102 protein-coding genes and 1 tRNA gene (1 of these 103 cut by a window edge) are annotated in these 114,241 nt (G+C 63.7%); 34 read left to right on the top strand and 69 right to left on the bottom strand.

What is annotated here, in order from left to right:
- The 21 genes from rplF to rpsL form a co-directional block, all read right to left on the bottom strand.
- A protein-coding gene (gene rplF, locus ACVWW6_RS24470) for a 50S ribosomal protein L6 (protein WP_011088138.1) crosses the window boundary here: on the bottom strand, window positions 1-114 show its 5' end (the start). The gene continues 420 nt to the left of window position 1, outside the view; the window shows 114 of its 534 coding nt (coding positions 1-114); the start codon lies at window positions 112-114; the stop codon falls past the left edge of the window.
- 16 nt (window positions 115-130) lie between these two features.
- The gene (rpsH, locus tag ACVWW6_RS24465) at window positions 131-529 is read right to left on the bottom strand and encodes a 30S ribosomal protein S8 (RefSeq protein WP_011088139.1); all 399 of its coding nucleotides are present in this window, start codon (window positions 527-529) and stop codon (window positions 131-133) included.
- A 14-nt stretch (window positions 530-543) separates the two neighbouring features.
- Window positions 544-849 (bottom strand): 30S ribosomal protein S14, encoded by a 306-nt coding sequence (rpsN, locus tag ACVWW6_RS24460; RefSeq protein ID WP_011088140.1) that lies wholly within the window; start codon window positions 847-849, stop codon window positions 544-546.
- A 46-nt stretch (window positions 850-895) separates the two neighbouring features.
- A complete protein-coding gene (rplE, locus tag ACVWW6_RS24455; protein ID WP_011088141.1) occupies window positions 896-1,453 on the bottom strand; it encodes a 50S ribosomal protein L5 in 558 nt (185 codons plus the stop codon).
- Window positions 1,446-1,760: a 50S ribosomal protein L24 gene (gene rplX / locus ACVWW6_RS24450; RefSeq protein WP_011088142.1), complete on the bottom strand. Its 315-nt coding sequence runs from the start codon at window positions 1,758-1,760 to the stop codon at window positions 1,446-1,448. The genes rplE and rplX overlap by 8 nt, the downstream gene beginning before the upstream one ends.
- On the bottom strand, window positions 1,760-2,128 hold the full coding sequence (rplN, locus tag ACVWW6_RS24445) for a 50S ribosomal protein L14 (protein WP_007603030.1): 369 nt from the start codon (window positions 2,126-2,128) through the stop codon (window positions 1,760-1,762). The genes rplX and rplN overlap by 1 nt, the downstream gene beginning before the upstream one ends.
- An 84-nt stretch (window positions 2,129-2,212) precedes the next feature.
- Window positions 2,213-2,461 (bottom strand): 30S ribosomal protein S17, encoded by a 249-nt coding sequence (gene rpsQ / locus ACVWW6_RS24440; RefSeq protein WP_011088143.1) that lies wholly within the window; start codon window positions 2,459-2,461, stop codon window positions 2,213-2,215.
- A gap of 13 nt (window positions 2,462-2,474) precedes the next feature.
- Window positions 2,475-2,681, bottom strand: a complete 207-nt coding sequence (rpmC, locus tag ACVWW6_RS24435; protein ID WP_011088144.1) for a 50S ribosomal protein L29 — start codon at window positions 2,679-2,681, stop codon at window positions 2,475-2,477.
- A gap of 5 nt (window positions 2,682-2,686) precedes the next feature.
- Window positions 2,687-3,100 (bottom strand): 50S ribosomal protein L16, encoded by a 414-nt coding sequence (rplP, locus tag ACVWW6_RS24430; protein WP_008549252.1) that lies wholly within the window; start codon window positions 3,098-3,100, stop codon window positions 2,687-2,689.
- A 30-nt stretch (window positions 3,101-3,130) separates the two neighbouring features.
- Window positions 3,131-3,856 (bottom strand): 30S ribosomal protein S3, encoded by a 726-nt coding sequence (rpsC, locus tag ACVWW6_RS24425; RefSeq protein ID WP_011088146.1) that lies wholly within the window; start codon window positions 3,854-3,856, stop codon window positions 3,131-3,133.
- Between the two features lie 18 nt (window positions 3,857-3,874).
- On the bottom strand, window positions 3,875-4,264 hold the full coding sequence (gene rplV / locus ACVWW6_RS24420; RefSeq protein WP_011088147.1) for a 50S ribosomal protein L22: 390 nt from the start codon (window positions 4,262-4,264) through the stop codon (window positions 3,875-3,877).
- A gap of 10 nt (window positions 4,265-4,274) precedes the next feature.
- Complete coding sequence (gene rpsS / locus ACVWW6_RS24415; protein WP_008136357.1) at window positions 4,275-4,553, bottom strand: 30S ribosomal protein S19; 279 nt, start codon at window positions 4,551-4,553, stop codon at window positions 4,275-4,277.
- A 12-nt stretch (window positions 4,554-4,565) separates the two neighbouring features.
- Window positions 4,566-5,399 carry a 50S ribosomal protein L2 gene (gene rplB / locus ACVWW6_RS24410; RefSeq protein WP_011088148.1) on the bottom strand — a complete coding sequence of 278 codons (834 nt, stop codon included), beginning with the start codon at window positions 5,397-5,399 and terminating at the stop codon, window positions 4,566-4,568.
- Window positions 5,400-5,411: 12 nt separating this feature from the next.
- Complete coding sequence (locus tag ACVWW6_RS24405) at window positions 5,412-5,714, bottom strand: 50S ribosomal protein L23 (RefSeq protein WP_011088149.1); 303 nt, start codon at window positions 5,712-5,714, stop codon at window positions 5,412-5,414.
- Window positions 5,711-6,331, bottom strand: a complete 621-nt coding sequence (gene rplD, locus ACVWW6_RS24400) for a 50S ribosomal protein L4 (RefSeq protein ID WP_011088150.1) — start codon at window positions 6,329-6,331, stop codon at window positions 5,711-5,713. Before rplD ends, ACVWW6_RS24405 begins: the two co-directional genes overlap by 4 nt.
- 1 nt (window position 6,332) lies before the next feature.
- Entirely contained in the window at window positions 6,333-7,049 is a 717-nt protein-coding gene (gene rplC / locus ACVWW6_RS24395) for a 50S ribosomal protein L3 (protein WP_456681497.1), read from the bottom strand.
- Between the two features lie 52 nt (window positions 7,050-7,101).
- Complete coding sequence (rpsJ, locus tag ACVWW6_RS24390) at window positions 7,102-7,410, bottom strand: 30S ribosomal protein S10 (protein WP_002712302.1); 309 nt, start codon at window positions 7,408-7,410, stop codon at window positions 7,102-7,104.
- Window positions 7,411-7,491: 81 nt separating this feature from the next.
- Window positions 7,492-8,682 carry an elongation factor Tu gene (tuf, locus tag ACVWW6_RS24385; protein ID WP_011088152.1) on the bottom strand — a complete coding sequence of 397 codons (1,191 nt, stop codon included), beginning with the start codon at window positions 8,680-8,682 and terminating at the stop codon, window positions 7,492-7,494.
- Between the two features lie 40 nt (window positions 8,683-8,722).
- Window positions 8,723-10,795, bottom strand: coding sequence for an elongation factor G (gene fusA, locus ACVWW6_RS24380; protein ID WP_011088153.1), 2,073 nt, complete (start codon window positions 10,793-10,795; stop codon window positions 8,723-8,725).
- A gap of 33 nt (window positions 10,796-10,828) precedes the next feature.
- Entirely contained in the window at window positions 10,829-11,299 is a 471-nt protein-coding gene (rpsG, locus tag ACVWW6_RS24375; protein ID WP_011088154.1) for a 30S ribosomal protein S7, read from the bottom strand.
- A gap of 15 nt (window positions 11,300-11,314) precedes the next feature.
- Window positions 11,315-11,686, bottom strand: a complete 372-nt coding sequence (rpsL, locus tag ACVWW6_RS24370) for a 30S ribosomal protein S12 (RefSeq protein ID WP_007603006.1) — start codon at window positions 11,684-11,686, stop codon at window positions 11,315-11,317.
- A gap of 670 nt (window positions 11,687-12,356) precedes the next feature.
- Here rpsL and ACVWW6_RS24365 point away from each other — a divergent pair.
- The gene (locus ACVWW6_RS24365) at window positions 12,357-13,604 is read left to right on the top strand and encodes an FAD-dependent oxidoreductase (protein WP_456681496.1); all 1,248 of its coding nucleotides are present in this window, start codon (window positions 12,357-12,359) and stop codon (window positions 13,602-13,604) included.
- On the opposite strand, the gene ACVWW6_RS24360 is transcribed toward ACVWW6_RS24365, so the two are convergent.
- The 14 genes from ACVWW6_RS24360 to ACVWW6_RS24295 all read right to left on the bottom strand — a co-directional run bounded on the left by ACVWW6_RS24360 (window position 13,523) and on the right by ACVWW6_RS24295 (window position 34,800).
- Entirely contained in the window at window positions 13,523-15,550 is a 2,028-nt protein-coding gene (locus ACVWW6_RS24360; RefSeq protein ID WP_110116374.1) for an ABC transporter ATP-binding protein, read from the bottom strand. The genes ACVWW6_RS24365 and ACVWW6_RS24360 overlap by 82 nt on opposite strands.
- A 133-nt stretch (window positions 15,551-15,683) precedes the next feature.
- A complete protein-coding gene (locus ACVWW6_RS24355; RefSeq protein ID WP_456681495.1) occupies window positions 15,684-17,744 on the bottom strand; it encodes an FAD-dependent oxidoreductase in 2,061 nt (686 codons plus the stop codon).
- Window positions 17,745-17,936: 192 nt separating this feature from the next.
- Window positions 17,937-22,133: a DNA-directed RNA polymerase subunit beta' gene (gene rpoC, locus ACVWW6_RS24350; RefSeq protein ID WP_028171390.1), complete on the bottom strand. Its 4,197-nt coding sequence runs from the start codon at window positions 22,131-22,133 to the stop codon at window positions 17,937-17,939.
- 131 nt (window positions 22,134-22,264) lie between these two features.
- Entirely contained in the window at window positions 22,265-26,383 is a 4,119-nt protein-coding gene (gene rpoB / locus ACVWW6_RS24345; protein ID WP_011088159.1) for a DNA-directed RNA polymerase subunit beta, read from the bottom strand.
- Window positions 26,384-26,866: 483 nt separating this feature from the next.
- Entirely contained in the window at window positions 26,867-27,244 is a 378-nt protein-coding gene (gene rplL, locus ACVWW6_RS24340) for a 50S ribosomal protein L7/L12 (protein ID WP_011088160.1), read from the bottom strand.
- Between the two features lie 54 nt (window positions 27,245-27,298).
- The gene (gene rplJ, locus ACVWW6_RS24335; RefSeq protein ID WP_011088161.1) at window positions 27,299-27,817 is read right to left on the bottom strand and encodes a 50S ribosomal protein L10; all 519 of its coding nucleotides are present in this window, start codon (window positions 27,815-27,817) and stop codon (window positions 27,299-27,301) included.
- 582 nt (window positions 27,818-28,399) lie between these two features.
- On the bottom strand, window positions 28,400-29,353 hold the full coding sequence (locus tag ACVWW6_RS24330) for a 2-hydroxyacid dehydrogenase (protein WP_304565410.1): 954 nt from the start codon (window positions 29,351-29,353) through the stop codon (window positions 28,400-28,402).
- 107 nt (window positions 29,354-29,460) lie between these two features.
- Entirely contained in the window at window positions 29,461-30,153 is a 693-nt protein-coding gene (gene rplA / locus ACVWW6_RS24325; RefSeq protein WP_456681494.1) for a 50S ribosomal protein L1, read from the bottom strand.
- Window positions 30,154-30,159: 6 nt separating this feature from the next.
- A complete protein-coding gene (gene rplK / locus ACVWW6_RS24320) occupies window positions 30,160-30,588 on the bottom strand; it encodes a 50S ribosomal protein L11 (protein ID WP_011088164.1) in 429 nt (142 codons plus the stop codon).
- A 131-nt stretch (window positions 30,589-30,719) separates the two neighbouring features.
- Window positions 30,720-31,274 carry a transcription termination/antitermination protein NusG gene (gene nusG, locus ACVWW6_RS24315; protein ID WP_007602985.1) on the bottom strand — a complete coding sequence of 185 codons (555 nt, stop codon included), beginning with the start codon at window positions 31,272-31,274 and terminating at the stop codon, window positions 30,720-30,722.
- A complete protein-coding gene (gene secE / locus ACVWW6_RS24310; protein WP_007611620.1) occupies window positions 31,274-31,465 on the bottom strand; it encodes a preprotein translocase subunit SecE in 192 nt (63 codons plus the stop codon). The genes nusG and secE overlap by 1 nt, the downstream gene beginning before the upstream one ends.
- Before the next feature lie 358 nt (window positions 31,466-31,823).
- Window positions 31,824-33,092: a methyltransferase domain-containing protein gene (locus tag ACVWW6_RS24305; RefSeq protein WP_456681493.1), complete on the bottom strand. Its 1,269-nt coding sequence runs from the start codon at window positions 33,090-33,092 to the stop codon at window positions 31,824-31,826.
- A gap of 85 nt (window positions 33,093-33,177) precedes the next feature.
- Window positions 33,178-34,164, bottom strand: a complete 987-nt coding sequence (locus ACVWW6_RS24300; RefSeq protein WP_456683176.1) for a lysylphosphatidylglycerol synthase transmembrane domain-containing protein — start codon at window positions 34,162-34,164, stop codon at window positions 33,178-33,180.
- 48 nt (window positions 34,165-34,212) lie between these two features.
- A complete protein-coding gene (locus ACVWW6_RS24295) occupies window positions 34,213-34,800 on the bottom strand; it encodes an SIS domain-containing protein (RefSeq protein WP_231166508.1) in 588 nt (195 codons plus the stop codon).
- Between the two features lie 160 nt (window positions 34,801-34,960).
- Between ACVWW6_RS24295 and ACVWW6_RS24290 the strand changes: the two genes are divergently transcribed.
- From ACVWW6_RS24290 to ACVWW6_RS24220, 15 genes are all read left to right on the top strand, one after another.
- The gene (locus ACVWW6_RS24290) at window positions 34,961-35,989 is read left to right on the top strand and encodes an SDR family oxidoreductase (protein ID WP_456681492.1); all 1,029 of its coding nucleotides are present in this window, start codon (window positions 34,961-34,963) and stop codon (window positions 35,987-35,989) included.
- 84 nt (window positions 35,990-36,073) lie between these two features.
- Window positions 36,074-37,639 carry a PfkB family carbohydrate kinase gene (locus ACVWW6_RS24285; RefSeq protein WP_011088170.1) on the top strand — a complete coding sequence of 522 codons (1,566 nt, stop codon included), beginning with the start codon at window positions 36,074-36,076 and terminating at the stop codon, window positions 37,637-37,639.
- Between the two features lie 24 nt (window positions 37,640-37,663).
- The gene (locus tag ACVWW6_RS24280) at window positions 37,664-38,665 is read left to right on the top strand and encodes an NAD-dependent epimerase/dehydratase family protein (RefSeq protein ID WP_456681491.1); all 1,002 of its coding nucleotides are present in this window, start codon (window positions 37,664-37,666) and stop codon (window positions 38,663-38,665) included.
- A gap of 5 nt (window positions 38,666-38,670) precedes the next feature.
- Window positions 38,671-39,282, top strand: coding sequence for a hypothetical protein (locus tag ACVWW6_RS24275; RefSeq protein WP_456681490.1), 612 nt, complete (start codon window positions 38,671-38,673; stop codon window positions 39,280-39,282).
- Window positions 39,279-40,316: an aminoglycoside phosphotransferase family protein gene (locus ACVWW6_RS24270; RefSeq protein WP_456681489.1), complete on the top strand. Its 1,038-nt coding sequence runs from the start codon at window positions 39,279-39,281 to the stop codon at window positions 40,314-40,316. The genes ACVWW6_RS24275 and ACVWW6_RS24270 overlap by 4 nt, the downstream gene beginning before the upstream one ends.
- The gene (locus ACVWW6_RS24265; protein WP_039184759.1) at window positions 40,291-41,139 is read left to right on the top strand and encodes a transketolase; all 849 of its coding nucleotides are present in this window, start codon (window positions 40,291-40,293) and stop codon (window positions 41,137-41,139) included. The genes ACVWW6_RS24270 and ACVWW6_RS24265 overlap by 26 nt, the downstream gene beginning before the upstream one ends.
- 10 nt (window positions 41,140-41,149) lie before the next feature.
- Window positions 41,150-43,225 carry an aminotransferase class V-fold PLP-dependent enzyme gene (locus tag ACVWW6_RS24260; protein ID WP_456681488.1) on the top strand — a complete coding sequence of 692 codons (2,076 nt, stop codon included), beginning with the start codon at window positions 41,150-41,152 and terminating at the stop codon, window positions 43,223-43,225.
- On the top strand, window positions 43,215-44,333 hold the full coding sequence (locus ACVWW6_RS24255; protein WP_011088177.1) for a DegT/DnrJ/EryC1/StrS family aminotransferase: 1,119 nt from the start codon (window positions 43,215-43,217) through the stop codon (window positions 44,331-44,333). Before ACVWW6_RS24260 ends, ACVWW6_RS24255 begins: the two co-directional genes overlap by 11 nt.
- Window positions 44,330-45,136 carry a sporadic carbohydrate cluster 2OG-Fe(II) oxygenase gene (locus tag ACVWW6_RS24250; protein WP_404522028.1) on the top strand — a complete coding sequence of 269 codons (807 nt, stop codon included), beginning with the start codon at window positions 44,330-44,332 and terminating at the stop codon, window positions 45,134-45,136. Before ACVWW6_RS24255 ends, ACVWW6_RS24250 begins: the two co-directional genes overlap by 4 nt.
- Entirely contained in the window at window positions 45,129-45,521 is a 393-nt protein-coding gene (locus tag ACVWW6_RS24245; RefSeq protein WP_011088179.1) for an LIC12192 family sporadic carbohydrate cluster protein, read from the top strand. Before ACVWW6_RS24250 ends, ACVWW6_RS24245 begins: the two co-directional genes overlap by 8 nt.
- A 25-nt stretch (window positions 45,522-45,546) precedes the next feature.
- On the top strand, window positions 45,547-46,212 hold the full coding sequence (locus tag ACVWW6_RS24240) for a class I SAM-dependent methyltransferase (RefSeq protein WP_456681487.1): 666 nt from the start codon (window positions 45,547-45,549) through the stop codon (window positions 46,210-46,212).
- Window positions 46,190-46,768, top strand: coding sequence for a WbuC family cupin fold metalloprotein (locus ACVWW6_RS24235; RefSeq protein WP_456681486.1), 579 nt, complete (start codon window positions 46,190-46,192; stop codon window positions 46,766-46,768). The genes ACVWW6_RS24240 and ACVWW6_RS24235 overlap by 23 nt, the downstream gene beginning before the upstream one ends.
- 332 nt (window positions 46,769-47,100) lie before the next feature.
- Entirely contained in the window at window positions 47,101-48,318 is a 1,218-nt protein-coding gene (locus tag ACVWW6_RS24230) for a class I SAM-dependent methyltransferase (RefSeq protein ID WP_161534552.1), read from the top strand.
- On the top strand, window positions 48,311-49,516 hold the full coding sequence (locus ACVWW6_RS24225) for a class I SAM-dependent methyltransferase (RefSeq protein ID WP_456681485.1): 1,206 nt from the start codon (window positions 48,311-48,313) through the stop codon (window positions 49,514-49,516). The genes ACVWW6_RS24230 and ACVWW6_RS24225 overlap by 8 nt, the downstream gene beginning before the upstream one ends.
- Before the next feature lie 3 nt (window positions 49,517-49,519).
- On the top strand, window positions 49,520-50,554 hold the full coding sequence (locus ACVWW6_RS24220) for a Gfo/Idh/MocA family protein (protein WP_097532108.1): 1,035 nt from the start codon (window positions 49,520-49,522) through the stop codon (window positions 50,552-50,554).
- Here ACVWW6_RS24220 and ACVWW6_RS24215 read toward each other — a convergent pair.
- Entirely contained in the window at window positions 50,544-52,238 is a 1,695-nt protein-coding gene (locus ACVWW6_RS24215) for a hypothetical protein (RefSeq protein ID WP_456681484.1), read from the bottom strand. The genes ACVWW6_RS24220 and ACVWW6_RS24215 overlap by 11 nt on opposite strands.
- Before the next feature lie 131 nt (window positions 52,239-52,369).
- Between ACVWW6_RS24215 and ACVWW6_RS24210 the strand changes: the two genes are divergently transcribed.
- From ACVWW6_RS24210 to ACVWW6_RS24200, 3 genes are all read left to right on the top strand, one after another.
- Window positions 52,370-52,876, top strand: a complete 507-nt coding sequence (locus tag ACVWW6_RS24210) for a hypothetical protein (RefSeq protein ID WP_011088186.1) — start codon at window positions 52,370-52,372, stop codon at window positions 52,874-52,876.
- Between the two features lie 7 nt (window positions 52,877-52,883).
- Window positions 52,884-53,390, top strand: coding sequence for a hypothetical protein (locus ACVWW6_RS24205; protein WP_161534548.1), 507 nt, complete (start codon window positions 52,884-52,886; stop codon window positions 53,388-53,390).
- Between the two features lie 126 nt (window positions 53,391-53,516).
- A complete protein-coding gene (locus tag ACVWW6_RS24200; RefSeq protein ID WP_060907981.1) occupies window positions 53,517-54,278 on the top strand; it encodes a glycosyltransferase family 2 protein in 762 nt (253 codons plus the stop codon).
- Between the two features lie 99 nt (window positions 54,279-54,377).
- On the opposite strand, the gene ACVWW6_RS24195 is transcribed toward ACVWW6_RS24200, so the two are convergent.
- Window positions 54,378-54,453: transfer RNA gene (locus ACVWW6_RS24195), tRNA-Trp, on the bottom strand.
- Between the two features lie 150 nt (window positions 54,454-54,603).
- On the opposite strand from ACVWW6_RS24195, the gene ACVWW6_RS24190 reads away from it, so the two are divergent.
- Window positions 54,604-55,827 (top strand): serine hydrolase domain-containing protein, encoded by a 1,224-nt coding sequence (locus ACVWW6_RS24190; protein ID WP_456681483.1) that lies wholly within the window; start codon window positions 54,604-54,606, stop codon window positions 55,825-55,827.
- A gap of 115 nt (window positions 55,828-55,942) precedes the next feature.
- Here the strand turns inward: ACVWW6_RS24190 and ACVWW6_RS24185 are convergent, their stop codons facing one another.
- Complete coding sequence (locus tag ACVWW6_RS24185) at window positions 55,943-56,710, bottom strand: SDR family NAD(P)-dependent oxidoreductase (protein WP_011088190.1); 768 nt, start codon at window positions 56,708-56,710, stop codon at window positions 55,943-55,945.
- Between the two features lie 140 nt (window positions 56,711-56,850).
- Window positions 56,851-57,549 carry a histidine phosphatase family protein gene (locus tag ACVWW6_RS24180; protein WP_028171368.1) on the bottom strand — a complete coding sequence of 233 codons (699 nt, stop codon included), beginning with the start codon at window positions 57,547-57,549 and terminating at the stop codon, window positions 56,851-56,853.
- A 133-nt stretch (window positions 57,550-57,682) separates the two neighbouring features.
- Here ACVWW6_RS24180 and ACVWW6_RS24175 point away from each other — a divergent pair, with 133 nt between their 5' ends.
- Complete coding sequence (locus tag ACVWW6_RS24175; RefSeq protein ID WP_304565427.1) at window positions 57,683-58,468, top strand: SDR family NAD(P)-dependent oxidoreductase; 786 nt, start codon at window positions 57,683-57,685, stop codon at window positions 58,466-58,468.
- A 900-nt stretch (window positions 58,469-59,368) separates the two neighbouring features.
- Here the strand turns inward: ACVWW6_RS24175 and ACVWW6_RS24170 are convergent.
- Entirely contained in the window at window positions 59,369-60,550 is a 1,182-nt protein-coding gene (locus tag ACVWW6_RS24170; RefSeq protein ID WP_456681482.1) for a helix-turn-helix transcriptional regulator, read from the bottom strand.
- Between ACVWW6_RS24170 and ACVWW6_RS24165 the strand changes: the two genes are divergently transcribed.
- The 3 genes from ACVWW6_RS24165 to argE all read left to right on the top strand — a co-directional run bounded on the left by ACVWW6_RS24165 (window position 60,542) and on the right by argE (window position 64,589).
- Complete coding sequence (locus ACVWW6_RS24165) at window positions 60,542-62,518, top strand: YadA family autotransporter adhesin (RefSeq protein WP_456681481.1); 1,977 nt, start codon at window positions 60,542-60,544, stop codon at window positions 62,516-62,518. The genes ACVWW6_RS24170 and ACVWW6_RS24165 overlap by 9 nt on opposite strands.
- Before the next feature lie 207 nt (window positions 62,519-62,725).
- On the top strand, window positions 62,726-63,292 hold the full coding sequence (locus tag ACVWW6_RS24160; RefSeq protein ID WP_244423858.1) for a hypothetical protein: 567 nt from the start codon (window positions 62,726-62,728) through the stop codon (window positions 63,290-63,292).
- A 124-nt stretch (window positions 63,293-63,416) separates the two neighbouring features.
- Window positions 63,417-64,589, top strand: coding sequence for an acetylornithine deacetylase (argE, locus tag ACVWW6_RS24155; protein ID WP_038967956.1), 1,173 nt, complete (start codon window positions 63,417-63,419; stop codon window positions 64,587-64,589).
- Window positions 64,590-64,712: 123 nt separating this feature from the next.
- On the opposite strand, the gene ACVWW6_RS24150 is transcribed toward argE, so the two are convergent.
- From ACVWW6_RS24150 to ACVWW6_RS24130, 5 genes are all read right to left on the bottom strand, one after another.
- Window positions 64,713-65,339, bottom strand: coding sequence for a LysE family translocator (locus tag ACVWW6_RS24150; protein WP_182871978.1), 627 nt, complete (start codon window positions 65,337-65,339; stop codon window positions 64,713-64,715).
- Between the two features lie 21 nt (window positions 65,340-65,360).
- On the bottom strand, window positions 65,361-65,702 hold the full coding sequence (locus tag ACVWW6_RS24145; protein ID WP_011088200.1) for an NIPSNAP family protein: 342 nt from the start codon (window positions 65,700-65,702) through the stop codon (window positions 65,361-65,363).
- Between the two features lie 135 nt (window positions 65,703-65,837).
- Window positions 65,838-66,125 carry a tetratricopeptide repeat protein gene (locus ACVWW6_RS24140; RefSeq protein ID WP_038967958.1) on the bottom strand — a complete coding sequence of 96 codons (288 nt, stop codon included), beginning with the start codon at window positions 66,123-66,125 and terminating at the stop codon, window positions 65,838-65,840.
- A gap of 66 nt (window positions 66,126-66,191) precedes the next feature.
- A complete protein-coding gene (locus tag ACVWW6_RS24135; RefSeq protein WP_404522017.1) occupies window positions 66,192-67,250 on the bottom strand; it encodes a phosphotransferase family protein in 1,059 nt (352 codons plus the stop codon).
- 139 nt (window positions 67,251-67,389) lie between these two features.
- A complete protein-coding gene (locus tag ACVWW6_RS24130) occupies window positions 67,390-68,625 on the bottom strand; it encodes an acyl-CoA dehydrogenase family protein (RefSeq protein WP_456681480.1) in 1,236 nt (411 codons plus the stop codon).
- 325 nt (window positions 68,626-68,950) lie between these two features.
- Here ACVWW6_RS24130 and ACVWW6_RS24125 point away from each other — a divergent pair, with 325 nt between their 5' ends.
- Window positions 68,951-69,622: a TetR/AcrR family transcriptional regulator gene (locus ACVWW6_RS24125; RefSeq protein WP_011088204.1), complete on the top strand. Its 672-nt coding sequence runs from the start codon at window positions 68,951-68,953 to the stop codon at window positions 69,620-69,622.
- A 3-nt stretch (window positions 69,623-69,625) separates the two neighbouring features.
- Here ACVWW6_RS24125 and ACVWW6_RS24120 read toward each other — a convergent pair whose 3' ends face one another.
- The 11 genes from ACVWW6_RS24120 to ACVWW6_RS24070 all read right to left on the bottom strand — a co-directional run bounded on the left by ACVWW6_RS24120 (window position 69,626) and on the right by ACVWW6_RS24070 (window position 80,365).
- Window positions 69,626-70,018, bottom strand: coding sequence for a RidA family protein (locus ACVWW6_RS24120; RefSeq protein ID WP_456681479.1), 393 nt, complete (start codon window positions 70,016-70,018; stop codon window positions 69,626-69,628).
- Window positions 70,019-70,113: 95 nt separating this feature from the next.
- Window positions 70,114-70,329 carry a hypothetical protein gene (locus tag ACVWW6_RS24115; RefSeq protein ID WP_028171360.1) on the bottom strand — a complete coding sequence of 72 codons (216 nt, stop codon included), beginning with the start codon at window positions 70,327-70,329 and terminating at the stop codon, window positions 70,114-70,116.
- A 157-nt stretch (window positions 70,330-70,486) separates the two neighbouring features.
- Entirely contained in the window at window positions 70,487-71,362 is an 876-nt protein-coding gene (locus ACVWW6_RS24110; RefSeq protein ID WP_060907990.1) for a BKACE family enzyme, read from the bottom strand.
- A 207-nt stretch (window positions 71,363-71,569) separates the two neighbouring features.
- Complete coding sequence (locus ACVWW6_RS24105) at window positions 71,570-72,799, bottom strand: CaiB/BaiF CoA transferase family protein (protein WP_271551701.1); 1,230 nt, start codon at window positions 72,797-72,799, stop codon at window positions 71,570-71,572.
- Window positions 72,800-72,982: 183 nt separating this feature from the next.
- Complete coding sequence (locus ACVWW6_RS24100) at window positions 72,983-74,188, bottom strand: MFS transporter (protein WP_456681478.1); 1,206 nt, start codon at window positions 74,186-74,188, stop codon at window positions 72,983-72,985.
- Between the two features lie 134 nt (window positions 74,189-74,322).
- Window positions 74,323-75,150 (bottom strand): 3-keto-5-aminohexanoate cleavage protein, encoded by an 828-nt coding sequence (locus ACVWW6_RS24095; RefSeq protein ID WP_456681477.1) that lies wholly within the window; start codon window positions 75,148-75,150, stop codon window positions 74,323-74,325.
- 124 nt (window positions 75,151-75,274) lie between these two features.
- Window positions 75,275-76,672, bottom strand: coding sequence for an MFS transporter (locus ACVWW6_RS24090; protein ID WP_011088210.1), 1,398 nt, complete (start codon window positions 76,670-76,672; stop codon window positions 75,275-75,277).
- 504 nt (window positions 76,673-77,176) lie between these two features.
- Window positions 77,177-77,380, bottom strand: coding sequence for a hypothetical protein (locus tag ACVWW6_RS24085; RefSeq protein WP_028171354.1), 204 nt, complete (start codon window positions 77,378-77,380; stop codon window positions 77,177-77,179).
- Between the two features lie 152 nt (window positions 77,381-77,532).
- The gene (gene fcl / locus ACVWW6_RS24080) at window positions 77,533-78,486 is read right to left on the bottom strand and encodes a GDP-L-fucose synthase (RefSeq protein ID WP_028171353.1); all 954 of its coding nucleotides are present in this window, start codon (window positions 78,484-78,486) and stop codon (window positions 77,533-77,535) included.
- Window positions 78,467-79,537: a GDP-mannose 4,6-dehydratase gene (gmd, locus tag ACVWW6_RS24075; protein WP_456681476.1), complete on the bottom strand. Its 1,071-nt coding sequence runs from the start codon at window positions 79,535-79,537 to the stop codon at window positions 78,467-78,469. Before gmd ends, fcl begins: the two co-directional genes overlap by 20 nt.
- Before the next feature lie 507 nt (window positions 79,538-80,044).
- Complete coding sequence (locus ACVWW6_RS24070; protein WP_049832405.1) at window positions 80,045-80,365, bottom strand: hypothetical protein; 321 nt, start codon at window positions 80,363-80,365, stop codon at window positions 80,045-80,047.
- A gap of 528 nt (window positions 80,366-80,893) precedes the next feature.
- Here ACVWW6_RS24070 and ACVWW6_RS24065 point away from each other — a divergent pair.
- The 4 genes from ACVWW6_RS24065 to ACVWW6_RS24050 all read left to right on the top strand — a co-directional run bounded on the left by ACVWW6_RS24065 (window position 80,894) and on the right by ACVWW6_RS24050 (window position 87,571).
- A complete protein-coding gene (locus ACVWW6_RS24065) occupies window positions 80,894-82,612 on the top strand; it encodes a TolC family outer membrane protein (protein ID WP_097532583.1) in 1,719 nt (572 codons plus the stop codon).
- A 191-nt stretch (window positions 82,613-82,803) separates the two neighbouring features.
- Window positions 82,804-85,059: a type I secretion system permease/ATPase gene (locus tag ACVWW6_RS24060; protein ID WP_011088216.1), complete on the top strand. Its 2,256-nt coding sequence runs from the start codon at window positions 82,804-82,806 to the stop codon at window positions 85,057-85,059.
- Entirely contained in the window at window positions 85,049-86,299 is a 1,251-nt protein-coding gene (locus tag ACVWW6_RS24055) for an HlyD family type I secretion periplasmic adaptor subunit (protein WP_011088217.1), read from the top strand. The genes ACVWW6_RS24060 and ACVWW6_RS24055 overlap by 11 nt, the downstream gene beginning before the upstream one ends.
- Window positions 86,300-86,533: 234 nt before the next feature.
- Window positions 86,534-87,571 carry a transglutaminase-like cysteine peptidase gene (locus tag ACVWW6_RS24050; protein WP_456681475.1) on the top strand — a complete coding sequence of 346 codons (1,038 nt, stop codon included), beginning with the start codon at window positions 86,534-86,536 and terminating at the stop codon, window positions 87,569-87,571.
- Between the two features lie 53 nt (window positions 87,572-87,624).
- Here the strand turns inward: ACVWW6_RS24050 and ACVWW6_RS24045 are convergent, their stop codons facing one another.
- Window positions 87,625-98,868 carry an immunoglobulin-like domain-containing protein gene (locus ACVWW6_RS24045; protein ID WP_456681474.1) on the bottom strand — a complete coding sequence of 3,748 codons (11,244 nt, stop codon included), beginning with the start codon at window positions 98,866-98,868 and terminating at the stop codon, window positions 87,625-87,627.
- Between the two features lie 375 nt (window positions 98,869-99,243).
- Here ACVWW6_RS24045 and ACVWW6_RS24040 point away from each other — a divergent pair, with 375 nt between their 5' ends.
- Together ACVWW6_RS24040 and ACVWW6_RS24035 are read left to right on the top strand one after the other, a co-directional pair.
- Entirely contained in the window at window positions 99,244-99,633 is a 390-nt protein-coding gene (locus ACVWW6_RS24040; RefSeq protein WP_244651780.1) for a hypothetical protein, read from the top strand.
- A gap of 122 nt (window positions 99,634-99,755) precedes the next feature.
- Window positions 99,756-100,136, top strand: a complete 381-nt coding sequence (locus ACVWW6_RS24035; RefSeq protein WP_244651782.1) for a lysophospholipid acyltransferase family protein — start codon at window positions 99,756-99,758, stop codon at window positions 100,134-100,136.
- Window positions 100,137-100,188: 52 nt separating this feature from the next.
- On the opposite strand, the gene ACVWW6_RS24030 is transcribed toward ACVWW6_RS24035, so the two are convergent.
- Window positions 100,189-100,443 carry a hypothetical protein gene (locus ACVWW6_RS24030; RefSeq protein ID WP_028176017.1) on the bottom strand — a complete coding sequence of 85 codons (255 nt, stop codon included), beginning with the start codon at window positions 100,441-100,443 and terminating at the stop codon, window positions 100,189-100,191.
- A gap of 238 nt (window positions 100,444-100,681) precedes the next feature.
- On the opposite strand from ACVWW6_RS24030, the gene ACVWW6_RS24025 reads away from it, so the two are divergent.
- Both ACVWW6_RS24025 and ACVWW6_RS24020 read left to right on the top strand, forming a co-directional pair.
- Complete coding sequence (locus ACVWW6_RS24025; RefSeq protein ID WP_011088222.1) at window positions 100,682-100,996, top strand: hypothetical protein; 315 nt, start codon at window positions 100,682-100,684, stop codon at window positions 100,994-100,996.
- A gap of 114 nt (window positions 100,997-101,110) precedes the next feature.
- On the top strand, window positions 101,111-101,233 hold the full coding sequence (locus ACVWW6_RS24020) for a hypothetical protein (RefSeq protein WP_256380430.1): 123 nt from the start codon (window positions 101,111-101,113) through the stop codon (window positions 101,231-101,233).
- Between the two features lie 17 nt (window positions 101,234-101,250).
- On the opposite strand, the gene ACVWW6_RS24015 is transcribed toward ACVWW6_RS24020, so the two are convergent.
- From ACVWW6_RS24015 to ACVWW6_RS23970, 10 genes are all read right to left on the bottom strand, one after another.
- The gene (locus ACVWW6_RS24015; RefSeq protein ID WP_011088223.1) at window positions 101,251-102,264 is read right to left on the bottom strand and encodes a formate dehydrogenase subunit gamma; all 1,014 of its coding nucleotides are present in this window, start codon (window positions 102,262-102,264) and stop codon (window positions 101,251-101,253) included.
- A 43-nt stretch (window positions 102,265-102,307) separates the two neighbouring features.
- Window positions 102,308-102,904, bottom strand: coding sequence for a formate dehydrogenase FDH3 subunit beta (gene fdh3B, locus ACVWW6_RS24010; RefSeq protein WP_011088224.1), 597 nt, complete (start codon window positions 102,902-102,904; stop codon window positions 102,308-102,310).
- Between the two features lie 12 nt (window positions 102,905-102,916).
- The gene (locus ACVWW6_RS24005; RefSeq protein ID WP_038967510.1) at window positions 102,917-105,859 is read right to left on the bottom strand and encodes a formate dehydrogenase subunit alpha; all 2,943 of its coding nucleotides are present in this window, start codon (window positions 105,857-105,859) and stop codon (window positions 102,917-102,919) included.
- Between the two features lie 2 nt (window positions 105,860-105,861).
- Complete coding sequence (locus ACVWW6_RS24000; protein ID WP_011088227.1) at window positions 105,862-106,080, bottom strand: twin-arginine translocation signal domain-containing protein; 219 nt, start codon at window positions 106,078-106,080, stop codon at window positions 105,862-105,864.
- 29 nt (window positions 106,081-106,109) lie between these two features.
- The gene (locus ACVWW6_RS23995; protein WP_182871986.1) at window positions 106,110-106,889 is read right to left on the bottom strand and encodes a molecular chaperone TorD family protein; all 780 of its coding nucleotides are present in this window, start codon (window positions 106,887-106,889) and stop codon (window positions 106,110-106,112) included.
- Between the two features lie 132 nt (window positions 106,890-107,021).
- Entirely contained in the window at window positions 107,022-107,648 is a 627-nt protein-coding gene (locus tag ACVWW6_RS23990; RefSeq protein ID WP_370204478.1) for a DUF3306 domain-containing protein, read from the bottom strand.
- Complete coding sequence (locus ACVWW6_RS23985; RefSeq protein ID WP_370204479.1) at window positions 107,645-108,163, bottom strand: DUF3305 domain-containing protein; 519 nt, start codon at window positions 108,161-108,163, stop codon at window positions 107,645-107,647. The genes ACVWW6_RS23990 and ACVWW6_RS23985 overlap by 4 nt, the downstream gene beginning before the upstream one ends.
- A complete protein-coding gene (locus tag ACVWW6_RS23980; RefSeq protein WP_370204480.1) occupies window positions 108,160-109,167 on the bottom strand; it encodes a DUF6352 family protein in 1,008 nt (335 codons plus the stop codon). The genes ACVWW6_RS23985 and ACVWW6_RS23980 overlap by 4 nt, the downstream gene beginning before the upstream one ends.
- Entirely contained in the window at window positions 109,164-109,703 is a 540-nt protein-coding gene (locus ACVWW6_RS23975) for a DUF6505 family protein (RefSeq protein ID WP_028176011.1), read from the bottom strand. The genes ACVWW6_RS23980 and ACVWW6_RS23975 overlap by 4 nt, the downstream gene beginning before the upstream one ends.
- Before the next feature lie 2 nt (window positions 109,704-109,705).
- A complete protein-coding gene (locus ACVWW6_RS23970) occupies window positions 109,706-110,461 on the bottom strand; it encodes a biotin/lipoate--protein ligase family protein (protein ID WP_370204481.1) in 756 nt (251 codons plus the stop codon).
- A gap of 151 nt (window positions 110,462-110,612) precedes the next feature.
- On the opposite strand from ACVWW6_RS23970, the gene ACVWW6_RS23965 reads away from it, so the two are divergent.
- A complete protein-coding gene (locus ACVWW6_RS23965) occupies window positions 110,613-112,583 on the top strand; it encodes a 4Fe-4S binding protein (RefSeq protein WP_456681473.1) in 1,971 nt (656 codons plus the stop codon).
- A 269-nt stretch (window positions 112,584-112,852) separates the two neighbouring features.
- Here the strand turns inward: ACVWW6_RS23965 and ACVWW6_RS23960 are convergent, their stop codons facing one another.
- The gene (locus ACVWW6_RS23960; protein ID WP_060908000.1) at window positions 112,853-114,145 is read right to left on the bottom strand and encodes a c-type cytochrome; all 1,293 of its coding nucleotides are present in this window, start codon (window positions 114,143-114,145) and stop codon (window positions 112,853-112,855) included.
- Window positions 114,146-114,241: the final 96 nt, after the last annotated feature.

Here is a 114,241-nt window from a genome sequence, read left to right as displayed (position 1 = left end):
ATGGACGACGAACTGAAGCTGGCCCTTGGGCCCCTTCATCTTGACGGTCTGCCCGTCGACGGTCGCGGTAACACCCGACGGAACCGCCACAGGCCTTTTGCCAACACGTGACATGGATCAAAAATCCTTCTCAGAACACCGTGAAGAGGACTTCACCGCCCACATTCGCGTCGCGCGCGCTGTGGTCGGCCATGATCCCCTTCGGCGTCGACAACACCGAAATGCCGAGCCCGTTGTTGACCCGCGGCAGGTTCTTCACCGAGGCGTAAACACGACGCCCGGGCTTGGAAACACGTTCGATCTCGCGGATGACGGGCTCGCCGTCGAAATACTTCAGCTCGATCTCGATCTCGCTGCGGCCCGAGGAGTGCTCGACCGTGGCATAGCCGCGGATGTAGCCCTCGCTCTTGAGCACCTCGAGCACGTTCTCGCGCATCCGCGAGCCCGGCGTGGAGACCTTGGTCTTGGAGCGCATCTGCGCGTTGCGGATGCGGGTGATCAGATCGCTGATTGGATCGTGCGTAGACATCTAAACGACCCTCCTTACCAGCTCGACTTCACGAGGCCCGGGACCATGCCCTTGGAGCCAAGTTCGCGCAGCGCGATACGGGACAGCTTGTTCTTGCGGTAGTTCGAGCGCGGACGGCCCGACAGCTCGCAACGAAGACGCACGCGGGTCGCCGACGAATTGCGCGGCATCTCGGCGAGCTTCAGGGTCGCGGCGAACCGCTCCTCCATCGGCAACGTCTTGTCGGCGATGATCGCCTTCAACCGCTCGCGCTTCGGGGCGGCGTTCTTCACCATCCGCTTGCGCCGGTTGTTCTTCTCGATTGAACTCTTCTTTGCCATGCTTGGCTCCTGGGTATCCGCGTTTGAGAGGCTTTAGGTCAGCGTCTCACTGCCGGAACGGGAAATTGAAAGCGGTCAACAAGGCCCTCGCCTCTTCGTCGGTCTTGGCCGTGGTGCAGACGGTGATGTCCATACCGCGGGCTTCCGTGACCTTGTCGAAGTCGATCTCGGGGAAAATGATGTGCTCCTTGATGCCGAGCGAGTAGTTGCCGCGGCCGTCGAAGCTCTTCGGGTTCAGGCCGCGGAAGTCGCGGACGCGCGGCAGCGCGACCGTGACCAGGCGGTCGATGAACTCGTACATGCGAGCCTTGCGCAGCGTGACCTTGCAGCCGATCGGCTGGTTCTCACGCAGCTTGAAGGTCGCGATCGCGATGCGCGAATAGGTCACGATCGCCTTCTGGCCGGCGATCTGGGTCAGCTCGGCAGCGGCGGTCTCGGCCTTCTTGCGATCGTTGACGGAATCGCCAACGCCCATGTTCAGCACGACCTTGTCCAGGCGCGGAACCTGCATGACGTTCTCGTAACCGAACTTCTCGGTCATCGCCGTGCGGATCTTCGCATCGTATTCCGCGCGCAGGCGCGGCGTGTAAGCAGCCTCAGCCATCGATCTCAGCTCCCGAGCTCTTGGCGATGCGGACCTTCTTGCCGTCCGCCAGAATCTTGAATCCGACGCGGGTCGGCTTTCCGTCCTTGCCGACATACGCGATGTTGGACAGTTGGATCGGCGCCTCTTTCGAGATGATGCCGCCCTCCTGGGCCTGCGTCTGCTTCTGGTGACGCTTGACCATGTTGATGCCGCGCACGAGCGCCGTACCGGCGTCGGGGCGAACCTCGAACACTTCGCCGGTGCGACCCTTGTCGCGACCGGTCAGCACGACGACCTTGTCGCCCTTGCGGATCTTCGCAGCCATCACAGCACCTCCGGCGCGAGGGAAATGATCTTCATGTGATTCTTGGCGCGCAGCTCGCGCGGCACGGGCCCGAAGATACGGGTGCCGACCGGCTCGGACTGGTTGTTGATCAGCACGGCGGCGTTGCGGTCGAAGCGGATGACCGAACCGTCGGCGCGGCGGATGTCCTTGCGGACGCGCACCACGACGGCCTTCATCACGTCGCCCTTCTTCACCTTGCCACGCGGAATCGCTTCCTTGATCGAGACGACGATGATGTCGCCGATCGTGGCGTAGCGGCGCTTGGAGCCCCCGAGCACCTTGATACACATGACACGGCGTGCGCCAGAATTGTCGGCCACGTCGAGGTTGGTCTGCATCTGAATCATTGATGCACCTCGTCCTCTTCTCTCTTGCGCCAGCCCAGCCGGCGCTCAACATTTCCCTGAAGACAGTCGGCTAAAGCCAACAGATCAGGCGCTTTTCTTGTGTTCGCCCCGGATCACGACCCAGCGCTTCAACTTCGAAATCGGCTTCGATTCCTCGATCCAAACCATGTCGCCCGGCTTGAACTCGTTGTTCTCGTCGTGCGCGTGGTAGTTCTTCGAACGGCGGATCGTCTTCTTGTAGATCGGGTGCGTGAAGCGGCGATCGACGCGCACAACGACCGTCTTGGCTGTCTTGTCGCTGACGACCACGCCCTGCAAAGTACGTTTCGGCATCTTCGTAAGCCTCTTACTTCTTCTTCGCGCGCGTCTGCGCGGCGACGGTCTTGATCCGGGCGATGTCGCGGCGAGCCTCGCGCAGGCGCGAGGTGTTCTCGAGCTGCCCGGTGGCGCGCTGGAAGCGCAGGTTGAAGCGCTCCTTCTTCAGGTTCAGGATGGCGTCATCCTGCTGGTCGGGGCTCATCGCGCGGATGTCTTCGATCTTCATCTGGGCCATGGCCATTACTCCGCAATGCGCTCGACGAAGCGCGTCTTGATCGGCAGCTTGGCGGCCGCCAGGGTCAGCGCCTCACGCGCCGTCTGGGTGTTGACGCCGTCGATCTCGAACAGCACCCGGCCCGGCTTGACGCGCGCCACCCACAGTTCAGGCGAACCCTTGCCGGAACCCATGCGGACTTCGGCCGGCTTCTTCGACACCGGAAGGTCGGGGAACACGCGGATCCAGACGCGGCCGGCGCGCTTCATGTGACGGGTCAGCGCGCGGCGAGCGGCTTCGATCTGGCGCGCGGTGACGCGCTCAGGCTCGGTCGCCTTCAGGCCGTACTGGCCGAACGCCAACGTCGCGCCCGAAGACGCAACGCCGTGGATGCGGCCCTTATGCGCCTTCCGGAACTTCGTTTTCTTAGGTTGCATCATGGCTTTAAGCCCTCAAATTCCTGTGCTGGCTCAGACCGCAGCGTTGTCGCGGCGCTGACGGCCACCACGATCACCACCGCCGCCGGTCTCGCCTTCGGCCATTCTCTTGTCCTGGGCCATCGGATCGTGCTCGAGGATCTCGCCCTTGAAGATCCAGACCTTGACGCCGCAGGTGCCGAAGGTCGTGAACGCGGTCGCAACGCCGTAGTCGATGTCGGCGCGCAGCGTGTGCAGCGGCACGCGACCTTCGCGGTACCACTCCATGCGCGCGATTTCCGCACCGCCCAGACGTCCCGAGCAGTTGATGCGGATGCCTTCCGCGCCGAGACGCATCGCCGACTGCACGGCGCGCTTCATGGCACGGCGGAACGCCACGCGGCGCTCCAGCTGCTGCGCGATCGACTCGGCCACCAGCGTCGCATCGAGCTCCGGCTTGCGGATCTCGACGATGTTGATGACGACGTCGGACGAAGTGATGTCCGCGACCCGCTTACGCAGCTTGTCGATGTCGGCGCCCTTCTTGCCGATCACCACGCCCGGACGGGCCGAGTGGATGGTGACGCGGCACTTCTTGTGCGGACGCTCGATCACGATGCGGGCGACGGCCGCCTGCTTGAGCTCCTTGTGCAGGATCTCACGGATCTTGACGTCCTCGTGCAGCAGCTTGCCGTATTCCTGCTTGCCGGCGAACCAGCGGGAATCCCAGGTCCGGTTGATGCCGAGACGCAGACCGATCGGATTGATCTTTTGACCCATCGTTTTCTCCTGCGACCCTTAAGCCGCTGCTGCTTCGGCTTCGACCTGACGAACAATGATCGTCAGCTGCGAAAATGGTTTGTAGACACGGCCCGAGCGGCCACGGCCGCGGGCGGCAAAGCGCTTCATCACGAGGCCGTTGCCGACGAAAGCCTGCGCCACGACGAGATCGTCAACATCGAGGTCGTGGTTGTTCTCGGCATTGGCGATAGCCGATTCCAGGCACTTCTTCACGTCAACCGCGATCCGCTTGCGCGAAAACTGCAGGTCGGCGAGCGCAGCAGCCGCCTTCCGGCCGCGAATGAGCTGGGCGACCAGGTTGAGCTTCTGCGGGCTCACCCGCAGCATCCGGGCGACCGCCTTGGCCTCGTTCTCGGCGAGGCTCCGTTCGCGCTTAGGTTTGCTCATCGTTTAATCCTCAAGCCTTCTTGGCTTTCTTGTCACCGGAGTGGCCATGGAAGGTCCGGGTCGGCGAGAACTCGCCGAACTTGTGACCGACCATTTCCTCGTTGACGGCCACCGGCACGTGCTTCTGACCGTTGTAGACGCCGAAGGTCAGACCGACGAACTGCGGCAGGATCGTCGAACGACGGCTCCAGATCTTGATGACGTCGTGACGGCCGGACGCGCGCGCGGCATCTGCCTTCTTGAGCAGAGAACCCTCGACGAACGGGCCTTTCCAGACTGAACGAACCATGTCCGGCGTTCCTTACTTCTTCCGCTTGTGGCGGCTTAGGAGAATGAATTTGTTGGTCGACTTGTTGGAGCGGGTCTTCTTGCCCTTGGTCGGCTTGCCCCACGGAGTAACCGGGTGGCGACCGCCCGAGGTACGACCTTCACCACCGCCGTGCGGATGGTCGATCGGGTTCATCGAAACACCGCGGTTGTGCGGCTTGCGACCCAGCCAACGGTTGCGGCCGGCCTTGCCGATCGAGGTGTTCATGTGATCCGGGTTCGACACCGCGCCGATCGTGCCGCGGCAACGGCCGTGCACCAGGCGCTGCTCACCCGAGTTCAGGCGGATGATGACGTAGTCCTGGTCGCGACCGACGAGCTGGGCGTAGGTGCCCGCGGAACGGGCGAGCTGGCCGCCCTTCCCGATCTTGACCTCGATGTTGTGGATGATCGTGCCGACCGGCATGTTGCCGAGCGGCATGACGTTACCCGGCTTCACGTCGACATAGTTGCCAGCCACCACGGAATCGCCGACCGCAAGGCGCTGCGGCGCCAGGATATAGGCCTGGGTGCCGTCTTCGTACTTGACCAGTGCGATGAACGCAGTGCGGTTCGGATCGTATTCCAACCGCTCGACGGTCGCGGGCGCATCGACCTTGTCGCGCTTGAAGTCGACGATGCGCAGGGTCTGCTTGTGACCGCCGCCGCGGAAGCGCACGGTGATGCGACCGGTGTTGTTGCGACCGCCGGAGGAATGCTTGCCTTCGGTGAGGGCCTTGACCGGCTTGCCCTTGTACAGGGCCGAACGATCGACCATGACCAGCTGGCGCTGGCCCGGCGTCGTGGGATTGAATGTCTTCAGTGCCATCGTCGTACGACCTTACAGACCGGTGGTTACGTCGATCCGGTGGCCCTCTTCGAGGGTCACGATCGCGCGCTTGGTGTTCGACTGCGAACCGAGGTTGCCGCGGAAGACCTTGGTCTTGCCCTTGCGGACCAGCGTGTTGACGCTCTTGACCTTGACGTCGAACAGCTTCTCGATCGCTTCCTTGATCTGCGGCTTAGTCGCCTTCGCGGCCACCTTGAACAGGACCTTGTTGTGCTCGGACGCCAGCGTCGCCTTTTCGGTGACGACCGGAGCAACGATCACGTCGTAGTGGCGAGGCTCAATGTTCTTCGTCATTTGAAGCGCGCCTCCAGCGCATCGATGGCGGCCTTGGTCAGAACGAGCTTCTGACGGCGCAGGATGTCATAGACGTTGATGCCCTGGATCGGCAGCACGTCCATGTTCGGGATGTTGCGAGCCGCGGCGGCAAAGCCGTTATTGAGCTCGGCGCCGTCGATGATCAGCGCGTTGGTCAAGCCCAGACCCGAGAAGTGACCGAGCAGCGCCTTGGTCTTGGCGGCTTCCAGCGCGGCCTTGTCGATCACCAGCAGATCACCGTCCTTGGCCTTGGCCGACAGCGCATGCTTGAGAGCCAGCGCGCGGACCTTCTTCGGCAGGTCGGTGGCGTGCGAACGCACCACCGGACCGAAGGCGCGGCCACCGCCACGGAACTGCGGCACGCGGGCCGAGCCGTGACGAGCACCGCCGGTGCCCTTCTGCTTGTACATCTTCTTGCCGGTGCGCCAGATCTCGGCGCGGCCCTTGGCCTTGTGGGTGCCGGCCTGGCGCTTGTTGAGCTGCCACTGCACGCAACGCGCAATGATGTCCTGGCGCGGCTCGAGACCGAAAATGGCGTCGGAAAGCTGGACCGAGCCGGCTTCCTTACCTTCGAGGGTGGTGACCTTCAATTCCATCTCACGCACCCTCCTGCTGGGCCGCAGCCTCGGCTTCGCCGCCCGCAACCTTGAACTTGCCGGGCTTCGGAGCTTCCTTCGGCAGCGGCTTCTTGACGGCGTCGCGCACGCGGATCCAGCCGCCCTTGGAGCCGGGAACGGCGCCTTCGACGAGGATCAGGCCGCGCTCGACGTCGAGCTGAACGACTCGAAGATTGAGCGTGGTGATGCGGTCGACACCCATGTGGCCGGGCATCTTCTTGTTCTTCCAGGTCTTGCCGGGATCCTGACGACCACCGGTCGAACCGATCGAACGGTGCGAGATCGACACACCGTGCGTGGCGCGCAGACCGCCGAAGTTCCAGCGCTTCATGCCGCCGGCGAAGCCCTTACCGACCGAGGTGCCGGTGACGTCGACGAACTGGCCGACGACGAAATGATCGGCCTGGATCTCGGCGCCGACCGGGATCATGGCATCCGCGGTGACGCGGAATTCCTCGACCCGGCGCTTCGGCTCGACCTTGGCGACCGCGAACTGGCCGCGCTCCGCCTTGGGCATGTAAACGGTCTTGCGGCTGCCAGAACCGAGCTGGAGCGCGACGTAACCGTTCCTCTCTTCGGTACGGTGGCCTACGACCTGGCAATTGCCGAGCTTCAGCACGGTCACGGGGATATGTTCGCCGGCCTCCGTGAAGACCCGCGTCATCCCGACCTTTTGTGCGATCACTCCGGAGCGCATCGGCTTGCTTCCTGTTCTTTCTGTCCGCTTACGCGAACGGGATCCAAAAATCTTAGAGCTTGATCTCGACGTCGACACCGGCGGCCAGATCGAGCTTCATCAAAGCATCGACGGTCTGCGGGGTCGGATCGACGATGTCGAGCAGGCGCTTGTGAGTGCGCATCTCGAACTGTTCGCGGCTCTTCTTGTCGACGTGGGGCGAACGGTTGACGGTGAACTTCTCGATGCGGGTGGGCAGCGGAATGGGTCCGCGGACCTGCGCGCCGGTGCGCTTCGCCGTGTTCACGATCTCGCGGGTCGACGTATCGAGGATACGATGGTCGAACGCCTTGAGACGGATACGAATGTTTTGGCCGTTCATTGCCGTGGTCTCTCTTCAGTGGGTGGCGAATAGCGAATAGCGAATGTCACCATTCGCTACTCGCCGATCCCTATTCTCGTATTACTCGATGATCGAGGCGACGACGCCGGCGCCGACGGTACGACCGCCCTCGCGGATCGCGAAGCGGAGCTTCTCTTCCATCGCGATCGGCACGATCAGGTGCACTTCCATCGCGATGTTGTCGCCCGGCATCACCATCTCGGTACCTTCCGGCAGATGCACGACACCGGTCACGTCGGTGGTGCGGAAATAGAACTGCGGACGGTAGTTGGTGAAGAACGGGGTGTGGCGACCGCCCTCTTCCTTGGTGAGGATGTAGGCCTCAGCCTTGAACTTGGTGTGCGGCTTGACCGAACCCGGCTTCGCCAGCACCTGGCCGCGCTCGACGTCCTCGCGCTTGGTGCCGCGGAGCAGAGCGCCGATGTTGTCGCCGGCCTGGCCCTGATCGAGCAGCTTGCGGAACATTTCGACGCCGGTGACGGTGGTCTTCTGGGTCGCACGCAGACCGACGATCTCGATTTCCTCGCCGACCTTGACGATGCCGCGCTCGACACGGCCGGTCACCACGGTGCCGCGGCCCGAGATCGAGAACACGTCTTCAACCGGCATCAGGAACGGCTGGTCGATCGGACGCTCCGGCTGCGGGATGTACTCGTCGACGTTGCGCATCAGTTCGAGGATGGCGTCGTGGCCGAGCTTCTTGTCCGAATCTTCGAGAGCGGCGAGCGCCGAGCCCTTGATGATCGGGATCTTGTCGCCCGGGAATTCGTACTTCGAGAGCAGCTCGCGGACTTCGAGCTCGACGAGCTCGAGCAGCTCCGGATCGTCGACCATGTCGCACTTGTTGAGGAACACGACGAGCGCGGGCACGCCGACCTGGCGGGCGAGCAGGATGTGCTCGCGGGTCTGCGGCATCGGGCCGTCAGCGGCCGACACGACCAGGATCGCACCGTCCATCTGGGCGGCGCCGGTGATCATGTTCTTCACGTAGTCGGCGTGGCCGGGGCAGTCGACGTGGGCGTAGTGGCGGTTCTTGGTCTCGTACTCGACGTGCGCGGTCGAGATCGTGATGCCGCGCGCCTTCTCTTCCGGCGCCTTGTCGATCTGGTCGTACGCGGTGAACGTTGCACCGCCGGTCTCGGCGAGGATCTTGGTGATCGCCGCGGTCAGCGACGTCTTGCCATGGTCGACGTGACCGATGGTGCCGATGTTGCAGTGCGGCTTGTTACGTTCAAACTTTGCTTTGGCCATTTGACTCTCCGTTCAATCGTCAGCTTGAGACCGACGACAATCAGGCAAACTTCTTTTGGACTTCTGCCGACACGTTGGCCGGCGCTTCTGCGTAGTGATCGAACTGCATGGTGAAGGTTGCGCGCCCCTGGCTCATCGAGCGCAGGTTATTCACGTAACCGAACATGTTCATGAGCGGCACCATCGCGTTGATGACGTTGGCGTTGCCGCGCATGTCTTGACCCTGGATCTGACCGCGCCGGGAATTCAGGTCGCCGATGACCGAGCCGGTATAGTCTTCCGGGGTCACCACTTCGACCTTCATGATCGGCTCGAGCAGCACGGACTTGCCCTTCTGCAAGGCTTCGCGGAATGCCGCGCGCGATGCGATTTCGAAGGCGAGCGCCGACGAGTCGACGTCGTGGTACTTGCCGTCGACGAGCTGAACCTTGACGTCGACCACGGGGAAGCCCGCGACGACACCAGAGCTCATCACGCTGTTGAGGCCCTTTTCGACGCCGGGGATGTATTCCTTCGGAACCGCACCGCCGACGATCTTGGACTCGAACTCGTAGCCCTTGCCGGGCTCGTTCGGCTCGACCACGATCGACACTTCCGCGAACTGACCGGTACCGCCGGTCTGCTTCTTGTGGGTGTACTTGACCTCGGCCTTCTTGGTGACGCGCTCACGGAACGCAACCTGCGGCGCGCCGATGTTGGCGTCGACCTTGTAGGTGCGCTTGAGGATGTCGACCTTGATGTCGAGATGGAGTTCGCCCATGCCCTTGAGGATGGTCTGGCCGGACTCCTGGTCGGTCGACACGCGGAAGGACGGATCCTCCGCCGCGAGCTTGGCTAGCGCCACGCCCAGCTTCTCCTGGTCGGCCTTGGACTTCGGCTCGATCGCGATCTCGATGACCGGCTCGGGGAATTCCATCTTCTCCAGGATCACCTGCTTGTCGGGATCGCACAGCGTGTCACCGGTGCGCGCTTCCTTCAGGCCGGCCAGGGCGACGATGTCGCCGGCATAGGCTTCCTTGATGTCTTCGCGGTTGTTCGCATGCATCAGCAGCATGCGCCCGATGCGCTCCTTCTTCTCGCGGGTCGAGTTCACGACGCCGGTGCCGCTCTGGAGAACGCCGGAGTAGATGCGGCAGAAGGTGATGGTGCCGACGAACGGGTCGTCCATGATCTTGAACGCGAGCAGCGCGAGCGGCTCCTTGTCGTCGGCCTTGCGCACGACCTCGTTGCCGCGGTCGTCGGTGCCCTTGATCGCGGGCACGTCGATCGGCGACGGCAGGTAGTCGACGACGGCGTCGAGCAGCGGCTGCACGCCCTTGTTCTTGAAGGCCGAACCGCACAGCACGGGATAGAACGCGCCGGTCAGCACCGCCTTGCGGATCAGCCGCTTCAGCGTCGCTTCGTCCGGCTCGTTGCCGTCGAGGAAAGCGGCGAGCGCATCGTCGTCGAGCTCGACGGCGGCTTCCACCATCTTCTCGCGATATTCCTTGGCCTGCTCGACGAGGTCTTCCGGAATGTCGACATAGTCGAACTTCGCGCCGAGCGATTCATCGTTCCAGACGATGCCCTTCATCTTCACGAGGTCGACGAGACCCTTGAAGTTGTTCTCGGCACCGATCGGAAGCTGAATCGCGATCGGCTTGGCGCCGAGGCGGTCAACGATGTCGGCCAGACACTTGAAGAAATCGGCGCCGGTCTTGTCCATCTTGTTGGCGAAGACGATGCGCGGAACCTTGTACTTGTCGCCCTGGCGCCAGACGGTCTCGGTCTGGGGCTCGACGCCCTGGTTCGAGTCCAGCACGCAGACGGCGCCGTCGAGCACGCGCAGCGAACGCTCGACTTCGATGGTGAAGTCGACGTGGCCGGGAGTGTCGATGATGTTCAGGCGCTTACCGGCCCAGAAGGCGGTGGTCGCAGCCGAGGTGATCGTGATGCCACGCTCCTGCTCCTGCTCCATCCAGTCCATCGTCGCGGCACCTTCGTGCACTTCGCCGATCTTGTGGCTCTTGCCGGTGTAATAGAGGATGCGCTCGGTCGTCGTGGTCTTGCCGGCGTCGATATGCGCCATGATACCGAAATTACGGTAGTCCTCGATGGCATGTTGGCGGGGCATAGGTCGTTCCTTGCGAGTCCGAGTGTGTCGCCGTTACCAGCGATAGTGCGAGAAGGCGCGGTTGGCTTCCGCCATCCGGTGCACGTCTTCACGCTTCTTGACGGCGTTCCCCCGGTTATTCGATGCGTCCAAGAGCTCCGCCGAGAGCCGCTCGGTCATCGTCTTCTCGTTGCGCTCGCGCGCGGCCGAGATCAGCCAGCGAATGCCCAGGGCCTGCCGGCGGGTCGAACGAACCTCGACCGGAACCTGGTAGGTCGCACCGCCGACGCGGCGGGAGCGAACCTCGATCGTCGGCATGACGTTCTCGAGCGCCTGCTCGAACACGCCGAGCGGGTTCTGCTTGGTCTTGGTTTCGATGATGCCGAGTGCACCGTAGACGATGCCTTCGGCCACCGACTTCTTGCCGGCGTACATCACCGAGTTCATGAACTTCGTGATCACGATGTTCCCGAACTTCGGATCCGGGAGAACTTCGCGCTTTTCCGCTGAGTGGCGACGAGACATGGACGTGGTTCCCGCTTACTTCGGACGCTTGGCGCCGTACTTCGAACGGCGCTGCTTACGGTTCTTGACGCCCTGGGTATCCAGAACGCCGCGGAGGATGTGGTAGCGCACGCCGGGCAAATCCTTGACGCGGCCGCCGCGGATCATGACCACCGAGTGCTCCTGGAGGTTATGGCCCTCGCCGGGGATGTAGCCGATCACCTCGAAGCCGTTGGTCAGGCGCACCTTGGCAACCTTACGAAGCGCCGAGTTCGGCTTCTTCGGGGTCGTGGTGTAGACGCGGGTGCAAACACCACGCTTCTGAGGCGACTGCTGCAGCGCCGGCACCTTCTTGCGCGACTTCTGCACTTCCCGCGGTTGAGCGATCAGCTGGTTGATCGTCGGCATCCTGGCCTTACCCTTTGTTCTGCCGCGGCCCCTTCCGGGTCCGCTGTCTTGCCGCGGCCCGTTGCCGGAACCGCAAATTCGTTTCGAGCCACCCGCTCGATGGGCCCGCCTTCCGCGGAACAATCCGCACAAAGCGAAATTGCGCCAACCGCTCCATCACCGAGCGGAAAGCGTTACGACGCCACAGAGGACCGCAGTTCCGGGTCAATCAGCGTAAAGCTGTGGCCCGTGCACCGAGGTCATGCATCCGAATTCGATCTCAAGAGAACAAGCTCAAGAGAACTAGAATCGCACTGGCATTGCCTAGCTATGATCGACAGCGTTTGAGCGGCATTCGTCGAGGTTGGTGCCCGTCTTCAACGACCCCTGAGGGATCAACGGGTGGCCCGTTCCGACGTTGGCGATGCTCACCGCCTGTCGTTAAGTGAGGCGCTTTCTATAAGTGGGAATCGATCAAGTCAAGGCGAAACGACAGTCACAAAGCGCTTCTCGCGCCTATGGAATTCGCCCGTTTGCCGCCCTCACCGCGCTTCCACGATGTGGGAACGACGAGCCCATTCCGCTAGCCCTAGATCTATTTTTGCCCGGGTGAAATATACTTTTATAACCCGCGCTAAGGCTTTTTTCCTGTTGATGCGTCAAACTGCCGCCTTCGGCGGGGATTGGCGCCATGCGGTACACCGACATTGCCATTATCGGCGGGGGATTGTCCGGCTCAACCGCCGCCGCAATGCTCGGCCGCGCCGGCATTTCGACGGTGCTGATCGATCCGCATGAGAGCTATCCGGCGGACTTTCGAGTCGAAAAACTCAGCGGTCACGTGCAAGTCGAGCGATTCCTGAAGACCGGAATCGCAGAATCAGTGCTGCGCCGCGCGACCTTTGCCGGCGAGAACTGGATCGCCCGATTCGGCCGCCTGCTCGACAAGGCGCCGAGCCGGCAGTTCAACATCCTCTACGATTCGCTGGTCAACGCCGTCCGCGACGAAATCCCCGCCACCGTCGAGCGCGTCTGCGCCAAGGCCCTGGCGGTCGAGACCAGTCCGGAGCGGCAGAGGATCACGCTCGCCAACGGCGAGACGATCTCGGCCCGCCTGGTCGTGCTCGCCAACGGCCTGAACGTCGGCCTGCGCCACCAGCTCGGCATCGCCCGCAAGGTCGTCAGCGCCTGCCATTCGATCTCGATCGGGTTCGACGTGATGCCGGCAGGTCGGAATTCGTTCGACTTCCCGGCGCTGACCTATTTCTCGGAGCGGCCGAGCGACCGCACCCCCTACATCTCGCTGTTTCCGGTCGGCACGCGGATGCGCGCCAATCTGTTCGTCTACCGAAGCTTCGACGATCCCTGGCTGCGCGAGCTGCGCCGTGCACCCGCTGAGACGCTGGACGCCACCCTGCCCCGGCTCAAGCGCATCACCGGCGCGTTCGACATCCCCGGTGAGCTGAAGGTCCGTCCGGTCGATCTCTACGTGAACGACCCTCGCGGCCAGCCGGGAATCGTGCTGGTCGGGGATGCCTTCGCGACCTCGTGCCCCGTCGCCGGCACCGGCTGCGACAAGGTCTTCACCGACGTCGAGCGGCTCTGCAACGTCTACATCCCGCAGTGGCTTTCCTCCGACGGGATGAATGCGGCCAAGATCGCCGGCTTCTACGCCGATCCGGTCAAGCAAGCTTGCGATCAATGGTCGGCGGCGAAGGCGTTCGACTTCCGCTCAGTCTCGATCGCGACGAGCCCTTACTGGACGGCGCAGCGCTGGGCGCGCTTCATCGCCTGGTCGGCTCAAGGGCTGCTGCGGCCGCTTGGAGGAGCGTTCCATCTGGAGCCGAACTTCCTCGGTCACTCCTCCTCGTCGTCCTCGTCCTCATCACCCTCGAGGTCGTCTTCATCCTCGTCATCGTCGCTGTCGTCGTCGGCCTGAGCCACAGCGCCATGCGGCTGGTGGATCTGGTCGTTCCACAGCTTGCGATAGGTACCGTTCCTGGCGAGCAGCTCGGCATGCGACCCGCGCTCGATCGCCCTGCCCCCTGAAATCACGATGATCTCGTCCATCTCGACCACCGAGGTCAGGCGGTGGGTCGACCAGATCATGGTGCGGCCCTTGGCGACCTTGAGCAGCGTGCGGTTGATCGCGGCCTCCGTGGTCTGGTCGAGCGCCGAGGTGGCTTCGTCCAGCAGCAGCACGGACGGGTTGCGGATGATCGCGCGCGCGATCGCGATGCGCTGGCGCTGGCCGCCCGACAGAGTATCGCCGCGCTCGCCGACCGGCGTGTCGTAGCGTTGCGGCAGGCTCATGATGTAGCGATGGATCTCGGCCTTCTTGGCCGCCTCCTCCACCTCCGCGTCGGTCGCGCCCTCCTTGCCGAGCCGGATGTTCTCGCGGATCGACATGTTGAACAGCATGTTCTCCTGGAACACTACCGCCATGCTCCGGCGTAGCGAATCCAGCGTCACCTTGCGGACGTCGACGCCGTCGATGGTGACGCGCCCCTCGTCGGGCACGTAGAGCCGCAGGATCAGGTTGAGCAGCGTGCTCTTGCCGGAGCCCGAGGGGCCGACGATGGCGATGCTCTTGCCGACATTGAGCTTGAGGCTGAGATTGTCCAGCACCGGCGTCTGGCTGCCTTCGTACTGGAAGGTGACGCGGTCGAAGGTGATGTCGTGGGTAATGCGCGGCAGATCGGGCGCGCCGGCACGATCGGCCCCGCGCGTCGGCTCGTCGAGCAGCTCCTGGATGTGCCGGATCGCGGCGGCCGAGGAGATCGACACCGGGATGAAATGCATCACATGGGCGATGTTGTAGGAGACCTCCCAGAACGCGCTCTCGAAGGTGACGAAGGTGCCGATGGTGATCTGGCCCTTGGTCGCCAGATACGCACCGATTGCCAGCACAACGAGATGCAGGAGCAGCACCGAGATGGTGACCGTCCGCTCCACCATGGTCGACAGGAACGCGGCTGAGGCGATCCTGTTGCGGGTTTCGTCGTTGCGGAAGGTAAAGAAGCCGAACATCCGGCGTTGCAGGCTGAACGCCTTGATCACGGCCTGCGCCGCCACGTTCTCCTGCACCATGCCGAGCAGCGCGGATTCATTGAGCTTCTGCTCGTAATTGGCCTGCACCGCCTTCGGCGTGAGCATGCGCGGCCCGATCAGCGTGATCGGAAACACCAGGAGCGCGACCACCGCGAGCTGCCAGTTCAGGAACACCATCAGGATGATGCCGGCGAACAACTCCAGGAACGGCAGCGCCGCGCTGTTGGCGAAGGTCTTGACCGAGCCCTCGAAGGCAGCGAGGTCGACGGAAAAGCGCGACAGGATCTCGCCGCGCTTGGTGCGGCCGAAATAGGCCGCCGGCAGGTCTTGGACGTGCTCGAACAGGTGCTTGCGGACGTCGGAGATGATGCAGGCCGCGAGCCGCGCATCCCAGCGCTCATACCAGACCGCCACGATCGAGGTGAAGATGCCGGCGGCCGCGAGCACGCCGAGGATCTTGTACAGCGCCTGGAAATCCTCCTCGCCGAGCGCGTCGTCGATCAAGAACTTCAGGCTGAGCGGCATGATGACGTTGAACAGCGTCTCGACGACGACGCCGAACGCCACGAACGACAGCATCCGCTTGTAGTTGGCCAGATAGGGCTTGACGAAACCCAGGATGGTGGCGAGCGCGCCGGCGGCCTCGCGCGCGGTAAAGACGACGAGGTCCTCGTCCTCGTCGTCGTCATCGAGCTCCAGCTCGTCATCCTCCTCGCCTTCGTCGTCCTCGTCGTCTTCGAGGTCCGGCTTGGCGGTGGGGGCAAGCTTGTCGAGCTCGGCCGCCTCTTCCACGGGGGGCTTCTGTTTGTCGGGAGAAGGAGGCTTGGACGCCATGAAACCAACGGATGCTGACGGCCGGCATGACCGCAGAGAAAGCAGGAAATAGCGGCAACCGCTATTGCACTGATTCTATGCGATCAGAATGAATTCGGCAAAGCAATTGGCGAATCCGGTCCGATCGTTGCGGCTAGTCGTCGTCCTCGCTTTCGACCTTGTCGAAGAAGGAGTAGCGCAGACTGTCGGCGTCGGCATACCACTGGCCCGGCCCCTTGTTGGCGGCGAGCGTCGCCTCCCAGAGCGCATCGGTGCAGTCCCTGCGGTGCATCGACAGATCGAACCCATTGCCGAAGAACAGTTCGGACCATTCCCACCAGGTGCCGAGCTTCTTGACCCCGCGCAGGAGGTCGTAGCGGTCGATCACGGCCGAGGCCATGTCCGAGGTGATCGAGCCGAACACGAGGCCGGTCTTGACGACGCGGTTGAGCTCGCGGATCGCGCGGACTACCTGCTTCGGGGAAACGTGGCAAAGACTGGTCTCGAACACGAAGTCGAAGGCGCCGTCCTTGAACGGCATGTCGGTGATCGAGCCGAGCTTGTTGTATTTCTTCAGCGCCTTCGGCGTTTTGGCGTGGATGGCGCGGTTGTTCTCGATGCCGAAGGCATCGATGCCGCGCTCGCGCAGCGCGCCAACCAGCTCGCCACTGGCCGAGCCCGCGATCAGCAGCTTCGCGCCCTTGGCCTTGCCCCAGACGATACCGATCAGCTTGGTGAGGTAATCGGGATCGGTGAAATGGCGCCATGCCTCGCTATAGGGGCCGAGGCCGCGATAGTTCTCGAAATAGTCGCGATCGATCCTGTCGGAGAGCGGCTTGTCGTCCTGCGCGCGCTCGCGGCGCAGGCGCATCATCTCGGTGAGGATAATGTCGGTCGCCGCGTCCGAGGAGTCGAGCAAGCCGTTCAGCGTCGAGTCGAACAGATAGTCGCCGACCACGACGATGCCGGGATGCTCCTTCGGCTCGGGCCGGTGGTTGGTCATGACGTCGCGCACCGGCAGGCCGCCGGGAATCGCGTTCACCGACGACAGCCAGCGGTGGATCTTGCCTTCCATGAAATGCGCGCGCGCATCGCCGAGCGAGGCCGGCAGCGATTTCAGCGCGGCGTCGATCAACTCCTGGTCCGACAGGTTGGCGAAGGCCAGCGCGTCGGAGCCGGGAATGAGCCAGTTCAACACGCCGTGCTTGCCGACGTCGTGGCGCGCGCCCTCGTTGTAGACGCAGCAACCGCCGAAGGCCTCCGACATGAACCAGGCGCCGGCAATCTTGTCGCCCCAGAACGGCGTGTCGAACAGGATCGAGACGCGCAGATAATGCGCCGGACGGTCGAAATACGAGACGTGCTTGACCATCGACTTGCGGAGCTGCTCGCCTTCCCAGCCCATGGTCGCGAGCCAGGAATGCGGCAGGCAGACCAGCACGAGATCGAAATCGCGCGTCTCCGGCCCCTTGCCGTTCATCATCTTGAGCTGATAGCGGCCGGTCGGCGCCTTGCCGACGGCGAGCACGCGGTGATTGAGCTGGATGTCGGCATTGACCTCCGACTGCAGGCACTCGATCAACTGCTCGTTGCCGTTCTGGATCGAATAGAGGCCGATATAGCCGTCGACATCCATCAGGTAGTTCTTGAGCGCGTTGAGGCCATTGGTGTTGTGGCTCTCGGTCGCGATGTCGGAGCGCGCCATCACCTTGAAGAAGCGCTTTGCGGTCTCGTCCTCGACCTCCTCGTCGAGCACCTGCTCGGCGGTCTTGTAGGCCCAGGGATTCTCGTTGTCGTGCGCGCCGACGCCCTCGTAATATTCGATCGGCGACATCGCCTCGGTGCAGCGCTTGCGGAACGCCTCGATCGCGGCCGCGGTCTTGGCGCCATATTTGCGGCGCATGCCCGGCACGTCGTTCAGCAGCTCGCCGCCGAACTGCACCTGCTCGGCATCCATCGGAATGGTCTGAAGCCCGAAATGCTGGATCAGCTCGCGCAGCGGATCCGGACCGGTCATCGAGTAGTCGTAGATCTCGGCAACGCCGGCCTCGTACATCGCCGGCGCCGAATCGAATTTGCGGGTGACGATCTTGCCGCCGAGCCGATCGGACGCCTCGTAGATGGTGACGCGGCAGAGGTCGCCGAGCTTACGCTTCAGATACCAGGCGCTCATCAGCCCGCCGGGGCCGCCGCCTACGATTGCGAGATCAAGCATGTGAGTTCCGTGGTCTCCGGCCCTGCCCCCGTCACGGGACCACCGGTCTAAACTCCCCTAGCAGAAGCGCTTTTACGCCTGAAGGAAAGATGAACAAAGGTTGATCCTGCACCGCAACAGGGAAACAAAGCAGCAAAAAGGCCGGCTTGCACCGGCCTTTTCATTGTCCTCGGTATTCCTACGGATGAACGATCATTCCGCAGGCGGCAGCGCAGGAAGCTCCGCTTCCGGCGCCGGCGACACGACGGCCGCCTGCTTCTCGCGCTCGTCCAGGATCAGCTTGTCGCGCTTCATCGCGACTTCGCGGATCTTGGCCATGGAGGCGCCGGTGCCCGCCGGGATCAACCGGCCGACGATGACGTTCTCCTTGAGGCCTTCGAGCGGATCGACCTTGCCGTTGACCGCCGCTTCCGTGAGGACGCGGGTGGTTTCCTGGAACGAGGCCGCCGAGAAGAAGGAGCGGGTCTGGAGGCTCGCCTTGGTGATGCCGAGCAGAACCGGCGTCCCCGTGGCGATCTTCTTGCCCTCTTCCTTGGCCTTCTCGTTGAGCGCGTCGAACTCGATCTTGTCGACCTGCTCGCCGGAGATCATGTCCGTGTCGCCCTGGTCGGTGACTTCCACCTTCTGGAGCATCTGACGGACAATCACCTCGATGTGCTTGTCGTTGATGAGCACGCCCTGGAGCCGGTAGACCTCCTGGATCTCGTTGACCAGATAGGCCGCGAGTTCCTCGATGCCCTTGACCGCCAGGATGTCGTGCGGCGCCGGGTTGCCTTCCACGATGAAGTCGCCCTTTTCGACGACGTCGCCGTCCTGAAGGTGGATGTGCTTGCCCTTCGGGATCAGGTACTCGCGTGGCTCGTCGGTCTTGTCCATCGGCTCGATCGAGATGCGACGCTTGTTCTTGTAGTCGCGCCCGAACCGGATGGTGCCCGCGATTTCGGCGATGATCGCCGCATCCTTCGGACGACGTGCCTCGAACAGTTCCGCCACCCGCGGCAGACCGCCGGTGATGTCACGCGTCTTGGCGCTTTCGGTCGAGACACGGGCGAGGATGTCGCCCGGCGCAACCTTGGCCCCGATATCGACCGAGAGAATGGCGTCGACCGACAGCATGTAGCGGGCATCGCCGCCACGGGCGAGCTTGAGCACCTTGCCGTCCTTGCCCTTGACCACGATGGCCGGACGCAGGTCCGAGCCGCCGCGGGTCGAGCGCCAGTCGATGACCACGCGCTTGGCGATGCCGGTGGCTTCGTCGAGCGTTTCCGAGATCGACTGCCCCTCGACCAGATCCTCGAAGCCGATGGTACCTTCGACTTCGGTGAGCAGCGGACGGGTGTAGGGATCCCACTCGACGATGCGCTGGCCACGCTTGACCATGTCACCCTCGTCGACGTGCAGGCGCGAGCCGTACTGGATACGGTGCGTCGCGCGCTCGGTGCCGTCGGCATCGACGATCGCCACCACCATGTTGCGCACCATCGCGATCAGGTGGCCTTCGCTGTTGCGGGCGATGGCCTTGTTCCGGATCACGATCTTGCCGTCGAAGTTGGATTCGACGAACGACTGCTCGTTGAGCTGCGCCGCACCACCGATGTGGAAGGTGCGCATGGTGAGCTGGGTGCCCGGCTCGCCGATCGACTGCGCCGCGATGACGCCGACCGCTTCGCCGTGGTTGACCGGCGTGCCGCGGGCGAGGTCGCGGCCGTAGCACTTGCCGCAGATGCCGTTGACGAGTTCGCAGGTCAGTGCCGAGCGGATCTTCACCTCCTGGACGCCACCCTGGTGGATGGCATCGAGGTGGCTCTCTTCCATCAGCGTACCGCGCTTGATGATCACCTTGCCCGAGCTGTCACGCACGTCTTCGCAGGCCGTGCGTCCGAGGATGCGCGAGCCGAGCGAAGCGACCACGGTGCCGGCATCGACGATGGCGCGCATCTTGATGCCGAGCTTGGTGCCGCAGTCGTCCTGCGTGATGATGCAGTCCTGCGCAACGTCGACGAGACGACGGGTCAGGTAGCCCGAGTTCGCGGTCTTCAACGCGGTGTCCGCGAGGCCCTTGCGGGCGCCGTGGGTCGAGTTGAAGTACTCGAGCACCGAGAGGCCTTCCTTGAAGTTCGAGATGATCGGCGTCTCGATGATCTCACCCGACGGCTTGGCCATCAGGCCGCGCATGCCGGCGAGCTGGCGCATCTGGGCCGGCGAACCGCGGGCGCCGGAGTGAGCCATCATGTAGATCGAGTTGATGTCGGCATCGGCTCCGCTCGCCGTCTTCTTGGTGGCGGAGATCTCCTTCATCATCGCCTTGGCGATTTCTTCCGTGGCCTTCGACCAGGCGTCGACGACCTTGTTGTACTTCTCGCCATGGGTGATCAGGCCGTCGTTGTACTGCTGCTCGAAGTCCTTCGCCAGCGTACGGGTGGTGTCGACGATCTTCCACTTGCCGTGCGGCACGACCATGTCGTCCTTGCCGAACGAGATGCCGGCCTTGAACGCGTTGTAGAAGCCGAGCGCCATGATGCGGTCGCAGAAGATCACCGTCTCCTTTTGGCCGCAGTGACGATAGACCTGGTCGATCACGCCCGAGATCTCGCGCTTGGTCATCAGCTTGTTGATGATCTCGTACGAAATCCGCGGGTTCTTCGGCAGCAGGTTGCCGAGCATGACGCGGCCCGCGGTGGTCTCGATCCAGCGCGTCGAGACCTTGCCGGTCTCGTCCATGCCCTGCCACCGATACTTGATCTTGGTGTGGAGGTGGATGACCTTCGCGTGCAGCGCGTGCTCGAGCTCGGCCATGTCGCCGAAGATCTTGCCCTCGCCGGGCAGGCCTTCGCGCATGATCGAGACGTAGTAGAGACCGAGCACGATGTCCTGCGACGGCACGATGATCGGCTGGCCGTTCGCGGGATGCAGGATGTTGTTGGTCGACATCATCAGGACGCGCGCTTCCAGCTGCGCTTCAAGCGACAGCGGAACGTGCACGGCCATCTGGTCGCCGTCGAAGTCGGCGTTGAACGCGGCGCAGACCAGCGGATGCAGCTGGATCGCCTTACCCTCGATCAGCACGGGCTCGAACGCCTGAATGCCGAGACGATGCAGCGTCGGCGCGCGGTTGAGCAGCACCGGATGCTCGCGGATCACCTCGTCCAGGATGTCCCAGACCTCGGGCCGCTCCTTCTCGACCAGCTTCTTGGCCTGCTTCACGGTGGTGGACAGGCCCTTGGCGTCAAGCCGCGAATAGATGAACGGCTTGAACAGCTCGAGCGCCATCTTCTTCGGCAGGCCGCACTGATGCAGGCGCAGCTCGGGACCGACCACGATCACCGAACGGCCCGAATAGTCGACGCGCTTGCCGAGCAGGTTCTGGCGGAAGCGGCCCTGCTTGCCCTTGAGCATGTCGGCGAGCGACTTCAGCGGGCGCTTGTTGGCGCCCGTGATGACGCGGCCGCGGCGGCCGTTGTCGAACAGAGCATCGACCGCTTCCTGAAGCATGCGCTTCTCGTTGCGGATGATGATGTCGGGCGCGCGCAGCTCCATCAGCCGCTTCAAGCGGTTGTTGCGGTTGATGACGCGGCGGTAGAGGTCGTTGAGGTCCGAGGTCGCGAAGCGGCCGCCGTCCAGCGGCACCAGCGGACGCAGGTCCGGCGGGATCACCGGAACCACGGTCATGATCATCCATTCCGGCTTGTTGCCGGAGTGGCGGAACGCTTCGACGATCTTCAGGCGCTTTGCGAGCTTCTTGTGCTTGATGTCGGAGTCGGTCTCCTGCATCTCGACGCGCAAGGAGGCCTCGAGCTTCTCGAGGTCCATGCCCTTGAGCAGCTCGCGGATCGCTTCGGCGCCGATCATGGCGGTGAAGGAATCCTGGCCGTACTCGTCCTGCGCCTTCAGATACTCGTCTTCCGACAGCAGCTGACGGTCCTTCAGCGCGGTGAGGCCCGGCTCCAGCACGACGTAGTATTCGAAGTAGAGGATCCGCTCGAGATCCTTCAGCGTCATGTCGAGCAGGAGGCCGATGCGCGAGGGCAGCGACTTCAGGAACCAGATGTGGGCGACCGGGGCTGCGAGCTCGATATGGCCCATGCGCTCGCGCCGCACGCGCGACAGCGTGACCTCGACCGAGCACTTCTCGCAGATGATGCCCTTGTACTTCATGCGCTTGTACTTGCCGCACAAGCACTCGTAGTCCTTGATCGGCCCGAAGATGCGGGCGCAGAACAGGCCGTCGCGCTCGGGCTTGAAGGTACGGTAGTTGATGGTCTCCGGCTTCTTGATCTCGCCGTAGGACCAGGACAGAATCTTCTCTGGAGACGCGATCGAGATCCGGATCTGGTCGAAGACCTGAGCCGGAGTCGTCGGATTGAAGAGATTCATAATTTCTTGGTTCATCGTCTTCTCCTCGCGTGCCGGTCGCCTCCGGCCGCAAATTCGAAAATCACTCAAGCGGGGCGCCCTGCCCTCAAGGCATTGGGAAGGGGCACCGATGCCCGGCCGCTAAAGGCCGGGCATGAAAGGTCGAATTACTCGGCCGCTTCCGACGTCGGCGCCGGTCCCATCTTGGAGTTGTGCAGGTCGACGTTGAGGCCGAGCGAGCGCATTTCCTTGACCAGCACGTTGAACGATTCCGGAATACCGGCCTCGAACGTGTCGTCGCCGCGCACGATCGCCTCGTACACCTTGGTGCGGCCGGCGACGTCGTCCGACTTCACCGTCAGCATCTCCTGGAGCGTGTACGCCGCGCCGTAAGCCTCGAGCGCCCACACCTCCATTTCGCCGAAGCGCTGGCCGCCGAACTGCGCCTTGCCGCCCAGCGGCTGCTGGGTAACGAGCGAGTACGGACCGATCGAACGCGCATGGATCTTGTCGTCGACCAGATGGTGCAGCTTGAGCATGTAGATGTAGCCCACCGTCACCTTGCGATCGAACGGATCGCCGGTGCGGCCGTCATAGACGGTCGACTGACCCGAAGCGTCGAGACCGGCAAGCTTCAGCATCTCCTCGATGTCGGCTTCCTTGGCACCGTCGAACACCGGCGTCGCGATCGGCACGCCGCGGCTCAGATTGTGGCCGAGCTCGATCAGTTCGTTGTCGTTGAGCGACTTGATCGTCTCGTCCTCGCCGTAGACCTTCTTCAAGGTTTCCTTCAGCGGCTTGATGTCCTGCTTCGACAGGTAGGCATCGACCGTCTGGCCGATGCGCTTGCCGAGGCCGGCGCAAGCCCAGCCGAGATGGGTCTCGAGGATCTGTCCGACGTTCATGCGCGAGGGCACGCCGAGCGGATTGAGCACGATGTCGGCATGCGTGCCGTCTTCGAGGAACGGCATGTCCTCGATCGGCACGATCTTCGACACCACGCCCTTGTTGCCGTGGCGGCCGGCCATCTTGTCGCCGGGCTGGATCTTGCGCTTCACGGCGACGAAGACCTTGACCATCTTCATCACGCCGGGCGGCAATTCGTCACCGCGCTGAAGCTTCTCGACCTTGTCGAGGAAGCGCTGCTCGAGCCCCTTCTTCGACTCGTCGTACTGCTTCCGCATGGCCTCGATCTCGGCCATCAGCTTGTCGTTCGGCGACGCGAACAGCCACCACTGCGACTTCGGGTACTCCTCGAGCACCGCGCGGGTGATCTTGGTGTCCTTCTTGAAGCCCTTCGGACCCGCAATGCCCTGCCGCCCCTCGAGGAGCTCGGCAAGACGGTTGTAGACGTTGCGGTCCAGGATCGCCTGCTCGTCGTCGCGGTCCTTGGCCAGACGCTCGATCTCTTCCCGCTCGATCGCCAGCGCACGCTCGTCCTTGTCGACGCCGTGGCGGTTGAACACGCGCACTTCCACGATCGTGCCCTGCACGCCCGGAGGAACGCGCAGCGAGGTGTCGCGAACGTCGGAGGCCTTCTCGCCGAAGATGGCGCGCAGGAGCTTCTCTTCCGGCGTCATCGGGCTTTCGCCCTTCGGCGTGATCTTGCCGACCAGGATGTCGCCGGCGCGCACTTCCGCGCCGATGTAGACGATACCGGCTTCGTCGAGGTTCTTGAGCGCTTCTTCCGAGACGTTCGGAATGTCGCGGGTGATTTCCTCAGGCCCGAGCTTGGTGTCGCGGGCCATCACCTCGAACTCCTCGATGTGGATCGAGGTGAAGACGTCTTCCTTCACGATCCGCTCGGAGAGCAAGATCGAGTCTTCGAAGTTGTAGCCGTTCCACGGCATGAACGCGACCAGCACGTTCCGGCCGAGCGCGAGCTCGCCGAGATCGGTCGACGGACCGTCCGCGATGATGTCGCCCTTCTTGACGATGTCGCCGACCTTCACCAGCGGACGCTGGTTGATGCAGGTCGACTGGTTGGAGCGCTGGTACTTCATCAGCCGGTAGATATCGACGCCCGACTTGGTCGGATCGAGATCTTCGGTGGCGCGGATCACGACGCGGGTGGCGTCGATCTGGTCGATCACGCCCGAGCGGCGCGCCGCGATCGCGGCGCCCGAGTCACGGGCAACGACGCCTTCCATGCCGGTGCCGACGAACGGCGCCTCGGCGCGAACCAGCGGCACCGCCTGGCGCTGCATGTTCGAGCCCATCAGCGCGCGGTTGGCGTCGTCGTTCTCGAGGAACGGGATCAACGCCGCGGCGACCGAAACGAGCTGCTTCGGCGACACGTCCATGTAGTCGACCTTGTCCGGCGTCACCGGCAAGACTTCGCCGGCGTGACGGCAGACCACGAGATCTTCGGTGAAGCGGCCCTTCGGGTCGAGCGGCACGTTGGCCTGCGCGACCGTGTAGCGGCCCTCCTCCATCGCCGAGAGGTACACGACCTCGTCGGTGACGCGGCCGTCCTTGACCTTGCGGTACGGCGTCTCGACGAAGCCGTACTTGTTCACGCGCGCGAAGGTCGCGAGCGAGTTGATCAGGCCGATGTTCGGACCTTCCGGCGTCTCGATCGGGCAGATGCGGCCGTAATGCGTCGGATGCACGTCGCGCACCTCGAAGCCGGCGCGCTCGCGGGTCAGACCGCCCGGTCCAAGCGCCGACAAGCGGCGCTTGTGGGTGATCTCCGACAGCGGGTTGGTCTGGTCCATGAACTGCGAAAGCTGCGAGGAGCCGAAGAACTCGCGCACCGCGGCAGCCGCGGGCTTCGCGTTGATCAGGTCCTGCGGCATGACCGTGTCGATGTCGACCGAGGACATGCGCTCCTTGATCGCGCGCTCCATACGCAGCAGGCCGATACGGTACTGGTTCTCCATGAGCTCGCCGACCGAACGCACACGGCGGTTGCCGAGATGGTCGATGTCGTCGATCTCGCCCTTGCCGTCGCGAAGGTCCACCAGCGTCTTGATGACGGAGAGGATGTCTTCCTTGCGCAGCGTGCGCTGGGTGTCCGGCGCATCGAGGTCGAGGCGCATGTTCATCTTGACGCGGCCGACCGCGGAGAGGTCATAGCGCTCGGCGTCGAAGAACAGCGACTGGAACATGGCCTGCGCCGAATCCAGCGTCGGCGGCTCGCCCGGACGCATCACGCGGTAGATGTCGAACAGCGCGTCCTCGCGCGTCATGTTCTTGTCGGCCGAGAGCGTGTTGCGGATGTAGGCGCCGACATTGACGTGGTCGATGTCGAGCAGCGGCAGCTCCTTGTAGCCCTGCTCGTTGAGGGCCTTCATGTTCTTGTCGGTGATCTCCTCGCCGGCCTCGGCGTGGATCTCGCCGGTCTTCGGATTGACGAGATCCTCGGCGAGGTAGTTGCCGACGAGCTCCTCATCCGACAGGCGCAGCGCCTTCAGCCCCTTCTCCTGGAGCTGGCGGGCGGCACGGACGGTGAGCTTCTTGCCGGCCTCGAGCACGACCTTGCCGGTGTCGGCGTCGATCAGGTCGTTGATGGTCGAGTAGCCGCGGAAACGGTTGGCGTCGAACGGAACGCGCCAGCCTTCCTTGGTCCGCTTGTAGAGGATCTTCTTGTAGAACGTGGACAGGATCGCCTCGCCGTCAAGGCCGAGCGCGAACATCAGCGACGTCACCGGAATCTTCCGGCGACGGTCGATACGCGCATAGACGATGTCCTTGGCGTCGAACTCGATGTCGAGCCAGGAGCCGCGATACGGGATCACACGGGCGGCGAACAGCAGCTTGCCCGACGAATGCGTCTTGCCCTTGTCGTGGTCGAAGAACACGCCGGGCGAACGGTGCATCTGCGAGACGATGACGCGCTCGGTGCCGTTGACGATGAAGGTGCCGTTCATCGTCATGAGCGGGATGTCGCCCATGTAGACGTCCTGCTCCTTGATGTCCTTCACCGACTTGGCGCCGGTTTCCTCATCGATATCGAACACGATGAGGCGCAGCGTCACCTTGAGGGGCGCCGCGAAGGTCATGCCGCGCTGGCGGCACTCGTCGACGTCATACTTCGGCTGCTCGAACTCGTAGCGGACGAATTCCAGCATCGAGGTGCCCGAGAAGTCGGAGATCGGAAACACCGAGCGGAACACCGCCTGCAGACCCTCGTCGAGACGCCCGCCCTGGGGTTCGTCGACCATCAGGAACTGATCATAAGACGCCTTTTGAACCTCGATGAGGTTCGGCATCTCGGCGACTTCCTTGATGTGTCCGAAAAACTTGCGAACGCGTTTGCGACCGGTGAATGTCTGCTGCGCCATCGTGGCCTCTCATTTCGTCGCCCGCTCTGGGCGCGCCGTCCAGGACGCAGCTGCCGCCGCTCCCCGGGTTGAATTTTTCGAACCCGTTTTGGGGACCAAAAGTCCAGTTTCAGGCCGTCATGTCCTGAATCTGTTCTTCAGACCTTCAAAACGCAAAACGACGCGCGGGGCGCATAGGCACGCCCGCCCGTCACAACGATTGTCTTCACGGACTGCAAAAGCCCGAAATAGCCTGCTCTCCCAACGGCTTACAGGGAAATCCCGCATCCCTGCCCACCGCGCTTTCGTGCTGCCGACCCGATATGGGGCGACAATAGTGCAGATTCGAGAGGTAAACCCTCAAATCCCCACACTTTTTCGTGTTCGGCCCGCGTCGGGACGTTCCGTCGCACGCCTTTTGCATCCGGCCCACCCTCGCGAGGGTGGACCAAGATCCCGGGCTTAGCTGATGCTCGCCCGGGATCTCGCGCCAGTAAGCGTTGCTTACTTGAGCTCGACCTTCGCGCCAGCCTTCTCGAGCTGGACCTTGATCTTCTCGGCTTCGTCCTTGTTCACGCCTTCCTTGACAGGCTTCGGCGCGCCCTCGACGAGGTCCTTTGCTTCCTTCAGGCCGAGGCCGGTGATGGCGCGAACTTCCTTGATGACCTCGATCTTCTTCTCGCCGGCGCTGGCGAGGACGACCGTGAACTCGGTCTTCTCTTCCGCCGGAGCGGCGGCAGCGCCACCACCAGCCGGGCCAGCCACGGCGACAGCCGCGGCAGCCGAAACGCCCCACTTCTCTTCGAGGAGCTTCGCGAGTTCGGCAGCTTCGAGCACGGTGAGGCTCGAGAGGTCGTCAACGATCTTCTGCAAGTCAGCCATTGTTCAGTTTCCTTACGTGTAAGTCTGGTTCGGGTTTGAGTTTTGCGAAGGGCGTCAGGCCGCTTCGCCCTTTGAGGCATGAGCCTGGATGACACGCGCGAGCTTGCCCGCGGGCGCGTTGGCGAGCTGAGCGAGCTTGGTCGCCGGGGCCACAATCAGGCCGACGATCTTGCCGCGCAGTTCGTCAAGCGACGGCAGCGAGGCAAGCGCCTTCACGCCGTCGACATTCAGGACGGTCTTCCCCATCGAGCCGCCGACGATGACGAACTTTTCGTTCGCCTTGGCGAATTCGATGGCGACCTTTGGCGCCGCTACCGGATCGTTCGAAGTGGCGATCACGGTCGGTCCCTTCAGCATGGGGCCGATGGCAACGACGTCAGTGCCTTCAAGAGCAATTTTGGCGAGACGGTTCTTCGAGACCTTCACCGAGGCACCCGCCTGCTTCATCTGCTGGCGCAGCTTCTGCATCTGGGCGACGGTGAGGCCGGAATATTGAGCAACGACCGCGACGCTCGTGGTCTTGAAGACCCCATTGAGCTGTTCGACCGCTTCTTTTTTTGCCGCTCGTTCCACAGCAAGCTCTTTCCGGTTGGCGGTCATCGCGAAAGCGGGACCGCCGGGTTGCACCCATCGTCCCGCCCAAACCTGAACCTCAGGGGGCAAACCCTTCGGACACGCCGGGCAAGACGACAATTCAAAGCCTGCCCTCCGGGAGCCCGCTAGAGCCCACGGCGTGTCGAGGTCCGAACCAGACCCGTTCCGCAAGCCAGCCCTTAAAGCTGGATGCGAAGTGAAATCCGGTCTTCACCCGTCTATGCAGGCCATGCGATTAAGCCGTTGAGAAATCGAAATTTCCCGCGGGCGCCTGCAGTCTTGGACAGGACAAGGTCAGCCGGCGAACCGCCCGACCCCTGCCCGCATTCCACCAACCGACGGGTTTTCCTTCCTTTTTCCGGCAAATCCTTGCGGACGTCCTGAAAAGGAATGATCTCCTGTCTTGTCGGGTTTTCGGAATGCGTGCACGAACGCGCCAGCCGAGGCCGGCACGTCCGGAGGCGGTTCTTTAACCGCTCCGGGCCTGCTTGCCAAGAGCAAAATTCACACCAGTTCCAATCCGTTGCCGGGCGGGCTTGAGATGGCCCAACAAGGACCGATTCAGGCCGATTTGACCGCGTAAGGCAGCGGCTTGCCCGCGAAGAACGCGGTCAAGTTCGCAAGTACACAGTTCTGCATGGCGACGTGCGAGTCCAGGGTGTGGCCGCCGATATGGGGGGCGAACACGACGTTCGGGAGCGCGGTCAGCGCGTCGGGCGTGTGCGGTTCCTGCTCGAAGACGTCGAGGCCGGCGCCGGCGATGGTCTTGTCGGTCAGCGCCGCAACCAGGGCCTTCTCGTCGATGACGGAGCCGCGGGAGATGTTGACGACATAGCCGTCCGCCCCGAGGCGCCCCAGGATATCGGCGTTGACGACGTGCTGTGTCTCGGCCCCTGCCCGGACCGCGATCATCAGCACGCTGCACCAGTCGGCGAGCGCCTCCAGCGTCGGGAAATATTGATAGGCCAGATCGTATTTGCTGCGGCTGAAATAGCCGACCTCGCTCTCGAAGGCGGCGCAGCGCGCGGCGATCTTGCGGCCGATCTCGCCCATGCCGTAGACGCCGATACGGCGGCCGGGCATGCCGGCCTGCGGACGCATCATCGGCGAGGGCTTTGACGCGGCCCAATCGCCACTGCGGACATACTGGTCGGCGACCAGGATCCGCCGCGTCGTCGCCAGCATCAGGGTCATCGCGATATCGGCAACCGAGGCCGCATTGGCCCCCGGGCTGTGGCCGACCGCGATGTCACGCGCGGCGGCCGCTTTCAGGTCGACGCCATCATAGCCGGTGCCGTAGCAGACGATGGCACCGAGATTCGGAAACAGGTCCATCGCCTCGGCCCCGAGCGGGGTGCCGCCCCCAGTCAGCATCGCGCGAATGCCGCCGAGCTCGTCCGCCGAAAACACCTCCCGCACGGGCTTGCCGCCGGTGTCGAGCATCTCGAACCGCTCGGCGAAGCGCGCCATCATCGTCTTGGGGAAGCGCGAGTAGATCAGGACCTTGTCAGCCATTGTTCTTGTTTCCAGTGAACGCCGCCACAAACGAAGAGGGGCGGAATCGGTTGCCCAATTCCGCCCCTCGCCTCGTGCAATTTCCAAACCTCTAGCCGAGGCAAACCTTAGCCGAGAATGGTGCCCGGCTCGACCTTCACGCCGGGGCCCATCGTCGAGGACACCGCAACGCGCTGGATGTAGGTCCCCTTGGAACCGGTCGGCTTCGCCTTGGAGACAGCGTCAGCCAGGGCCTTGATGTTCTCGACCAGCTTCTCCTCGGAGAACGAGGCCTTGCCGACGCCGGCCTGCAGGATGCCGGCCTTCTCGACGCGGAACTCGACCGAGCCGCCCTTGGCACCCTTCACCGCACCGGTGACGTCCATGGTCACGGTACCGATCTTCGGGTTCGGCATCAGGCCGCGCGGGCCCAGCACCTTACCGAGACGGCCGACCAGCGGCATCATGTCGGGGGTGGCGATACAGCGGTCGAAATCGATCGAGCCGTTCTGCACCTTCTCGACCAGGTCTTCGGCGCCGACGACGTCGGCACCTGCCGCCTTGGCCTCATCGGCCTTGGCGCCACGGGCGAACACGCCGACGCGCAGTGTACGGCCGGTGCCGTTCGGCAGGGTTACGACGCCACGGACCATCTGGTCGGCGTGACGGGGATCGACGCCGAGATTGATCGCGACCTCGATGGTCTCGTCGAACTTCGCCTTCGCGCGTTCCTTGACCATCTTGATGGCTTCCGCGAGCGGGTAAAGCTTTTCGCGGTCAACACCTTCGCGGGCTTTGTTCAAACGCTTTCCGATTGCCATGACCGCTTACCCCGCCACTTCCAGACCCATCGAACGGGCAGAGCCCTCGACCATCTTCATGGCCGATTCGATGGTGTCGCAATTCAGGTCCTTCATCTTCTTCTCGGCGATCTCGCGCACCTGCGCCTTGGTCACCTTGCCGGCCTTGTCGCGGCCCGGCGCCTTCGAGCCGGACTGGATCTTGGCGGCCTGCTTGAGGAAGTAGGACATCGGCGGCGTCTTCATCTCGAAGGTGAAGGAACGGTCCGCATAGATGGTGATGATCACCGGGATCGGGGTGTTCTTCTCTTCCTTCTGGGTCTGGGCGTTGAACGCCTTGCAGAACTCCATGATGTTGAGACCGCGCTGACCAAGCGCGGGACCGATCGGGGGCGAAGGATTCGCCGCACCGGCCGGGACCTGAAGCTTCAGGTATCCGGTCACTTTCTTTGCCATGTATCACTCCTGTTGTGCCGGCATGTCGCCGGCGGTTTCAGGTTCGTGGTCTGGGTCGGATGCGGCTGGCAACCGCCCTCTCCCTCCCACGGCCTCTCTTTGCGCGAAGCCCTCGGCTTCACGCGACCCGATCAGACCTTCTCGACCTGACCGAATTCCAGCTCGACCGGCGTGGCGCGGCCGAAGATCGACACCGCGACCTTCACGCGCGAGCGCGCCTCGTCGATTTCCTCGACCACACCCGAGAACGAGGCGAACGGGCCGTCGGCCACGCGCACGTTCTCGCCGATCTCGAACGACACCGACGCCTTCGGTCGTTCCACGCCTTCCTGCACCTGGTGCAGGATGCGCATGGCCTCGGCTTCCGAGATCGGCATCGGCTTGTTTTCCGCGCCGAGGAAGCCGGTCACCTTCGGCGTGTTCTTGATCAGATGAAACGCCTCGTCGGTCAGCTTCATCTTCACCAGCACGTAGCCCGGGAAGAACTTGCGCTCGGCGTCGATCTTGCGGCCGCGACGCACTTCCGTGACCTTCTCGGTCGGAACCAGCACCAGCTCGAACAGCTCCTCGAGCCCGCGCTGCTTGGCCTGCTCGCGGATCGATTCGGCGACCTTCTTCTCGAAGTTCGAATAGGCGTGGACGATGTACCAGCGCTTGTCGGACAATTGAGCGGTTGCTGTAGCCATCAGTGAATGCCCAAGAGGAAGGTAATGAGGTAACGGATGATCTGGTCGGCGGCGAAGAAGAAGATCGAGGCCACGGCGACCATGACGAACACCATGATGGTGGTGATCGTGGTCTCGCGACGGGTCGGCCAGGTGACCTTGGCGGTCTCCGAGCGCACTTCCTGCAAGAACTTGAACGGGCTGACTGCCATCGTTTGATGTCCAACGTCCGTCGACAGACGCGAATGAATTTCAGGGATCCGAACAGCCGCCGTTGGCCCAGCCCTCTGTCTCGAAGGATGAGCCGGAAACCGGGCTCGATTGTTCGGGGGATTTCAAAGCCGCGCCGGAGATCCGCGTCTAACGGGCCGGCTGCAGGTGGCGGGTATCTACTGCGAACAGGGCCAAACGTCAAGGTCACGGCTCACCCGTCCAGCGTCCCTCGTCCCCGGACGACCTACGGCAGAGCCCATGCGAATCAACGGTTTACCGGGCCGGGTCGAGCGTCCTCCTGACGCTCGGACCGACCTCACCACCCGCCTCACGCTGACGGCGCCCGCAGGAGGCGCGTCAATCGGCCCGGTCGACCATGGAAATGCCCGGCAACGGCACCACGAACTTTCCGCCGTCCGCGAAATAACCGGCATGCTTGGCCCGGATCGGATCGACGTAGCGCCAGGCGAACACGACGACGAACGCCGGCTTGCGCTCGTAAAGGGCGGCGGGCGGCAGGATCGGGATGTCGTAGCCGGGGCCGGCCATCACGTTCCCCTTCTTGGGATCGTCATCCACCAGGAAGTCGATCTTGCCCTCCAGGCCGAACTGCGGAAGCAACGTCGTGGTGCCGACGGAGACGCCATAACCGGCGACAGATTGACCGCGCGCATGGGCGGCATCGGCCATCGCGACCAACTCGTCGCGAATCGCCGCGATCCGCTTCACATAGGGCGCATAATAGGCCGGCTGATCGACGCCGAGCCGGTCTTCCTCGGCGATGAACCGCGCGACCTCCGCCGACGGCTTCTTCGCGCCGCCGGCGCGCTGCACCGTCACGCGGATCGAGCCGCCCTTGGTCCAGATGTGCTGGACGTCGATCACTTCCATCCCGAGCCGCGCGAAGAAGCGCGTCAGCGGCTTGATGTTAAAATACGACAGATGCTCGTGATAGACGGTGTCGAGCAGGTTCTTCTCGGTGACGTCGACGCCGTATTGCGTTTCGAAGACGAACAACCCGTCCGGCGCAAGCACGTCACGGACCCCGATCACCAGCGGATCGAGATTATCGACATTCGCGATCATGTTGTTGGCGATCACGACGCTCGCCGCACCGTGGCTTTTCAGGATGCGGTGCCCGACAGCGTCGGTGAAGAAATCGCCGATGGTCTCGATGCCCGCCTCAGTCGCGCGCCGCGCGATGTCGACGGCGGGATCGACGCCCAGCACCCGCATGCCACGCTCCTTGAAGAAGCCGAGCAGCGATCCGTCGTTGCTGCCGAGTTCGACCACCAGCGAGCCCGGCGCGATTCCGAAGCGGCTGACGACGTCGCTGGCATAGCCTTCGAAATGCTGCCGCAGGCCGAGCGAGAGCGAGGTCGTGTAGACGTAGTTGCGGTACTGGACCTCCGGATTGCCGACATGGAGAATCTGGAGATGGCCGCAGTCCCTGCACAGATGCAGCGCCATCGGCACCGCGGCCCTGAAGACGGGATCGTCAACGCTGGCGTCCGGCACCTGGAAGTTCGGCGTGCCAATGGGCATGCCGGCCATCGGGACGACCAGCTCTTGCTTGTCCGAGTGACAGAGGCGGCAGTTATGACGGACGTAGAACAGGTTTTTCATCGTGGAACCGGAAAACGGAGAGATGCGCGCAGGTGGGGCAATCCCACCCTGTGAAGATCAGATGGACAGAACTGGTTCAAGCGGGTCAAGGGTGGCTCGATACCTCCTCGGCCTTCGCCAGCCCGTAGTTCGGTGATTCTTCCGCAGCCTTCGCCGCCTTGCCCGCGGAATACGAGCCGCGCTCCGGACTTGCCAGCCAGATCACGCCGCCTGCAAGACCGATGAACACGCTGACGGCCCCCAGCAGGAGCGAAACCGACAGCGCCTCCTCGGAAGGAACGCCCGCAAGGCCAAGGCAGGCGACCATGGCCCCCTCGCGAACGCCCCAGCCGCTGATCGAGATCGGAACAGCCGTCAACAGCACCACCGGCGGAATCAGGATGCCGGCGTCCAGCACCGAGAGCTGCGCTCCGACGCCGCGCGCCAGGACGTAGCAGGCCGCTGCCGTCGCGAGATGGATGAGGAGCGCCGATCCGAGCAGCAAACCGCGGCACTCGGATCGCACGAGAAGAAATCTGACGAGCGTTCCGAACCGGACGAAGCTTGCGATCGCGGGAAGCGCGATGAGACGCTTCGGCAGGCGATCGAGCGTCAACAGGACCACGGTGCCGGCGACACCCGCCAGCGTCAGCCCGCCGATCGCCAGGATCGCGGCCTCGTTGGACACGCGCGACATCAGGAGCGGCAATCCCGCCGCCATCAGCACGATCAGCCCGATCAACGCCGTGAAACGGTCTGCGGCAACCCCCTTGACCGCCTCCGGCCACTGCACGCCGCGCTGGCGCAACAGCCATATCCGAACCGCGTCACCGCCGACCGACGACGGCAGCACCTGGTTGAACCAGAGGCTGATCATGAGGATCCGCCAGCCGGCGAACCAGTCCAGCGACACGCCGAGCGCACGCATGATCAGCTCCCACCGGCCGTTGAGCACGAAGGTCTGAAAGAAGATCAGCGCCAGCGCGAGAGCGAACAGGAAGGGGTCGACGGAGACGAGATGAGTCCGCAACCGGCCCAGATCGAGGCCGCGCGCGATATAGGCCAGCACCGCGATCGACAGCAACAGCTTCACCGAAAACAAAGCTGTCTGTTTAAAGCGCGACTGCATCCGATACCCGCCTCAGGACGCCGGGTATTCCGCGCGACCGATGACGAGGTCGATCGCGGCCATCATCCAGAACTGGTGCGTGGTCTCGACAATGTTGTAGCTGCGGCTGTCCACCCAGAAATTGACGTCGCCGAGATTACGCAGGGGATTGTCCGCATTCATGCCCGACATCGTGATCACATCGAGCTTCATCGAACGCGCCTGCGCGACCGCATTGAGAATGTTCTTCGAGCGCCCCGACGAACTGATCGCAACGAGGCAGTCGCCGGCGCGGGCGCTCAGCCGCACGGCGTGCGCGATCCAGTCCTCAAAACCGTAGTCGTTGGCAAGGCACGACATCATGCTTGCATCGCTGAAGCACAGCGCAGGCACCGATGCATTCTTTGCGAGGTCGATCGCCAGATGCGAGGCGATGCCGGCCGAGCCGCCATTACCGATGAAGATGACGCGACCGCCCTGCTCGCGCGTGCGCAACCAGGCCGTGCGGGTGGCAGAGATGCCGGCAAAAACACCGTCGTCAATCGCCGTCGCGCGATGAAGGCGTCCGACGTAATCGTCGAGGAAAGCCTTGTGATCGGGATCGAGAGATTCGGCGGGCATGGCGTGACGGCTCGACTGCAACATGACGCCCTGATACCGGCTATTACTAGCGATTGCAAAGGTATAATACTTGCAAAAGTTGCGATCGGCTGTTAGTCGGCTTCAGGGTTTCACTCAACATTGGCGACGCCCGCAGGGCATTCGCGCTACGGATGTTCCTATGAAATGCATCGTCACTGGCGGCGCCGGTTTCATCGGCAGTCACCTCGTTGATCGCCTCCTCGATGACGGCCACGAGGTGATCGCGCTCGACAATTTCGTCATCGGACGTTCCGAAAATCTATCGTCGCGCGCCGATTCGAGCCGGCTGAAGATCGTCCGTGCCGACGTCACTAACCGCGAGTCGATCAGCCCGTATTTCTCCGGTATCGATTGGGTGTTTCACCTTGCGGCACTCGCCGACATCGTTCCCTCAATCGAATCGCCGATCCCGTATCACCGCGCCAATGTCGACGGCACGGTCAACGTTCTCGAGGCTGCGCGGGAGGCAGGCGTCAGCCGCTTCGTGTATGCGGCGTCGTCGTCCTGCTACGGCATCCCCGACATCTATCCGACGCCGGAGAGCGCCGAGATCCGGCCGATGTACCCCTACGCGCTCACCAAGAATCTCGGCGAGCAGTGCGTCATGCACTGGTGCCAGGTCTACAAGCTTCCGGCGGTGGCGCTCCGTCTGTTCAACGTGTTCGGGCCACGCCATCGCACCACGGGGACCTATGGTGCCGTGTTCGGCGTGTTCATGGCGCAGAAGCTCGCCGGCAAGCCTTTCACGGTGGTCGGCGACGGCGAGCAGACCCGCGATTTCACCTTCGTCAGCGATGTCGCCGACGCCTTCGTCACGGCAGCGCGTTCCGACGTCTCGCACGAGATCTTCAACGTCGGCTCGGACAACACCTACAACGTCAACCGGCTGGTCGAGTTGCTCGGCGGCGACAAGGTCCACATTCCCAAGCGCCCCGGCGAGCCCGACTGCACCTACGCCGACATCACCAAGATCAAGCGGGTCCTGAAGTGGACGCCGAAGGTGAAATTCGAGGACGGCGTCGCGACGATGCTGAAGTCGATGGACCAGTACAAGGACGCCCCCCTGTGGACGGTGGACAAGATTGCCGACGCCACCAAGGACTGGTTCAAATATCTCGGTGACGACAGCGATTCGGCGCCCGGTACCCCGCAGAAGGCAAGCTATTGAACAGGTTCGCCGGGTATCATTACCGCGAATCGATCAATTTCGGACCAGCCGGCTGAGGCCGGCCGGCGCTTTTGGGTAACTCACATGGGCAATTCTGCGACAGACAAGGCGGCCGTCCATCCGGCGCCGCACGAGAAGATCAAGACGATCGAGGAACTGGGAGCGGTCGCGCGCGCCGCGCAAGCCGAGGGCCGCACCGTTGCGCTCTGCCACGGCGTGTTCGATCTGGTGCATCTCGGCCACGTCCGGCACATCCTGGCGGCGCGCAACGAGGCCGACGTCGTCATCGTGACCGTTACGGCCGACCGTTTTGTCAACAAGGGCCCCGGGCGGCCGATCTTCCCGGAGAACATGCGCGCCGAGATGCTAGCCGCGCTCGGCACGGTCGACTGGGTCGGCATCAACCAGACATCGAGCGCCGAGCCGATCCTCGATACCGTGCGCCCCGACATCTACGTGAAGGGTTCTGACTACGAAAACCCCGAGGATGACGTCACCGGCAAGATTGCCACCGAGCGAGAGGCCGTCGAGCGTCATGGCGGTCGCATCGTCTTCACGCGCGACGTGACCTTCAGCTCGTCGTCGCTGATGAACCGCTACTTCGACATCTACGATCCCCCTCTGCGCGACTACCTCCAGAAGGTGCGCGAAGGCGGTGGCGCCGAACGACTGCTGAAGCTGATCGACAAGATCCAGGACATGCACGTCGTGCTGGTCGGCGACACCATCATCGACGAATACCAGTACGTCACGGCGCTCGGAAAGGCCTCGAAGGAAAACATCGTCGCCACCCTGCTCAAGAACGGCGAGCAATTTGCCGGCGGCGTCATCGCCGCGGCCAATCACGTGGCGAGCTTCTGCAAGTCGGTGGAGATCGTCACGACGCTGGGTGGCAACGACTACCCTGAAGAGTTCATCCGCGCCCATGTCCGCCCGAATGTCACGCTCACGCCGATCCGCGTTCAGGGCCGTCCGACGACCCGCAAATTGCGATACGTCGAGCTGGGCTATCTGCACAAGCTCTTCGAAGTCTACACCATGGACGACACGCCGCTCGACGAGACCGAGCGGACGGAGATCGACCGTATCACCGCCGAGCGCGTTCGCGGCGGGGATGTGGTGATCGTCACCGACTTCGGTCACGGCATGATCGCCCCCAGCACGATCGACACGCTGATCGCGAACTCCAGGTTCCTGGCGATCAACGCCCAGAGCAACAGCGGAAACCACGGCTACAATCTGATCACGAAGTATCCGCGCGCCGACTACATCTGCATCGACGCGCCGGAAGCGCGCCTGGCGGCCACCGACAAGTTCAACGACATCGCATCGGTGATCGAGAACGGCCTGCACCGCAAGATCGACTGCAACAACATGATCATCACGCACGGCTCCTTCGGCTGCTACCCCTTCTCGTCGAAGACGGGTGTCGCGCGTGTCCCCGCTTTCACCAAGACCGTCGTCGACACCGTCGGCGCGGGCGATGCCTTCCTGACGATCACGGCGCCGCTGGTTGCCGCGGGCGGCAATATCGAGGACGTCGCCTTCATCGGCAATGCCGCAGGCGCGATCAAGGTCGGCATCGTCGGTCACCGCAACTCGGTCGAAAAGGCCCCCCTGGTCAAGTTTGTCACCGCGTTGCTGAAGTAGCGCAAAGAATTCTGGAGAACGACAGTGATTGATCAGAAATGGAACGTGATGGTCACCGGTGGCGCCGGCTATGTCGGCAGCGTGCTGGTTCCCCACTTGCTGGCCGCGGGCCACAAGGTCACCGTGCTCGACCTGTTCATGTATGGCGAATCCGTCTTCGACGCGGTTCGCAACAATCCGAATCTCCGGCTGATCAAGGGCGACATCCGCGATGAGGCCGCGATCAACGAGGCCCTGCGCGGCAACAACGCGGTGATCCACCTCGCCTGCATCTCCAACGACCCCTCGTTCGAGCTGGATCCGGCGCTCGGCAAGTCCATCAACTACGACTGTTTCCGGCCGATGGTGCGCGCCGCGAAGAAGGCGGGCATCAAGCGCTTCATCTATGCCTCCTCCTCGAGCGTCTACGGCATCAAGGACGAGGCCGAGGTGACCGAGGAGCTGTCCTGCGAGCCGCTCACGGACTACTCGAAGTTCAAGGCGATGTGCGAGACCGACCTTGCCGGCGAGGCGGCGTCCGGGTTCGTCGCGTGCACCGTTCGTCCCGCCACCGTCTGCGGCTACGCACCGCGGCAGCGGCTCGACGTCGTCGTCAACATCCTGACCAATCTCGCGGTCAACACCGGCCGCATCCGCGTGTTCGGCGGAACGCAGCGCCGGCCCAACCTGCACATCGAGGACATGTCCGCGGCCTATCTGTTCCTGCTTCAGCAGGACGACGCGAAGATCGACGGAAAGACCTACAATATCGGCTACGAAAACCACTCGCTCATGAAGATCGCCGACATCGTGAAATCGGTGGTGGGCAACAACGTCGACATCGCGGTCGAGCCGACCGACGACCTGCGCTCCTACCATGTGTCCTCGGAGAAGATCCGCCGCGAACTCGGATTTGCGCCGACGCACACGATCGAACAAGCCGTGTCCGGACTGGTGGACGCCTTCAAGGCCGGCCGCCTGCCGAACTCGCTCAACGACCCCCGGTACTTCAACATCAAGATGATGCAGAATATCAGCCTGAAGTGAGCGGCGTGCGGATCGGCATCGATTTCGACAACACGATCATCTGCTACGACAAGGTCTTTGCCGCCGTCGCGCGTCAGCGCGGGCTGGTGCCCGAGGGCTGGGAGGGGCCGAAGACCGATGTGCGGGATCATCTGCGATCCCGCACTGGCGGCGAGCTCGCTTGGCAAGGGCTGCAAGGCTTCGTCTACGGCAAGGGCATTGGCGGCGCCGAAATCTATCCGGGCGTGCGGGAATTCCTGGCGGCGTGCAGACAGGCTGGCGCGAAGGTGTACATCGTCAGCCACAAGACCCGATTCGGTCATCAGGATCCCGACCATACCGACCTGCGTGAAGCCGCGCGCGGCTGGCTGCGTGGTGCCGGCCTGATCGACGCTGCGGATGCGGCAGTGGCTGCCGGCGACGTTTATTTCGAGGACACGATGGCCGCCAAGGTCGAGCGAATCGTGAGCCTGGAGCTCGACATCTTCATCGACGATCTCGTCGAGGTGTTCGAGCAACCGCATTTTCCGAAGGGCACGCGATCGATCCTGTTCACGCGTTCGCAGCCTCCCCACCCCGAACACTGCAAGCCGATCGCGACATGGACCGGCATCCGCCACGAGGTGTTTGCGGAATGAGCGAGCCCGAGATCAGCGCGCCGGATGCAATGGCGATCGGCAGCCGCCTGGCCGGAGTGCGGGTCGCGGCCGCCCAACCGGCGCGGGCCGGCGGTAACAACAGGGTGTTTCGGCTGGAGATGGCGGAGGGACCGCCCCTCGCCCTCAAGCATTATCCGTCCGACGGGCGCGACCGCCTGGGACAGGAATATGACGCGCTGTCGTTTCTGTCGCGCCACGGCATCATGTCGACACCGCGCCCGATCGCGAAGGATTCGGGTGCGTTCTGCGCGCTGTATCAATGGTTCGACGGCGAAGCGGCGGCGCTGCGCCCTCAGGACGGCGATGCCGATCAACTGGCTGATTTCCTGATCGCGTTGCAGAAACTGCGCAACGCCGACGGCGCGCAAACTTTGCGGAACGCTTCGGCCAGCATCTTCTCGCCCGAGGAAGCCGTCGCCCAGTACGAGCAGCGCCTGGACGGACTGAGGCGCGCTTCGGATGATCATCCGGACCTGCGCGCGTTCATGGACGACAGCCTGGTTCCCAGCACTGCCATCGCGATTCGGCGGCTCCGCCAGCGCTATGCGGAACTCGGCCGGGATCCCGCAGCGGACCTTGCGCCCGCGCATCGCGCGTTGAGCCCGTCGGATTTCGGACTACACAATGCGCTGCGCGCCGCGGACGGCCGGCTGCGCTTCATCGACTTCGAATATTTCGGCTGGGACGATCCGGTCAAGCTGGTGTCGGACACCGCGATTCACCCCGGTAGCAATCTGCCTGAAGCCAAAGCAAATCGATTGACCGAACGCCTCGCGCAAGCCTTCGCGGCTAGGGATGACGCGTTTGCGATCCGCCTTGACGTACTGTATCCTCTGTTTGGAGCGATTTGGTGCCTGATTGTCCTGAATGCCTATTTGCCGGAAAGCCGCTCCCGGCGCGCCTTGGCTGCGCAAGGTGGCGACCTGACGGTCCGCCTCGCCGGTCAGCTCGACAAAGCCCGCCAGCTCCATCAAACGATTTGCCAACGTGATCCAGATCTCACCCCACGCTGAAGCCGCCCTCACCTGCACGCTCGACGAGCGCAGCCTTTACCTGCGCCGCCTGGTCCTCGGTTCTGTCCGTTCGGCGGGACGCGGACATGTCGGTCCGGCCCTGTCGCTGATCGAGATGGTCCGCGTGCTCTACGACGATGTGCTGCGGATCGATCCGAAGAACCCGCGCGATCCGAATCGCGACCGCGCGATTCTCAGCAAGGGACACGGTTGCCTGGCGCTCTACGCGCTCCTGGCCGATCGCGGCTTCTTCCCCCTGTCGGAGCTGGACGGCTTTTGCGGCCCGGACAGTATTCTGGGCGGACATCCCGAATACGGAATGGTGCCTGGGGTCGAGGCCTCGACTGGCGCGCTTGGACATGGTCTGTCGATCGGTGTCGGCCTTGCGCTCGCCGCACGCATGCGCGAACGCACTTACCGCACCTTCGTCCTGCTCGGCGACGGCGAGATCAACGAGGGATCGGTGTGGGAGGCGGCGATGGGCGCGGCCAAGCACGGGCTCGACAACCTCGTCGCGCTGATCGACTACAACAAGCTCCAGAGCTACGGGCCCACCGACTACGTGCTGCCGCTGGAGCCGCTTGCGGACAAGTGGCGCAGCTTCGGCTTTGCCGTGCAGGAGCTCAACGGCCACGACGTCGGCGCCCTGCGCACCGTCCTGAAGCAAGTCCCGCCCGTTGCGGGGAAACCCACCGCGATCATCTGCCATACCGTCAAGGGTAAGGGTCTGCCGGCCGCAGAATCCAACGCCGACTGGCATCACAAGAACAAGCTGACCGACAGCGAGCTCGACGCGATACGCGTTGCTGTCGGCGATTTTTGATCGGCACCCCATGCGCAACACCGCCATGAACATGGTCCACAAGCTCGCCGCGCGCGACGAGCGTGTGCTTTACATCGGCTCCGATCCCGGCGCGGGCACCTTGCGCGCGATGAGCAAGGAGTTTCCGAAGCGCCATCTGATCGAAGGCATCTCGGAAGCGCACATCATCGGCATGTCGGCTGGCCTCGCGATGGAAGGCTTCGTGCCCTACGTCAACACCATCGCGACATTCCTCACTCGCCGCTGCTACGAGCAGGTCGCCGTCGACCTCTGCCTGCACAATCTGCCGGTGCGGCTGATCGCCAATGGCGGCGGGCTCGTCTATGCGCCGCTCGGCCCCACCCACCAGGCGATCGAGGACATCGCCATCATGCGGGCGCTGCCCAACATGACGGTGGTCTGCCCGTGCGATGCCGACGAGGCGGCGCGCATGATGGAGCAGACCCTCGACTGGAAGGGACCGATCTACATCCGCCTGGGCAAGGGCGGCGATGCCATCGTCTCGAAGGCCGAGCACGGCTTTGAGATCGGCAAGGCCATCCTGATGCGGCCGCCGGGTGACGTCCTCATGGTGACCACCGGAATCATGCTTCAGCGGGCGCTGGCTGCAGCCGACCTGCTGGCGGCACAAGGCGTCCGCGCGGGCATCCTGCACATGCATACCGTCAAGCCGCTCGACACCGAGGCGCTGCTGCAAGCGATCCGCGGCATCAAGCTTGTGGCAACTCTTGAGGAGCATGTCCCGTCCGGCGGCCTCGGCAGCGCGGTCGCGGAGACGCTGATCGACAAGCTCGGGGCAGGCCTGCCGACGATGCTGCGGCTGTCGCTGCCGGACAGCTTCATGCACAATTACGGCTCGCAGGACTCGCTGCTGAAGAAGCACGGGCTTTCCGCCGGCGCCATTGCCGCCTCGATCGAGCGCGCGCTTACCGCCCTCGCACACCGCCTCCCCTCAACTCCATTCCACCTGACGGGCCACATGTACGACGTTCGATATTCCTATCTGCTCGAGCAATTCTCCGATCCTGCCCCCATCCTGGCCGAGATCGGCCGGCTGGTCGCGACCGGGGACTTCACCCTTGGCAAGCCCGTTGCCGAATTCGAGAAGCGCTTTGCCGAGCTGATCGGCGTGCGCCACGCCATCGGCGTCGGATCGGGCACCGACGCGCTCAAACTGCCGCTCAAGGCGCTCGGCATTGGCCATGGCGATGAAGTCATCACCGCCGCCAATACGTTCATCGCGACCGTCGGCGCCATCGCGGAGACCGGGGCGAAGCCCGTGCTGGTCGACTGCGACGATTCGTTCTGCATGAACGTCGACTATGTCGAAGCCGCGATCACAGCGAAGACCAAGGCGATCATGCCGGTTCAGTTGACCGGCGAGGTCACCGACATGGGCAAGCTGATGGCGATCGCGCAGCGCCACAACATCCCCGTCGTCGAGGACGCCTGCCAGGGCATCCTGTCTGAGTTCGCGGGAAAGCGCTCCGGCACCCACGGCATCGCGGCCGGCTTTTCCCTGCACCCGCTCAAGAACCTGAACGTCTGGGGCGATGCCGGCGTCGTCGTCACCAATGACGACGGCATGAACGAGAAGCTCCGGCTCATCCGCAACCACGGCATGAAGAACCGCGACGAGATCGCGATCCTCGGCTGCAACTCGCGGCTCGATTCCTTGCAGGCCGTCGTCGGCAACTGGCTGATCGGCCAGACCAGCGAGATCACGCGGCGCCGGATCGAGAACGCGGCCTATTACGACGCAGGCCTCGCCGGCCTGCCCGGCCTGCGCGTGCCGCCGCGCCGGCCCAACGTGAAGCACGTCTATCACCTCTACATGGTGTTCGCCGAACGCCGCGACGAGCTTTACAAGTACTGCCTGGACAACGGCATCGAAGCCAAGATCCACTATCCGATCCCGCTGTATCAGCAGGAAGGCCTCAAGCATCTCGGTTACGCCCCGGGAACGTTCCCGGTTACCGACCGTCATGCCAAGGAAGTCATCAGCTTCCCGGTGGACCAGCACCTGACACGCGCGCAGCAGGACCGCGTCATCGAGACTGTTCGGAAGTTCTGCCATGGACGCTGACACCGGCCGCCGGCGCATCGGTTACGTCAACCTTCCGGCGCAATTCGAGGAAGAGCGCGCCGAGATCATGCAGGCGGTCGAGGGCGTGTTCCAGCGCGGCGATTTCATCGGCGGTGCGGCGGTCGGAAAGCTCGAAGAGGAATTGTCCGCCTATCTCGGCTCGCCGCATGTCGTGACGCTGAATTCCGGCACCGATGCGCTGATCCTCGCGATGAGGGCGCTCGACATCGGTCCCGGCGACGAGGTCATCACCCCGCCGAATTCGTTCGTGGCATCGACCGCCGCGATCATCGCAGTCGGCGCCTCGCCGGTCTTTGCGGACGTGCTGCCGGACCAGAACATCGATCCGGCCGCGGTCGAGGCCGCCGTCACGCCGCGGACCAAGGCGATCATGCCGGTGCACCTGACCGGGCGCATGGCCGACATGAACCCGCTGATGGCGATCGCAAGCAAACACGCCCTCGCCGTGATCGAGGATAGCGCGCAGGCCGTCGGCTCGACCTATGACGGGCGAATGAGCGGCACCATCGGAACCTTCGGCTGCTTCTCCGCGCATCCGCTGAAGAACCTCAATGCCGCGGGCGATGCCGGCTTCCTCGTCACCGCCGACGCCGAGCTTGCCGCACGAATTCGCCGCCTGCGTAATCACGGTCTGATCAACCGCAGCGACGTCCAGGAATGGGGCATCGTATCGCGGCTCGACACGCTGCAGGCCGAGCTGCTTCGCATTCGCCTGCGCAACCTGCCCTCGGTGATCGAGCGCCGGCGGCGCAACGCCGCGCAATACCGCGCCGAGCTCGCAGGCCTGCCGCTGTTCATTCCGCCCTGCCGCAACATCGAGTTCAACACGTTCCACACCTTCGTGGTGCAGACCGACCGCCGCAACGACTTCCAGAAATATCTTGCCGACAACGGCATCGAGACCGCGATCCATTATCCGGTCCCGATCCACCTGCAGCCGGCGGCAGCGCATCTGGGTCATGGTCGCGGCGCATTTCCGGTGACCGAGCAGCAGGCCGACCAGATCCTCACCCTTCCCATCAACCAGTTCCTCTCGGCCGCCGATATCAGCTATATCTGCGCGACCGCCCGGGAGTACTTCGCATGACGGATACGGACTTCCTCGAGGCCGATGAGCAGGCGCTGGCGCAGCGCTTCATCGACGATGGTTTTGTCACCACGCCGGCCGACGACCGCGCCGGGCTCGACCGCATCCAGCGGCGCGCCGCCGAACTCGCGGCGGACTATCTCAAGCTGCCGCACGGCAACGATCCCTATGCGATGCTCGACACCATCCACACGCGCGTGAACGTGGATGATCTCAACGGATTGCGGCTGCACGTCTTCAACGGCCTCAACGCCGAGCCCTGGTTCCGGCCGACCTATTTCCGTCTGGCGCGCTCGACGATCGAGACCATCGTCGGCAACGAGCTCTGCATGCAGCGCCGCGTCAATCTCAGCATCCAGCTTCCCGGCGACAGCTCATCGCTGCTCGCCACCCATTCCGACGTCTGGTCGGGGGACTCGCCGTTCGAGGTCGTGGTGTGGGTGCCGCTGGTCGACGTCGGCCACACCAAGTCGATGTACCTGCTGCCGCCGTCCCTGAACGGCGAGATGCAGGACCGGATGGCCAGCCTGCGCAGCGCCGAGGAGCTGTACAAGACGATCAAGCCGCACGCGACCTTCATCGAGATCCCCTACGGTCACGTGATGCTTTTCAACCAGACACTGATGCACGGCAATCGCGTCAACGAGGAGCCCGGCACACGCTGGAGCATGAACTGCCGCTTCAAGAGCATCATGTCCCCCTACGCGGACAAGCGCTTCGGCGAATTCTTCGAACCGATCCTGCTGCGCCCGGCGACACGGGTCGGCATGCAATACAAGCTGCCCGGAGGCTTCCATGGCTGAGCGAGCCGGTCATCGCGGCTATATCGGCGCCCGCCCGCTGAACGGCAGCCGTACCCCGCAGCACGTCCAGAACATCGTGATCCGCGACTATGCCCGGCGGAAGAACCTGCACTATCTGCTCAGCGCCGCAGAGCACACCATGCCCGGCAGCTACATGGTGCTCGAGGATATCCTGGATGAGCTGCCGCGGCTGCGTGGCCTGATCCTTTACAGCATCTTTATGCTGCCGCCCGACGAGGCGCGACGGCGGGAGATCTACGACCGCGTGCTGCGCGAGGGCTGCGATCTGCACGCGGCCGTGGAGGAGATCACGCTCTCGTCGCAGAAAGACATCCAGGCCGTCGAGGACATCCTGCTCGTCAATAAATTCGCGACCATCCTGTGACGATGCCGCGGACCGGTTGACGATCATGACCGAGATCAACCTGCTCCAGCCGATGCACGCATCGACCAAGCGGGACTACGTTCAGCGCGTCGTCGAGCACGACAAGGCCGAATCCGCCACCGTGGCGCGGCAATGGGGACGCGACTATTGGGACGGCGACCGCCGTTACGGCTATGGCGGCTATCGCTACGACGGACGGTGGCGCCCGCTCGCCCAGACCCTGATCGACCGATACGGCATCAAGCCGGGCATGAGCGTGCTCGATGTCGGCTGCGGCAAGGGCTATCTGCTCTACGAGTTCACCCAACTCGTCCCCGACCTCACGATCGCCGGCATCGATGTCTCCGAGTATGGCATCGCCAACGCCAAGGAGGACGTGCGGCCGCAGTTGAGGGTCGGCAGCGCCGTCGAGCTGCCCTACCCCGATCACAGCTTCGATCTCGTAGTGTCGCTCGGCGTGCTGCACAACCTTCCACTCGAGGACGTCTTCCGCGCGGTGTCGGAGATCGAGCGTGTCGGACGCGGCGCCTCGAAATATCTGATGGTGGAATCGTTCCGCAACGAGCGCGAGAAGGCAAATCTCCTCTACTGGCAACTCACCTGCCTGAGCTTCCATGGCCCGGACACATGGGCCTGGATCTACGATAAATGCGGCTATCGGGGCGACCATGGATTCATCTTCTTCGAATGAGACGGCGCGTCCGCGCCCACCGACTTCGCTGCGCGCGCAAAATCCGGAAGTCTACTATTCGGACGACGCCATCGTCACGGCGGACGACGCCACGATCGCGGAGCTGAAGCGTATTGCCGCCGGCAACCCGCGCCTGCGCAGCCGGCTGTGCACGCATCCCGATCCCTCGTCCGGCCTGCATGAGATGCTGATCGTGCATCATCGCGAGGCCTATGTGCGGCCCCACAAGCATCTTGGCAAACCTGAATCGTTTCACGTGATCGAGGGTACGGCGCAGGTCGTGATCTTCGAGGATGATGGCCGCATTCGCGACGTGCTCGAGATGGCGCCCTACGGCCAGGGCAAGCGCTGCTACTACCGGATGCCCGAACAGGTCTTCCACTCGATCCTGATCACCTCGGAGTGGCTGGTGTTTCACGAAACCACCGCCGGCCCTTTCGACCCCACCCGCACTGCATTTCCCGACTGGGCACCGGATGGCAGCGATGCCGCCGCAGTTCAGGACTATGTCGCGAAAACTAGCGTGCTCGCCGCGGAGCATCTGGCGGGACGTTAGATTTCGACTGATACCGCTACTCGACTATCCCGCCTTGAACGTTCGAGGACGACCTACCCGATGAAGCTGCCTACGTTGCGCGCGACTTCAGAAAGATCGCATTGGGGACCGCCGACACGGCGGAAGCCACGCCGTGCCCGCCTCCCGTCGATGGACAGCGGCACGTCTTGCGGGACCTACCGACGACTGCTACCTGCATTGGTTGAGGACGCAACGGCCCGAGGGCTGCGCCGTGCACCCCGGGTTGGATGTATCCGGGACCATCTCATTGCGGGCCGCGCCGGTTTCATTGAACATCGCTTCGTCAGACCTGCCAAATGCGAGAACAACCAGTGACCGACCATTGCCGCCTCTGCCATTCGACCAACCTTCGACCGGTCATCGACCTCGGGCAGATGCCGATTGCGCATCGGCTCCGGCACAGCCGGAACGAGCAGGAGGAACGGTATCCGTTCGAGGTGCTCGCCTGCGGCGATTGCGGTCTGCCGCAGATCGTCAAGCCGATCGATCCCGACATCCTGTATCGCCAGTTCAACTACAATTTCAGCAGCTGGAAGCCTGAGCCGCACCAGGTCGACGAGCTCGATACCATCGCGAAATTCTCGAGCCATCAATCCGTGTTCGAGATCGGCTGCAACGACGGCCTGTTCATGGACAAGCTTCGCGAGCGCGGCGCGAAGGTTTTGGTCGGCGTGGAGCCCAACCCGGTGTCGGGCAAGATCGCCCGCGAGCGCGGCATCAAGGTCTATGCCGACATGATCAGCCCTGCGATGTGTCACGACGCCGTGGCGCAGGCCGGCAAATTCGATCTCGTCGTCTCGCGCCAGGTGCTGGAGCACATCGTCGATTTCGAGAACTTCTTCGATTGCGTGAAGATCGCGCTCAGCGACGACGGGCTGCTGTTCATCGATGTGCCGGATTTCGCGCCGGGCTCGACGGCCGGCGACCTCTCAGTCCTCTGGGAGGAGCACGTCAGCTATTTCACCGAGCCGACCCTGGTCGCGCTGCTGGCGCGCCACGGCTTCGAGGCGGTGTCCGTGAAGAAATACAATTTCAGCGGCGGCACCCTCGCGATCGCGGCCCGCCGTGCGACGCGCGACGTGACGCCACCGCCCGCCCCCGCCGGCGTCGGCGAGAAATTCGGCCAGCGCGCGAGGGAGTATGGCGCCCGCCTGCGACCGATTCTCGCCAAGGCCCGCGCCAGCGGCGCCGAGATCGCCATCTACGGCGCGGGCTGCCGCGCCTGCACCTTCACCAATGCCCACGAACTTGCGGATCTCGTCGATCTCTCGGTCGACGATCAGAAGGAGCGTCAGGGACTGTTCCTACCCGGCACCGGGATTCCGATCCGATCGCCCGAGGATCTCGCTGGCAAGTCCGAACCGCTCGTCTGCCTTCTTGCCGTGAACCAGGAGAACGAAGCCAAGGTCAGCAGCCGGCTGCGCGAAAACGTGAAGCGTCCGCTGCACATCGTCTCCATCTTCGCGCCCTCCGATATCTGGAGCGAGCTCGATCGCCTCGAGGCGGCCGCAGGGTCGCAGCATGGCTGACGACAAGCTCTTCAACTACTACGAACGCCAGGACATCCTGCCGACGTTCGGCAATTTCAAATCCTCTGCCGAACTCGCCGCCTACGCCGGCCAGCGTCGCGAGCTTTTTTCGGACAAGCTGGTGCTGCCTGCGCGGCTGTTCCGCGATGCGGAGGTTCTCGAATTCGGTCCTGATTCCGGTGAGAACGCCCTGGTGTTTGCCGGCTGGGGCGCGAACATGACGCTCGCCGAACCGAACCGGCATGCGCACCCGAAGATTGAGGCTTACTTCGCGCATTTCGGCCAGGCGGAACGTCTTCGCGAACTCGCATTGTCCGACGTCGAGGGGTTTCGCAGCGACCGCCGTTTCGACGTCATCGACGCCGAAGGGTTCATCTACACGGTGCAGCCGAGCGAAAAATGGCTCGGCATCTTCCATCGGTTGCTCAATCCGGACGGTTACGCCGTCGTTTCCTATTACGAACGTTATGGCGGCTTCTTCGAGCTCGCACTCAAGGCGATCCATGCCGCCGGCAAGGTCTTGACGGGCCGCTCCGCGCTGGAGACGGCGAAGCTGCTGTTCGAGCCGAAGTGGAACAGCATTCCGCACACCCGCAGCTTCGAATCCTGGCTGATGGACGTGCTCGAGAATCCGTTCGTCCGGCACCGCTACTTCCTCGATGCGGAGGCCCTCTGTACGGCGGCGCATGAGCAGGGGTTCGACATCCATTCGGCATGGCCCGCCTATCGCGACAGCCTGGACGTCTACTGGCACAAGAAGGTCCTGTCGGCGGACGAGAAACTGCGTCGCGCCACGCGCCATCTCGACCGCAGCCGTCTGAGCTTCCTCGGGGGACGAAAGCTTTATCTGGTCGGCAAGGCCGACGCGGTGAGCGCGATCTCGGCTTCGATCGAAGCTCTGGTGCTTGATGTGGACAGGATGATCGACGAGCCCTTCGGCGACAGCCTGCCCCGCGTGATCACCAGCCTCGCCTCGTTACGCGAGACGATCCTGACGACGGACATTTTCGCCGACGATGCTTCCGACATCGAAGCCATCACCGCAACGCTCGACAGTTTCCATCGCATCTTCAGCGCGATCGGACGGCGCGATGCGTCCGCGATCGCCGCCCTCACCCAGTCAGACCAGGCGTTCATCAACACCTGGGGGCAGCCGGCGCATTTCCTCGTCGTCCGGAAGCGCATCGAGGGATCGTAGCAAGTGAGGCCAGGCATTGGCATCATCGGAACGGGCATGGTCGGCCAGATGTGCCACCTCGCCAATTTCGTCGCCAATCCCGCCTGCCGCGTCGTTGCGATTGCAGATCTCCGACCTGACCTGGCAACCGCCGCGGCGCAGAAATTCGGCATCTCGCGGGTCTACGGCACGCACCTGGAATTGCTCGCGGACAGCGAGGTATCCGCCGTCGTCGTCGTGACCAAGCGTCGCGCCACCGGCCCGATCGTGCTGGACGCGTTAAACAGCGGCCGGCACGTGCTGTCGGAGAAGCCGATGGCCTACACGACGGTTCAGGCCGCGTCGCTGGTCGAGGCTGCGCGGCGGCAGCGCCTCGTCTACAGCATCGGCTACATGAAGCGTCACGACGCCGGCGTAGCGCGCGCGCTGGCCGAGCTGGCGCGTTTGCGCACAGACGGTTCGCTCGGATGCGTTGTCGGAGCAAGGGGCTGGTGCTTCGGCGGCGACACTGGCCGATCGCACGACAATTTCGTCATGACCGGCGAAACCCGGCCGGACGGGCTCGAGCTCTGGCAGGATGGCCCCGATTGGATGCCGAGCGCGATGCGGCCCGGCTACGATAATTTTCTGAACGTGTTCAGCCATATCATCAATCTGGCGCGCTACCTGCTCGGATCGTCGCCGGCAGTCGCCGAAAGCACCGTCGAGATCGCGGGCGCGGCGCGCATAACCCTCGACTTCGACGGCGTCGCGTGCGCGCTGGATCTGGTGAATGGATCCGAAGGTGCGTGGCGCGAGGGATTGACGATCGATTTCGAGCGGGGCGCATTGACCATCGAACTGCCCCCGCCCTTTGCCGAGCAGGAGGCGGAGGTCATTCTCGACCAAGGCGGACAACGCACGCGGCTGGTGCGCGAAGGGAGTTGGGCGTTTCGGCGTCAGGCCGACGCTTTCGTCGCCGATATTGTCGAACAAGGAACGCCCCTGGCGTCCGGCCAAGATTCGGTGGCCGACATCGCGCTCGCCGAGGCGATCTGGAAGCGGCAAGTCAGCGGCTAGGCATCGCATCCGCTTTCGGGCGATCGAGCGGCGTTATCCCCGCGATCGGCCCTGGCTTGATGGTGACCTCGGCAAGTTGACGCAGAAGCTGCGATACGTCGCAGCGCGCCAGCAGCCGGCATGCATAGTACTTGCGCACCAGAACCCAGTTTGGCGCCGCGCCGGGCCCCGGCTGGAACGAGATCGTCGCCTGGGGGCCCGACGGGTCGACATGATGAAACGCACTTCCTGGCGCTGTCCGGGCCAGTTCGACGTCCTGGAGAACGCTCGACCTCTCGCCGCGCAAGGCGAAGCCGACAAATGGCTGATTTCCCCAGGCAAGGCGGAGCATGCCGGTGACCTCCGCGAAGCCGAACGGCACGTGGCGCGACGGGTAGTCGACGAATCCGTCATCGAGCGCGAACACCGTTGCTGCCGGCCGGGCGCGGCTGACGAGCTCGTTCGCCAGGGCCTCTTGTTTCAGGGTTCTCGCCTGCATGAAGATGTATGTGTCCCACAGCAGGCCGATCGACAGCACCGATCCAAATCCCAGCACGACCGCGAAGGCTGCCTTCGGACCGATCGCGTGTTCGACCCATCGCTTGAGACCGAGAAGGATCAACGCCAATGGCAGGCCGAACATCAGCAGATGACGGCTCTCATAAAAGTGCAAGCTGGAGGGCCGCAGGCCGGCGACCAGATAGGGAAACGACAAGGCCAGAAACAACACGACGGCGAGCAGGAGCGGCGCGGCAACCGTATATTTCGCGGTGGTCGGCTCCGTCTCGGACCGCAACAACAATAGGGCGGCGCCGACGAGAAGTGCGGCAACGCCGAGCGGCGCCGGTACCTCGATCGTCATCTTGAGCGCGCCAGCCATGACGTCCCAATAGCTCGTGATGAAAAATGCCTTCCAGCCGCTCGCCAACTCGCCGAGCGTCGGAAAATGGGCGCCATAGTGCTGCGCGTACGCGCCGATCCGCTTGAACCAGATATTGAGCGTGCCCCAATAGACCAGAGGAAGCACCATCAATTCCGGATAGCCCAGAGCGCAGCGCCAGGCCGCGAGCCATGTGCGGCGAACGAAGCCATGCGCCGCATCCCCGCCCCGCCATATCGCGACGAAGAGGCCGAGCACCATGAAGGCATAGAGTACGATCGTCGAGTTGAGCGCGAAGCTCAGCAGGAACACGAGCGCAGCGGCGACACGAAGCAGAACACGTCGCAGGCCGCGAGCAGTGAAGGCGAGCGTCAACAGCCAGGCACCGGTGAACAGCAGTCCGAAACTAAACACGTAGACCGCGTTCGCCTTGCCAGCCCAGAGCTGATAGCCGGGATAGGTCCAGACGATCAGCGCGAAGCCGACCGCCTCCGCACGGTCAAGCAGACCGAGACGCGTTGCGGTCAGAGCCAGGCACGTCGCACCGAGGAGAATTCCGGCGAGCGCCAGCGCCACCATCACGGCGATGGGCGCGCCGGTCCAGTTGGCGAAGGTGTCGTAGCTGAAGAAGATCGGATGGCCCGCAGCGCTCAGGAGAAAATCGATGTCGATCACGAAATCCGGACGCGGCTTGAGCACCAGCCAGTCGTCCATGAAGAGGCCGTCGTTCAGCAGCATCGGCGCATGCGCGACCAGCAGCAGCGCCAGCAGAACGACTGTCGCGCGCAGCGTCGCGGATGTGCTGGGACGGGAGAGAGATGGCATCGACGGCAAGAATTCGCACGCCCACCCGACCGCCGCAAGGGCCGGATGACGGGCATTGACCCCCAAAATGCGACCTCCTATAGACGCCGTACAGGCTGGGCACCACAGAGGCGTCCGAGGCGATTTCCGCGATGAATTTCCTACCGGGCCCGGCGCAGACCACTGCGATTTGTCTCAGTGCCGCGCTTCCGCTGCTCTTGCTTTGCTATGCACGTATCGCCGCCATTCGAGGTGCCGGCCGCCGTTTTCGGCTGGGCTGTCTCAGCGTGGTCGTGCTCTTTGTGATCGCCTGCATCGCAATTCCGGGTCCAAGGCTCCTCGACGACGTGGTCAGCGGCCTCTTCCTTCTGGCGACGGCGATGATGCTTTGCTACGTCCTGTTCAGCCTGCTGGCCTGGGGCTTCACCCTGACGCTGCTCACGGCACTCGTCCGGGCCGGATCTCCCCTCACCTTGGAGCAATGGGCTGCGGCCTACATGCAGGGGGGTGATCTCGGCACCTTCGCACACAATCGATTGAAGCTGCTGATCGGTTCGGGGATGGTGATGATAGCCGACGGCAAATTGGCGCCGACGGCCAAAGGACTTGCGGTGGCGCATCTCGTCAAGTTCGTTCGTTTCTCAACGGGTCTTGGATAGCGACACGATGTCATTTGCTGTCGGTCTCATCGCTGCCGTCGCATTTGCCGTGCTGGCGCCTGTCCTGCAGTTCGTCGCTCGCGCTCGGGCATGGTCGCTGGCACCGGTGATCGTGCTCGCGATCGCCGCAGTCGTTGCGCATCTTCTCGGCGTGCTGCTCGGCGTCCTGATCCTTCCGCAATTCCGCTATTGGGACGCCGCATCGATTTTCGGCTTTGGCGTCATGGGTTACGTTTTCGCCTTCGGCGCAGTCTACAAATCGGTCTCGCTGGACATCCTGCTGGGTCTTGCCGAGCGGCCCGACCGGGCGGCTCCGCTGTCGGACGTCGTCGAAGGGCAAGTTCCAGAACTGTTCCGCGGACGGACCAAGATCTTGATTGACGGGGGTCTGGTCGAGCAGGTCGATCCGCGGTTTGCCGCGACGGCGGCCGGACAGACCATGGCAAAACGGATCGCGCGGCTACGGCGTGCCTTCGGCATCGGCGATACCGGACTCTACGATTTTGCCGACTAGTTGCCCGAATGCAACGCAGTTGCGTTGACCTGATTGACTGGACCGATATTGTTGGCCGGATTTTGATCACCTAGCGTTGCAGGTGAGGTTCCAACAGTACTGAGTGGCCGGCGACGGCGGTATGTGATGACACCTTCCAGGGCGGAAAAAAGTCTTACGATCGTCATCCCTGCGCTGAACGAGCAGGACAAGATCGCCGACACCATCGACGGCGTGTTGCCGCTCGCCCGCGAATTGCTGGACGATTTCGAGATTTTCCTGATCGACGACGGCAGCACCGATGCCACCGGCGCGATCATGGACGAATTCGCAGCCAGCGACCGGCGGATCACCGTTCATCATAACGCCGAGCGGCGGGGCGTCGGCGCCGGCTTCGAATACGCCCTGTCACGCGCGAAGTTCGATGCCATTACCCTGATCCCCGGCGATCATGCCTTCCAGAACGAAGGCATTGCCAGGATGTTCAAGGCGGTTGGCGCCGCCGACATGGTGATCACCTATCGTGACAACCAGTCGGACCGTTCCGTCAACCGCTCGATCCAGTCGCATTCGCTGCGCTTCGTCCTGAACTGCATGTTCGGCTTCTGGCTGTCCGACTACCACAGCATGATCGTCTACCCCGTGAAATGGCTGCGCCAGATCGCGGTCAGGGCCGACGGCTACGGCTATCAGATCTGCGCGTTGATCTCGCTGCTCCAACTCGGCCTCACCTATGTCCAGGTCCCCGTGAGCCTGAACGCGGAGTTGAAGGGGTCATCGCGCGCGCTGCGGCTGCGCACCTATTTGGAGCTCATCGGGACCATCGTCTCGCTGCTCCGCCGCGTTCCCATCCGGGATGTCGATCGCGATCAGGTTCCGGTTGACGCCGGACGGACCCCCGCACGCTAGTCCCCGGCCGAGGCCCTCATCGCTGCGGGCGGCCGCGAGCGCCTGCCGGGGCAATCTTGCCCCATCCCGCCAGTATCTAGTCTAAGTGGTTGATTTCGCTGGCAGGAGTGGCAGGGCTCGAACCTGCGACCCCCGGTTTTGGAGACCGGTGCTCTACCAATTGAGCTACACTCCTACGGACCCTGCGTCGCCTTAGGATCACGGCCGCTTTCAAGCACAGGGGACGGCCGGATTGCAAGGGAGAAGCGCGCTCCCTTCGCTTGTTTGTGCCGCACCTTCTGGGCCACATTTCGCTCCCGACAATAATGTGCCCCCGGGAGTGACCATGACCGCGACAGCCGCCCTTAGCCCCGCAACCGCGCCGAAAACACCGCCTTTGCCCGAGGCCAAGCCTGAGGCGCTGGGCCTGTCGCGGCCGCGCCTCCAGGCGATGTCGGACGCCTTCAAGCGCGAGATCGACAAGGGCACCGTCCCCGGAATCACCGTGCTGGTGGCCCGCCGCGGCCAGGTCGGCTGGTTCGAGGCGCTGGGCCGCCAAAGCCCGGCCGCATCAACGCCGATGGCGCTCGATTCGATCTTCCGGATCTTCTCGATGACCAAGCCGATCGTCTCCGTCGCCGTCATGGCGCTGGTCGAGGACGGCCACCTCCTGCTCGGCGATCCCGTCGCCAAGTTCATTCCGGAGTTTGCCGACCAGAAGGTCGGGATCGTCAGCGGTGGCAAGCTGGACCTGGTTCCGCCGAAGCGGCCGATGACGGTGCAGGACCTGCTCCGCCACACCTCTGGCCTCACCTACGAGCACCAGGGCGACGGGCCGGTGCACAAGATCTACCAGGACTCGCGGGTGCGCAGCCGCAAGATCACCAATGCCGAGCACGCCGCACTGGTGGCGAGCTTCCCGCTGGTCTGCCAACCCGGCGACGAGTTCAACTACAGCCGCTCCACCGACATCCTCGGCCGCATCATCGAGGTCGTCAGCGGCAAGTCGCTCGGCACCTTCCTCGCCGAACGCGTGCTTGCGCCGCTCCAGATGGCCGAGACCGGCTTCTCGACATCCGAGGCCAAAGCCGGCCGGCTCGCCGAACCGTTCGCGGCCGATCCCTGGACCGGCGACAAGGTCGCGCTGTTCAACATGCTGGAGCAGCCGGTGATGGAATCCGGCGGCGGCGGCCTCGTCTCCACCACGATGGACTACGCCCGTTTCGCGCTGATGTTGCGCAACGGCGGCACGCTCGACGGCAACAGGATCATCGGCCGCAAGACGCTGGAGCTGATGGCCTCCGACCACCTCGGGCCCGAGGTGAAGACCAACGGCACCCTGCTCTCGCCCGGCCACGGCTTCGGCCTCGGCTTCGCCGTGCGCCGCGAGGCCGGCATCGCGCCCTTCCCCGGCAGCGTCGGCCAGTATTTCTGGAGCGGCATTGCGGGAACGTTCTTCTGGATCGACCCGAAGGAGGATCTGCTCGCGGTGTTCATGAGCCAGGGTCCGGGCCAGCGCGACTACACGCGCACGCTGGTGCGGGATCTGGTTTACGCGGCGGTGGATTGACCTCAGATGCTGCTTGAATTGAACGATCGAGCGGCAAGCTCGGTGTGACCTCTCCCGCTTGCGGGAGAGGGAGCGCAGCATGTGCCGCGGCCACACCTCGGCCTGATCTCACAATTCAACTGATCGTTGCGCCGCCGTCGATCACCATGGTCTGGCCGGTCATGAAGTCGCCGGCCTTCGAGCCCAGGAACACGGCCGCGCCGGCGATCTCGTCGGGGATGCCGATGCGGAGCAGCGGCGAACGCGAGGTCGAGGCCTTCAGGTTCTCCGGATTGTCCCACAGCGCCTTGGCGAAATCGGTCTTGATCAGGCCGGGCGCGATGCAGTTCACGCGGATGTTGTGCTTGCCGTATTCGCAGGCGAGGTTGCGCGCGAGCTGCATGTCGGCGGCCTTCGAGATCGCGTAGGCGCCGAGGATGGTCGAGCCTTTGAGGCCGCCGATCGAGGACACGATGATGATCGAGCCGTCCTTGCGCTCGATCATCTGCGGCACCACCATCGAGATCAGCCAGTTGTTGGCGACGATGTTGTTGTCGAGGATCTTGCGGAACTGATCGTCGGAGATGCCGGCGAGCGGACCGTAATACGGGTTCGACGCCGCGTTGCAGACCAGCACGTCGATCTTGCCGAACGCTCGGTTGCTCTCGTCGATCAGGTTTTGCAGATTTTCCTTCGAGGAGATGTTGGCCGCGATCGCGACCGCGGTGCCCTTGTCGAACCTGTCGTTGATGCCCTTGGCTACCTGGTCGCAGACGTCGGCCTTGCGTGAGGAAATCACGACTTTGGCGCCGTGCTCGGCCATGCGTTCGGCGATCGCAAGCCCGATGCCGCGCGTCGAGCCTGTGATGACGGCAACTTTCCCCTTCATGTCGAACAAGGTCATGTTTCTCTCCCAGATTGATTTACGTATTCAGTGTCGTTCCGAGGCGATGCGAAGCATCGAACTATGGTGCGCGGTTGCGCACCTGAGACTCTCGAGATTCCGGGTCCGGTCCTGCGGACCGTCCCCGAATGACAGCTTGCTCAGGCGAGCTTCTTGACTTCCGGGCCCGCCAGTTGATGCATCGCCGCGTGCGCATCATCCGCGATCCACGGCTGCTGATTGACCATCGGCAGCCGCCAGACCGTGCGCTCGGGACTCGCAAAATAGTCGAGCCGCGTCACCGAGCAATTGTCGATGTCGAACGACAGCCCCCGCTCCGGTTGGCCGTCGAGCGCGAGTCCCAGCGCGGCCTTGATGGTGCCGCCATGCGCGACCGCGATGATGTCCAGCCCCGCCGCCTCGCTGTTGATCCGCTCGATGGTGCGGCGCGTGCGGTTGTAGAGATCCATGAAGCTTTCGCCGCCGGGCGCGGGCTCATTGATGTCGGCGAACCAGCTCGTGCCGACCGGACGGCTGGCGATGAACTGGGCGCGGTTCATGCCCTGCCAGCGGCCGAGATTCTGCTCGGCGAGGTCCGCTTCCCACGTCATGGACGCAGGCCTTGGAAAGCCGGCCGCCCAGATCGCTTCGGCCGTTTGATGCGTCCGCATCAGATTGCTCGAATACCAGACCGCCTTGCGTGGCAGCACCTTGGCGACAGCATTGAACACGTAGGTATCGCTGGTGTCGCAGGCGATGTCGCTCTGACCATAGATATTGCCGCCGTCATTGCGCACCGGCGCGTGACGGACCCACCACCACCGTGTCGTGACCACATTCGGCTTGTCTGCGCCTGCCATCGAAACCCTTCCATCCCGTGTGATGTCGCTGTACGTCAGGTGTGAACGTGTCTCAAGACACTTTACCGTTTGAAATCTTGTTTGAAATTCCGTCGCGCGGCAAGCGTCGCGCACGCGTCAAAGGGAGAAACGCATGGGCCGTCTGCAAGGCAAATCCGTCATCATCACCGGCGCCGGCAGCGGCATCGGTCGCGCCGCTGCGCTGCTGTTCACCAGGGAAGGCGCCAGGCTGATTGCGGTCGATCGCACCGAGGCGGTGAAGGAGACCGTCGAGGAGGTGAAGAAGGCCGGCGGTGTCGCGGAAGCGATGGTCGCGGATGCGGGTTCCGAGAAGGACGTGATCGCCGTCATCGACAGGGCGGTGAAGACGCACGGCCGGCTCGACGTGATCTGGGCCAATGCCGGCGTCTCCGGCGGGCTCATCCCGCTCGGCGAGCAAACCGTGGAACACTGGCAGGAGGTGCTGCGCGTCAACCTGATCGGTCCGTTCCTCGCGGTGAAGCACGCGATGCCGCACATGGTGAAGCAGCAGTCCGGCGCGATCGTGCTGACGGCGTCGGTCGCCGGCCTCAAGGCCGGCGCCAGCGGTCATCCCTATGCCGCGAGCAAGGCCGGCGTGATCAGCCTGGTGCAGACCACGGCCTATTCGCTCTCCGGCACCGGCGTGCGCATCAACGCGGTCTGCCCCGGCCTGATCGAAACCGGCATGACGAAACCGATCTTCGACCGCGCCAAGGAGCGCGGCACCGCCGACAAGATCGGCCAGCTCAACCCGCTGAAGCGCCCCGGCCAGCCGCACGAGCTCGCGGCGATGGGATTGTTCCTGGCCAGCGACGAAGCCTCGTATGTCAACGGCCAGGCGTTCCCGGTGGACGGCGGTCTGACGGCATCGATGCCGTATGCGGGCAAGCCGGTTTAGCAAAGTCGTTCTCTACGTTGATGATGGCCGGGCGAGCCCGGCCATTTTCGGACCGGCGTTTTGCGCGAGACCGCGGCAACACCCTCGCTGTCGTCCTGGCGCAAGCCAGGACCCATAGCCGCCGAACTTGGTTGCTGCGAACGCTGGTGGCCACATCGCGCTTCGGCAACGCTGACCGGGGTGCGGAGGGATTCTGGATTGCTTCGCTGCGCTCGCAATGACGGAGTGTGGGAGACGGCGTCGCTCTTTCAACTCGCATTCCCATCGCAGACACACCTTCACCCTCTCGCGGCCTGTTTCGCCCGAGCTTTGCTTCGTCGCGTCACGCCCAATGAAAGAGGGCGCAGGGAAGACCGGGAGCCGGCTGGCTCCCATTGACCGCCATGCGAGAAGCGGATTGCGCTACGATGCACAGCGGGGAAACAGGGCAACCGAGACATCCCGGCCTTCCCTGCGCAGTGGTTGGAACAGCTTATGTCGTGCTCTCCCCGGGGAGCGATGCACTATTGCCCCCGTCGCCCTGCGGATGGCTGACGCGCGCGGTCCGGTCGGGCCGCACACATCACCGCAGGACTTGGCGCACAGACCCCGGGCGCCAGGACGACACGATTTGGCCGTACGCCGATCACACCGGTCGTGCGCGCGATGGTTTCGCTCACGGCTCTCCGCCCTGCGATGCCTTTCGCGCCGATGTGACCCACGTCCACCGCCGCCCGGCCCGCGTTCGTGACGATCGCGATACGCCCCTCTTCCTTGGGCCGGAGTGAGGCGACACATACGCCGTTTCCGAATTTCGGTAAAGTGGAATATTTTAGACGATGGGCGTTGACCGCCATCTTGCGTGTCTTGCCCGAGAGGCAACGCAAGGTCTTGTGGCCCGGATGGCGCCGGCGGCCCGCCTTATTCCGGTGGGATCGTCCCGGCCTGCTCGCGCAGCGATTTCGGCGTGACGTTATAGGCGGCGCGAAACGCGCGGTAGAAGCTCGAGACGTCGAGAAAGCCGCAGCGGAACGCAATGTCCGCGACCGACAGATCGGCGTAGACGGGATCGAGCAGATGAACGCGGGCCCGCCGCAGCCGCGCCGCCATCACCACCTGCGAGAAGCTCTCGCCGGCCTTCGCCAGCATGTGCTGCACGGTGCGCGAGGGCATGCCGAGCCGCCGAGCCACCCGCTCGAGGCTGACCTCGGGATCGAACGCCTGCTTGCTGATCGTCTGCCGAACCAAGGCGAGCCGCGCGCGGTAGACGGCCTCCTCACCGTCCACTCCCTGCACGCCGTCCCTGGCGCCGAGCCAGCGGCCAGTGAGCTTGATCAGGTGCTGCGTCGCCTCCGCGGCGCCGCCTTCGTCCAGCCCCGCCCCGTTCGCGATCAACAGCCGCGCATAGCCGGTCAGGAGCTGATAGTCGGCACCGGTGCAATCGAGCGGGCGGCAGGCCAGGTCGACCGGGGACAGGCCCCACTCCCTGAAGATCGCGTTCGGCAATTTCAGGCTGATGCAATGGCCGTTGTTCGGGGCAATGGCCTGTGTGCTCGCGTCCAGTACGAGCAGCCCCGCCTGTCCCGGCTGGACATCGATCTCGCGCCCGAGCTGGCGGCCGATATGAGTTGTCGCGCCGATGTTGAAGCTCAGATAGACATGGTCCTCGTCGTCGCGGTTGATGTGCTTTTTGGTCCGCGCGCCGATAAAGGAGGAGCTGAACATCTCCCCCAGCGCGACCGTCTCGTTCATGAGGAATTTGTGCGTCCCGATGATGCGGGCATCCCCCTCGGAAAACCCCATGTCCATGCCGGTGACGATCTGCTCGAAACACTCGGCCCACACGCGAGCGCGAATGGCGGGATCGGTAATGCCGTCAAGCACAGTCGTATCGAAAATCAGGCTCTGAAAGACCGACATCCCCCCGCCCCACAGTTGCAAACGAAAAAATAACACGGAAGAAGAAGAACGGCGCATCTTCCGGCAATAATTTGCAATAGACGCAATGTGGTTGCGTGCCAAGCGGTAGAGGCGGACCGGTCGGGGCGATAATTTCGTCAGCCACAAATCATTGCAGTCGCAGGCCTCGGCCCGATGCAGCACGACATTCGCATCGCGATAGCGTGCCGCAACGAGGACGACGCCCCTGCTGCGGGCATGGGCGAGAGCGACATGATGTTGAATTGGGCGGGGCTGACAGCGTATCGATCAACCGAGGATCGCAGGTGGCGCGCATCCAATGCCCGAGGCCGATCCTGCCCGGTCCGCATTGTGCGCCTGGTCGCGGTCTTTGCTTTGTCGGCGCTTTGTCTGCTGTCCGGAAAACGGCCGGCGACAGCGCAGTTCGTCTGCGCCACGTCCGGCGGTGCGACGATGGGCGCCTCCGCGGGCGGTCTCGCCAGCACCAACTTCGCCTGTGGACCGAACGCCAACGCCTTTGGCCTCGTTAGCGCCAATTTCGCCGCCGGCGTCAACTCCGACGCCAGCGGAGACGCCAGCTCGAACTTCGCCGCGGGCGTGAATGCAAGCGCGGCCGGCGACAACAGCAACAACGTCGCAATCGGCAACGGCGCCAGCGCCGCCGGCGATACCGGCGCGAACGTGGCGACGGGCTTCGGCTCCAACGCCGCCGGAATCGGCGGAAAGAACGTCGCCACGGGCGACCATGCAAATGCCAGCGGCAACAATGCGACCAACATCGCAATCGGCGTGAACGCCGCCGCCAATGGCAACAACATGAGCAATACGGCCGTGGGATCCAATTCAATCGCCACCGGCACGAATTCGTCGGCGTTCGGCGCCAATGCCCACGCGTTCGGCAGTCAGAGCAGCGCATTTGGCCTCGGCAACACCGCCAACGGCGGCAACAGTGCCGCGCTCGGCACCAACAACACCGCCACCGGCAACAACAGCGCCGCCGTAGGCTCGACCAACGCCGTCAACGGCGACGGCAGTGCGGCCTTCGGCTCCGGCAACGCCATCAACGGCACCAACTACGCGGCCGTCGGCTCCAACAACGTCGTCGCCGGCAACAACGGCGCGGTTGTCGGCTCCGGCAACGGCGTCACCGGCGACAACACCGCGGCCTTCGGCTCCAGTATCGGCATCGCCGGCGGCAACAACGCGGCTGTCGGCTCCTTCAGCACCGTCACCGGCAGCAACAGCGCGGCTGTTGGCTCCTTCAACAACGTCAGCGGCAATAACAGCGGCGCCTTTGGCACCGGACAGAACATCCGCGGTAACGGCACGTTCGCCATCGGCGATCCCAACATCGTCAACGGCAACAACAGTTTGGTGTTCGGCGACAACAACACGGTGAACGGGTCCAATGTGGCGGGTCGCGGCGACAACATCCAGCTGGTCGGCTCGAACAACACCATTGCGGCAACGTCCAGCGCCGCCGGCTCATCCGTGTTCGGCAGCGGCAACACCGTCAACGCCACCAATGCCGTGGTGATGGGCAACAACAGCACCGTCTCCGGCGCGTCCTCTGTCGCGATCGGCAACGGCACGGCCGTTACCGGCATCAACGCGATCGCGATGGGCACCGGCGCCGGCGCGAATTTCGACAACTCGGTCGCGATCGGCAGCGGCGCGACCACGACGCGCGCCAACCAGGTCGCAGTCGGCACCGCCAGCAGCACCTACACGATGAGCGGCATCACCTCGGCTGCGAGCAAGGCGGCGCAGTCCGGACCGACCCAGCTCGTCACATCGGACGCGGCCGGCAATCTGGCGACCACCTCGCTGGCTGGCCTCGGACTTGCCTCCGCCGGCGACATCAACGGAATCAACTCCCAACTGGCCGCCCTCAACGGCCGCGTCGACAACCTGACACGGGAGTCGCGCGGCGGCGTGGCGTTGGCGCTCGCGGCGTCCAGCCTGCAATTCGATCCTCGCCCCGGCAAGATCTCGGTCTCCGGCGGCTTCGGCAATTTCCAGGGACAATCTGGCCTCGCGGTCGGCCTCGGCTATTCCTATTCGGACGCCATGCGCTTCAACGCGGCGTTCACGGCCGCACAGCAAGGCGCCATCGGCGTCAGGGCCGGCGCGTCGTGGACGCTGAACTGAGGATGATGTTACCGACCGCTCTTGCGGGCCGCGACAACTTCGCGTGTCCGGATGTTGCCGGACGGTGACAGATTCCGTTTGATCGAACCGCTACTGTCGTTGGGCTCGGTTGGTCTGAGGAATAGCGATGTATGTTTTTATTGGCTCGGGTGTGGGAGCCCGACCTGGATCGATGGGATTCGGCGCGCGTGTCGGGGTCAGGCCCGGATGGTGAGGCTGGGTTGGGCCGTGCGCTCGCGGAAATATCTCGGCCTCGCTTTGGGCGTGGTGGTCGCCTTGTCGCCGATCGTGATGAACCCGATCAGCGCCGAGGACGACAAGGCCGCCGCCAAGCAGCCACAGCTTCCCGTCAGCGCCGAGCAGGCGCTGTACCTGATCCGCTCGACGCTGCTGACGCTGAACGATGCCAACCGCTCCGGCAACTATTCGGTGCTGCGCGATCTCGCCGCGCCCGACTTCCAGGCCAGGAACAGCGCCGCCGACCTCGCGCTGGGATTCACCGACCTGCGGCGGCGGAATTTCGACCTGTTCTCGGTGGCGCTTGCCGCACCGCAGCTCTCGACGCCGCCTTATCTCGATCCCAACAAGATGCTGCGGCTGACAGGATTCTTTCCGACCCGCCCGCTCCAGATCAATTTCGACCTGACGTTCCAGAACGTCGGCAATCAATGGCGGCCCTACGGCATTTCGGTTGCGACACCGCAGGCGCCGCCGGAGACCGCCGCGGCGCCGGCGCCCGCGCCGGCCAAGAAGAACGCGTCCCAGAAGAACTGAGCGCATTCGGACGGCCGAGCGAGCCCGCCCCCTGCCCGGGGTTTGCACGTCGTGCCGTTCCCTTGGTATGGTTCGTGCAGGCGGCAGAGCCGACCACGATCCCTCCCATCACATGATCCCGAGAATGCTGGACACAAGACCCGACCGGATTCGCAAGCTCCTCGCCGACCTCGTCGGCTTCGACACCATCAGCGACCGTACCAACCTGCCCCTGATCGCCCATATCGAAAGCTATCTCGCCGCGCTCGGCGTCGGCTTTGAGCGCATCGTCGACGAGACCGGACAGAAAGCCTCGCTGTGGGTCACGATCGGGCCGGAGGACCGCCCGGGCCTCGTGCTGTCGGGCCATACCGACGTCGTTCCGGTCGCGGGCCAGGACTGGAGCCACGATCCGTTCAAGCTGGTCGAGCGCGACGGCAGGCTCTACGGCCGCGGCACCACCGACATGAAGGGTTTTGTCGCGGTGTGCCTCGCCATGGTGCCTGACATGGTGGAGGCCAGGCTCAAGACGCCGATTCATCTGGCGATCTCCTATGACGAGGAGATCGGCTGTGTCGGCGTGCGGCCGATGCTCGGCGAGGTCGCCAGGAAGAAGGTCAGGCCGCTCGGCGCTTTCATCGGCGAACCGACGCAGATGCAGGTCATCATCGGCCACAAGGGCAAGCACGGCGTACGCGCCACCTTCCGCGGTCTTGCCCGCCACTCCTCGATCGCTCCCGACGGCGTCAACGCAATCGAATATGCCGCCGAGCTGATTGTCGAGATCCGCCGCCGCGCCGTGCTGCTCGCTGGCAAGAGATCGACGGACAGCCTCTACGACGTTCCGCACTCGACGCTGCTCACCAGCATCGTCCATGGCGGCGCTGCGCTGAACATCGTACCGGATACCTGCACGGTGGATTTCGAATGCCGCGGCATCGGCATCACCGAGTCGCGCGAGGTGACGGATGCGATCGTCGCCTGGGCCAAGGCCGAGATCGAGCCGGCGATGAAGGCGCGGCATCCGGAATGCGGCATCGATTTCGAGGAGATCCTCGACTATCCCGCGCTCGACACCGCCGCCGATGCGACAATCGTCACGCTGGCCAAGAGCCTCGCGGGGCGCAACGACCACGCCAAGGTCGCCTTCGGCACCGAGGCGAGCCTGTTTGCCAGCATGGCCGGTATCCCCTCGGTCGTGATCGGCCCCGGCGCGATCGCACAGGCGCACACGCCGGATGAGTTCGTGGAGATGTCGGAGCTGTTGAAATGCGCGGGGTTCGTCGAGAAGCTGATCGCGCATTGCGCGAAGGGGTAAGCGACGCTGCCATAGGGTGGGCAAAGCGGAAGCGTGCCCACCAATGTTACCGCGATCGCGGCAAAATGGTGGGCACAGCGCTGCGCGCTTTTGCCCACCCTACGAGAGCTGGCGCGGGCCGCCTCATCTTTCCTGCAACGCCAGCCGCACGCCGACGGCACAGTAGATGGTCCCGACCACCTTGCCCTGCCACTTAACGACGGCCGGATGGCGGCGCAGGAAATTGCCGAGACGACCGGCACCCACGGCGAACACGACGGTGCTCAACAAGCCGAGCAGCACGAAGACGATGCCGAGGACCGCAAGTTGAAGCGCGGTCGCGCCGTGTTCCGGCCGGACGAATTGCGGCAGGAAGGCGAGGAAGAACAGCGCGGTCTTGGGATTGAGCACCTCGGTCAGCACGGCCTCGCGGAATGCGCGACCAGCGCTGATCGTGGGCGCTCCGCCATTCAGCTCGATCGGTGCCTTGTCAAGCATGGCGCGAATGCCGAGATAGATCAGGAACGCGGCCCCAGCATATTTGACGATGCTGAACAGGAGCGCCGAAGTGGCGATGATCGCCGAGAGGCCGACGATCGCCATGCTGGTGTGAATCACGTCACCCGCCGCAATCCCCGCGCCCGTCGCGATACCCACCTTCGCTCCGGAGCTTGCGGCCCGCGCCATGGTGAGCAGCGTGGCCGGGCCGGGAATGAAGACAAAACCGAGCACGATGAGGATGTAGGTGATGAGGGTCGAGTGGTCGATCATGTGGCAGGCTCCGGAGACGCATTAATGCAGGAGGCTGAGCGACGGCGAGTAGTCCACCGGCACAAGCAAGCGATCCTCGATCTGACCTACCATGAGCCCGTGCTCAGCGTGAGTAACCCGCTTGATCTCGCTCCACTCAGCATCCGCCATGAAGGCCGCCCATGCCGACGTCTTGGCCGCCTCGTCCGGCCACTCCAGGAGATAGGCGAATTCGGTCCTGTCGCCGAATTTCGTTTCCCACATCGCCACGATCCGGAAGCCATATCTGGTTCGCATGATGCGCGCCGCGTGATCGCCAAACCGCGCGTGGAATGCGGCCTTGTTCTTCTCGAAGATTTCGTAGATGCGCAGTTGCTGGATCATGACCGTCTCCTTGCGGAGGAGATATGGTCACGCCTAGTGGCAGGACAAGCTACGGACGCCCCTCCTCGTCATTGCGAGGCGCGAAGCGGGGCACATGACCCGGATATCGCTGCGCTCATCCGGGCTACGAAGTGACTACGACTGACTACCGTGAAGATGCAGAAACGAGGCGAGACCGCCTATGAAGGTCGGACTCTCCGGTTCGTAGCTCAGCGCCCTGCGGTAGCACTCCTCGGCAGAAGTGAGCTCGCCCAGATCTTCGTAACAACAGGCCAGCGAGTATAGCGCGGTTCCGTGCTCCCAACCCGGATTCAGCGCGACAATCTCAGCATAAAGGGCAGCAGCTTCCTTCAGGTGCCCTGCATTCATGGCTCCGAGCGCGAGCTTTTCGAGCTCCAGCAGGTCGAGAGCTGTGCGTGCCAAAATATGTTCCTGTCTCGGAAACTCACGCAGAAAAAAGCGCGGCCATCAGCCGCGCCTTCGTTAGTCCTACACGGCGCCTGCCTTCTGCGCGTATTCCCATGACGCCTGCGACAGCGGCACGGTGCGCTTGGCGGATTCCAGCGCCTTGGCGTTGGCGGCGGTGCCGTCGCGGATGCGCCCCGCAATGCCTTGCGTGATGCCGGCGAGACGGAACAGGTTGTAGGAGAAGTACCAGTTGAGATCGGGCACGCTCATCCCGGTCGCGTTGCAGTAGATCTGCGCGGCCTCCTCCAGGCTCGGGATGTTGAGCGCCTTGAGATCGACGCCCTGCAGGCCCGGCATGATCCACTGCATGAGCAGATAGGTGAAGTCGGCCATGGGATCGCCGAGCGTCGACAGCTCCCAATCCAGCACGGCCTGCACGCGCGGTTCCGTCGCGTGGAAAATCATGTTGTCGAGCCGGTAGTCGCCGTGCACGATCGAGACGCGCGCCTGTTCCGGCACGGTCTTGGGCAGCCATTCGGCGACCTTCTCGAACTCCGGAATGTGCTGGGTTTCGGAGGCGCGGTATTGCTTGGTCCAGCGGTCGATCTGGCGCGCGAAATAGTTGCCGGGCTTGCCGAAGTCGCCAAGGCCGATCGCGACGGGATCGTACATGTGGAGTTTCGCCAGCGTCTCGATCTTGCTGGTGAAGATCTTTCGCCGCGCGTCGGCATCCTGGCTCGGCAGCGCCGGATCCCAGAACACCCGGCCCTCCTCCATCGACATGATGTAGAACGCCGCGCCGATGACGCCGTCGTCCTGGCACAGCGCATAGGCGCGCGCGACCGGAAAGCCCTGTTTTCCAAGGGCCGCGATCACGCGATATTCGCGATCGACCGCATGCGCCGACGGCAGCAATTTGCCGAACGGCTTGCGGCGCATCACGTAGGAGCGCTTCGGCGTGTTCAGCCGGTAGGTCGGGTTGGACTGGCCGCCCTTGAACTGGAGGACGACCAGCGGTCCCTCAAAGCCTTCGACGTTGTCGCGCATCCACGCCTCGAGGCGCAGCTCGTCGAAACGATGCCGCTCCTCGACCGGCTTGGTGCCCGAGAACTCCTCGTCTTTCCTGACGCCGTCGGCCACGATGACGCTCCCTCAATTCTTTTGTCCGTCATTCCGGGGCGCCTCGAAGAGGCGAACCCGGAATCTCGAGATTCCGGGTCTGGTCCTTCGGACCATCCCGGAATGACGGCGTGGAGAGCGGCTTGTGCCCTCCCCCATTTTAGTGCGTGGAAGAGTTTGCATACTTCCGAACTTCAAGTCTGGCAATGGCGCGGTTGTGCACCTCGTCCGGACCGTCAGCGAGACGGAGCGTGCGGATGTGGGCGTAGTCCTTGGCAAGGCCGGCCTCGTCGGAGACGCCGGCGCCGCCAAAGGCCTGGATCGCCTGATCGATGATCTTCAGCGCCATATTCGGGCCTGCGACCTTGATCATGGCGATCTCGAGCTGCGCCGCCTTGTTGCCGACCTTGTCCATCATGTCGGCGGCCTTGAGGCACAGCAGACGGTTCATCTCGATGTCGGTGCGCGCCTCGCCGATGCGCTGCTCCCACACCGAATGCTCGATGATCTTCTTGCCGAACGCGGTGCGCGAGGAGAGCCGCTTCACCATCTTCTCCAGCGCCTCCTCGGCCTTGCCGATGGTGCGCATGCAGTGATGGATGCGGCCGGGGCCAAGGCGGCCCTGCGCGATCTCGAAGCCGCGGCCTTCGCCGAGCAGGATGTTCTCCTTCGGCACCCGCACATTGTCGAGCAGCACCTGGGCGTGGCCGTGCGGCGCGTCGTCGAAGCCGAAGACGGGGAGCATCTTCTCGACCTTGATGCCTGGCGTGTCGAGCGGAACCAGGATCTGCGACTGCTGCTGGTGCTTGGCGGCCTTCGGATCGGTCTTGCCCATCAGGATCGCGATCTTGCAGCGGGGATCGCCGACGCCGGACGACCACCATTTGCGGCCGTTGATGACGTAGTGATCGCCGTCCTTCTCGATGCGGGTCTCGATGTTGGTGGCATCAGACGAGGCCACTGCCGGTTCCGTCATCAGGAACGCCGAGCGGATCTCGCCGTCCATCAGCGGCCGCAGCCATTTGCGCTTCTGCTCCCTGGTGGCATAGCGGATGAACACTTCCATGTTGCCGGTGTCGGGCGCGGAACAGTTGAACACTTCCGAGGCCCAGGTGACGCGGCCCATCTCTTCCGACAGCAGCGCGTATTCGAGATTGGTCAATCCCGCGCCACGGAATTCATCGTCCTCATGCTCGGACGGCGGCATGAACATGTTCCAGAGGCCTTCGGCCTTAGCCTTCTTCTTGAGGTCCTCCAGGATCGGGATCACCTTCCAGCGCTCGCCGTTGCGATCCTGCTCGTCATAGACCGGCACCGCGGGACGTACGTGCTTGGCCATGAAGGACCGCACGCGGTCGAGCCATTCCTTCTGCTTGGGGGACAGATCGAAATCCATGGGACGCTCCTCGTTTTCTCTCGTTCGAACCGGTTTTGCGCCGGACTGTCCTCCCGCTGCATACGGCCCGCAAGCGCGAATGCGCGGCTTGCGAAGCGCACCGGAACCAGATCGCAGTTGCGAACGAGTCCCGATTGCGGATTGACTTTTCCCGGCCTTCAAACGATAGTTTCATACAACTGTTTGAATTGCAACTCCCTCGGCCCTTCGCGCCCACTCGTCATTCCGGGGCGACGCGAAGCGTCGAACCCGGAATCCAGAAGTTGCGGCGCGAGATTCCGGGTTCGCGACGATGTCGCGCCCCGGAATGACGGGATAAAGAGTCATGGCCAGCGATCATACGAGGTCTGCCATTCTCGCCGCCGCCGAACGGCTTTATGCCGATCGCGGCTTCGGCGACGTGACGCTGCGGGACATCGTCGCGGAGGCCAATGTCAACCTCGCGGCGGTGAACTATCATTTCGGCTCGAAGGACGAATTGATCGCGGAACTGTTCGTCTCCCGCTCGATCGCCACCAACCGCGAGCGCCTGCGCGAATTGAAGGCGGCGGAAGAAGAAGGCGGCGGCCGCGCGCCGATCGAGGTGATCCTGCGCGCCCTCGTCGGCCCGACCTTGCGCGGCTGCCTCGGCCCTGAGAACCAGCGCTCGACGGCGGCGCGCTTCATGATCCGCGCCTCGATCGAATCCGTGCCGCCAATCCGCCGCATCAAGAACCGCGAGATCGACCATTTGCGCAAATTCGCCGGCGCGATGCGCAGATCCCTGCCCGACCGCAGCGACGTCGATATCTACTGGGGCCTCAACTTCGCGCTCGCCATGGCCCACCACACCATCCGCGAGAGCGAGCGGCTGACCAAACTGTCGGAAGGCAAATGCGACCTCGACGACGTCGAGGACGTGGTTGCGCGCGTGGTCAGCGTGGCGACGATGGCGCTGACGGCGGGAAAGGCGGAAACGAAGGCCCCGGCACGCGCGCTGGCGAGGGACGCGCGCTAGCCTTCACATCATCGCGATGCAGTCGATCTCGACGTCGAAGGAGGCGAACCATTCCGGCGTGCAGACGAAGATCCGCGCCGGCGGATCGACCGGGAAATAGCGCGCATAGACCGCGTTGAACGCGGCGAAGTGCTTCGTCGAGGTGCAGTAGACGTTGCACTTCATGACATTGTCGAGGGAGGCGCCGGCCGTCTCCAGGCACAGCTTCATCTGCTCCATGATGATCTCGCTCTGCCGCTCGATCGGCGCGGAGGCGATCTCGCCGGTTTCAGGATCGAATGGCGGCAGCCCGGCGACGAAGATCATGTTGCCGGCGCGCGTCACCGGCGAGGTCGGCGCTTTCCAGCGGTCGAGAAACGACGAGATCGGTTCGACGCGGAGCGCTTCGCGTTTCATGGCGGCCACCTTAGGTTCGAGCGAGACTGGCGCCTTGCTACATTATATTGCAGCCGGCATGTTTCGCTTCTGATCGAAGTGTGGTCGTAGCGGGATCAGGCCCGCTGCGGCATCTCCTCGGCCTCTTCCTTGGCGAGCAGCAGCAGCATCTCGATACCCATCTCGCCCTCCTGCGGCGAACGGATGAACTTTATTTCGTCGGCGCTTTGCCGCAGCGCGGCAATGATAGCGACGGCCTGATTGGCGGTTGCCGCCTCGGTCGCCAGAACGGCCTTCTGGTTCTTGGACTGAAACCCGATCGTATAGGACATGCACTTCCCCTCCCGGAACTCGCAGGGAGATCGAATCAGAGTCGCGCGCGGAGCGGAAGCCTGTGTAAGTACGGACCGGGTTTATCTGGGGATTGCGCGCAAGCCTCACGCAAGGCCAGCAAGCGTCACGCTGCGGTCACTTTTGGTTCGACGGCGCTCAGCCGAGCCCAAGCATCGCACGCGCCTCCGCCGCAGTTGCGACGCTCGCACCCAGGCTCTTCAAAATGCCTGTGGCATGCGCGACCAGCTCGGCATTGGTCTTGGCCAGCACGCCCTTGGACAGATAGAGATTGTCCTCCATGCCGACGCGGACGTGGCCGCCCAGCAGATACGCCTGCGCCACCATCGGGAATTCGGCGCGGCCGATGCCGAAGCCTGACCAGACCGCGCCCGGCGGCAGCAGGCCGCGGGCGTAGAACATCGTCTCCGGCGTCGCCGAGAAGCCGTATTTGACCCCGAGCACGAGCGAGAACAGGCCCGGCCCCTTCAGCGTGCCGTCGGCGAACATATCGCGCGCCAGGTGGCAGTCGCCGGAATCGAACAGCTCGATCTCCGGCAGCACGCCGGCCGCCTTCATGCGCTCGGCCATGATGCGGACATTGCGCGGCGTGTTGATCACGACCTCGCCGCCGGAGTTCATGGTGTTGAGGTCGAGCGTGCAGATGTCGGGCTTGAGCAGCTCGACATGCTCGACGCGCTTTTCGGGAGGAAGCAGCGTGGTGCCTGCAGCAGCGATGCGGGGATCCTCGATTGAAGGCACAAAGCGTCCGCCCGGGCCGGTCGTGAGATTGATGACGAGGCTCTTGTTGCGGGCGCGGATTTTTTCCACCACCTCGCGATAGAGGTCGATCGCCATCGACGGCCGACCGGTCGCGGGATCGCGCACGTGGATATGGGCGATGGCGGCACCGGCGTCAGCTGCCTCCAGTGCAGATGTCGCGATCTGCTCGGGCGTGATCGGCAGATACGGCGACTGCTCGGGCTTGGTCAGGTTGCCGGTGATGGCGCAGGTGATGATGGTTTTGCCGGTCATGCGATGCTGTCCTTTGCCCGTCTGTTTCAACGCGATCGCGGGCATCTTCCTTCTCCCCTTGTGGGAGAAGGTGGCGCGAAGCGCCGGATGAGGGGTATCTCTCCGCGAACTCAACAGGCAGTTACGCGCGCGGAGAGATACCCCTCACCCGTCTCGCCGCTTTGCGGCGAGCCACCCTCTCCCACAGGGGGAGAGGGTAAGAAACCGCTAGATAATCCCCTGCTGCTTCAGCGTCTCGATCTTTCCCGCATCATAGCCGAGCTTGCCGCCGAGCACCTCCTTTGTGTGCTCGCCGAGCAGCGGCGGGGCGCGGTAGTTCTTGATCGGGGTCTCCGAGAAGGTCAGCGCGTTGCGGATCAACGACAGCTCCGGCTCGAACTTGTGCTCGGTCTTCACCCGCATGCCGCGCGACTGGACGTGCGGATCGGAAAATACCTGCTCGAAATTGTTGATCGGACCTGACGGCACGCCGGCCTCCTCCAGCCTGTCGAGCCAGTAGGCCACCGGCTGCTTCAGGAACAGGCCGGCGAAGATCGCCATGATCTCCTTGCCGTGCACGACGCGGTCGTTGTTCTTGATGAAGCGCTTATCGTTGGCGAGCTCGGGCTCGCCGAGCACCGCACAGGTGCGCTGAAACTGACCGTCATTGCCGACCACCAGCATCAGCTCGCCGTCGGTGCAGCGGAACACGCCGGCCGGCATGCCACCATTGCCCCAGGTGCCGCGGCGCGGCGGCGTCTTGCCGTTGACGAGGTAGATCTGGAGCCAATGGCTGAGCGAGGCAATCACGGTGTCGAGCAGGCAGACGTCGAGATGCTGTCCGACACCGCCATTGGCGTCGCGATGGTAGAGCGCCGAGAGAATGCCGATCGAGGAATTCATGCCGGTCATGTAATCGACGATCGACGGGCCGACCTTCATCGGGCCCTCGCCCGGCTCGCCGTCGATATGGCCGGTGACGCTCATCAGGCCGCCCATTGCCTGCAGGATGGCGTCATAGCCGGCGCGCGGCGCGTACGGGCCGGTCTGGCCGAAGCCGGTCACCGAGCAATAGATGATTCCGGGGTTGATCGCCTTGATGGTCTCGTAGTCGAGGCCGTAGCGCTTGAGATCGCCGACCTTGTAGTTCTCCATGAAGACGTCGACGTCCTTGGCAAGCTCGCGAATGATCGCCTGGCCCTCGGGCTTGGCGATGTTGACCGTGACCGACTTCTTGTTGCGGTTGGCGCACAAGTAGAACGAGTTGTTGTTGTTCGCCTTGCCCTCGGGGTCGGTCAGATAAGGCGGGCCGAAGGCACGCGCGTCGTCGCCGGTGCCCGGCCGCTCGATCTTGATGACCTCCGCACCGAGATCGCCCAGCATCTGGGCCGACAGGGGCCCGGCGAGCACGCGGGTAAGGTCAAGGATCTTGATGCCTGAGAGCGGCAAGGCCGACATGTCGGTTTCCTCCGGGGAACTGGTGTTGGCGCGGCGGCCCGAGTGCTGAGGTTCGGCCGTGACTGCGCTCCCTGCGGATACACCATTTTCGGGCCTTGAGCACTGCACTCCGGGCATACGGCCATCCCTGCGCCGGCGGCCGGACCGGCCATCGAGAGCGAATTCCGCGCCGTGAATATTGCCTCAGGTTACGGCAGCCGCAGCCACCTGCGGCCGGCGGCGGCCGAGCAGGACCAGGATCAGCACGGTCGCGCAGGAAAACACCAGCGTCAGGCCCAGCGCGCCGCGGCTGCCGAACTGGGTGAGCAGAGCTGCAAGGAGCGGCGGCGAGATCGCGGAAGCGAGATTGAGCGGCAGCGCGATCATCGACATCGCCTTGGCGAACTCGGCCTGGTCGTAGAAGACGAGCGGAATCGTCGCTCGCGCCACCGCCATGGCACCGCTGCCCGCGCCATAGAGCAGGATGAAGGCTGCGACCGCCCAGGTCGCCCCCTCGCTCAGCATCAGCAGCAGCATGGCGACGGGGAGCGCCGTGCCGGCGACAAGCCCGGTCGCGATTCCGTCCCATCGTCCCCCGCCGAGGAAGTCCAGCCCGCGGGCGCTGACCTGGATCACGCCGAGCATCGAACCGAAGGCGATGGCCTTGGCCGGCGCCAGCCCTTCCGCCCGCAGCAGCTCGATGAGCACGGCGCCGAGACCAAAATTCACGAAGGCGTTCAGCGTGATCGCGATGACGACGAGATTGAAGGTGCTTCGCGGAATCGCGGGCGCATCGGAAGGTCTTGCAGCCGAGCCGCCGTCGTCCTTCATGATATTCCGGCGCGGCGCACCAAAGGCATAGAGCGGAAGCGAGACCAGGATCAGCATGGCGGCGTAGATGAGGCAGGTGCCCCGCCAGCCGAAATGGCCGCTGAGAAACGAGGTGGTCGGCCAGAAGATGCTGCTGGAGAGGCCCGTCACCAGCATCAGCGCGCCGATGGCATTCTTGGCCTGGCGCCCGGCGACCTCGTTGAGCATGATATATGCACCGGTCGACAGCGTGGCGCTGCCGCCCATGCCGAGAATAACCCAGGCCACGAAATAGAGCAGCGGCTCGCGCGCAAAATACAGAACGACATAGCCCGGCACGGCAACGACGGTGCCCACCATCATCACCTTGCGTGCACCGTGCCGCGCAAACGCCTTGGCGAGCCAGGGCGCGCACAGCCCCATGGTGACATAAAGCGTGGAGGTGCCCGCAAACACCATCGGCAGACTCATGCCGAGATCGGCCGCAAGGTCGCGGCCGACGATCGGCGGAAGGCCGATCGTTCCCCATCCGATGAGCTGGGTGATTGCAAGCACCAGCAGGACCCCGATGAGCCTGCCGTCAGATTTCAAGAACCGCATTCCAAACGTCGCCTGCCCGGCAGGCGCAGATCGCGCCTGTGGCACCCGTCTTACCCGGAGACTCAGCGCACGGGAACGCCGGCCGCCGAATGGCAGAAGGCAGCCGGGAGCATGTCAGGCGGAGGCAGAAGCTCCTACCCCGGGAGCCCGAGCAGGGATCGCGCCTCGGCAGCGGTCGCGACGCGCCGGCCGTGGCGCGTGACAGCCTCGCAGGCGATGGTCACGAGCTCCGCGTTGCTGGCGGCGAGGCGCGTCTTGTCGACCCTGATATTGTCCTCGAGCCCGGTGCGAACCGCGTCGGCGCCGCGCGCGAGCGCCCAGCCCATGACCTCGGCTTGGTGGCGCCCGATCCCGGCCGCGGTCCACGTCGCTCTCGGGATCAGCCGCCTGAGCTCTCCCAGGAGGATATCGAGGACATGCTCGTCCGCCGGCATCGCGTTCTTGACGCCCATGACGAACTGCACGTGCGGTCGCGGGTCAATCAGCCTCGCCTCGATCAGGCGGCGGGCGCCATGCAGATGCGACAAATCGAAGATCTCGATCTCCGGCCGGATGCCACCTTCCTTCATGCTGGTGGCGAGGGTCTCGACCAGGGCAGCGCTGTTCTCGTAGACAATCGTCGGAAAGTTCACCGATCCCGTGGACAGCGAGGCCATGTCCGGCCTCAGATAGAGCGATGATCCCCGCGCCGAGGGATCGCGGCCCCGCCCGCCGGTCGAGAACTGAACGATCATCCCTGGGCAGTGCTTCCTGATGCCTTCCTGCACCAGGGCAAAACGCTCCGGATCGGAGGACGGCGTCTCGTCATCGTTGCGAACATGGATATGGGCAAGCGTCGCGCCGGCCTCGAACGCTTGTTGCGTCGACTCGATCTGCTCGGACGGCGAGATCGGCACCGCGGGATTGTCCTTCTTGCGCGGAACGGAGCCGGTGATAGCGACGGCAACGACGACGGGGTTCATCCTGCAACCTCATGATGATCGCGCTCACGCGCAAATATTCCGAATCGGCAGCCACACAGTGCTGCGAAACCCTGCCGCTGCGACAATCATCGATCGCAGCGGCAATCGCCTCATACCATACCCGTCAGGTCGGAACTGCGGCAGCCCCGCTCGCCGCTCCCGCACGCTGCCGCTCATAGTCTGCGCGCGCCATCGGAACGGCTTCGGGATTACCGAGATCCTCGATGTTGATCCGATAGGTCTCCCGGGCCGTGACGGCCGCCAGCGCGGCGATGATCGTGATGCCGAAGGCGATCGCCCCCACCGTCAACGGAATGTTGGCCGAGCCGGGAGGCGCCACGGTCGCAAACAAAGCGGGAAGCAACGCGGTGATGGTCGTGCCGATGTTCTGCGAGATCGCCATTGCCGACACACGGGTGCGCGTCGGAAAGAGCTCCGGGTAGAAACTCGGGAAGATCGCGTTGTAGCCCTGGTAGACGACGCCCCACATCAGGAGGGACAGCAGGATCGCCAGCGGCACATTCCGGATGCTGATGGCATAGAGATAGCCGAAGGCGAGCAAGCCGGAGAGCAGCGCGCCCACGATGATCGGAGGCTTGCGGCCGACCTTGTCGGAGAGATGGCCGACGAAGGGAATGACGAACACGGCCAGCATGTTTCCGAGCACCGGGATCCAGAGATAGACGTCCTTGGCAAAGCCGATGCCATAGGCGGGCTGGACCGCGTAGGCCGCACCGAAGATGGTCGCAACGACGGGGATGACGTTCATCAGAGCCATGCAGATGACCCTGAGCATGTCGCGCCAGCTCAGCTTGATGGCCTGGACAATGGGCGCCCGCGGCGTTTCTCCCAGCTCGCCCTCGCGGGCAAAGGCGGGGGTTTCGTCGACTTCGCGGCGAATGATGTAGCCTGCGACGATGACGAAGAAGCTGAGCAGGAAGGGAATCCGCCAGCCCCAGCTATTGAAGGCGTCGGTCGGCATATAGGCCGCCAGCGGCAGGAAGACCGCGGCCGCGAGAATTTGTCCGGCCTGCACGCCCTGAAGGGCGAAGCTTGCATAGAAGCCGCGCCGGCCGAACGGCGCATGCTCCAGAATCATCGAGCTTGCGCCGGAGATCTCACCGGCCACGGCAAATCCCTGCACGAGGCGAAGGATGACGAGCAGGATCGGCGCCAGGATGCCGACTTGCTGATAGGTCGGCAGGATACCCACCGCCATCGTCGAGATGCCCATCAGGAACATGCAGACGATGAGAACAGTCTTGCGGCCATGGGTGTCGCCCCAATGTCCGAGGACGAAGGCGCCGATCGGCCGGGCCACGTATCCAACACCATAGGTCGCCAGCGATGCGACGATGGCGACGGTGGGATTGTCCGACGGAAAGAAGATCTGCGGGAAGATCAGCGACGCAGCGGTCGCGTAGATGAAGAAGTCATAATATTCGAGAGCCGACCCGATCCAGCCGCTGGCAGCAGCCTTCCTCGACTGACTCATGTGGTGCATCGCGCGAGTCGTGACCATTTCAAAATTCCTCCCTGGTTTTCTGGCGTCCCGTTGGCGGGCTTCGTTGAAAATTGGGCAGCAATCTCCGGGCGTTCTGCGAAGCTTCGCGAGCGCTGGTCACTGCCGATGGGTGTCTGATTGATCGCGACAATAGGCTTTCGCTGGGCTAACACAATTACCCAGTTATGCGATAAACCTAACATGATGTTATTTGCGTCGGAGCGCGAACGTCGGGCAGCGGGCTCGCGGACCGCGGCTCGGCATGCCGCCGCGGGAGAGCATCGTCACCGGCTCGCTTGCGATCGCCAGCAGCTTTGGTCAGCCCTCCCCGCCAACTCGCCCCCGCTGAACAATTGCGCATCCGCTCGCGGATGTCGGAAAACGGCGCAATCTTCAGCGGCGGCGTCGAAGCCGACCGCCTCTATTTCAATGCGGGTGCCGAGGTCACGCTCGGAATTGCCGCGCGGCGCGGGCGATTGATCGTGTGATGCGGCGCGCAAGAGGCCCACCACACTGACGATGCTAGCTCCCGAGGTCAGCCTCGCCGTCTTCGCGGCCGGGCGCACTGACATGGACCTCGTGCCCCTGCCGGAGTGCCAGCGAGGCGGCCGCCACGGCCGCTTCGAACGCCGATTCCTTGGTCGCATATTTGCCGTTGACGTTGCCGTCGTGCAGCACACCCCATTGGTCCCGGACCGGCACGATGGCGTATTGAGCAAGGCCCATTGTCCAAATCCTGTCGCTGCCCGAGTTGCGGCCGCGCGCGAGTTAGCCGTCACCCCCTCCGACCAGCCAACTCGTGCTTGCGGTGAAGGTTCCCATGGGGATTTGTTCTGATCTCCCCCTGCATCGAACAACGCGGGCGAGCAGTCGCTGGATTATTGCGCAGCTAGCTGCGCGGCTTGATACGCCGCATAGGCGCGCTTCAGGCCGTCCTCGAGCGAGGTAGTCGCGCGCCAGCCGAGTCCTGCAAGGCGGCTGACGTCGAGCAGCTTGCGCGGCGTACCGTCGGGCCGCGAGGTGTCGAAAGAGATCTCGCCGCTGTAACCAACGACCTCGGCAACGACGCGCGCGAATTCGGCGATGGTGATGTCCTCGCCGGTGCCGATGTTGATCAGCCCGGCACCGGAATAGGTCTTCATCAGGTGCACGCAGGCATCGGCCATGTCGTCGACATAGAGGAACTCGCGCCGCGGCGTGCCGGTGCCCCACACGACGACGCCCTTGGCGCCCGAAACCTTCGCCTCGTGGAAGCGGCGGATCAGCGCGGCGACGACGTGGCTCATCTCAGGGTGATAATTGTCGCCGGGGCCGTAGAGGTTGGTCGGCATCACGCTGATGAAGTCGCATCCATATTGGCTGCGGTAGGCCTCCGCCATCTTGATGCCGGCGATTTTTGCAATTGCATAGGGCTCGTTGGTCGGCTCCAGCGGGCCGGTCAGCACGGACTCCTCGCGCAAGGGCTGCGGGGCCAATTTGGGATAGATGCAGGAGGAGCCGAGGAACATCAGCTTCTCGGCGCCGTTCCGATGCGCGGCGTGGATCACGTTGGCCGCGATCGCGATGTTGTCGTAGATGAACTCGGCGCGCAGCGTGTTGTTGGCGACGATGCCGCCGACTTTCGCCGCCGCGAGGAACACGACCTGCGGCCGCACCTTTGCGAACCAGTCGAACACCGCAGCCTGGTTGCAGAGATCGACCTCGCGACGGTCCGCGGTGACGAGCTTGACATCCTCTCCTGCGAGCCGGCGCACCAGCGCGCTGCCGACCATGCCGCGATGGCCGGCGACGTAGACGCTTCTGCCCTTCAGCTCAAACGGAGCGTTTGTCATGGGCAGCGTCCCGTTTCGCCTGTGCCAGATCGCTCGCCATCATCTCCTCGACAAGCTGGGCAAAGCTCCGCTTCGGCTTCCAGCCGAGCACCTCGCGCGCCTTGCTGGCATCACCGATGAGGAGATCGACCTCGGTCGGGCGGAAATAGGTCGGATCGATCTTCACCACCGTCTTGCCGCTCTTGGCATCGACACCGGTCTCCTCGACGCCTGCGCCACGCCACACGATGCGCCGGCCGACCTGCGCGAACGACAATTCGACCATCTCCCGCACCGAGCGCGTCTCACCGGTGGCGAGAACGAAGTCGTCGGGCTTGTCGGCCTGGAGGATCATGTGCATGCCCTCGACGTAGTCCTTGGCATGCCCCCAGTCGCGCTTGGCCTCGAGATTGCCGAGATAGAGCGTGTCCTCCAATCCCACCTCGATGCGGGCGACGCCGCGCGTGATCTTGCGCGTGACAAAAGTCTCGCCGCGGATCGGGCTCTCATGGTTGAACAGGATGCCGTTGGACGCGAACATACCGTAGGCCTCACGGTAGTTCACCGTGATCCAATAGCCGTAGAGCTTTGCCACGCCGTAAGGAGAGCGCGGATAGAACGGCGTCGTCTCCTTCTGCGGGATCTCCTGCACGAGACCGTAGAGCTCGGAGGTCGAGGCCTGGTAGAACCGTGTCTCCTTCTCCATGCCGAGGATGCGGATCGCTTCCAGCAGCCGCAGCACGCCGATCGCGTCGGCATTAGCTGTGTATTCCGGGCTCTCGAAGCTCACGGCGACGTGGCTCTGGGCGGCGAGATTGTAGATCTCGGTCGGCCGGATCTGCTGCACCAGGCGGATCAGATTGGTCGAGTCGGTCATGTCGCCGTAATGCATCAGGAACGGCACGTTGCCGACATGAGGATCCTGATAAAGGTGATCGACCCGCGCGGTGTTGAACGAAGACGAGCGCCGCTTGATGCCGTGCACGACATAGCCGAGCGACAGCAGATATTCGGCGAGATAGGCGCCGTCCTGGCCGGTCACGCCGGTGATGAGAGCGATCCGCTCGGTCATAGCTATCCCGATCTCCTGGTACCCATTGGCGGGGCGGTCCGCGCGTTCGTGGCCGTCGATGTGACGCCCTTCTTTGACAGAACGGCCGCCCCGGTCAACACGTACGGGACGCAATGGAGATTGAAGCGGGTGAAGCGCTCCGGCTTAGAATCTCTTTCCCGCTTTTATACGTAATTCCAAGAAGTTACATCATCCCCAAGTTTCGTGTTGGACATTCCAGCCGCGGCTCACTTTGGCGCGTGTGCTGCGCAAGACGGCCGGCACCCATGACGCGGCGAGTCGGGGGCGCTCGCCGGCGCAGGTTCTGCTCAAACCGGCCATTGTCGATCGCTCGCGGCCTCTGTCCGGATAGCGCCGCACGCATGCCAAGGATGTCGAGCGCTTCACCCACCCAACACGCCGCTTTGAAGTTTCTTCATTCTGCGGCGATGCAGCCGGCGTCAATCGACGTCAGGGAAACCGCATTTCATGCTCGGCACGGATCCTCGAATGAACGGATTTCAGCACCTATTCGTCGTCCGAAGGCTTCACGCCGGCCCCCTCGCCTCGACGGAGCTTTCTGACGAATGCCGCGATCGCATCATAAGCTTGCAGCAACGGCGGGCTCAGAGAAAAGAAGGCGCCGAGCGCGACTGCAATAATCGCATGACGAAGCGAAAAACCCTCGTCCTCTTCCAGCCGGCTTTTCGGATCGATCAATGCAGGCGACAGGCCGCTCTGTCCTCGCTCACCATTCGACCTCCGCGACTTCCGCGGGGGGATCATGATCACGGCGAAGAGAACATTGATGAGCAGCCAAATGCCAAGAATAATGAGCAGAGTTCGCATCGAAAATCCGAAAAATATCAATCGAAAAAAAATCAGTCACGTCATTTCAGCGAATATTCGTTCACGCTTTCCGTCACAATCACTAGGTGCCTTGCCGGACGCAAGCAAAATGCGCGCTCTCCTCGCCTAAAGGACCGTGCAGCGTTACCAGCGCCGACGCTCTGCATCGGCGACACCTGCTTGCAACGACGGCTGTGATGACAGGCGCCGAAGCCGGCCCGCGTGTCGGCCGCGACCTGTCCTCGCGCTGTGGCAGCGGGCTCCTTCGGATGATCGGTTGAGCGTGAAGCCCGGTTTCTGTTCGCCAATACAGAACCGTCCGCCGGCGGAACAGTACGGGCATCGTGGAAGCTTGCGCTTCGTCACATCCAGGTTTGGCGCCGCCCTCCACCTCGAAGACAGAGGTATTATTACACCTCCGCTCTGCCTCCGACGTGGCAGAAATGCGACAACCCGGTATAATTGCTCAATTTTCCCGCATTGCGCCTAGCTTGTCGGTTCAGTCCTTGCGAGACTTGAGGCAATTTCATGGGGGACCCCGCGACCGAATTTCGGAAACGGGCGGAGGTAAAATTGCTCAAGTACATTTTCGTTTTCACAGCATTGGCTGTGGTTCCATGCGGCGGCGCATTAGCCGAACCGTTCTCGATCAATGACGCGTTGAAACAGGCCGTACGTACCAACCCTGGAGTTGGTGAAGCCTCGGCTAACCGCCGCGCTACCGAGAGCGAGCTTCGCCAGACCCAGAGCACGCTGCTTCCGCAGGTTCGCGTGGAAGCGCGCTGGGGTCCCGAAAAATTCGACCAGAGCGCTGCCGTATCAACCGGCACCGCCCTGCCCGTCCCGATCGTCGGAAATGGCTCGTGGCGAAACGGATCGCAGGAATCCGTCGTCGTCCGGCAGATCTTGTTCGACGGCTTCGCCTCGATTCACGACATCTGGCGGCAGACGGCGCGCGTCAACGCAGCGGCTTTCCGCGTTCGCGAGCGGACCGAGTTGATCGCCCTGGACGCAGCGGAAGCCTATGTCGACGTCGTGCGCTATTTGCGGCTGGTCACGCTCAGCGAGCAGAACGTCGTCACCCACGAGAAGATCTTCAGCAACGTCAACACGCGCTTTTCCGGCGGACGCGCCGGTGAAGGCGATCTCGAGCAGGCCCGCGAACGGGTTGAAAATGCGCGTGCGACGCTCGCCGAATTCCGCCGGAGCCTGGAAGAGTCCCGCGCCAGATTCCGCAAGGTCGTCGGACTTGAACCCATCAATCTTCGCTTTCCGGGACCACTGGGCGGCTTGCCCACGACCCGCGACGAGGCCCTTGCCACCACGGTACGGTTCAACCCCACCATTCAGGCCGCGCAGGCCGACGCCGATGCGGCAAAGCATGCGTTTCGCGTGACGGACGGCGCTTTTGTTCCGACCTTCTCGCTCGAGGGCCGGGCGACGCACAACGACAACACCTACCCCTATCTTGGGGTTACTCACGACGACTACAGCGGCAAGGTTGTCATGTCCTGGGATGTCTTCCGCGGCGGTCAGGATGTCTGGCGGCGGTCGGAGATGTCCGAACGCTACGTCGAAAGTACCGCGCGGCATGCACGCCTTCAGCGCGATGCAATCGAATCCATCGACAAGGCTTGGGCAGCGCGGACGGTCACCGTGACACGAATCGCCGCGCTGACGCGGCAACTCGAGGCTGATCGCAAGACGATTGCGGCCTTCCAAAAGGAATATGAGCTTGGCCAGCGTTCGCTGATTGACCTCTTGAATGCCCAGAACCAGTATTTCAACGCATTGGTTTCGTTGACCTCGGCTCGTGGCGTCGTGGTATTCGCCGACTATCAACTTTTGGCGGCCATGGGCACGCTGCTTGAATATTTGAAATCTCCGCCGCCTGTTGACGCAGCGCCGGTGGATCTTGGGGTTTTCGGAACGCCCGACTACAAGGCGCCGACGCTCCGCGTGAAGCTGCCCCAGACCGGTTCCGAACCGCTGAACGTCCCGGTGCCTGCACCGGAACGAGTTCCCGCCCGTCTGGGCTACGCGAGCGAAGCGCCCGAACCTGATGCGTTCAAGGATAGATGGCCGACACGATCCAATCTGCCGACCATGGTGGGAGCATCCGAATGGATCACGCAGCGGCGAAGCACCGACGATCCGGTCATACTCAACACCTCTCCCGCTACCGCGTACGCGGCCGATAGAAAGCCGCACTGGCTGGCGACGGCATTCGAGCCGGTTCAGAGATAGTTCCAACTCCGCGAGCGCGTCCGTGATCGGCGAAAGGCGGTTCGAAGATTAACCTTTAGTTGCGCTTTTGCCGATTAACCAAATGATTTCGTGCGTTTTCCGCTATGCTGGAATGACGGTTCGCTTTTCGCTCCGCATCATTTCATTTTGGACATTCGCATTTGTTGTTTCGAGCATCCGAGTCAACGCACATGCATGGCCACTCCGTCGCGGAGCAAGCCGTTGCGTCTGAACCGAAGCAAGCGACAGGTCGCCTCGAAAGCGACGACCCACTTGCATCATCGCTCATTTTCCTGGCGTCGTACCACGGCCGCGCTGTTAGTCGCGAGGCATTGCTAGGCGGCCTGCCGATCCTCGACGGCCGGTTGTCAGTTCCCCTCTATGACCGTGCGGCTCAGCGCGCGGGCCTCCAGACCGAAGCGGTCAAACGGGACATTGCCGATATTCCCGCGCTGGTGCTGCCGGCCGTCCTTATCATGAAGAATGGCACGACGCTGATCCTGCTGGGGTTCGACAAATCCGGAAGCAGTGTCAAAGTCCTCAATCCGTCCCTCAAGGCCGGCATCCCTGAGCTTCACGCGATCCAGACCATCTCGGCCGGCTACACCGGATACGCTTTCTTCGTCAGGGCTACGGTTGAGAGCAACGCACGCGCCGTCGCTGCCGGCGACCTGCCGCGAAGCCATTGGTTTTGGTCGGTGGTCAAGCTGCATTGGCGCGGCTACGGTCACATCGCGCTTGCAGCCTTCCTGATAAATATGCTCGCGCTGGCGACGCCCCTCTTCACCATGAGCGTCTACGACCGCGTCGTCCCCAATGGCGCGCTTCCTTCGCTGATCGCCCTGTCGATCGGAATGGGGTTGGCGATTGCGTTCGACTTCATCTTCCGGACGGTTCGCAGCCGTATGATCGATGTCACCGGCAAGACGATCGACGTCATCCTCGCTGCCAACATTTTCGAGCACGTGATGGGCGTGAAGATGGCGCAGCGTCCCGCGTCGGTGGGTATCCTCGCCAATCAGTTGCGCGACTTCGATTCAGTTCGCGAGTTCTTCACGTCCGGCAGCGTCGTATCCGCGACGGATCTGCTGTTCGCGATGCTGTTTGTCGGGATTCTCTTTGTCATCGCAGGGCCGCTGGCCTGGATACCTCTGGTGATGTTGCCGGTCATGCTCCTGATCGGCCTGGCATTGCAGCGCCCGCTGGACCGGGCCATGAAACGCCAGCAGGCTGAAGCTGCGGCACGTCATGGCGTGCTGGTCGAATCGCTGTCCGGCCTCGAGACGATACGCGCGACCGGCGCCGAAGCGCGCATGCAAACGGCCTGGGAACGATCGGTCGCGGCAACGGCCCGCTCGGGCGAAGACGTCCATTTCTGGGCCTCGCTCGCGCTGACGAGCGCCAATACGGCCCAACAGCTCACCAGCCTCGCCCTGATCGTCGTCGGCGTATTCCTGATACTCGACGGCAAGCTCACGGTCGGAGCGCTGGTCGCGGCAAACATGCTGGCGGGGCGCGTTCTGGCACCGATCGCCGGGATCGCTTCGGTGATCACGCGCGGAACGCAAACGCTGAGTTCGCTAAAGGCCATCGATCGCATTATGTCGCTGGAGCGCGAGCGATCCCCTGCGCGTGCCTATGTCTCTCGACAGATCCGTGAAGGCGCGATCGCTTTCGACGGCGTCAGCTTCACTTACCCCAACGCGCCCGGCAAGGCCCTCGACAAGGTATCCTTCAAGATCGAAGGCGGCGAGAAGGTCGGCATCATCGGACGCATTGGATCCGGCAAGACGACTGTGGGGCGGCTTCTGCTCGGCTTCTATGAGGCGCAGGAGGGCCGCATCCTCGTCGATGGTGTCGACTCGCGGCAATACGATCCGTCCGACCTGCGGTCCGGGGTTGGCTTTGCGATGCAGGACACCGAGCTGTTCTTCGGAAAGCTGCGCGACAACATCGCGCTGGGCAAACCCGAGGCAACCGACGAGGAAGTCCTGGCCGCGGCACGGCTGGCCGGCGTCGAGACGTTCGTCGCGGGCCATCCCATGGGCTACGACATGCCCATTTCGGAAGGCGGCCGGAGCCTCTCCGGCGGCCAGAAGCAGGCCATCGGCCTTGCGCGGGTGCTCATCAGGAAGCCGCGGATATTGTTTCTGGACGAACCGACCGCCCATTTCGACATTCGCAGCGAAGCCGAATTTCTCGAGCGCCTGAGGGCGTTGCGCGAAGAGCAGATCACCATTCTGATCTCGACGCATCGGCTCTCACTGCTGAATATGGTCGACCGCCTGCTGCTGTTCGACAACGGCCGACTGATCGCCGACGGCCCCCGCGACAAGGTTCTCGCGCTCCTGCAGGGCAAGCCGGCGCCATCGACGCCGAGCCAGACCCCGATGCCGGCGGCTGCCGAACAACCCGTCTCACCCATGGCCAGAACCAATGTCGTCTGATTTCGCGTTTGCCAACGATGTTCGGGCTGCCGCCGCGCTTCGTGCGCCGCGGACCTCCCGCATGCTGCTTGTAGCGTCCCTTGCCCTGCTCGCCACGTTCCTGACCTGGGCTCATTTCGCCGTGCTGGATGAAGTCAAGCGAGGCAACGGCCGCGTCGTACCCGCGCGCCAGATGCAGGTGGTGCAGTCGCTCGAAGGCGGGATCGTCGGCGATATCCTCGTCCAGGAGGGATCGATCGTCCAGCAGGGACAATCCCTGATGCGCATCGACGATACAAAGTTTGCATCCGAATTCGGCGAGATCAGGGAACGGCGGGCTGCGATGGCGGCCCGTGTCACCAGACTTGAGGCCGAAGCCAGGGGAAAGGGCGAGCTGATCTTTCCCGATCAGCTTGACCAGGTGGTGCCGTCGGCCGTGGCCACGGAAAGCAGCGTGTTCAAGATGCGCGCGCAGAAACTGGCGCAGGATGTCGACGTCCTGAACCAGCAGGTCGCCCGGCTCGGCGGCACGCTCAAATTGCTGGATCGGGAGCTGGCGTTGACGCGCAAGCTGTACGAGCAAAAGGTGGTGCCGGAAATCGAGATGTTGCGGCTCGACCGCCAGGCGACCGAGATGAGAGGACAACTCGCGGAGGCCCAATCCAAGATCGCGAGCACGGTCTCCTCCTTCCGCTCCCAGGCGGACGAAGATCTTGCGAAGTCCAAGGGCGACCTGGCCGTGCTCGATGAAAATATCAAATCGGCGCAGGACCGGGTCCGGCGAACCGACCTCAAGGCACCCGTGCACGGGATCGTCAACAAGTTGAACGTGACCACCGTGGGGGCAGTCGTGCAGCCCGGCGCCAATGTGATGGACATCGTCCCCCTCGACGACACGCTGCTGGTCGAAGGTCGCATCAAGCCCCAGGACATCGCCTTCATCCGGCCCGGCCAGGACGCCGTGGTGAAGATCTCGGCCTACGATTCCTCCGTCTACGGCTCGCTGAAGGGCAAGGTCGAGCGCATCAGCGCCGATACGATCGTCGACGACAAGGCCGAAAAGACCCCGGATCGCCAGGAGAGCTTCTACCGCGTCATGGTGCGGACAGAGAAGAACCACCTGGGCACGGAGCAGAAGCCGCTCCCGATCATTCCCGGCATGATCGCGACGGTCGAGGTGCTGACCGGCGAGAAATCGGTTCTCGATTATCTGGTGAGGCCGGCCCGCACACTGCGCGACGAAGCCCTGCGCGAGCGTTGAGGCTTCGACAAGGTTAACAGGGCGCAAAGGTCGCGGCGACAATTTGCCGGTCGCTCGAAGCGCGCGATTGACCGCCTTTGCGACAAGGCTGCCGCCCTCCCCCCGCTTTAACCTCACCTAAGCGTCGCAGACCTCAGTCTCGATCCGACAACAGGATCGGGGCGTGGATCGACGCAATAGACGTTGACGACGCTCCCGGCGCAGGGGACGTCGTCTATGACACTGCATTGGGAATTGCAGCGCAAAGGCCTGTGCGCGCTCGGCGTGGGGCTGGTTGCATTGGTCGTTGCCGGCGTGACATCGCCCGCCCGGGCCGATGACGCCCTGGCTCGGGACGTCTTGACTCAAGACGCCCTGACTCAAGACGCCCTGGCTCAGGACGCCCAGGACACTCTCGCTCCCGGCATTGACGCGGCAACGCGTGCGCCGGCGACGTTCTTCCGCATCAACGACGTGCTGGCGAAGCTCGATGCCATGCGCGGCCGCGGGCCGGATGCCGTCCGTCTCGCGGCGCTGACACCTTCCAACATCGCGACCGACGCGGCCCCGGAGCCCAGGCCCGTGCCGGCGAAAGGCGACGAGCCGTTCGGCCTCTTCACCTTCCGCGCGCCCGAAGGCCTGTTGTGGCAGAAATGGCGGGGCCTCGAGACCAGGCTGGCCAGGGACGCAGAGACCCTGAAGCGGTGCGAGTCTGACGCCGCCAATTGCCCCTCGAACGCAGCGCAGTTCCTGCGATTGATCGGCGCCGCGAAAGCGAAATCGGGACGCGCAAGGCTCGACGAGGTCAATCGCGCGGTCAACATGGTCGTCCGCTACGTGAGCGACTATGCGCAGCACGGCGAAGCCGATCGCTGGAGCTCGCCGCTCGAGACCTTCGCCACGGCGAAGGGCGACTGCGAGGATTATGCGATCGCGAAATATGTCGCGCTCCACGAAGCCGGATTTCCGCGCGAGGATCTGCGGCTCGTACTGGTCCGCGACCGCGCGGTGCGGCAGGACCACGCCGTGCTCGCCGCGCGCCTCGAGGGACAGTGGCTGGTGCTGGACAACCGGCGCTCCGAGCTGATCGAGGATTCAGGGGCGACGAACCTGGCCCCGCTGTTCGCCATCGACCACGCCGGCGTCCACCTGTTCGCCGCGCCCTATGCCCAGCGCCAGCTGGCCGGCCCCGCGGAAGCCGCACCCGCCGCCAGCGACGAAGCGACGCAATGGGGTAATGCGGACATCGCCGCCGGCAGCGCCTGGCCCGGCGCGCTCCCGCTGCTGATGTGAGCTTGTGCAGTAGAGGCGAAAGCGGCTCCGGTTGAGCCGCTTTCCGCTGTCGACTAGGCCTGCGCGGCGTGGTTCACCTGCAGGTCATTGTCGATGAACAGGCTTGCCGTCGCCGTCGCCACGGTCGAGCCTGTCGGAATCCACTGATGGAAGACCTGCCCGCCGGTGGAGGTGAAGGTGTTGGCCGACTCGGTCCACCCCCCGGCCCCCGTCGCAAGCTGCACATCGTCGCCGGCCGAACCGACAACGAAGAGCGAGTGAGCCGTCGCCGAAGTGCTGTTGGTCGCCTCAGTGATGGCGGTGACCTTGGCGATCGATAGCCCGTTGAGCTCGGTTCCGTAGAGCGAGCTTGCGAGCGGATCGTCGGTGATCAGGATCGATTCCAGATTGGTCAGGTTCGCCCCCGACAGATCGATTCCATAGAGATGGACGCCCCCCACCGTGTGGGCATTGCCAGCTGACAGCCCGTTGGCCGACGCACCGCTGATCTCCAGCGACGAGTTATAGATCGCTCCGTCATCGATGCGCAGAATATCGAAGCCGCTGCCGCCATCGATCGTGGTCGACGGGTGGTACACCAGAATGTCGTTGCCGGCTCCGCCGTTCTCCACGTTGCCCGGAGAACCCGCCGCATTGAGAAGGTCGGCATCATTGCTGCCCGACGCGGTCGCGCTCTTACCATCCACATACGTCATGTTGTAGGTGTTGGTATTGGCTGACGGATCCGAGATGCTGTCGTTGTTGGTGTGCGAGTCGTGTGAATCCGTGCCGGTCACGCCAGCGGCATTGTTCGTCGTCATGACCGCGGTGAAGCCGGCACTGACGCTGCCGCCGCTAATCCCGATCTGAGGGTGCCCAGACGCCTCGTCGATATGCGTGCCGTTGAGTGTGAAGTTGGTCACACCGATCTTTGAAGTGTCGAACGGGGCATCGAGCGAGACCAGGAAGTGGTCCGCTCCCGAGATGTTGAAACCGGCGTCCGAGGTGACGTTGCCCTGCTGGCCCTGCGCGTTGGTGATCACCAGTTGTGAGAAGGCGTCGAGCGGGTGCTCCTGGTCGACGAACGTCAGGATCATGTCCTGGGCGGTCTGGTTCGAGTTGGTGACGATCGTCCCGGACAGCAGCCGCGCAGCCGGGATACCGGTCGTATCGGTGAAGGCCGCCACGTTGTCTGTGGTGAGATCGGCATTGCTCGCGCCGACCCCACCGCCATGCAAAGTGGTCTCGGTGGCAGTCGCCGTGGCCGTGAAGTTCAGCGTGCTTGGCAGCGTGCCCGTCGCCGGCGCCGTCACCGCAAAGCTCAGATCGATCGTGGCGGTCTGGTTGGCGTTCGGATTGAGACCTGTATCCTGGGGGACGGCGATGTGGATGTCGCCTGTCGCCGAAGTGTAGGTGTAGCTGAACGTCGTGGCGACACCGTTGTAGGTGCCAGCGATCGTGCCGCTTGCCAGGAGGCCGGCCGTGAACCCGCTCTGGAGATGGATATCCAGCGTGTGGCTCTCCGATCCGTCGTGAACGTCGCCGAACGTCGCCTTGATTTGCAGCGCTCCGGTTTCGCCGTTGCTGAAGGCTGTATTGGAATCGCTGGGCGAGTCGGTCACGAAGATCATGTGCGTCTGGCCGGCGACCACGGTCGGCATGTCCGCGACGGCGTCGACATAGATGGTGCCCGCCGTACCCGCACTGGTGGCGCTGATCGCGCCCTGCGCGGCGGTGGCCGTCATCGTGATGCTCGCGTCCACGTCGGTGTTCAGTGGCGGCGTCATCGCCACCGAGACCGTCTCGACTGTGCCGGCCGCGGCGCCGCTGATGTTGAAGGTCAGCACGCCGCTACCGGAGTTGAAGGTTGCGGTCACAGTCGCACCGTTGACCGTGGCCGTGGACGTATCGACGCTCCAGCCCGTGAGGCCTGAAACGACGACCTGGGTGACATGCGAGCCGGCGCTGACGGGCGTAGCCGTGAACTGGAACACCTCCTGGGTGTCTTCCGGCAGGGCGACATTGTTGCCGACGGCAACGGTTGGCGCGTACACGACTGGCACCGAGGTCGTTCCGGTCGTCAGCAGCTGCTCGTATTCGCCGCCGCCGCTGAAGACTCCGGTGATGGAATCGGCGATCGACGCCTGATTTGTGATCTGCGCGTCGGTGTAGTTGGTCGTCACCGAACCGCTCGGCTGCCCGGCGAAGATCGTGACGTGCTCACCGTTGGCCAGGGTCAACACCAAATCGGTCTTTGGAGTGAATGGCGTCAGCCCGCTCGTCAGCGTCACCGTGTAGGTGACCGAGCCGCCAAACTCGGAGATGCCGGCGGTGGACGTCGTCAAGGTGGCTGTAACGGGATCCTGGTCGTCGGTGATCGTCGTCGTCACCGTCGCCGGGTTGGTCACCAGGCTCTCGTACTCGCTGCCGCCGGTATGGCTGACAATGCTGTTCGTCACCGGGTGGGTGTCGATATAGACGTCGTCCTCGTTGACCGCGATCGTCGTCGAGCCGCTGGCCTGGCCCGCCTGCACGATGACGTGCTCGCCATTGGCCAGGGTGAAGTCCAGATTGCTGGTCGGCGTGAGCGGGCTCAGCCCGCTCGTCAGCGTCACCGTATAGGTGATCGAGCCGCCGTCCTCGCTGGTCGACGGTGTCGCCGTCAGCGTCGCCGTCACCGGGTCGCTGTCGTCGGTGATCGTCGTCGTCACCGTCGCCGGGTTCGTCACCAGGCTCTCGTACTCGCTGCCGCCGGTATGGCTGACAATGCTGTTCGTCACCGGGTGGGTGTCGATATAGACGTCGTCCTCGTTGACCGCGATCGTCGTCGAGCCGCTGGCCTGACCCGCCTGCACGATGACGTGCTCGCCATTGGCCAGGGTGAAGTCCAGATTGCTGGTCGGCGTGAACGGGCTCAGCCCGCTCGTCAGCGTCACCGTATAGGTGATCGAGCCGCCGTCCTCGCTGGTCGACGGTGTCGCCGTCAGCGTCGCCGTCACCGGGTCGCTGTCGTCGGTGATCGTCGTCGTCACCGTCGCCGGGTTCGTCACCAGGCTCTCGTACTCGCTGCCGCCGGTATGGCTGACAATGCTGTTCGTCACCGGATGGGTGTCGATATAGACGTCGTCCTCGTTGACCGCGATCGTCGTCGAGCCGCTGGCCTGGCCCGCCTGCACGATGACGTGCTCGCCATTGGCCAGGGTGAAGTCCAGATTGCCGGTCGGCGTGAACGGGCTCAGCCCGCTCGTCAGCGTCACCGTATAGGTGATCGAGCCGCCGTCCTCGCTGGTCGACGGTGTCGCCGTCAGCGTCGCCGTCACCGGGTCGCTGTCGTCGGTGATCGTCGTCGTCACCGTCGCCGGGTTCGTCACCAGGCTCTCGTACTCGCTGCCGCCGGTATGGCTGACAATGCTGTTCGTCACCGGGTGGGTGTCGATATAGACATCGTCCTCGTTGACCGCGATCGTCGTCGAGCCGCTGGCCTGACCCGCCTGCACGATGACGTGCTCGCCATTGGCCAGGGTGAAGTCCAGATTGCCGGTCGGCGTGAACGGGCTCAGCCCGCTCGTCAGCGTCACCGTATAGGTGATCGAGCCGCCGTCCTCGCTGGTCGACGGTGTCGCCGTCAGCGTCGCCGTCACCGGGTCGCTGTCGTCGGTGATCGTCGTCGTCACCGTCGCCGGGTTCGTCACCAGGCTCTCGTACTCGCTGCCGCCGGTATGGCTGACAATGCTGTTCGTCACCGGGTGGGTGTCGATATAGACGTCGTCCTCGTTGACCGCGATCGTCGTCGAGCCGCTGGCCTGACCCGCCTGCACGATGACGTGCTCGCCATTGGCCAGGGTGAAGTCCAGATTGCTGGTCGGCGTGAACGGGCTCAGCCCGCTCGTCAGCGTCACCGTGTAGGTGATCGAGCCGCCGTCCTCGCTGGTCGACGGTGTCGCACTCAGCGTGGCCGTCACCGGATCGATCGTATCCTTGGTCGTAACGGTGGCGTTGCCGTACGTCGTGGTGTTCACCGCCTCGAAATTGCCGCCGGACGTGCTGGCGATCGAGACCGGGATGACCTGGCCGTCCACATAGACGTCTTCGCCCTGCGCCGGCTGCGGATCCGAGGTCGCCGTAAACTGACCGGGCGCGAAGGTGATGTTCACGCCGTTGTTCAGCGTCACCGTGAACGGCGTCAGCGAGGCGTAGTCCATGTGCGCCGTGTAGACGAACGTCTGGTTCTCGAACACCACGACGTTGTCCAGCGTCACGAAGTTGGTGGTGATCGTGTCGTTGACCGTCACCGTCGCCGTGTCGGTGGTGTCAAGGAGCTCATAATTGCCGCCGGTCGCGCCGGTGACCGAGACGGGATAGGTCTCGTGATCGACATAGGGGTCGTCGCCCTGCACCGCGAACGGCGTCGAGGTGCCCGTCGTCTGGCCATTAAGGATCGTGATTGTCGCGCCGTTGCTCAAGGTCAGCACGAGATTGCTGCCCTGCGGCGCATGGTCCACGCTGGCCGAGATCGTCGCCGTGCCGACGCCCTCGTTCACCGTCACGTCGTTCAACGTCACCTTGGTCGGGTCGATCGTGTCCTTGAACGTGACCGTGGCATTGCCGTAGGTCGTGGTGTTCACCGCCTCGAAATTGCCGCCGGACGTGCCGGCGATCGAGACCGGGATGACCTGGCCGTCCACATAGACGTCTTCGCCCTGCGCCGCCTGCGGAGCCGACATCGCGGTAAACTGACCGGGCGCAAAGGTGATGTTCACGCCATTGTTCAGCGTCACCGTGAACGACGTCAGCGAGGCGTAGTCCATGTGCGCCGTGTAGACGAACGTCTGGTTCTCGAACACCACGACGTTGTCCAGCGTCACGAAGTTGGTGGTGATCGTATCGTTGACCGTCACCGTCGACGTGTCGGTGGTGTCAAGGAGCTCATAATTGCCGCCGGTCGCGCCGGTGACTGAGACGGGGTAGGTCTCGTGATCGACATAGGGGTCGTCGCCCTGCACCGCGAACGGCGTCGAGGTGCCCGTCGTCTGGCCATTAAGGATCGTGATCGTCGCGCCGTTGCTCAAGGTCAGCACAAGATTGCTGCCCTGCGGCGCATGATCCACGCTGGCCGAGATCGTCGCCGTGCCGACGCCCTCGTTCACCGTCACGTCGTTCAACGTCACCTTGGTCGGGTCGCTGTCGTCGGTGACCACGAACGATACCGTCGATGCCGACGTATCGCCGTCACCATCGGTCACGGTGTACGTGAAGTTCGCCGGCCCGCCGGTCTTGTAGACGTCGTCGGGCTGCGCAACGAACTTGTAGGCGCCGTCCGCGGTGACCTGGAGACTGCCATGGGCGAGCGCGATCGCCTGGGAATACCCGTCCACACCGAAGGACAAGTTCACCCCGTTGATCTCAGTGACGGTCGCGCCGTCAGCGCCCGGATCGAAGTCGAGCTGTCCGGTGACCGGCGCGGAACCTTCGAGGACATCTTGCGGCGCTTCCGCAAATGCATGCGGACCATCGTCCTGGAAATTGATGTGAAGCCCGGCCGGCGAAACGGCATGGGCGGTGTCGCCATCACCGTCGGTCGCGGTGGCCGAGATGTACACGAGGCCGTTGGTGATCGAGACCTCGTCGTCATAGGCGGCGGGCGTCGAGCCATCGACATTGTGCGCGATCGCCGCGAACTGTGCGACCCACAGATGCCCGTCGGTGTCGACATAAAGCGCGAACACCTTCTCGCCGGTCTGGAGGTTGTTGCTGTCGACGCCCCAGACGATGTTCGGGTTGGCGGAATCCGTGAACAGGAAGATGTCGCGGTTGCCGACCGTGGTGTTCAGCCCGGAATCCTGGCCGGTGAACCCGCCACCGGTGGAATTCGTCAGTTGATAGGACACACCTCCGGCCGGGCCGGGTCCATCCGTGCCGAAATCGGGCGTCGTGAACAGAGTGTTGGCGGCGCCGGTCGACTCGGCGTAGCCGAGAACCGTACCGATCTGGGCGCCGGCAATCGCGGCTGTCAGCACGCTCGGAGCGGTCGCGGGATCGACGTCGTTCTCCGGGTTCGGGCCGGACTGCGGAGCGAATCCCGCGCTCTCGTCATGGGTGACGCTGAGCGTGGCGGGCGCGCACACCACGGACGAAATGCCGCTCACCGAGAACGGATGACCGACATTGAGCTCTTGCGAATCGTTCGGGTCGACCGGAAGGGTCGGCGCGCCGTTCGGCGTGCTCGAGAAGGCGACATTGTCGTAATTGGAAATGACGAGACGATTGAAATCGTTCGACGTGTCAACCGTGACGGTGGCACCCTCGTTCAGGCCGACGATGACGACGCCGACCAGCGTATTGCCGTCATACACCGGAATTTTGGTGTAGCTGGCATCCCCGGTCACGGTGACGTCGTTCAGCGTGATCGGCAGCGGATTGCCGTCATCGGTGAAGTCGTTGTTGTCATTGGCATTGAAGACCTGGACGAAAACCGTCGCCGTATTGCTCGGATTGCCCTGGATCTGGTGGATCGTGAACGAGGCCGCATCAACCTCATAGTGCCCATTATAGGCGAAGGTATTGGCAGGGAACGTGACATTGTTGACGAAGTCGAGCCGCAGTATCTCCGCAGCCAGGTCGTTGCCTCCGTGGACCTCGTGGCCCTCGATCGACTGGTTGCCGACGCCAATATCACTCCCTGTCGTGTTGATCGTGTTCGCGTTCGGGCTATTGCCCTGGCCGACGCCGGACATCAGCACGTCCTGATCGCTCGGACCATCGAGACCGCGCTCGTCGACGTTGCCCGCCTTGATGCCGACATAGCTGAGCGGCGTATCGACGCAATCCTGCGAAGCGGAGATCGTCGGACCAGAATCGTCGATCGAGACGATGGAATTGCTGTGGTCGATGACAGTCGCGGTGGCCGATTTCGTGACATGGTCACCATCGCCGTCGGTCACCGTCACGGTGAGCTTCACGCCGACGCTCTGGCCGGCAATCGCCGTGAGCAACGAGATCGACTCGTCGAACAGCGAGGGATTCTCGGGCAACTGGGCCCCGGCAGGCTCCGACGCGTCGTGATCGATCGGCAGGAATTGATCGACCACGAGCTGTGCCGTGGCCGGATCGGTCGAATTCAGGGAGATACGCAGCACGACGAAATCATCGCCCGTGGACAGCGTATCATGACCGACGCGGCCGACGATCTGACCGCCCTCGATCGTCAGCCAGACGGTCCGATGCTCCTGCGACGTGCCTTCGAGCAGGCTATCCGCCAGCGCGGTCGCGACAAGGTTGGTCTTGATGCCGCCCGCCTCGGGCGCGCCCGTCAGGACGAGGCTGAGCGCGGACGTGACGGGATTGACCAGGGCGGGACCATCAGCCCCGTAATCGATCACCGCATTCGTGAACAACGGCGCCAGCAGCCCCGCGCCCGTCATCAGCTCGCCGATCTGAGCCGTCGAGGTCGCGTCCGTCGTGAACGTGACGGTGGCGTTGCCGGTGTCGTCGGCCGTTCCGTTCGGCACTCCGCCGCCCGACTCGCCCTCGCCGAGATTGTATTGATCCGGCGGCGACCCGTCATGGCCGATCGTCTCGTCCAGATTCAGTGCGAGCGCGACAAGTTCCGGCGTGGTCACGCCGGTGCCGATGGTCAGCGCCGGACCGTCGTCGTTGAAGTGGATCTTGCTCGAAATATCCGCCGACGCGGACGCCGTGTCGCCATCGCCATCCTTGATGGTTACGACGGCGGAAATCGAGCCAGCAGCGAGCGAAACCTGATCGTTCGGATTGGACGAATCGGGGTGATGCAGCGAGAGATATTCGACCACCGACACCTTGCCGGAGAGCGGATCGATGGCCACGGCAAAGGCGGTGGTGCCGCTCAGCTCGGGATGCACGTTATCCGTACCCACCGTGCCGATCACCCGGCCGGCGCTGTCCAGCGACAACGAAATCGCCGTTCCGTCTGTCAACGTCACGCCGGAGTTTGAAGACTTCAGTTCGAGCGAATAGGTGATCGCCGCAGCCGGATCGGGTCCGTCGACGCCGAAGTACGGCAGGATGCTCAGGGCTGCGCCACTGCTGGTCGCGTAGGCGAGCGGTGTTCCGGGCTCATCCGGATCAACGCCGGGATTCTGCACGCCAGCAAAGATCTGCAGCGGGCCGGTAACGTCGTTCGCCTGGTTGCCCGGTGTCTCGTCCGCCGTCACCCCGAAATTGCGAGACAGCGTCGCCGCCACCAGCGGGCCGTCGTCTTCGAACTGGATACCACCGCCAATGTTGGCGGACGCCGAAGCGTGGTCGCCGTCGCCGTCGGTGACCATCACGGTCGCCTTGACCTGGCCGAGGGCGCCTGCAAGCGAGACCGCCTCATCGATATCGCCGCCGATATCAGCGCTGTTATGGTGAAGCGAAACATACTGGACGACGGACACCTTGCCGTTCACCGGATCGATCGCAATCGCAAACGCGGCCGGATCGTTGGTGCTGGTCACGTCATTGCCGGGATCGCCCCCGTCGTAACGGCCGACGATCAGGCCGTTCTCGAGGAACAGGAAGATCTCTTTCCCTTCCGTCGTGGCGAGATTCGAATCGATCGGGCCGGTCGTGCTCTGACCCTGCGCGTCGGTCAGCGTCAGCGAGAAGAGCTGGGCGCCCGTCTTGGCCGCGCCGTCGGTGCCGAAATCCACATTGTCGATGGTGAGCGCGGCGACGTTGCTCTGCGCGTACCCGATCGGAAGGCCGAAGAGAACCTGCGGATCGTGTCCGGGATTGCTGACGCCGTTGAACACCGGCGTGAACAGAATGTCATTGTCGTCGCCGAACGGCGGGCTCTGCAGCAGCAGGGTCTCGTCGTGAACGACCTGGAAAGCCGAATTGGCGGAAACCGAGACCGCGGGGCCGTCGTCCTGGAAGCTGATGCTGGAGTCCTCGGTACCCACGATCTCGATCGTGGCCGAGGACGTCGCGGTATCATTGTCGCCGTCGGTGATGGTCGCGGTCAGCGTAATGCCGAGGCTCGCGCCTTCTCCGACCAGATTGAGGAACTGCGTCGAATCGAAATTGTTGAGGTCCGCGCCATGGTCGATCGCCATGTACTGGTCGACGACGAGCTGGCCTCCCGAGAGGCTGCCTGCGTTGTCCAGCGTGATGCGAATCGCGACCGGGCCGTTCGGATCGTCGCCGACATGGCCCACGATCTCGGTGTCGCTGACCTTGAACAGATAGATCGTGTCGTCAGAATAGGTGTGGTTCGGGTCCGTCACCTTCAACGTGGTGGCGATGCCGCCGTTCTCCGCTTCTTTGCCGCCCGAGAGCGCGAACGAATAGGCATAGTCGGTCGACTTCTCGCCGTCGGTGCCGGCAATCTTGGTGACGTCGAACAGCGCCTCCAGATCGCCCTTCAGCTCGCCTTCGCCGGCCACCGTCTTCAGCTCGCCGATCGGATTGGTGCCGGTCGGATCCGGGCCCGTGTTGCCTGAGACGTCGTCGACCGTTCCGTCAGGAAGACCGTTGGCGCCGCGATCGCCGCCGATCGATTCGTCGAGCGACAGTGTGGCTAGATGGGCCGAACCCTCCACCGGCTGATGCACGGTCACATCAATCGACGGGCCGTCATCCTGGAAGCCGATGCTTGACTGTTGGGGCCCCGCGATCTCGATCGTGGCCGAGGACGTCGCGGTATCATTGTCGCCGTCGGTGATGGTCGCGGTCAGCGTAATGCCGAGGCTCGCGCCTTCTCCGACCAGATTGAGGAACTGCGTCGAATCGAAATTGTTGAGGTCCGCGCCATGGTCGATCGCCATGTACTGGTCGACGACGAGCTGGCCTCCCGAGAGGCTGCCTGCGTTATCCAGCGTGATGCGAATCGCGACCGGGCCGTTCGGATCGTCGCCGACATGGCCCACGATCTCGGTGTCGCTGACCTTGAACAGATAGATCGTGTCGTCAGAATAGGTGTGGTTCGGGTCCGTCACCTTCAACGTGGTGGCGATGCCACCCTTCGATTCCTCCGAGAAGCCGGCGGCGTTGAGAGTAAACGAATAGGCATAGTCGGTCGTCTTCTCGGTGTCCGTGCCGCCATCCTTGACGACATTGAACAGGGCTGCCAGATCGCCCGGGCTTTCGACATTGCCGACATCGGTCTTCATCGTGCCGATGGGATGGGTGCCGGTCGGATCCGGACTCGTATTGCCCGAGACGTCGTCGAACGTTCCGTCCGGGAAGCCGTTCGCGCCGCGGTCACTGGCGATCGATTCGTCTAGCGACAAGGTTGCAAGACGCGTGGGTCCTTCGCTTCCGTCAGCCACCGTCACCAGGATCGTCGGACCATCGTCGAGAAATGACACGCCGAGCGAGCCGGTCGACAGCGCAGTCGCCGTGTTGCCGGAGCCGTCCGTCACCGTCTGCTGCACGAAAACGACATGGCCAAGCTGCGCGCCTTCGCTCGTGTCGGGGGCGGACGCGGTGCCGTGCTTGATGGCTTCATACTGGGCCACGTCAAGCTTCAGGCTCGCAGGATCGAGGTAGAGCTGGAAGGCGACCGCACCGTTCGGATCGGCCACGCCGCCGGCGCCCTCACGTCCGACGACCAGATTGCCCTCGGTGAACAGGAAGATTTCATTGCCGGTGACCGTGGCCTGCAGACCGGAATCGACGCCGGCGAACGCCGCGCCGGTCGAGGTCGTCAGCGCATAGGCGATCGTTCCGGTCCCGCCGCTGCCGAAACCGGCGCTCGACGACGCGATCTCCGAAACGGCGCTTTGGGCCCATCCGATCAGTCCGACGGCGGAGAAGACTGCGGGCAGACCAGCACTGGGCTGATCGTTCGCACCGTTCAGAATCTGTACATCGACGGTTTCATCGTGGATGACGATCGTATCCGAGAGCGTAAAGCCTGCACTCGGCAGAGTCGTTGCAGGCAGTCCGGCGAAAGTCTCGGGATTGAGGACGAAATTGCCGAGCTGTTCCTGCCCGAGCAGGTCCAACGGATTGCCGGCGTTTAGGGTATCGACCGCAGCATTGGAGAAGTTGGCGCCGCTTCCCTGGGCGTTGCCGTTGCCATCACCGGCTGCAGGCAGCACGGACTGGTCTGTGGTGATGGGGAAGAGGCTCGCGAATTCCTGCACGTTGACGTCGCGTCCGGGCGCCAGCTCGATGGACAGCAGGTGCTGATCGTCGTGTCGGGAATCGAAGACCGGATCGACCGTGATCGTCGATTTGTTGTCGAACAGAATGATCAGCTTCTCGCCGACATGGACGAGCGTGATCTTTTCGTTGGCTATAGCCGAGAAATCGAGCTTGACCTTCTGGTCATATCCGAGATGTACGACCACCGCCTGATCTGTTAGCGGCTTTGCCAGCGTGAAAGTTCGAACTGGAGTTGTGTTGGTAGGAATAGCCGTGCCGGTAGCCTGCGCTACCTGAAATTGTGCGTTCATTATCTGCCCCTGCCAAAACTCTATGCAGTTCAAATCAAGTCTTTAGAAAGCAATCCGAAAAATTTCGCTATTAAGCTATTGTTAACCGAGGCGGGGGTCAACGAAATCAACTAGTTAACGAGGGGTTTTTGGTGCGCCGTGGTAAATTGGCTAATCGGGACACCGGGCGCCGAAAAGGCATTTAGATTGAGCATCTTGCAGCGAACTGACCGGGAAAACCCGGTAAGCGGGAGAGCACCAATGAGGGTATTATTGTCCGCAGGCATCGCAATGTTGTCTGGGTTCGTCGCACCAGCCTTGGCCGAGGACGCATTGTCTCCCGTCGAGCGAACGGTCAAATCCGCCCCCAATAAGGACACGCGGGTCGGCGTCTTCATCAACGTACTACCCGATTGCACATCAGGTCCCCTGCCGACGATCCGCCTGGTCAATGCGCCCGCATCCGGGAAGGTGACGGTCAAGTCGGCGAAGGTGAAAGCCACCAACTACAAGTCATGCCTCGCGCTGGAAGTGCCCGCCTATGTCGCGTTCTACAGGTCGCAGCCCGACTTCATCGGCGACGACGTTCTGACCATCGAGGTCAAATATGCCGGCGGTCGGACGGAAATTCAGAAGATCACGATCAACGTTGCCGGCCCCGGAGCGCAGCAGAAGATCTAGGCGCGCGACCTCTTCACGATGCTGATCAAGCCGCCGGCCGTGTTGCCATTCATTGCGGTTTGACGCTGTTAGGGATTTTTGCTCTGTTAGCCGGTGATTTTAAGAATCCATTGGGGGCAACGATGCGCAATTTGATGGCCAAGAGTCTCACTGCAGCCATTCTCATCGGAGGCGGCTTGGCCGCCAATCCCGGCGCAGCCACCGCCGCCGACATGGCCCTGCGGGCCTCACCGAGCGCGATCGGCAGCTGCTCGGAACTCGTCTTCACCTGCGAGAACGGCAGGCAATACCCCCTGTGCCCGATCGCGGTGTCCATTGCCGGTGAGGTTGTGACCGCATCGCTGCATACGAGCCACTCCGGCGGCGTGCATGTGCGCCTGGTCCCGATGGGAGTCGGATACCGCTATGCCGGTCCCGGCGTCTGGGTCGACGGCTTCCGCGGCAATGCCTTGCTCAATTTCGGCAAGCACAGCCAGATCGCCTGCACGATCGAGAACTACTGATCGATAGGACCGAGCGGCGCCTCCGCAAGGCGCCGTGCACCGGCCCCGCCCGTTAGCCCTTCGCGCGAACGGCCACCGCCCGCGCTCGCGGGTACATGTAAGCCTTGGGACGGACGTAGACCGGACAATAGTTGTCCCACTGGTATTGCTGCCAATTCCATTTCCAGCAGCCAGCCGCGATCTCGGGATCGGGATACCAGTTCAGCCGATACGGTTCATCACCGAAGGGGTACGGCCCCTGAGCGCTGACGGGCGATGCGTACAAGCAGACGGCGGTTGCGATCGCAACAAAACATGACTTGTACATGACTTTCTCCGAATATGTCGGCATAGTGTCAAACCGACGGGTCGGGATCAAGCTCGGAAACTTCGGTCGTCCCGGCATTCCCCTCCTCGGCAAGCGGCCAGACACGATATCACGAGGCCATTCGCCTGGTGCGTGGGCCTCTTTTGGAAGTTGTTGACCGGACGCGTCGATCGCGAGCGCGTTCAGGGCATTGCATTCGAAGTGATTTGCCCACTCGCCTTACACACAAGCATTGTTCATGAAACAATCTATTTCCCTCAATGCCAAGCTTCGGTGGCCGGACGTCAAGGACCACTACGTCGTCCTCTATGAGGGGCATGTGATCGGCAACGTACATCGGTCCGGAGACAGCTGGTCCTGGTCGATAAGCGTTCCCATGGGCTTGCCTGATTGGTCGGTCGGAAACGCTGCCAGTCTGCACGACGGCATCAAGGCACTCGGCAACGCCTGGGCCGCCATATTGAAGTCGACAAGCGCCGAGCGCCTGCAGCGGGCCTGGGATCTCGAACGCGCTGCGGAGACACGAAACACCGGTTTCGAATCCAACATCTAGTATCAAGACGCCGCGAGCGTTTTGGGTTCTACAGGTGAACAAGGCGAACCTGCCCAACCACAGCGTTTATTCGCGGCCAGACGTCCTGTATAATACTCGCGAGGAGGGATCGCGATGAAGGCTTTCATCCTTGCCTGTGTTGCGACGATCGTAATCGCGGCGGCTGGAGTTGCCGTTCTCGACAGCATACAGCAACCCGTCGCAGAGGCCTTTGCGACGACAGGCGTGCGTCTCTAAGCAATGCTCCGTCAGCTCTATTCGGCTGCCGACGCAGCATGGCGAGGCCGCGGCTGAGAATCGTTCGGTCCGCTCCGTGCCAACTCCTGGTCGAGCCACAGGCTATGATGCTCGCGCGCCCAGTTGACATCCACCTCACCTGATCCCATCGCCTCGAAAGCCCCCTCCATCCCGATTGTGCCGATGTAGATGTGAGCGAGCATCGCGGCGATAAACAGCACGGCCACGACGGAGTGAACGATCTGGGCAATCTGCATGCCCTCGATTCCCGACACGTAGAATGGGAACATGAGCTGATACCCGGTCGCGGCGACGAGACCACCGCCGATCACAACAATCCAGTAGATCCCCTTTTGCCCCGCGTTGAAGCGGCGAGCCGGCGGATGATCGTGACCGATCAGGCCGCCGCCGCGCTTGATCCACTCCAGATCCACCTTGTTGGGGATATTGCCGCCGATCCACATCAGAAAGATCAGCACGACACCAATCGTGAAGGGAAAGCTCAGGTAGTTGTGCGCGAATTTCGCCCATTGCGACCAATCGGAGAAGGCGTCAAATCCGATCAGCGGAAGCAGCAGCGGCCGCCCGAACGTGATGTTCAGCCCCGAGATCGCCAGGATAACGAAGCAGGTCGCGGTCATCCAGTGCACGAAGCGCTCAAAGGTGTTGAACCGTACGATGGTGCGGCCGGATCGTCCGCTTTCGAGGCGGATCATGCCGCGTGTCAAATAGAAGATCACCAGCACCGCCAGCATGCCGAGCACAGCAACGCCGCCGATCCACCGCAGCACAACGTTGCGGAATTCACGCCACTCGCGGCCAGCAGGTTGTATCAGCACGCTGGAGCGCTGGTCGGGGATGCTGACGCGTCCCTGGATCCGATCCATCTCCTGGAGCAACTGGCGCTCATTGACCGAGCTCGCCGTCGGATTGATCTGCTGGGCCAGCGACGGTGCCGGAGCTGCCATGATCAACAGAAGCAACGCCCACGCGCCGATGGTTGGTCGAATGAACCTTGCAAATGAGGACATGGACTTCTCCTCGGCATCTGTGCCGCGTCGCCCGCGGCCTGCTTCAGGACTCGATCGTCTCGCGATAGGCGGTCTTCCAGCCCCACGCTCCTGAGCCGTAGCCGCGCTTCAGCACGCGCTCCTTATAGATCTGGGCGATGATCTCGCCGTCGCCGGCGAGCAGCGACTTGGTCGAGCACATCTCGGCACACAGCGGCAGCTTGCCCTCGGCCAGGCGGTTCGCACCGTATTTCTCGTATTCCTCCTTGCTGCCATCGGCCTCGGGTCCGCCGGCGCAATAGGTACATTTGTCCATTTTTCCGCGCGAGCCGAAATTGCCGACCTTCGGATATTGCGGCGCGCCAAACGGACAGGCGTAGAAGCAGTAGCCGCAGCCGATGCAGAGATCCTTGGAGTGCAGGACCACGCCATCGGCGGTGGTATAGAAACAGTTCACCGGGCACACTGCCGCGCACGGCGCATCCGTGCAGTGCATGCAAGCCATCGAGACCGATCGTTCGCCCGGCTTGCCATCGGCGATGGTGACGACCCTGCGGCGGTTGATGCCCCAGGGGACCTCGTGCTCGTTCTTGCAGGCCGTGACGCAGGCGTTGCACTCGATGCAACGGTCGGCGTCGCAGAGAAACTTCATACGTGCCATCGTCGTTGCTCCTTATGCCGCCGCGATCTGGCAGAGAGTGACCTTAGTTTCCTGCATGTTCGTCGCGGGATCGTATCCGTAGGTGGTGATCGTGTTGGCGCTTTCGCCGAGCACGATCGGGTCGGTGCCCTTCGGGTAGTTGCCGCGAAGGTCCTTGCCCGCCAGCCAGCCACCGAAGTGGAACGGCATCCAGGCAACGCCCTTGCCGACGCGCTCCGTGACGAGCGCCTTCATCCTCGCCCGGGAATTGTTCTCGGCACCCGTGACCCAGACCCAGCCGCCGTCCTTGACGCCGCGCTCGGCGGCGTCGGCGGGATTGATCTCGATGAACATGTCCTGCTGCAATTCGGCGAGCCACGGGTTGGTCCGGGTCTCCTCGCCGCCGCCCTCATATTCGACCAGGCGGCCGGACGACAGGATGAGCGGGAATTGTTTTGCAATTCCCTTCTCCACCGCAGCCTTCTGCACGGAGAAGCCGATATTGGGCATCCGGAACTGCTTGGCGTCGGGCAGCGTCGGGTATTTGGCGACGAGATCGACGCGCGGCGTGTAGATCGGCTCGCGGTGAACCGGGATGGGATCGGGCAAGCCGAAGGCATTCATGCGCGCCTTGCCGTTGCCATAGGGAACGCAGCCATGCGCCAGCGCGACGCGCTGGATGCCGCCCGACAGGTCGAGCGACCACGACACTGCGTCCGGAGTGGCGGGGTTGACCTTGTTGATCACGGCCATTTCCGCTTCGGTGAGCTCGGTGTCCCAGCCGAGCTTCTTCAGGCTCGCGAGCGTGAATTCCGGATAGCCGTCCTGGATGCCCGACCCCAGCGAGTACGAGCCGTCCGCGAGCAGGCTCACCTTACGCGTCGTGCCGTCCGGCAGCTTCTCCTCGCGCTCGATGCCGAACCGCGGCCGGAACGTGCCGCCGCCATCCATCACGTGCAGATTGGTATTGTAGAGCAGCGGCGTTCCGGGATGCTTGACCTCCGGTGATCCCCAGCATGGCCAGGGCAGGCCGTAATAGTCGCCGCCGACCTCGGGATCGTCCTTCGGCGCCCGCATCGTCAGCATGTCGAACTTCGCCTGGTTCTTCATGTGCGCCTTGAGGCGCTCGGGCGATTGCCCGCAATAGCCGGTCGACCAGCTGCCGCGGTTCATCTCGCGAAGTACATCCTCTGCTTCAGGAAGATTGTTCTCGACCTTGATTTTCTTGAACATCTGGTCCGCGAAGCCGAACTTCTTGGCCAGCAGGTAGATGATTTCGAGATCATCCTTCGACTCGAACACCGGCTTCACAATCTGCTCGCCCCATTGCAGCGAGCGGTTGGAGGCGACGCGAGAGCCCTTGCACTCAAATTGGGTGGCGACCGGGAGAATGTAGACACCATCCTTGCGTCCCGCCTCGACTGCGAGCGAGGCCCAGGTCGTCGGATGCGGATCGGCGATGACGAGCAGCTCCAGCGCCTTCAGGCCATTGAGGGATTCAGGAATACGGGTGATGCTGTTGGAGGCGTGTCCCTGCACGAACACCGCCTTCACATTGTCCTTCTGCGCGACCTGATCTTTCGGCAGCGTCACCGCCTCGAACCAGCGGGTCAGCGGGATGCCGGGGGTTTCCATGATCTGCTTGGAATCGAACCGCGACTTCAGGAAGTCGTAGTCGACCTCCCAAACCCGCGACCAGTGCTTCCAGGCGCCCTCGGCGAGGCCGTAGTAGAACGGCAGCGTGACGATATCGAGCCCGACGTCGGTCGCGCCCTGGACGTTGTCGTGGCCACGGAAGATGTTGGCTCCCATGCCCGCGCCGCCGACATTGCCGGTCATCAGCAGCAGGATGCAACTGGCACGCACGTTGGCGGTGCCGACGGTCTTCTGGGTCTGGCCCATGGCCCAGATCAGCGTGGCCGGCTTTTCGGTGGCAAACATCTTGGCGACGCGCTTGAGCTGCTCGCCGGGAATGCCGGTGACGCGCTCGACTTCTTCCGGATTCCACTTTTCCACCTCCTTGCGGAGGTCGTCGAACCCGTAGACCCGCTGCCGGATGAACTCCTTGTCCTCCCAGCCGTTCTGGAGGATGTGCCACATCATGCCGTAAAGCACGGGGATGTCGGTGCCCGGCCGCATCCGCACATATTCCGTCGCGTGCGCGGCGGTGCGCGTCAGGCGCGGGTCGATGACGACGAAGTTGGCCTTTTGCAGTTCCTTGCCCTCGAGCAGGTGCTGCAGCGAGACCGGATGCGCCTCTGCCGGATTGCCGCCCAGGACGACCTGCGTCTTCGCATTGCGGATATCATTGAAGCTGTTGGTCATCGCGCCGTAGCCCCAGGTGTTGGCGACGCCGGTGACGGTGGTCGAATGGCAGATGCGGGCCTGATGATCGGTATTGTTGGTTCCCCAGAATGCGCCAAGCTTGCGGAACAGGTAGGCGCCTTCATTGGTCATCTTGGCCGAGCCAAGCCAATAGACGGAATCGGGGCCTGACTTCTCACGTACGGTTTGAAGCTTGTCGCCGATCTCGTTGATTGCGGTATCCCAGGACACGCGGGTCCACTGCCCTCCGACGAGCTTCATCGGATAGCGCAACCGTCGCTCGCTGTGCACGAGCTCGCGCACGGATGCGCCCTTGGCACAATGCGAGCCGCGATTGATCGGAGAATCCCAACTCGGTTCCTGGCCGATCCATACCCCGTTCAGGACCTCGGCAGTCACCGTGCACCCAACCGAGCAATGCGTGCAGACGCTCTTGCGGACGCTCGCACCCGCGGTGAGCGGACCGGCCATCGCCGCCTCCGCCTTGCGCACGCCGCCGACCGGCAGCGTGCCGAGCACGGCGAGCGCGCCACCGGCGAGACCGGATTTGCGCAAGAAGCTGCGGCGGTCGAGACCGCCGCCCTGCCCTGCAAGGGACTCGGCAACGGAACCATGGCGCAGGGAACGCTGGTTTGCTCGCTTGATCAGCACGGTCAACCTCCCTTGGCCGGATAACGATTGACGCGATAGAAAGCCTTGACGTGATCAGTTTCCTTGTAGCGCGCCTTGCGCTTCTCATCGTTGGTTTCGCTATCAGCCTGCGCGGACCCGACCAGCGGTGTCGCGAGCGTCGCGCCGGCGCCCAACGTGCCGGCGCCGACCTTGCGCAGGAAATCGCGACGCCCGACTGTGGCTTTCCTGTCTTCACTCATCGCATCTCTCCTGGACCCGCCGGTGCAGGTCAGTTGGCGAACGTGAATGCCTCCGCCTCGATCTCGATAAAGGCGCGACCGAGCGCGCCGACCGCACGATAGAAGACGGCGCTCTCCGCGCCCTCGATGTCGGCGAACAGCCGCCCTATCCAGGGCTCGACGTGTTTGACAAAGAATGCGCGCTGCGCCTCGAACGACGCAGGGAAGCGGCCTCCCGCGAAACCCGCCATGATCTCGCACAGGATGGCGGCGTGATCTTCCGGCTCCGAATTATTCGCGGCGCGCTCGATCCCGGACGCGGCGAGATCGGCGCGCAGGCGCGACAGCGGCCGCTCGTTGAGGAATCCGGTCAGATAGTAGGAGGCATAGGGCAAGAGCTCGCCGCGGCCGAGACCGACGAACAGATCGAAATATTCGCGTTCGACCTGCGTTGCGACTGCATTGGCGGCGGCCGCGGCCAGCCCAGCATGCGCGCGCCCGAGTGGCGTCGCATCACCGGTCAATGCGGCCAGTTGATCGAGCAGCCTTCTTGACGGTGCTGCGGACAAGAGCGTCGCGAGCAGCAGATATTCCTGCGCACGCGCCGCATCGACGGGTTCAATCAGCTCATTGGACACAAACGGCTCGCCGTACAGATCAGGCCGCAAGTCTTTGCGCGATACGCCGGTCGCCGCTTCGACCGCAATCACCCGTTGCGCGGGCACCTGGTTCCAGTTCGAAACGGAGGGTTGGCTAATGCCGATTTTGCGCGCAAGCCCAGCAACGCCGCCGGCGGCGTCAATGGCTCGCTCAAGGCCATCATCACGCACGTGGACCTCCCATCCAAGTCCCGGGTGCTGATTTTGCTTTTGCTACAAAGCGCTAGACGAAGCGTAATCCCGGCCCAGCGGAGGGTCAATCGCATCACATAGTCTGAGGCTATGGCCTTTCGTCGGGGAGCCCTAGCGGGGCAGCGCGCCGCCATGCGGGCGACGGGGAAGCGACAGGTGTTCGCTTTCAGTGCTTTCAGGGACCGTTAGTTGCGCTGCAGCAGGAACAGGTGCGGGCTTGGTGGGCGCAGCTTCTTCGGCGACGACCTCGACATTCGATCTCTCGGCCTGGCGCAATTCCCGCGAAGAATCCGTGACTTCAACCGGAGTCTCGGACAGCGTCTCGACTGACTTGCTGACGCCGCCGACGATTCTGTCCACGAACGCGGCCAGTTCTGCTTCCGAACAATCCAGCGGACCAAAGCCCGGCATCGCGGTCGGATCGTTGAAGTCCCACGCGCTTTCGGCAAGCCCCACGAAGTCGCGAATGGCGGGATCAGCGCTCCAGGCGCGACGAAGCGCCGCACGCGTCAGCTCCTGCGGAATCCCTTTGCGCAAGAACGCCTTGATGTCGGTCGCCGACGTGATCAGGTCGATCGAAGGCAGGCTCGAGGGGGCGAACTCCGCTTCGTCATCCTTCGCGGTGGGCGGCAGTGCCGACGGCATGTCGTCGCGCTTTGCCGGATCCGATTGCGTCGGGTTCGCCTTTGCGTGCTGCTTGCGACGGGACCAGCGCGTCAGGAACCTATCCTCACTCATTCGTGTCCGCCTTCATGCTGCCGGCGCGCCAGTGCCTCCGGATCGGCCTGCCGCCGCTTCCGTTTGAAGAACTCCCGTTCGACGTGGTGCTCGGCAACGAAGCTTTCAATCTGCTCACGCAGCACGTCCGGCATGGGCACGGCCTCGACCAGATTCGCAGCGGCCCCGGTGAACGCCTCGCCTTCCGCAGGATCGGCGGTGGCGGCAGCCACCGAATAGGGCCAGGTGCCTTCCGCAGGCGACAACACTGTCCAGATGCTCGGACGACCCGTAGCAAGATTGTCGCGATAGCGCGCCGTCTCGGAACTGTAGAGATCGACCATAGTGCTGCCGGCATAGAACAGCGTCGTCCCACCGCCCTCCTCACGGAGCACCGTCCAGGACTTTGTGTCCGGCTCGTCCGGCAGCACGGCGACGGCGCGCCAGATAAAGTCGGTCCACGGCGAGTCCGCCTTGTACCGTCCGACCACGATACCGACGGGGATGCGCACAAGCGGCAGCGCAGCCGGGCTCACGTTACCCTCTCCAGGTGCTTGATCGGCAGCCCCGTCAGCAAATTCTGCGGTTTCATCCGGAGCTTTTGATCGGAGTTCATCGACAGGATGAGATAGACGGGCTCTCCCTGCATCTCGTCTGCGACCGCACTCGTATCTGCAAACGTCAGGCGGAACAATGAAAGCACGCGGCCGGCGCTGCGGTCGTCGAGTTGCTCGCCATGCCAGAGGCGGTCGCCGAGCCTGGTCGCATCGGCGTCGAGCCCGACATACCAGGTGAGCCGCGCATCACGCAGTTCGCGCAGCGGCTCAATGCAGACGTCGATCCCGAGCAGATGGGAGATCCAGCGCGCCATCGCCTGCGCCAGCGCCCTCGGCCCGCGCCCGCCCGCGGTGAGATCGAAAGCCATGTCGAAATGGTCGCTTCGGTGCCAATAGTCGTCGGCGTTATCCTCGTTCAAGACGTCCAGCTCGGCATCGGTCACGGCCCCGAGCATCGACATCAGCGAGAGCACCGGGGTCGGGCTCTGCCCACCGACGACCTCCTCATCGCCGAGCAGCAAGGCCCGTTCATGCGGCAGGATGCGCTGTGGGCGGAAGAACAGCTCGGCGGCGCGCAGCACGAAAGGGTCATCGCAGCCATCCAGCGCATTGCGCAGGATGACATGCACGAGTTGATTGACGAACAGCGGCGGCAATCCGTTTCCCCCCGACCGGACGGTCGCAAGATAGGCGGCCTCCAGGGTCGGGTGCCGCACCAGGAGATCGCGAACGGCAAGCACGAACTGCCAGTTCTCCCGGGCATCCGCATCGACAATCGCTGCGATCTCGTCCGCACTGACCGCCCGGCGGGGAGCGGCCAGCAGCTCGCGGTGCAGCCGCCGCTCGACCGGGCATGCTTCGTCCGGTGGAATCAGCTCGGGCCTGACGAAATAGACCTTCAGGAACTCGTCGGTGACGCAAAGCCCGCCGCCCGCCTCGCGATCGAGCAGATGGTGGCCGCATGCGATCCAGAAATCATTCATCGATGCTGCGGCTCCTGGCTCATATCGGCAAGCCTGACATTGCTGTCGGGTTCGACATCATCCTCGGCTTCCATGAACGAGAACGCCTTGCCGTGCCCCTGCCCTTGCCGCAGCTGCAGCCTGCGGAACGACTCGCGGACTTCGCCGTCGCTCACCGAGCGGTGGACGGCAATGAGCGAACTGATCGGATGCGTGCAGAGCGACCGCACGAAGGCGACCTCCTCTTCGGCGGCCGTCCGCGCGGTTGCCGGATCCGGCGCGCCGAAACGATCGATGAGTTGTCCGGCGAGGAGCTCGATCAGCGCCCGGCAATCGCTCTCCGTTGCCGGCACGATCTGCACCAGCGTCGACCAGCCCCAGGATTGCACCCCGAGGAAGCCGCTGCGGAACGCCGCGCGCGCCTTGCCGCTCAACGTCGCCGGATCCTGGTCGCAGAAGCGGAACGCGCCGGAGACGGCCCATTCGCCGGGCTCTGCCGCCGCGTCGAACACGAAGGTGTCGGAGGGATCGAGCGCGATGGCGCGCAGCAGTTTCACAGTCACGTCCTTGGCCCTCCGAGCTTCGAATCGAGCCAGGATGGCCTGGCGAGCGCCTTGACGAGCTCGCTCCGCTCAACCTTGCCGGTACCGACCTGGCGCGTGAGGAGATCGCCGCTCTCGTCGATGCTGAGGACGGTTCGCCGCTCACGGGGAACCCGGCTGAGATAATCGCGTGCGACGCTGTCAAAGCCATCGACCTGCCAACGATCGATCGCCCGCATCAGGTGCCGGGCAAAACTCTCGGTCACCTGCACGGCGCCCGCTTCGCCGAACCCCTCCTCATCCAGCGCGGACGCGAGCGGATGAACGCCGGGCCCCTGATCGGCCATTGCCACCGTCCGGATCATGGCGCCGAACACCAGCCAGGCGGGCGGCTCATTCTCGCGCGCGGACGATGGCCACCCCATCCGCCCCCCGCCGACCAGCCCGCCGTCGATCTCGACGGAGCCGGGCCAGCCGATCGCAACCGTCTTGTTGGGCGGGGCATAGGCGCGAAGAGCGTCGGTGAGCGCGACCATGCCGGCGTAGAAGGCGCGCCGCGCGGTGCTCAAAGGTTCGCCTGGCTCGAGCACCACGGCGAATTCGGCGAGATCGAACCGCCCGACGCACACCAGCGTGCCGGCGCCGCACTTGGGTGCAATGCCGCAAGCGTGGGCAAAGGCGTCTCCGCTCTCCCGCAGCCGGACGAGCGTGAAGGGCGGCGGCAGCTGGATCGGTTCTACCAGGGAAACGTAGTTGATCGGGGTCGACCGCAAGGCCGTCCTCCACTTTCCTTTTCTTCCCAATAGTGAAAATCTATACGAGGTGCAGGAACGGCGCGAGTCCGTAAGTCGGCGCCGCACTGACGGAGGGATTCACCTGGAGCAGCCAGCGAAGACCGTCCTGATCTGCTCGTGTGAAGACACGATGCGCCTCGACACGGCCGCGATCCGGCGTGGATGCCCCAATTGCGAGATCAGAAGCTTTCGCCATCTCTGCGGCGCGGAGCTCGATCATTTCCGCAACGCGGCAAAGGCGGATGGCCCGCTGACGGTCGCCTGCACGCAGCAGGCTGCGCAATTCACCCATGAGATGGGCGAACGCCCTGACGGGATCACCTTCGTCAACATCCGCGAGACGGCGGGCTGGTCGCGCGACGGTGAGAATGCGGGCGCGAAGATGGCGGCGCTGCTTGCGGCGGCCGCAATTCCCGCACCGGACTTTCCGCTGGTCACATTGTCGAGTGACGGCATCATCCTGATCTATGGGCGCGACGAGGCCGCGATCGAAGCCGGGCGCCTGCTCGCAGACCATCTCGACGTCACGGTCATGCTCATGCAGCCGGCAGACGTTACGCCGCCTGCCGCGGCAGTGTTTCCGATCGTAAAAGGCAAGATCCGCAACGCGCGGGGACATTTTGGCGCATTCGAGCTCACGATCGACGACTACGCGCAACCGCGCCCCTCTTCGCGCGACCGCTTCGTGTTCGAGGCCCCGCGCAACGGGGCGACCTCGCGCTGCGATCTGGTGCTCGACCTCTCCGGCGAGCCACCGCTGTTTCCGGCGCACGACCTGCGGGACGGCTATCTCCGCGCCGATCCGAGAGATCCGGCGGCGGTGCTGCGCGCTGTGCTGGCCGCCCGCGACCTCGTCGGCAGTTTCGACAAGCCGAGATATGTCGACTTCACGCCCAGCCTCTGCGCGCATTCGCGCTCGAAGCTGACCGGATGCCATCGCTGCCTTGACTTATGCCCGACCGGCGCGATTACGCCGGACGGCGACCATGTCGCTGTCAACGCAGACGTCTGCGCAGGTTGTGGGCAATGCGCGGCCGCCTGCCCCACGGGCGCTGCATCCTACGCGCTGCCGCCGGCCGACACCCAGTTGCAGATGCTTCGCGCCATGTTGCTCGCCTATCGCGAAGCTGGCGGCACGCATCCGGTGCTGCTGCTGCATGACGGCGCGCACGGCACGCCGCTGATCGATGCGCTCGCCCGTCATGGCGACGGATTGCCAGCCAACGTGCTGCCCCTCGCCGTCAACGAGTTGACGCAGGTCGGCCTGGAGGCCGTTATCGGCGCATTCGCGTATGGCGCGGCGGCCGTGCGGTTTCTCCTGCGCGCCAAGCCGCGACACGGCGTGACCGGATTGCTGCAGACGATCGTCATGGCCGAGACCATTCTCGCCGGGCTCGGATTTGAGGGCCGACGCGTGGCCACGATCGAAACCGACGATCCCGACACGCTGGCTGATCATCTGACGGGGATTGGTCCCCTCGCCGGCCTCGAAAATCCTGCGACTTTCCGGACGGTCGGCAAGCGCGGCGATCTGCTTCGCTTTGGCCTGAGTGAGTTGCATCGCCTCGCGCCCAAGCCGGTCGACGTGATCGCCTTGCCCGAGGGCGCACCGATCGGTGCAATCACCGTTGACACCGGCGGTTGCACGCTGTGCCTGTCCTGTGTTTCGGCCTGCCCGACCGGCGCGCTTCGTGCCGATCCCGAGCGTCCCGTCCTCAAATTCGTGGAGGACGCCTGCGTGCAGTGCGGTCTGTGCCAGAGCACCTGTCCTGAGAAGGTCATCACGCTCACCCCGCAGATCGACTTCCGGGCAAGGCGTGCGCAGGCGCAAGTGATCAAGGAAGAAGAACCGGCCCTGTGTGTCCGCTGCGGCACACCCTTCGGCGTGAAGAGCACGATCGATCGGATCGCGACGAAGCTCGAGGGGCACCATTGGATGTATCCCACCGGGGACCGCCGGACCGAGGCCTTGCGGATGTGCGCCGATTGCCGCGTCATTGTCATGAGCGAACAGCAGTTCGATCCGATCCAGGACGTTCCGGAACGCGCGCCACCGCGGACGACGGACGACTATCTGCGTCAACGCGAGAACAAGGACTAGCCGTATGCCTCGTTTCATGATGATTTTTTGGACATGCCTCGTCATCACGGTGCTCGCTGGCACAGCCGTCGAGGCCGCCGCCCTCGCCAAGGCGGAAAAGGTCGCGCTCAAGCAGGCGATCGTCGCCTGCCCAGCGTCAACGTGGCTCGCATGCTCGAGGAGAACCCGGAGCTGACGAATATTCCCGTGGAGCGATGGCCGGGCTATTAGGGCGTTGACATCAAGACCTTGCCGCCTTCGCTTGAAGACGCGCAAGGCGTTGCTGCGGGCTACTTCGACGTCGCACGCGCCAGAAAGTCCGTGAGCGCGCGGCGATCCTCGGCCGAGCCGATCCGCTGCTCCGGCATCTTGGTGCCGGGCGTGTAGGCGTTCGGCCCGATCTCGAACAGTTTTGACACGGTCTCCGGCGTCCAGACGATATCCATCGCCTTGAGCGCGTCGGTGAACCGATAGCCCGGCAGCGAGGCAATCTTCCGGCCGAAGAGCCCCGCAAGCGTCGGCCCGGCACGCTGTACCTCATTCTCCGACAATGTATGGCAGGCAACGCAGGCCCTGAACATTTCGGCGCCGTGATCGCCGACATAGGCAGCGAGCGGATCCGCCGGCGTGCCCAGCACGTTCGACCCGATCGCCGCGCCGGTCAGTGCGTTCCAGCGCCTGATCTTGCCGTCAGCACCGCCCGTCAGGAGCGTCGCGCCATCGGGCAGGAACGCGACCGACCAGACCGGCGCGCCGAGCCCGGCGAGCGTGCGCATCACGCTGCGCGCCTTGCGATCGACGATCGCAACGGTGCCGTCAATTGCCCCCGTGGCGATCAAAGCCCCGTCTTGCGAGATCGCCAGGGCCACGATCGGCCTGGCGCCAGCCATGACCTCGCCGTTCTCCTTGCCATCGGCGGTCATCATGCGCAGCTTCCCGTCTGCCGCGCCGGTGACGATTTCGCCATCAGGCGAGATGGCGACGGCATTCAGCGGCGCCGGCATCACAACGATCTCGGGGCTGCCGCCTGCCAAGGGCCAGATCCGCACCGTCAGATCGTAGCCAACGCTCACCAGCGATTTTCCATCGGGGGCAAAGGCCACACCGTTCACGCTTTGCGAGTGACCTTGCAGCACGCGCGTGCCACCGTCGGACAGGGATGAAATCCGCACGGTGTGGTCCCACGAGGCCGACGCGAGCTTCGATGTATCGGGCGAAACGGCGAGTCCCACAATGGGTCCCGTATGACCTTCGAGAACCTGGTCTGGCTGCAGCCCGCCCGCCGTCCAGATGGCAATCTGGCCGTCCGCACCAGCCGTTGCCATTCGTCCGTCTCCGAGGAAGGCAGCCGCGTTCACCGCCCCCGAATGGAAGCGAAGGACCTGCTCGGCCGACTCGGTTGCCAGGGACCATCGGATCGCTGCCGTGTCGAAGCTCCCCGACAAAACCGTCTTGCCATCGCTCGAAACGGCGATTGCGCGGACAGGCCCGCCGTGCCCCGCCAATTGCGCCTGCGCGGGCCGCAGTGGAAGAAGCAGCGATGCCGTCAGAAGGGCGGTGGCGAGACGCAAGGTCAAATCCATTGGCCGTCGGAGACACTCACAGCACAGCACCCACCGTGCCATTTTGCCCGGCCTTTGCACCATGGCCAAATGCCGTCCCGTGACGTCCCGCGCTTC

The sequence above is a fragment of the Bradyrhizobium sp. USDA 3311 genome (assembly GCF_054062495.1).
The sequence above is the reverse complement of the archived record's forward strand: the minus strand, read 5'-3'. Positions and strand labels throughout refer to the sequence as shown.

What these genes read in the sequence shown, in the direction of transcription:
- rpsH (WP_011088139.1), bottom strand. Translation starts at nt 529, where the DNA reads ATGTCTACGCACGATCCAATCAGCGATCTGATCACCCGCATCCGCAAC.
- rpsN (WP_011088140.1), bottom strand. Translation starts at nt 849, where the DNA reads ATGGCAAAGAAGAGTTCAATCGAGAAGAACAACCGGCGCAAGCGGATG.
- rplE (WP_011088141.1), bottom strand. Translation starts at nt 1,453, where the DNA reads ATGGCTGAGGCTGCTTACACGCCGCGCCTGCGCGCGGAATACGATGCG.
- rplX (WP_011088142.1), bottom strand. Translation starts at nt 1,760, where the DNA reads ATGGCTGCGAAGATCCGCAAGGGCGACAAGGTCGTCGTGCTGACCGGT.
- rplN (WP_007603030.1), bottom strand. Translation starts at nt 2,128, where the DNA reads ATGATTCAGATGCAGACCAACCTCGACGTGGCCGACAATTCTGGCGCA.
- rpsQ (WP_011088143.1), bottom strand. Translation starts at nt 2,461, where the DNA reads ATGCCGAAACGTACTTTGCAGGGCGTGGTCGTCAGCGACAAGACAGCC.
- rpmC (WP_011088144.1), bottom strand. Translation starts at nt 2,681, where the DNA reads ATGGCCCAGATGAAGATCGAAGACATCCGCGCGATGAGCCCCGACCAG.
- rplP (WP_008549252.1), bottom strand. Translation starts at nt 3,100, where the DNA reads ATGATGCAACCTAAGAAAACGAAGTTCCGGAAGGCGCATAAGGGCCGC.
- rpsC (WP_011088146.1), bottom strand. Translation starts at nt 3,856, where the DNA reads ATGGGTCAAAAGATCAATCCGATCGGTCTGCGTCTCGGCATCAACCGG.
- rplV (WP_011088147.1), bottom strand. Translation starts at nt 4,264, where the DNA reads ATGAGCAAACCTAAGCGCGAACGGAGCCTCGCCGAGAACGAGGCCAAG.
- rpsS (WP_008136357.1), bottom strand. Translation starts at nt 4,553, where the DNA reads ATGGTTCGTTCAGTCTGGAAAGGCCCGTTCGTCGAGGGTTCTCTGCTC.
- rplB (WP_011088148.1), bottom strand. Translation starts at nt 5,399, where the DNA reads ATGGCACTGAAGACATTCAATCCCACGACGCCGGGCCAGCGCCAGCTG.
- ACVWW6_RS24405 (WP_011088149.1), bottom strand. Translation starts at nt 5,714, where the DNA reads ATGACGAAGAACATTGAGCCTCGCCACTACGACGTGATCGTTGCTCCG.
- rplD (WP_011088150.1), bottom strand. Translation starts at nt 6,331, where the DNA reads ATGGAATTGAAGGTCACCACCCTCGAAGGTAAGGAAGCCGGCTCGGTC.
- rplC (WP_456681497.1), bottom strand. Translation starts at nt 7,049, where the DNA reads ATGCGCTCCGGAGTGATCGCACAAAAGGTCGGGATGACGCGGGTCTTC.
- rpsJ (WP_002712302.1), bottom strand. Translation starts at nt 7,410, where the DNA reads ATGAACGGCCAAAACATTCGTATCCGTCTCAAGGCGTTCGACCATCGT.
- tuf (WP_011088152.1), bottom strand. Translation starts at nt 8,682, where the DNA reads ATGGCCAAAGCAAAGTTTGAACGTAACAAGCCGCACTGCAACATCGGC.
- fusA (WP_011088153.1), bottom strand. Translation starts at nt 10,795, where the DNA reads ATGCCCCGCCAACATGCCATCGAGGACTACCGTAATTTCGGTATCATG.
- rpsG (WP_011088154.1), bottom strand. Translation starts at nt 11,299, where the DNA reads ATGTCTCGTCGCCACTCAGCGGAAAAGCGCGAAGTTCTCCCGGATCCG.
- rpsL (WP_007603006.1), bottom strand. Translation starts at nt 11,686, where the DNA reads ATGCCGACGATCAACCAGCTGATCGCTCAACCGCGGGAAGTGCAGAAG.
- ACVWW6_RS24365 (WP_456681496.1), top strand. Translation starts at nt 12,357, where the DNA reads ATGCGGTACACCGACATTGCCATTATCGGCGGGGGATTGTCCGGCTCA.
- ACVWW6_RS24360 (WP_110116374.1), bottom strand. Translation starts at nt 15,550, where the DNA reads ATGGCGTCCAAGCCTCCTTCTCCCGACAAACAGAAGCCCCCCGTGGAA.
- ACVWW6_RS24355 (WP_456681495.1), bottom strand. Translation starts at nt 17,744, where the DNA reads ATGCTTGATCTCGCAATCGTAGGCGGCGGCCCCGGCGGGCTGATGAGC.
- rpoC (WP_028171390.1), bottom strand. Translation starts at nt 22,133, where the DNA reads ATGAACCAAGAAATTATGAATCTCTTCAATCCGACGACTCCGGCTCAG.
- rpoB (WP_011088159.1), bottom strand. Translation starts at nt 26,383, where the DNA reads ATGGCGCAGCAGACATTCACCGGTCGCAAACGCGTTCGCAAGTTTTTC.
- rplL (WP_011088160.1), bottom strand. Translation starts at nt 27,244, where the DNA reads ATGGCTGACTTGCAGAAGATCGTTGACGACCTCTCGAGCCTCACCGTG.
- ACVWW6_RS24330 (WP_304565410.1), bottom strand. Translation starts at nt 29,353, where the DNA reads ATGGCTGACAAGGTCCTGATCTACTCGCGCTTCCCCAAGACGATGATG.
- rplA (WP_456681494.1), bottom strand. Translation starts at nt 30,153, where the DNA reads ATGGCAATCGGAAAGCGTTTGAACAAAGCCCGCGAAGGTGTTGACCGC.
- rplK (WP_011088164.1), bottom strand. Translation starts at nt 30,588, where the DNA reads ATGGCAAAGAAAGTGACCGGATACCTGAAGCTTCAGGTCCCGGCCGGT.
- nusG (WP_007602985.1), bottom strand. Translation starts at nt 31,274, where the DNA reads ATGGCTACAGCAACCGCTCAATTGTCCGACAAGCGCTGGTACATCGTC.
- secE (WP_007611620.1), bottom strand. Translation starts at nt 31,465, where the DNA reads ATGGCAGTCAGCCCGTTCAAGTTCTTGCAGGAAGTGCGCTCGGAGACC.
- ACVWW6_RS24305 (WP_456681493.1), bottom strand. Translation starts at nt 33,092, where the DNA reads ATGAAAAACCTGTTCTACGTCCGTCATAACTGCCGCCTCTGTCACTCG.
- ACVWW6_RS24295 (WP_231166508.1), bottom strand. Translation starts at nt 34,800, where the DNA reads ATGCCCGCCGAATCTCTCGATCCCGATCACAAGGCTTTCCTCGACGAT.
- ACVWW6_RS24290 (WP_456681492.1), top strand. Translation starts at nt 34,961, where the DNA reads ATGAAATGCATCGTCACTGGCGGCGCCGGTTTCATCGGCAGTCACCTC.
- ACVWW6_RS24285 (WP_011088170.1), top strand. Translation starts at nt 36,074, where the DNA reads ATGGGCAATTCTGCGACAGACAAGGCGGCCGTCCATCCGGCGCCGCAC.
- ACVWW6_RS24270 (WP_456681489.1), top strand. Translation starts at nt 39,279, where the DNA reads ATGAGCGAGCCCGAGATCAGCGCGCCGGATGCAATGGCGATCGGCAGC.
- ACVWW6_RS24260 (WP_456681488.1), top strand. Translation starts at nt 41,150, where the DNA reads ATGCGCAACACCGCCATGAACATGGTCCACAAGCTCGCCGCGCGCGAC.
- ACVWW6_RS24255 (WP_011088177.1), top strand. Translation starts at nt 43,215, where the DNA reads ATGGACGCTGACACCGGCCGCCGGCGCATCGGTTACGTCAACCTTCCG.
- ACVWW6_RS24250 (WP_404522028.1), top strand. Translation starts at nt 44,330, where the DNA reads ATGACGGATACGGACTTCCTCGAGGCCGATGAGCAGGCGCTGGCGCAG.
- ACVWW6_RS24245 (WP_011088179.1), top strand. Translation starts at nt 45,129, where the DNA reads ATGGCTGAGCGAGCCGGTCATCGCGGCTATATCGGCGCCCGCCCGCTG.
- ACVWW6_RS24240 (WP_456681487.1), top strand. Translation starts at nt 45,547, where the DNA reads ATGACCGAGATCAACCTGCTCCAGCCGATGCACGCATCGACCAAGCGG.
- ACVWW6_RS24235 (WP_456681486.1), top strand. Translation starts at nt 46,190, where the DNA reads ATGGATTCATCTTCTTCGAATGAGACGGCGCGTCCGCGCCCACCGACT.
- ACVWW6_RS24225 (WP_456681485.1), top strand. Translation starts at nt 48,311, where the DNA reads ATGGCTGACGACAAGCTCTTCAACTACTACGAACGCCAGGACATCCTG.
- ACVWW6_RS24215 (WP_456681484.1), bottom strand. Translation starts at nt 52,238, where the DNA reads ATGCCATCTCTCTCCCGTCCCAGCACATCCGCGACGCTGCGCGCGACA.
- ACVWW6_RS24210 (WP_011088186.1), top strand. Translation starts at nt 52,370, where the DNA reads ATGAATTTCCTACCGGGCCCGGCGCAGACCACTGCGATTTGTCTCAGT.
- ACVWW6_RS24205 (WP_161534548.1), top strand. Translation starts at nt 52,884, where the DNA reads ATGTCATTTGCTGTCGGTCTCATCGCTGCCGTCGCATTTGCCGTGCTG.
- ACVWW6_RS24200 (WP_060907981.1), top strand. Translation starts at nt 53,517, where the DNA reads ATGACACCTTCCAGGGCGGAAAAAAGTCTTACGATCGTCATCCCTGCG.
- ACVWW6_RS24190 (WP_456681483.1), top strand. Translation starts at nt 54,604, where the DNA reads ATGACCGCGACAGCCGCCCTTAGCCCCGCAACCGCGCCGAAAACACCG.
- ACVWW6_RS24185 (WP_011088190.1), bottom strand. Translation starts at nt 56,710, where the DNA reads ATGACCTTGTTCGACATGAAGGGGAAAGTTGCCGTCATCACAGGCTCG.
- ACVWW6_RS24180 (WP_028171368.1), bottom strand. Translation starts at nt 57,549, where the DNA reads ATGGCAGGCGCAGACAAGCCGAATGTGGTCACGACACGGTGGTGGTGG.
- ACVWW6_RS24175 (WP_304565427.1), top strand. Translation starts at nt 57,683, where the DNA reads ATGGGCCGTCTGCAAGGCAAATCCGTCATCATCACCGGCGCCGGCAGC.
- ACVWW6_RS24165 (WP_456681481.1), top strand. Translation starts at nt 60,542, where the DNA reads ATGCAGCACGACATTCGCATCGCGATAGCGTGCCGCAACGAGGACGAC.
- ACVWW6_RS24160 (WP_244423858.1), top strand. Translation starts at nt 62,726, where the DNA reads ATGGTGAGGCTGGGTTGGGCCGTGCGCTCGCGGAAATATCTCGGCCTC.
- argE (WP_038967956.1), top strand. Translation starts at nt 63,417, where the DNA reads ATGCTGGACACAAGACCCGACCGGATTCGCAAGCTCCTCGCCGACCTC.
- ACVWW6_RS24150 (WP_182871978.1), bottom strand. Translation starts at nt 65,339, where the DNA reads ATGATCGACCACTCGACCCTCATCACCTACATCCTCATCGTGCTCGGT.
- ACVWW6_RS24145 (WP_011088200.1), bottom strand. Translation starts at nt 65,702, where the DNA reads ATGATCCAGCAACTGCGCATCTACGAAATCTTCGAGAAGAACAAGGCC.
- ACVWW6_RS24130 (WP_456681480.1), bottom strand. Translation starts at nt 68,625, where the DNA reads ATGGATTTCGATCTGTCCCCCAAGCAGAAGGAATGGCTCGACCGCGTG.
- ACVWW6_RS24125 (WP_011088204.1), top strand. Translation starts at nt 68,951, where the DNA reads ATGGCCAGCGATCATACGAGGTCTGCCATTCTCGCCGCCGCCGAACGG.
- ACVWW6_RS24120 (WP_456681479.1), bottom strand. Translation starts at nt 70,018, where the DNA reads ATGAAACGCGAAGCGCTCCGCGTCGAACCGATCTCGTCGTTTCTCGAC.
- ACVWW6_RS24115 (WP_028171360.1), bottom strand. Translation starts at nt 70,329, where the DNA reads ATGTCCTATACGATCGGGTTTCAGTCCAAGAACCAGAAGGCCGTTCTG.
- ACVWW6_RS24110 (WP_060907990.1), bottom strand. Translation starts at nt 71,362, where the DNA reads ATGACCGGCAAAACCATCATCACCTGCGCCATCACCGGCAACCTGACC.
- ACVWW6_RS24105 (WP_271551701.1), bottom strand. Translation starts at nt 72,799, where the DNA reads ATGTCGGCCTTGCCGCTCTCAGGCATCAAGATCCTTGACCTTACCCGC.
- ACVWW6_RS24100 (WP_456681478.1), bottom strand. Translation starts at nt 74,188, where the DNA reads ATGCGGTTCTTGAAATCTGACGGCAGGCTCATCGGGGTCCTGCTGGTG.
- ACVWW6_RS24095 (WP_456681477.1), bottom strand. Translation starts at nt 75,150, where the DNA reads ATGAACCCCGTCGTCGTTGCCGTCGCTATCACCGGCTCCGTTCCGCGC.
- ACVWW6_RS24090 (WP_011088210.1), bottom strand. Translation starts at nt 76,672, where the DNA reads ATGGTCACGACTCGCGCGATGCACCACATGAGTCAGTCGAGGAAGGCT.
- ACVWW6_RS24085 (WP_028171354.1), bottom strand. Translation starts at nt 77,380, where the DNA reads ATGGGCCTTGCTCAATACGCCATCGTGCCGGTCCGGGACCAATGGGGT.
- fcl (WP_028171353.1), bottom strand. Translation starts at nt 78,486, where the DNA reads ATGACAAACGCTCCGTTTGAGCTGAAGGGCAGAAGCGTCTACGTCGCC.
- gmd (WP_456681476.1), bottom strand. Translation starts at nt 79,537, where the DNA reads ATGACCGAGCGGATCGCTCTCATCACCGGCGTGACCGGCCAGGACGGC.
- ACVWW6_RS24070 (WP_049832405.1), bottom strand. Translation starts at nt 80,365, where the DNA reads ATGCGAACTCTGCTCATTATTCTTGGCATTTGGCTGCTCATCAATGTT.
- ACVWW6_RS24065 (WP_097532583.1), top strand. Translation starts at nt 80,894, where the DNA reads ATGGGGGACCCCGCGACCGAATTTCGGAAACGGGCGGAGGTAAAATTG.
- ACVWW6_RS24060 (WP_011088216.1), top strand. Translation starts at nt 82,804, where the DNA reads ATGCATGGCCACTCCGTCGCGGAGCAAGCCGTTGCGTCTGAACCGAAG.
- ACVWW6_RS24055 (WP_011088217.1), top strand. Translation starts at nt 85,049, where the DNA reads ATGTCGTCTGATTTCGCGTTTGCCAACGATGTTCGGGCTGCCGCCGCG.
- ACVWW6_RS24040 (WP_244651780.1), top strand. Translation starts at nt 99,244, where the DNA reads ATGTTGTCTGGGTTCGTCGCACCAGCCTTGGCCGAGGACGCATTGTCT.
- ACVWW6_RS24035 (WP_244651782.1), top strand. Translation starts at nt 99,756, where the DNA reads ATGCGCAATTTGATGGCCAAGAGTCTCACTGCAGCCATTCTCATCGGA.
- ACVWW6_RS24030 (WP_028176017.1), bottom strand. Translation starts at nt 100,443, where the DNA reads ATGTACAAGTCATGTTTTGTTGCGATCGCAACCGCCGTCTGCTTGTAC.
- ACVWW6_RS24025 (WP_011088222.1), top strand. Translation starts at nt 100,682, where the DNA reads ATGAAACAATCTATTTCCCTCAATGCCAAGCTTCGGTGGCCGGACGTC.
- ACVWW6_RS24020 (WP_256380430.1), top strand. Translation starts at nt 101,111, where the DNA reads ATGAAGGCTTTCATCCTTGCCTGTGTTGCGACGATCGTAATCGCGGCG.
- ACVWW6_RS24015 (WP_011088223.1), bottom strand. Translation starts at nt 102,264, where the DNA reads ATGTCCTCATTTGCAAGGTTCATTCGACCAACCATCGGCGCGTGGGCG.
- fdh3B (WP_011088224.1), bottom strand. Translation starts at nt 102,904, where the DNA reads ATGGCACGTATGAAGTTTCTCTGCGACGCCGACCGTTGCATCGAGTGC.
- ACVWW6_RS24000 (WP_011088227.1), bottom strand. Translation starts at nt 106,080, where the DNA reads ATGAGTGAAGACAGGAAAGCCACAGTCGGGCGTCGCGATTTCCTGCGC.
- ACVWW6_RS23990 (WP_370204478.1), bottom strand. Translation starts at nt 107,648, where the DNA reads ATGAGTGAGGATAGGTTCCTGACGCGCTGGTCCCGTCGCAAGCAGCAC.
- ACVWW6_RS23980 (WP_370204480.1), bottom strand. Translation starts at nt 109,167, where the DNA reads ATGAATGATTTCTGGATCGCATGCGGCCACCATCTGCTCGATCGCGAG.
- ACVWW6_RS23965 (WP_456681473.1), top strand. Translation starts at nt 110,613, where the DNA reads ATGCGCCTCGACACGGCCGCGATCCGGCGTGGATGCCCCAATTGCGAG.
- ACVWW6_RS23960 (WP_060908000.1), bottom strand. Translation starts at nt 114,145, where the DNA reads ATGGATTTGACCTTGCGTCTCGCCACCGCCCTTCTGACGGCATCGCTG.